Source organism: Pararhodonellum marinum, assembly GCF_015354735.1.
Classification (GTDB): Bacteria; Bacteroidota; Bacteroidia; order Cytophagales; family Cyclobacteriaceae; genus Pararhodonellum; species Pararhodonellum marinum.
Genome location: NZ_JACEFJ010000017.1, coordinates 1 through 102644 on the forward strand (window position 1 = coordinate 1; position 102644 = coordinate 102644).

79 protein-coding genes and 1 tRNA gene are annotated in these 102644 nt (G+C 40.5%); 26 read left to right on the forward strand and 54 right to left on the reverse strand.

Features of this window, described 5'->3' with window-relative positions:
* The 5 genes from H1A14_RS20800 to H1A14_RS20820 form a co-directional block, all read right to left on the reverse strand.
* On the reverse strand, positions 1–3658 hold a 3658-nt coding region (locus H1A14_RS20800; RefSeq protein ID WP_194778236.1), incomplete at its 3' end, for a DUF7507 domain-containing protein.
* Positions 3659–3951: 293 nt separating this feature from the next.
* On the reverse strand, positions 3952–5508 hold the full coding sequence (locus H1A14_RS20805; RefSeq protein WP_194778237.1) for an alpha-amylase family glycosyl hydrolase: 1557 nt from the start codon (positions 5506–5508) through the stop codon (positions 3952–3954).
* A gap of 69 nt (positions 5509–5577) precedes the next feature.
* Positions 5578–6639, reverse strand: coding sequence for a class II fructose-bisphosphate aldolase (gene fbaA, locus H1A14_RS20810; RefSeq protein ID WP_194778238.1), 1062 nt, complete (start codon positions 6637–6639; stop codon positions 5578–5580).
* A gap of 23 nt (positions 6640–6662) precedes the next feature.
* Positions 6663–9458: an alpha-amylase family glycosyl hydrolase gene (locus tag H1A14_RS20815; RefSeq protein ID WP_194778239.1), complete on the reverse strand. Its 2796-nt coding sequence runs from the start codon at positions 9456–9458 to the stop codon at positions 6663–6665.
* A 136-nt stretch (positions 9459–9594) separates the two neighbouring features.
* Entirely contained in the window at positions 9595–10650 is a 1056-nt protein-coding gene (locus tag H1A14_RS20820; protein WP_228527910.1) for a SusE domain-containing protein, read from the reverse strand.
* Between the two features lie 426 nt (positions 10651–11076).
* Here H1A14_RS20820 and H1A14_RS20825 point away from each other — a divergent pair, with 426 nt between their 5' ends.
* From H1A14_RS20825 to H1A14_RS20845, 5 genes are all read left to right on the forward strand, one after another.
* The gene (locus tag H1A14_RS20825) at positions 11077–12102 is read left to right on the forward strand and encodes a LacI family DNA-binding transcriptional regulator (RefSeq protein ID WP_194778240.1); all 1026 of its coding nucleotides are present in this window, start codon (positions 11077–11079) and stop codon (positions 12100–12102) included.
* Between the two features lie 234 nt (positions 12103–12336).
* Positions 12337–14763, forward strand: a complete 2427-nt coding sequence (locus H1A14_RS20830; RefSeq protein WP_194778241.1) for a glycoside hydrolase family 31 protein — start codon at positions 12337–12339, stop codon at positions 14761–14763.
* Positions 14764–14805: 42 nt separating this feature from the next.
* Positions 14806–16176 (forward strand): alpha-amylase family glycosyl hydrolase, encoded by a 1371-nt coding sequence (locus H1A14_RS20835; protein WP_194778242.1) that lies wholly within the window; start codon positions 14806–14808, stop codon positions 16174–16176.
* A 24-nt stretch (positions 16177–16200) separates the two neighbouring features.
* Positions 16201–17535, forward strand: a complete 1335-nt coding sequence (locus tag H1A14_RS20840) for an MFS transporter (RefSeq protein ID WP_194778243.1) — start codon at positions 16201–16203, stop codon at positions 17533–17535.
* A gap of 266 nt (positions 17536–17801) precedes the next feature.
* Positions 17802–18671, forward strand: coding sequence for a type 2 periplasmic-binding domain-containing protein (locus H1A14_RS20845; RefSeq protein ID WP_194778244.1), 870 nt, complete (start codon positions 17802–17804; stop codon positions 18669–18671).
* A gap of 15 nt (positions 18672–18686) precedes the next feature.
* Here the strand turns inward: H1A14_RS20845 and surE are convergent, their stop codons facing one another.
* The 4 genes from surE to dnaG form a co-directional block, all read right to left on the reverse strand.
* On the reverse strand, positions 18687–19475 hold the full coding sequence (gene surE / locus H1A14_RS20850) for a 5'/3'-nucleotidase SurE (protein WP_194778245.1): 789 nt from the start codon (positions 19473–19475) through the stop codon (positions 18687–18689).
* Positions 19476–19494: 19 nt separating this feature from the next.
* Positions 19495–20127, reverse strand: coding sequence for a hypothetical protein (locus tag H1A14_RS20855; RefSeq protein ID WP_194778246.1), 633 nt, complete (start codon positions 20125–20127; stop codon positions 19495–19497).
* A gap of 108 nt (positions 20128–20235) precedes the next feature.
* On the reverse strand, positions 20236–21471 hold the full coding sequence (locus H1A14_RS20860; protein ID WP_194778247.1) for a bifunctional 3,4-dihydroxy-2-butanone-4-phosphate synthase/GTP cyclohydrolase II: 1236 nt from the start codon (positions 21469–21471) through the stop codon (positions 20236–20238).
* An 80-nt stretch (positions 21472–21551) separates the two neighbouring features.
* Complete coding sequence (gene dnaG / locus H1A14_RS20865; protein WP_194778248.1) at positions 21552–23474, reverse strand: DNA primase; 1923 nt, start codon at positions 23472–23474, stop codon at positions 21552–21554.
* A 278-nt stretch (positions 23475–23752) separates the two neighbouring features.
* Between dnaG and H1A14_RS20870 the strand changes: the two genes are divergently transcribed.
* The 3 genes from H1A14_RS20870 (at position 23753) to H1A14_RS20880 (ending at position 28199) form a co-directional block, all read left to right on the forward strand.
* Complete coding sequence (locus H1A14_RS20870) at positions 23753–24847, forward strand: Mrp/NBP35 family ATP-binding protein (protein ID WP_194778249.1); 1095 nt, start codon at positions 23753–23755, stop codon at positions 24845–24847.
* A gap of 5 nt (positions 24848–24852) precedes the next feature.
* Complete coding sequence (locus H1A14_RS20875; RefSeq protein WP_194778250.1) at positions 24853–25101, forward strand: NifU family protein; 249 nt, start codon at positions 24853–24855, stop codon at positions 25099–25101.
* 161 nt (positions 25102–25262) lie between these two features.
* Complete coding sequence (locus H1A14_RS20880; RefSeq protein ID WP_228527911.1) at positions 25263–28199, forward strand: M43 family zinc metalloprotease; 2937 nt, start codon at positions 25263–25265, stop codon at positions 28197–28199.
* Positions 28200–28263: 64 nt separating this feature from the next.
* Here the strand turns inward: H1A14_RS20880 and H1A14_RS20885 are convergent, their stop codons facing one another.
* Complete coding sequence (locus tag H1A14_RS20885) at positions 28264–28536, reverse strand: DUF4242 domain-containing protein (RefSeq protein WP_194778252.1); 273 nt, start codon at positions 28534–28536, stop codon at positions 28264–28266.
* 320 nt (positions 28537–28856) lie between these two features.
* Here H1A14_RS20885 and H1A14_RS20890 point away from each other — a divergent pair, with 320 nt between their 5' ends.
* From H1A14_RS20890 to H1A14_RS20900, 3 genes are read left to right on the forward strand one after another with little or no spacing between them, the layout of a single operon-like run.
* The gene (locus H1A14_RS20890; protein ID WP_194778253.1) at positions 28857–29627 is read left to right on the forward strand and encodes a PASTA domain-containing protein; all 771 of its coding nucleotides are present in this window, start codon (positions 28857–28859) and stop codon (positions 29625–29627) included.
* Positions 29627–31483, forward strand: coding sequence for a T9SS type A sorting domain-containing protein (locus H1A14_RS20895; RefSeq protein WP_194778254.1), 1857 nt, complete (start codon positions 29627–29629; stop codon positions 31481–31483). The genes H1A14_RS20890 and H1A14_RS20895 overlap by 1 nt, the downstream gene beginning before the upstream one ends.
* Positions 31484–31485: 2 nt before the next feature.
* Positions 31486–31791, forward strand: coding sequence for a rhodanese-like domain-containing protein (locus H1A14_RS20900; RefSeq protein WP_194778255.1), 306 nt, complete (start codon positions 31486–31488; stop codon positions 31789–31791).
* Between the two features lie 122 nt (positions 31792–31913).
* Here H1A14_RS20900 and H1A14_RS20905 read toward each other — a convergent pair whose 3' ends face one another.
* Entirely contained in the window at positions 31914–33029 is a 1116-nt protein-coding gene (locus H1A14_RS20905) for a site-2 protease family protein (protein WP_194778256.1), read from the reverse strand.
* Positions 33019–33651, reverse strand: coding sequence for an HAD family hydrolase (locus H1A14_RS20910; protein ID WP_194778257.1), 633 nt, complete (start codon positions 33649–33651; stop codon positions 33019–33021). The genes H1A14_RS20905 and H1A14_RS20910 overlap by 11 nt, the downstream gene beginning before the upstream one ends.
* Before the next feature lie 140 nt (positions 33652–33791).
* Between H1A14_RS20910 and H1A14_RS20915 the strand changes: the two genes are divergently transcribed.
* Positions 33792–33865, forward strand: a tRNA-Ile gene (locus H1A14_RS20915).
* A 427-nt stretch (positions 33866–34292) separates the two neighbouring features.
* Here the strand turns inward: H1A14_RS20915 and H1A14_RS20920 are convergent.
* On the reverse strand, positions 34293–35249 hold the full coding sequence (locus H1A14_RS20920) for a sugar phosphate isomerase/epimerase family protein (protein ID WP_194778258.1): 957 nt from the start codon (positions 35247–35249) through the stop codon (positions 34293–34295).
* Positions 35250–35441: 192 nt separating this feature from the next.
* Between H1A14_RS20920 and H1A14_RS20925 the strand changes: the two genes are divergently transcribed.
* A complete protein-coding gene (locus H1A14_RS20925; protein ID WP_194778259.1) occupies positions 35442–36014 on the forward strand; it encodes a hypothetical protein in 573 nt (190 codons plus the stop codon).
* Between the two features lie 103 nt (positions 36015–36117).
* Positions 36118–36975, forward strand: a complete 858-nt coding sequence (locus tag H1A14_RS20930; protein WP_194778260.1) for an SDR family NAD(P)-dependent oxidoreductase — start codon at positions 36118–36120, stop codon at positions 36973–36975.
* 10 nt (positions 36976–36985) lie between these two features.
* Here H1A14_RS20930 and H1A14_RS20935 read toward each other — a convergent pair whose 3' ends face one another.
* Complete coding sequence (locus H1A14_RS20935) at positions 36986–37780, reverse strand: SDR family NAD(P)-dependent oxidoreductase (protein WP_194778261.1); 795 nt, start codon at positions 37778–37780, stop codon at positions 36986–36988.
* A gap of 167 nt (positions 37781–37947) precedes the next feature.
* Between H1A14_RS20935 and H1A14_RS20940 the strand changes: the two genes are divergently transcribed.
* On the forward strand, positions 37948–38592 hold the full coding sequence (locus H1A14_RS20940; protein ID WP_194778262.1) for an ROK family protein: 645 nt from the start codon (positions 37948–37950) through the stop codon (positions 38590–38592).
* A gap of 211 nt (positions 38593–38803) precedes the next feature.
* Here H1A14_RS20940 and H1A14_RS20945 read toward each other — a convergent pair whose 3' ends face one another.
* From H1A14_RS20945 to hemA, 3 genes are all read right to left on the reverse strand, one after another.
* A complete protein-coding gene (locus H1A14_RS20945) occupies positions 38804–39691 on the reverse strand; it encodes an alpha/beta fold hydrolase (protein ID WP_194778263.1) in 888 nt (295 codons plus the stop codon).
* Positions 39692–39740: 49 nt separating this feature from the next.
* On the reverse strand, positions 39741–40331 hold the full coding sequence (locus H1A14_RS20950; RefSeq protein ID WP_194778264.1) for a TetR/AcrR family transcriptional regulator: 591 nt from the start codon (positions 40329–40331) through the stop codon (positions 39741–39743).
* 251 nt (positions 40332–40582) lie between these two features.
* The gene (gene hemA / locus H1A14_RS20955; protein WP_194778265.1) at positions 40583–41827 is read right to left on the reverse strand and encodes a glutamyl-tRNA reductase; all 1245 of its coding nucleotides are present in this window, start codon (positions 41825–41827) and stop codon (positions 40583–40585) included.
* 368 nt (positions 41828–42195) lie between these two features.
* Between hemA and H1A14_RS20960 the strand changes: the two genes are divergently transcribed.
* Entirely contained in the window at positions 42196–43584 is a 1389-nt protein-coding gene (locus H1A14_RS20960) for a 3-keto-disaccharide hydrolase (RefSeq protein ID WP_194778266.1), read from the forward strand.
* Positions 43585–43628: 44 nt separating this feature from the next.
* On the forward strand, positions 43629–44981 hold the full coding sequence (locus H1A14_RS20965; protein WP_194778267.1) for a Gfo/Idh/MocA family protein: 1353 nt from the start codon (positions 43629–43631) through the stop codon (positions 44979–44981).
* Positions 44982–45041: 60 nt separating this feature from the next.
* Here the strand turns inward: H1A14_RS20965 and H1A14_RS20970 are convergent, their stop codons facing one another.
* Complete coding sequence (locus H1A14_RS20970) at positions 45042–46058, reverse strand: LacI family DNA-binding transcriptional regulator (protein WP_194778268.1); 1017 nt, start codon at positions 46056–46058, stop codon at positions 45042–45044.
* A 220-nt stretch (positions 46059–46278) separates the two neighbouring features.
* On the opposite strand from H1A14_RS20970, the gene uxaC reads away from it, so the two are divergent.
* Positions 46279–47679, forward strand: coding sequence for a glucuronate isomerase (gene uxaC / locus H1A14_RS20975; protein WP_194778269.1), 1401 nt, complete (start codon positions 46279–46281; stop codon positions 47677–47679).
* Positions 47680–47703: 24 nt separating this feature from the next.
* Here uxaC and fdhD read toward each other — a convergent pair whose 3' ends face one another.
* A complete protein-coding gene (fdhD, locus tag H1A14_RS20980) occupies positions 47704–48555 on the reverse strand; it encodes a formate dehydrogenase accessory sulfurtransferase FdhD (protein WP_194778270.1) in 852 nt (283 codons plus the stop codon).
* Positions 48552–50828: an FdhF/YdeP family oxidoreductase gene (locus tag H1A14_RS20985; RefSeq protein ID WP_194778271.1), complete on the reverse strand. Its 2277-nt coding sequence runs from the start codon at positions 50826–50828 to the stop codon at positions 48552–48554. Before H1A14_RS20985 ends, fdhD begins: the two co-directional genes overlap by 4 nt.
* Positions 50829–51169: 341 nt before the next feature.
* On the opposite strand from H1A14_RS20985, the gene H1A14_RS20990 reads away from it, so the two are divergent.
* Positions 51170–52615: a M48 family metalloprotease gene (locus H1A14_RS20990; protein WP_194778272.1), complete on the forward strand. Its 1446-nt coding sequence runs from the start codon at positions 51170–51172 to the stop codon at positions 52613–52615.
* A 176-nt stretch (positions 52616–52791) separates the two neighbouring features.
* Here H1A14_RS20990 and H1A14_RS20995 read toward each other — a convergent pair whose 3' ends face one another.
* The 8 genes from H1A14_RS20995 to H1A14_RS21030 all read right to left on the reverse strand — a co-directional run bounded on the left by H1A14_RS20995 (position 52792) and on the right by H1A14_RS21030 (position 63142).
* Positions 52792–54804 carry an alpha-amylase family glycosyl hydrolase gene (locus H1A14_RS20995; RefSeq protein WP_194778273.1) on the reverse strand — a complete coding sequence of 671 codons (2013 nt, stop codon included), beginning with the start codon at positions 54802–54804 and terminating at the stop codon, positions 52792–52794.
* A gap of 243 nt (positions 54805–55047) precedes the next feature.
* Entirely contained in the window at positions 55048–55971 is a 924-nt protein-coding gene (locus tag H1A14_RS21000; protein WP_194778274.1) for a DUF4249 domain-containing protein, read from the reverse strand.
* Between the two features lie 4 nt (positions 55972–55975).
* Positions 55976–58330 carry a TonB-dependent receptor gene (locus H1A14_RS21005; protein WP_194778275.1) on the reverse strand — a complete coding sequence of 785 codons (2355 nt, stop codon included), beginning with the start codon at positions 58328–58330 and terminating at the stop codon, positions 55976–55978.
* A gap of 171 nt (positions 58331–58501) precedes the next feature.
* Positions 58502–58822, reverse strand: coding sequence for a hypothetical protein (locus H1A14_RS21010; protein WP_194778276.1), 321 nt, complete (start codon positions 58820–58822; stop codon positions 58502–58504).
* A 347-nt stretch (positions 58823–59169) separates the two neighbouring features.
* Entirely contained in the window at positions 59170–59610 is a 441-nt protein-coding gene (locus H1A14_RS21015; RefSeq protein ID WP_194778277.1) for a DUF1801 domain-containing protein, read from the reverse strand.
* A 90-nt stretch (positions 59611–59700) separates the two neighbouring features.
* Complete coding sequence (locus H1A14_RS21020) at positions 59701–60591, reverse strand: alpha/beta fold hydrolase (protein ID WP_194778278.1); 891 nt, start codon at positions 60589–60591, stop codon at positions 59701–59703.
* Between the two features lie 688 nt (positions 60592–61279).
* Positions 61280–61846 carry a Crp/Fnr family transcriptional regulator gene (locus H1A14_RS21025; RefSeq protein ID WP_194778279.1) on the reverse strand — a complete coding sequence of 189 codons (567 nt, stop codon included), beginning with the start codon at positions 61844–61846 and terminating at the stop codon, positions 61280–61282.
* Positions 61847–62077: 231 nt separating this feature from the next.
* On the reverse strand, positions 62078–63142 hold the full coding sequence (locus tag H1A14_RS21030) for a CNNM domain-containing protein (protein ID WP_194778280.1): 1065 nt from the start codon (positions 63140–63142) through the stop codon (positions 62078–62080).
* 384 nt (positions 63143–63526) lie between these two features.
* On the opposite strand from H1A14_RS21030, the gene H1A14_RS21035 reads away from it, so the two are divergent.
* The 6 genes from H1A14_RS21035 to H1A14_RS21060 all read left to right on the forward strand — a co-directional run bounded on the left by H1A14_RS21035 (position 63527) and on the right by H1A14_RS21060 (position 75866).
* The gene (locus tag H1A14_RS21035; RefSeq protein ID WP_194778281.1) at positions 63527–65383 is read left to right on the forward strand and encodes a tetratricopeptide repeat protein; all 1857 of its coding nucleotides are present in this window, start codon (positions 63527–63529) and stop codon (positions 65381–65383) included.
* Positions 65384–65610: 227 nt separating this feature from the next.
* Positions 65611–67254, forward strand: coding sequence for a thiol-activated cytolysin family protein (locus H1A14_RS21040; protein ID WP_194778282.1), 1644 nt, complete (start codon positions 65611–65613; stop codon positions 67252–67254).
* Positions 67255–67714: 460 nt separating this feature from the next.
* Entirely contained in the window at positions 67715–68779 is a 1065-nt protein-coding gene (locus H1A14_RS21045; RefSeq protein WP_194778283.1) for a patatin-like phospholipase family protein, read from the forward strand.
* Between the two features lie 15 nt (positions 68780–68794).
* Positions 68795–71434: a caspase family protein gene (locus tag H1A14_RS21050; RefSeq protein WP_194778284.1), complete on the forward strand. Its 2640-nt coding sequence runs from the start codon at positions 68795–68797 to the stop codon at positions 71432–71434.
* Positions 71431–74259 carry a tetratricopeptide repeat protein gene (locus tag H1A14_RS21055; protein WP_194778285.1) on the forward strand — a complete coding sequence of 943 codons (2829 nt, stop codon included), beginning with the start codon at positions 71431–71433 and terminating at the stop codon, positions 74257–74259. Before H1A14_RS21050 ends, H1A14_RS21055 begins: the two co-directional genes overlap by 4 nt.
* Positions 74260–74267: 8 nt before the next feature.
* A complete protein-coding gene (locus tag H1A14_RS21060) occupies positions 74268–75866 on the forward strand; it encodes a hypothetical protein (protein ID WP_194778286.1) in 1599 nt (532 codons plus the stop codon).
* 52 nt (positions 75867–75918) lie between these two features.
* Here the strand turns inward: H1A14_RS21060 and H1A14_RS21065 are convergent, their stop codons facing one another.
* The 5 genes from H1A14_RS21065 to H1A14_RS21085 form a co-directional block, all read right to left on the reverse strand.
* On the reverse strand, positions 75919–76329 hold the full coding sequence (locus tag H1A14_RS21065; RefSeq protein ID WP_194778287.1) for a DUF6157 family protein: 411 nt from the start codon (positions 76327–76329) through the stop codon (positions 75919–75921).
* Positions 76330–76549: 220 nt separating this feature from the next.
* Positions 76550–77746, reverse strand: a complete 1197-nt coding sequence (locus tag H1A14_RS21070; RefSeq protein WP_194778288.1) for a PAS domain-containing sensor histidine kinase — start codon at positions 77744–77746, stop codon at positions 76550–76552.
* Positions 77747–77847: 101 nt separating this feature from the next.
* Entirely contained in the window at positions 77848–78900 is a 1053-nt protein-coding gene (locus H1A14_RS21075; protein ID WP_194778289.1) for a DUF748 domain-containing protein, read from the reverse strand.
* Positions 78901–79217: 317 nt separating this feature from the next.
* Positions 79218–79673, reverse strand: a complete 456-nt coding sequence (locus H1A14_RS21080) for an RDD family protein (protein ID WP_194778290.1) — start codon at positions 79671–79673, stop codon at positions 79218–79220.
* Between the two features lie 163 nt (positions 79674–79836).
* Positions 79837–80358 carry a DUF421 domain-containing protein gene (locus H1A14_RS21085; RefSeq protein ID WP_194778291.1) on the reverse strand — a complete coding sequence of 174 codons (522 nt, stop codon included), beginning with the start codon at positions 80356–80358 and terminating at the stop codon, positions 79837–79839.
* Between the two features lie 429 nt (positions 80359–80787).
* On the opposite strand from H1A14_RS21085, the gene H1A14_RS21090 reads away from it, so the two are divergent.
* Positions 80788–81900: an AI-2E family transporter gene (locus H1A14_RS21090; protein ID WP_194778292.1), complete on the forward strand. Its 1113-nt coding sequence runs from the start codon at positions 80788–80790 to the stop codon at positions 81898–81900.
* A 151-nt stretch (positions 81901–82051) separates the two neighbouring features.
* Here H1A14_RS21090 and H1A14_RS21095 read toward each other — a convergent pair whose 3' ends face one another.
* The 21 genes from H1A14_RS21095 to H1A14_RS21195 form a co-directional block, all read right to left on the reverse strand.
* A complete protein-coding gene (locus H1A14_RS21095) occupies positions 82052–82489 on the reverse strand; it encodes a nuclear transport factor 2 family protein (RefSeq protein WP_194778293.1) in 438 nt (145 codons plus the stop codon).
* A 185-nt stretch (positions 82490–82674) separates the two neighbouring features.
* Positions 82675–83949 (reverse strand): hypothetical protein, encoded by a 1275-nt coding sequence (locus H1A14_RS21100; RefSeq protein ID WP_194778294.1) that lies wholly within the window; start codon positions 83947–83949, stop codon positions 82675–82677.
* 148 nt (positions 83950–84097) lie between these two features.
* Positions 84098–85462, reverse strand: coding sequence for a sensor histidine kinase (locus tag H1A14_RS21105; RefSeq protein WP_194778295.1), 1365 nt, complete (start codon positions 85460–85462; stop codon positions 84098–84100).
* A gap of 82 nt (positions 85463–85544) precedes the next feature.
* On the reverse strand, positions 85545–86222 hold the full coding sequence (locus H1A14_RS21110) for a response regulator transcription factor (RefSeq protein WP_194778296.1): 678 nt from the start codon (positions 86220–86222) through the stop codon (positions 85545–85547).
* A 211-nt stretch (positions 86223–86433) separates the two neighbouring features.
* Complete coding sequence (locus tag H1A14_RS21115) at positions 86434–86763, reverse strand: hypothetical protein (RefSeq protein WP_194778297.1); 330 nt, start codon at positions 86761–86763, stop codon at positions 86434–86436.
* 667 nt (positions 86764–87430) lie between these two features.
* Complete coding sequence (locus H1A14_RS21120) at positions 87431–88309, reverse strand: hypothetical protein (RefSeq protein ID WP_194778298.1); 879 nt, start codon at positions 88307–88309, stop codon at positions 87431–87433.
* A 196-nt stretch (positions 88310–88505) separates the two neighbouring features.
* Complete coding sequence (map, locus tag H1A14_RS21125) at positions 88506–89270, reverse strand: type I methionyl aminopeptidase (RefSeq protein ID WP_194778299.1); 765 nt, start codon at positions 89268–89270, stop codon at positions 88506–88508.
* A gap of 107 nt (positions 89271–89377) precedes the next feature.
* The gene (locus H1A14_RS21130) at positions 89378–90286 is read right to left on the reverse strand and encodes a toxin-antitoxin system YwqK family antitoxin (RefSeq protein WP_194778300.1); all 909 of its coding nucleotides are present in this window, start codon (positions 90284–90286) and stop codon (positions 89378–89380) included.
* Positions 90287–90536: 250 nt separating this feature from the next.
* On the reverse strand, positions 90537–91331 hold the full coding sequence (locus tag H1A14_RS21135) for an SDR family oxidoreductase (RefSeq protein WP_194778301.1): 795 nt from the start codon (positions 91329–91331) through the stop codon (positions 90537–90539).
* A gap of 44 nt (positions 91332–91375) precedes the next feature.
* Positions 91376–92359: a TlpA family protein disulfide reductase gene (locus H1A14_RS21140; protein WP_194778302.1), complete on the reverse strand. Its 984-nt coding sequence runs from the start codon at positions 92357–92359 to the stop codon at positions 91376–91378.
* 404 nt (positions 92360–92763) lie between these two features.
* Positions 92764–93195 carry a hypothetical protein gene (locus H1A14_RS21145; RefSeq protein ID WP_194778303.1) on the reverse strand — a complete coding sequence of 144 codons (432 nt, stop codon included), beginning with the start codon at positions 93193–93195 and terminating at the stop codon, positions 92764–92766.
* 29 nt (positions 93196–93224) lie between these two features.
* Complete coding sequence (locus tag H1A14_RS21150) at positions 93225–93641, reverse strand: hypothetical protein (protein ID WP_194778304.1); 417 nt, start codon at positions 93639–93641, stop codon at positions 93225–93227.
* 150 nt (positions 93642–93791) lie between these two features.
* Positions 93792–94118: a hypothetical protein gene (locus tag H1A14_RS21155; protein WP_194778305.1), complete on the reverse strand. Its 327-nt coding sequence runs from the start codon at positions 94116–94118 to the stop codon at positions 93792–93794.
* Between the two features lie 135 nt (positions 94119–94253).
* On the reverse strand, positions 94254–95021 hold the full coding sequence (locus H1A14_RS21160) for an NADase-type glycan-binding domain-containing protein (RefSeq protein WP_194778306.1): 768 nt from the start codon (positions 95019–95021) through the stop codon (positions 94254–94256).
* A 217-nt stretch (positions 95022–95238) separates the two neighbouring features.
* Positions 95239–95739, reverse strand: coding sequence for a TPM domain-containing protein (locus tag H1A14_RS21165; RefSeq protein ID WP_194778307.1), 501 nt, complete (start codon positions 95737–95739; stop codon positions 95239–95241).
* Positions 95740–95874: 135 nt separating this feature from the next.
* Complete coding sequence (locus H1A14_RS21170) at positions 95875–98859, reverse strand: beta-L-arabinofuranosidase domain-containing protein (protein ID WP_194778308.1); 2985 nt, start codon at positions 98857–98859, stop codon at positions 95875–95877.
* Between the two features lie 138 nt (positions 98860–98997).
* Positions 98998–99534, reverse strand: coding sequence for a hypothetical protein (locus H1A14_RS21175; RefSeq protein ID WP_194778309.1), 537 nt, complete (start codon positions 99532–99534; stop codon positions 98998–99000).
* 537 nt (positions 99535–100071) lie between these two features.
* Positions 100072–100428, reverse strand: a complete 357-nt coding sequence (locus H1A14_RS21180; protein WP_194778310.1) for a TfoX/Sxy family protein — start codon at positions 100426–100428, stop codon at positions 100072–100074.
* A 9-nt stretch (positions 100429–100437) separates the two neighbouring features.
* Positions 100438–100812, reverse strand: coding sequence for a VOC family protein (locus tag H1A14_RS21185; protein ID WP_194778311.1), 375 nt, complete (start codon positions 100810–100812; stop codon positions 100438–100440).
* A gap of 86 nt (positions 100813–100898) precedes the next feature.
* On the reverse strand, positions 100899–101714 hold the full coding sequence (locus H1A14_RS21190) for a helix-turn-helix domain-containing protein (protein WP_194778312.1): 816 nt from the start codon (positions 101712–101714) through the stop codon (positions 100899–100901).
* Positions 101715–101834: 120 nt separating this feature from the next.
* Positions 101835–102566, reverse strand: coding sequence for a hypothetical protein (locus H1A14_RS21195; protein WP_194778313.1), 732 nt, complete (start codon positions 102564–102566; stop codon positions 101835–101837).
* Positions 102567–102644 lie beyond the last annotated feature (78 nt).

Here is a 102644-nt window from a genome sequence, read left to right on the forward strand (position 1 = left end):
CGGTGGTCAGTTCCCTGCTTCCTCCAACAGGAATATCAGCAAGCGAACCCGTCAGTGTGGCGGTGCTGCCGTCGGGTAAGATATCAGTCACCTGCAGTCCGGTCAGGGAGATATTTCCAGTATTTTCTACTGTAATGGTATAATTTAGATTGTTAGGTGCATCGATTTCGGTAAGATCTACCACTTTTGATACAGTCAATTCTCCTACTTGAGAAACTGAACTAATGGCAAAAGAAACCACTGGTTCTGGAATTTCATTGGTGCTTACCCTAACTTCGGTTTCCAAGGGAATTCCTAGATCTATGTCTTCTTGATTTACCTGATATTTTGTGGTGTAAACACGGTTTTGTTGAATGGGAATAGCACCAAAATTACCCTGAATATCTGCTGGTTCTCCATCAGGCAAAATCCCTGACACCTCGATCCCTGTCAATACCACATTTCCTGTATTATTTACAGTGATGGTATAATTCAATTCCACTGGTTCCAATACCGTCTGTTGGTCAACTACATTTGTAACTGATAAACCGGGCAAAACTGCTATAAGCGTCTCCGCTGAATCCGAAGTGGGTCCCGATACTTCATTGGTCGATACGTCAACTGAATTTATGAGAGTGTTTCCTAAACTAATATCCTCCTGCGTCGCCTGATAAATGGTGGTAAGTACCCTACTTTGTCCAACGGGGATATCTGCCAAAGAACCATTTAATACAGCCTCTTCCCCATTGGGTAAAATATCACTTACCTGAAGACCAGTTAACGCGACATTACCTGTATTTGTAATGGTTATGGTATAACTTAAGAGTGTGGGTTCATCAATACTTGTTTGGTTGACAGTTTTTGTTACATTAAGCCCAGGAGTTTGATTGATCGTAGTCTCGGCAATGTCAGATACTGAAATGGGAATTTCATTTGAACTTACATTCACGGTGTTTACCAATGTAATTCCGGCATCAACCTCTGCCTGAGTTGCCTGATAAGTAGTAGTGACTATCCGGCTTGCCCCCACGGGAATATCAGCTAAAGAACCGCTTAGCGTAAGCTCACTGCCATTGGGTAAAATATCAACAACCTGCAGTCCTGTCAAGGTTATATTTCCTGTATTGGTAATGGTGATCGTATAATTCAATAAGGTGGGTGCCGAAATATTGGTGGGATTGACGGTCTTGGTAACAGTCATACCCACATTTTGGCTGATAATTGTCTCAGCAGTGTCTTCAGTGGGTCCGGGAACTTCATTAGTGGTGACTGAAACACTGTTTATCAATGTGTTCCCCGTGTCAATATCGGCCTGGGTAGCCTGAAAACTGGTGGTCAGTTGACGACTGCCACCCACAGGAATATTGGCAAGTGATCCAGTAAGTGTCGCCGTATTGTCATCAGGCAAAATATCAGTCACCTGTAATCCAGTCAAAGTTACATTCCCAGTGTTCTCTATGGTAATCGTATATTGTAATAAAGTCGGTTCGGAGATGTTAGTCTGATTTACTGTTTTGCTAACCGTCAGACCCGCATTCTGGGTAATGGCGGTCTCCGCTGTATCTTCGGTTGGTCCAGGGACTTCTGCGGCAGTTACCGAAACACTACTGACCAAGGCATTGCCTGCATTGATATCCGCTTGGGTCGCCTGATAGGTGGTGGTAAGTTCACGGATTTCTCCGACCGGAATATCAGCAAGCGAACCCGTAAGTGTAGCCATGCTGCCATCAGGCAGGATATCTGTCACTTGTAGTCCAGTCAAAGTTACATTCCCAGTGTTCTCTATGGTAATCGTATATTGTAATAAAGTCGGTTCGGAGATGCTCGTAGGGTTCACAGTTTTGCTGACCGTCAATCCCGCATTCTGAGTAATGGCGGTCTCCGCAGTATCTTCCGTAGGTCCGGAGACTTCTGCGGTAGTTACCGAAACATTATTGACCAAGGCAATGCCAGCATCGATATCCGCCTGGGTGGACTGGTAGGTGGTGGTAAGTTCGCGGGTTTCTCCTACAGGAATATCAGCAAGCGAACCAGTAAGGATGGCAGTGATTCCATCAGGAAGAATGTCAATCACTTCCAATCCAGAAAGAGCTACATTTCCACTGTTTTCTATGGTAATCGTGTATGCTAAAAGTGTCGGTTCGGAGATGCTTGTCGGATTCACAGTTTTGCTGACAGTCAATCCCGCATTCTGTTCTATGGCTGTTTCTGCGGTGTCTTCCGTTGGTCCGGGAACTTCGGTAGTAGTCACAGAAACTGAGTTGACCAAAGTGGTTCCCAATTCGATATCGGCCTCTGTGACTTGATAAGTGGTGGTCAGTTCGCGGTTATCCCCTACCGGGATATCAGCCAAGGACCCAGTCAAGGTTGCCGTATTTCCATCAGGAAGGATATCTATCACCTGTAGTCCAGTCAAAGCTACATTTCCTGTATTCTCTATGGTGATCGTGTATTCTAAAAGCGTTGGTTCTGTTATGCTGGCTGTGTTTACCGTTTTGCTTACAGTCAGTCCCGCATTTTGTTCTATGGCAGTTTCTGCGGTGTCCTCCGTTGGTCCGGGAACTTCTATTGTGGTTACCGAAACGCTGTTGACCAATGTAGCTCCAGCGTCAATATCCGCCTGCGTGACTGGATAAGTTGTAGTCAGTTCACGGCTTTCACCCACCGGTATGTCCGCGAGAGAACCAGTAAGGGTGGCAGTGCTCCCATCAGGTAATACATCGGATACTTCAAGTCCCGTCAGTGCTACATTCCCTTCGTTTTGAATTGTAATGGTATACTGAAGTAGTCCCGGCGCATCTATTGACTCAGGATCAACGGATTTGACCACCGACAATTGAGGAATCTGAAGAATGGTGGTTTCTGCCGTTGCGGATGTGGGTTCTGGAATTTCATTGGTAACTACTTCCACCGTATTTACCAAGGGAACTCCAAGATTTATGTATTTCTGGCTGACCTGAAAAGAAGTGGTCAGTACCCTGGATTGACCTACAGGGATATCTTCTAAAGAGCCAGTCAATTCAGCCAGAGTACCATCAGGAAGGAGGTCTGTGACCGTTAAATCGGTCAGATCAACTGCACCTGTATTGGTAATCGTAATGGTATAGGCCAAAAGTTCGGGAGCAGCTATTTCATCTTGATCCACCTCCTTGACAACCGTCAATCCGGGATTAACAAGCACCAAGGTTTCCGCCACAGCGGTACTGGGTCCCGGCACTGGGTTAGTCACAATGGAAGCTGTACTAACTAAAATATTCCCATCAAAGATGTCCTCGGCTTTTACCTGATAGCTTGTAAGATAAGTTCTTGATGTGCCTACAGTTATGGCCCCTGTAGTTCCCGTAACCACCCCATTTGTTCCATCTGGAAGAATGCAGGTAACTTCCGGTTGAGTTAGCGGCCTGTCACCTGTATTGGTAACCAAGATCGTATAATTCAACAAAACCTGACCAGATATGACTGTTTGGTCCACTTCAAGAGAAATGGTAAGACTAGGATCAAAATCAGAAGGAAGAGGGAATAAATTTATGGAATGAACGGAAGAATTTTTTTCATCAAGAGGTGTCTCTAAAGAGGATAATTCTGATCCAAAAACAGGAAAAAATACCTGAAATGCCAAAATCAGAACAACCAAATGCTTAAAAATGCCATGGCTAGGCAAGAGGGAGAACAAATTCATATGTGCGTGTATAAAGCCGGTATTTTTAGGAAAATATTAACTAGTTAAAAATTCCAGCCATCTCAAATATAGGAATTGATCCAAAGCAAAAAAAGCAAAATGCATTTTATGCGATTTAAAATGAAAAAAAATAGCTTTAACTCACTCCATTTTAAAATAAAAGTTTGATTGCTAGTGGATTAACCAACATTCCTATTTGCCAAAAACAAATGAAAAAACAACGAACAAAAAAGGTTAAAGACTACCATTTAACATCAAAAAAGAAGCACATTGTTAACCTCTTTTGAAGCGCTTTATTCCAATATTGCTGATGCAAAACCAGGAAGGATTAACTCCCCTGCATTCATTTCAGGTGATTCCAATCTAAATATAAAATCCCGGTAATTTTCAGGAACCTGAACTGTGACTGGTTCTGCTCCCAAGTTATGAAAGACCATAAGCGATTGATTGTCGGTGCTTCTTTCATAAGCCATGATGGACTTCGGATAGCTATTCTCTGTCAGTTCTAATTTCCCAAGGGCAAGTGCCCGGTTTGAATTTCTCAATCGAATGATCTCTTTATAAAACCCAAAGAAACTGTTTCCGGTGGATTTTTGAACCGCCAATGGTTTGACGGTTTGATCCTTGCTGAATTTCGGTTCAATCCAAGTGGCTCTTCCCGAATCATTTTCCTTAAGATCCCAAAGAAAAGGTTCCCTGATATTGGGATCGGGTTTTTCCCCTAACATCCCTATCTCCTCTCCATAGTATAAATAGGGTGCGCCAGGCATGGTCATTAAGACGGCAATGGATTGCTTGAGTTTCTTGGGATCATTGCCATGTTTGGAAAGCAGTCTGGGTTGATCATGGTTGGAAGAAAAAGTGGCATCAATAAAATCATCGGTGATTCCATCATAAAAATCCAGTATATCTTTCTGCTTTTTAGCCAACAGCATGCCATCCCCTTTCTCATACGCCTCCAACAAGGTGTAGTGAAAATCAAAATTGAACAAAGCTGGAAGTCCGGGTAAATAAGGTGCTACTACCTCTTTCATGTCATAGACTTCTCCTACCAGATAAACATCCGGTTTTATTTTCTCCATTTCTGATCTGAATTCCTTCCAAAAGGCATGGTTATCTTCTGGTCTGTCATCAGGGAAAATGTGCTTAGCGGCATCCAAGCGAAATCCATCCACGCCAATTTCTTCCAACCAAAACCTTCCGATTTCATAGATCTCTTCCCTTACTTTTGGATTATCAAAATTGAGATCAGGCATGTCGCCAACAAAAAAACCATAGTAAAAATCCTCCCCATATCCAGGGTCATGCCATTGCCTGATATTATCACTATCAAGGGTGATGGTTTTTTTGTTGATAAAATCTGCAATGGTATCGGCTTTTGCCCACACATAGTAATCTCTGTAGGGATTGTCGCTTCCTTTTTTGGCTTCCAAAAACCAAGGATGCCTGTCACTGGTGTGGTTGATGATCAGGTCGATCACAATTTTTATGTCTCGTGCATGGGCTTCTTCCAGCAGTTTTTTGAAATCCTCTAAAGTCCCATAATCGGGATGGATGTTTTTGTAATCCGTGACATCATACTTGTGATAACTTGGGGATGGCATGATGGGCATAAACCAAATGGCATTGGCACCCAGATCTTTGACATGGTCCAGTTTTTTGATGACACCATTGATATCACCGATACCGTCTCCACTGGAGTCATAAAATGATTGGATAAAAATCTCATAAGTTATTCCTGCGTGGGGCCAGTGGTTTTCTACGGTTTTTTCTTTTTCTTTGGATTCTTGGCAGGAAATGAGCATCGTGGTTAGGAGGGTGATTAAACCAAAATAAACTAATTTTCTCATAAGGGTGGGTGATTTTAAAAAGAAAGAGTCACTTGACAGTGACTCTTTCAACTATGTAGCAATATATCATTAATTTCTGTCAATGGCATTTAACATATCAAAAGCCAGTTCAAGCCGTTTTACGAAATTCTCTTCACCTTTTCTCAACCAAACGCGAGGATCATAAAACTTTTTGTTAGGACTATCTGGTCCATCAGGACTGCCAAGCTGGGTCTGAAGGTATCCTTCTTTACTTTTATAGTAATGCAAAACGCCTTCCCAAAATGCCCATTGCATATCCGTATCAATATTCATTTTGATGGACCCATAGCTGTTGGCTTCTCTGATTTCCTCTACCGTAGAACCGGAGCCACCATGGAATACAAAACTCAAAGGCTTACCGGATAAACCGAACTTTTCATTGATATAATCCTGGGATTTTTTTAAAATGATGGGTTTTAGGCTTACATTTCCTGGCTTGTAAACCCCATGAACATTTCCAAAAGCTGCTGCCACTGTAAACAAATCACCAACTTCTTTCAGATTCTCATAAGCATAAGCGACTTCTTCCGGTTGGGTGTAAAGTTTCGAGCTGTCTATGTCTGTGTTGTCCACTCCATCCTCTTCTCCACCTGTGACACCCAATTCGATTTCAATGCCCATTTCCAGCGCATGAAGCTTATTAAAGTATTTCACAGAAGTCTCAATGTTTTCCTCCAAGGTTTCCTCAGAAAGATCCAACATATGTGAGCTGAACAACGGCTTTTTAAAGGCTTCATAGTAAGCTTTGCCTTCATCGAGCAATCCGTCAATCCAAGGCAAAAGTTTTTTTGCTGCATGATCGGTGTGCAACACTACAGGCACTCCGTAGGCTTCAGCCATTTTATGAACATGCATTGCCCCAGAAACACCGCCGGCAATACTTGCTTTTTGATTTTCATTACTTAGACCTTTTCCTGCAAAAAACTGGGCACCACCATTGGAAAACTGGACCATTACTGGTGAATTTACCTTTTTTGCTGTTTCCAAAACCGCATTGACGGTACTGGTATTGATCACATTGACAGCCGGCATGGCGAATTCACTTTCTTTGGCATAGTCCAATAGATCCTTGAGTTCTTGCCCGTATTTTACGCCTGGTTTAAATTTCATAATAGTAAAGTTTAATGGTTTGATTATTCTTTAACAAAGCGTCTTCTTATCAGTTGACGGTTGTCATTGAGTTCAAAGATATACATACCTGCCTTAAAATCCTTTAAATCCAAACTTAAAATATTCTCCTGTGAGCTATACTGTCCTTCGGACAATATCCTTCCTGTGATGTCTATTATCCGATACCGACCTTGATTCATGGAGCTTGGAAGCTCGATGGTCAGGTCTCCTTTAGTAGGAACAGGGTAAATTTTCAACTGCCTTTCTACTTTGGTCTCTTTATCAATTGAAGTGATGGGATCTACCATCACAATCACATCTTCAGGGGTTGGCAAGGGTTGATTGGTAAATAAAAAGAATTCATTGGGCCTTAGAGTAATTGGCAAAACCCCATTGCTGACAGTCACTTCCTCACCTGTGAAGTAATTGTACCAACTTCCACTGGAAGGGAAAGCCGCCTGCACATTATTGGCTGGGGTCAAGGCAAAGTTTCCATAGATCACCCATTCCAAATCACCGTCTTTCAAAGTAATGGATTTCACATTTCCTGTTAAACTTAGGTTGACAGATTCGGGGGTATTGAGGATGTTGTATTCGTTTTTAAGTTTGATCATTTCCTGATACAAACGGAACAAACGGAACCTATCCTCATCCTGCAGGTATTCCCAACGGGTGGGTTTGATGCCCAAACGGTCATTGTTAAGTTCCTCATCATAACCAAACTCCCCAAATTGCCAGAGCATTTTAGGACCAGGTATAGAAAAGAAAAAAGCGGTAGTCAATTGGTTTCTGTTTACTGCATTGGGAAGGTTTCTGATGTTTATTGGTGAAGTGGCCCCCCAATTGATGGACTCCCACATGACCCTTTCCTCATCATGGCTTTCCATGTAGGCGATCAGCCCGTTTTTTTCCCAATTCCTTCTGCCAAAATATCCCCAGTCAAAATTTCTTGATCCGCCTTTTGCCATTTCCCTGAAATCACCGTTGAGATTTCCCCAAAGCAACATGCCGTAATTGGCCAATTCCGTTTCCTCCGTGTTATCGGCAAAATGTTCCAAGATGACATAAGCATCCGGATGGTTGGCTTTGATATTGTCATAGATGTTTTTCCAGATTGTAATTCTGGATTCATCTCTTTGGCTCCAGAGACCTACATCATTGCCTGAATTGACTTGGGTAAAACCCTTACTAAGGTCAAAGCGGTAACCGTCAAATTTGTACTCTGTCAACCAATAGTTGTTGACTGAATCCACAAAAGCCTTGGTATATTCACTCTCATGATTAAAATCATAGCCGACATTAAAGGGATGCCTTGCCGTCCTGTTTAACCAAGGGTTATCATCTGTAGGTGCTCCGTAATCCCCGTCATTGTAAAGTCGAACAAAAGGATTCTGACCAAAGGCATGATTCAAAACCATGTCCAAAATGACTACCATATCTCTCTTGTGGGCCTCATCGATAAGTTCTTTGAGGTCATTTTTGGTACCATAGTATTTATCAGGGGCAAAGAAAAAGGAAGGATTGTATCCCCAGGAAAGGTTCCCCTCAAACTCTTTGATCGGCATTAGTTCCAAAGCATTTATCCCTAGTTCTTTCAAGTAATCGAGTCTTTCTGTTACGGCTTTATACGTTCTTCTGTCATCAAAATCTCTGACCAAAAGCTCATAGATGACCAGTTCCTCCACTTGCGGCTTTTCATAGTCCAGGTATTTCCATTCATATTCTTCCTGTTCCGTTTGCAGGAAGGTGGCCTGAAAATCTGTTTTGCCCTGTGGAAACGGCTTTAAGCCTGGATAACGGTTTTCCTGAATGATTTCACCATCATGAAATGGATCTGAAACCTTGTCTGCATAGGGGTCACCGATTCTGATCTGCCCATCTACCAAATATTGAAAGATATATTCTTCTCCCGGGGTCAAATCACCGATTCTTAGCCAAAACATCTCTCTATCTGGCGTGTGGTTCATTTGATAAGCCGCTGAAACCTGCCAGTCATTGAAATCCCCGATGATGAATGCATTCTTTTTATTGGGCGCCTCCAGAACCAAAACCACCTCAGTAGGAGAAGTGTAGTTGATGCCTTTTTTAACACCCGCAGGTAAGGGGACTTGGGGACTTGCTCCAACTACGGTGATGGATGTTTCAGACGTTACTGTCAAGTCATCCTGAACAGCCGAGGCCTCTACCGCAAAAGACCCTTCATTCTGCGCCAAGAAAGTATAATTCAACTCCTGTGCTGAAGAAACTTGTGCAACCGTATTCCCGTTGATTTTGATGGCCAAATCAGCTATTTCAGAGGCCACTATTTCTATGGCTTGTGTTTCACCCACCTCCAATAAAACAGTTGAAGCAGGTTCTAAAAACGTGACCTCAAATCCCTGGCTTAAGTTGACGAAAAAATCGCCGTTCGTATCGGTTTTTCCTTCTAAATTCCCCACAGCATTTCTGAAGACCATGCCAAGCCTATAAATGACTTGATCGCCGGAAATATCAAAAAAATCATTGGGTGTCAATTCAAATTCCCAAATATCGGCTTCTCCTTCTTTCCGGGTCATCCGTGCATCAGGGTCATCCGTTCCCCATTCAAAGGGCACGATAGCCCAAGTGTCAGAGCTAGGCCCTGCCACTACTGCCCCAATATGGATGTATACCTGATTGACGCCTACCAATCCTGTGGTACCTTGGCTGGCGTCATAGATAATCTTGATGTTTTGATCTGCTCTTGGAAAAGCAGGCTCCGTACTGACCTGGGCCTCAAGCTGACCGATCCCGAAAAACAGAAATGCCAAAAGTGCAATTTTGGTAAAGATATACTTCATGGTGTACTGATCATTAATAAGTATTGTGAATAGGCAAAATAAAATCAACAAGAGTTAAAGAAACTATCAGTTGGACTTTAAAAGTAAAAAGTACCGGCAATGCCGGTACTTTTCGTTAACGAAAATGATAAGAACATCAATTTAAAGTAATGGTATATAGCACCCTGTTTGGATCTTTCATGTCCAAAGTAATGGTGTAATTTCCATCTTCAGGTATCGGAATATTATCCGGCGAATTAAAACCAGCTACCCCATCAGCGGATCCTAAACCATAATTAAAATCCCAAGATTGGGTACGGAACTTGAATTCACCTTCAGTCAAGTCTGTGGTTATGGTCAGGATATTGTTGGCAGCATTGAATGACATGGGAGTCTCATTGTCCCAACCACCTGTTGTGGCATCTCCAATTATTCCCCAAATACCGATTCTTTCTATTTCATAAGTCAAATTTACAAGATCGGCTTTGACTCTATGGGTTCCAAATTGACCGGGGACTTTCAAATTGCCTGCTGTAGGATCATCAGACAGAGTTCCAGCCGAGGCTCCAGTTCCGTAAGCAGGTCCAGGATTCCAATCTGGAGTAGTTAAAAATTTAAATTCACCACTACCTGATAGTATATGAACAAATCCTTCGTACACATCATCTGAGTCCTCCGAATAAATAATTGTATTATTATTACCAGGAGTCCAGCCTTGATAATCTCCAGGGACCCTAATGAATGGCAGGTCTAATTCAATACTGTAAGGGGTAACCGTAAGTTCAATAGGACTTCCCACCAAATCAGAAAGTTCTCTTTCCGTGGTAGTTCTAACACGGAATTCTACGGAAGCAGGTTGGTCAGCTTCTAAGCCCAATTCAATCAATTTCACATTGAGGAGGGAGTCGAGGACGACAACCTGCAAATCCGAAGACTCTCCAACATTCTTCGCATCGGCGAAGTTGTTTCCGGGCAAATCCACTTCGATAATGTTTACCTGATCCACACCTACGCCGAAATCAGCTCGGGAAACTTCAAAAATGTTCTCATTACGAGGATTGTCGATATCCAAAACAATCGCGGAACCCTGAGTTGGGCTAACAATACTTGAAGGCGTTTGCTGAATTACCGGTGGCGTTTCAAACTGGCTACAGGCCCACATCAAGGGAAGCATCAAAAACCAAAGGTTTTTACGGGTAATATTCTTGATCATAATTTTAGGTTTTATTTGTTAATGTTACTTTTTTTTAAAATCTTGATATAATACAAATTTAACCAATTACTCATAGGGTGTCCAAAACCTTGAATCCTATTAATTTTTGGTTTCATACTAAATACAGTCAAATACTAACGAAACAATTACGTTTATGCAAGAAAATTTTACGTTAAATTGATGTTAAAACCTATGCAATCGTAACCGCAATCGTTTGCGACAATGTGTGATTTTTGACGAAAATAAATTTTATTCAGAAGTCTCAATCAGCAGTACAAGAATCTTTCTTGTAACTTGTAACTCTCTTTAACGTAATTTCTTTAATTAAGGCATCTTAGAAAAAGATAAATTTATAACGTGTCATTTTAACCACAAAGGACCCTTATATTTGATTTTTGTCTAAGGAGACAAAATTTAACACAAAGTATGAAAATAGGACAAGCAACCATCAAGGATATTGCGAAAGCTTTGAATGTATCTTCATCCACAGTTTCAAGGGCATTAAAGGATTATCCAGGCATCAGTGATGAAACAAAAAGGAAAGTCAAAGAATTGGCTGACAAATGGAATTACCGACCGAATGCGGTTGCTTTAAGCCTTAGGAAAAGCAAATCCTTCACCATAGGAGTAATCATTCCTGAAGTAGTTCATTTTTTTTTTAGTACAGTGATCTCTGGCATTGAAGAAGTCGCATTTATGCATGGTTACAATGTCATTCTCTGCCAAACCAATGAAAAGTTGAAAAGGGAAATATCCAGTGTCGAGACCATTATATCCAATCAAATAGATGGCTTACTGGTAAGTTTTTCTAAAGAGACAACCAATTTTGACCACTTTAAAAGGTTGATTGAACAACACTATCCAGTTGTATTTTTTGATCGCATCCCAAATCTGGAAAATTCAGTGAATATCACCGTCAATGATTACCAGGGTGCTTTTGATGCTACCAAACATCTGATTTCTCAGGGATACAAAGATATTCTGCACCTGGCAGGTCCCAGAAATTTAGACATCAGCAAAAATAGGATGAATGGCTATATGGATGCATTAAAAGAAGCAGAAATGCCTGTAAAACCCCATCGAATCATTGAATGTCCGGAAGGTGTTCAGGAAGAAAGCTTTAAAATATGTGCCAAGGTTTTTAAGGAGCAGGATAGGCCCGACGCGATCTTTGCTAATAACGACATGGCCGCTGCAGGGGCAATGAGAGGAGTCAAATCCCTAGGACTGAAAATTCCCGAAGATGTGGGAGTTGTGGGTTTCAGCAATTGGCAGTTTTCATCTATGGTAGACCCTCCCCTTTCTACAGTTTCCCAACCAGGTTTTAAAATTGGTGAAAGGGCAACCCAGCTGCTGATTGAGATGATTGAACAAAAAGGAGACGAACCTTTTACACCAAAACTAGAAATTCTGGAAACAGAATTGCTCATCAGGGGCTCCTCTGTGAGGTAAAAGTCCATTTTTGATTATTTTTTAAAAAAAATAATACAATTCTATGCAATCGATTGAATGAGTGATTCAATTGATTTTTTTGTCAAATGAGGCATACAAAGTGATTTATTTCGTGAAGAATGTGTCTTCCAAAAGTTTCAACATTGCATTTTACTTTGTTAAATTGTCCGCATTATCATGGGTTTTCACCCATGAGATGTCCTTTTAAACTGAAAATGACCTAAATATCTCTACATGACCTTTTCTACTTCCAACCAAAAGCAGCGTCAAAATCTTCAAGCTGGTGCAATTATTTCTTGGGAGAAACAGTCCAATGGCCTTTCAGGCAAAACAGAAGAAGCTTTTTTTGAGGTTATCGCATTTGCAGACAATACCATTAGAATTCATATACGAAATCAGCAAGCAGACAATGTCAACCGGTACAGTGTCATCAAAGAGGCCGATCAAGTGGATTTCTCAGTGACTGACAATGAGGAAAAAATTATCCTTGATACGCCAAAAATAAAAGTAATAGTGAACCGAAATCCTTTTTACATTCAGTTTTATGATCAAAAAGGAAATCTGCTCAATCAAGATGACCCAGCATTCAGTGTATCTTGGTTGGGTACAGAAGTGACCAATTACAAAAAGATTCAACCAAAAGAAAGGTTCATCGGTTTGGGGGAAAAAACAGGGGGATTAGACAGGGCCGGAAGAGCTTATACAAATTGGAACACCGATTATTTTGGGTACGGCATTTATGATGATCCCCTGTATATATCCATACCGTTTTACATGGGAATACATGAAAACGGCAATTATGGAATCTTTCTAGACAATACCCACAAAAGCTATTTCAATTTTGGGGCTTCCAACAACCGCTTCATGTATTTTGCCGCTGATGATGGAGACATGGATTATTATTTTATCCATGAAGAAAATTTGTCAGACATCCTTTCCGCTTACACCGGGCTAACCGGAAGGATGGCCATGCCGCCCAAATGGGCCTTGGGTTACCAGCAATGTAGGTATTCCTATTATCCGGAATCAGAGGTGATGACCCTAGCGGATACCTTTCGACACAAGGACATGCCTGCTGATGTGATTTACTTGGACATCCACCACATGGAACAATATAAGGTCTTTACTTTTGATGGTGAAAAATTCCCCAATCCCAAAAGCATGATTCAGAAACTCAAAGAGAAGGGATTTAAAGTGGTGGTCATCATGGACCCTGGAATAAAAACACAAAAAGGATATATTCCCTATGAAGAAGGACTCGAAAAAGATTTGTTAGTAAAGTATCCCGACGATGCCATATACGAAGGACAGGTTTGGCCAGGTTGGTGTGCATTTCCCGATTTTACTTTACCAGCCACACGCACATGGTGGGCAGAAAAGATGGCATTTTATTCAGAAGCAGGCGTAGATGGCTATTGGACAGACATGAATGAACCTGCATCCTGGGGTCAGTTTACTCCAAACCTGATCAATTTTGATTTCGACGGTGAACAGGTTAGTCATAGAAAAGCGAGGAATATCTATGGGATGCAAATGGCTAGAAGTGCGCAGGAAGGTTCATTGCTTCAAAATCCAAATCTAAGACCCTTTGTGTTGACCAGGGCGGGATTCGCTGGAATCCAACGATATGCCGCCGCCTGGACAGGTGACAATGTGGCTACTGAGGCCCATATGCTGGCCGGTGTAAGGCTAGTCAATAGTCTTGGATTAAGCGGTGTCTCTTTTTCCGGTTATGATGTAGGAGGGTTTGCGGGTGAAACCACCAAGTCCCTTTTTGCCCGATGGATGAGTTTGGCCGCTTTTTCTCCATTTTATAGAGCCCATACCATGATCAACAGCAACGATGCTGAGCCTTGGGCCTTTGGGGAAGAAGTGGAGGAGATCTCAAGGGGGTATATGAAACTCAGGTATTGCATGATACCGATGCTTTACAGTGGCTTTTTCCAATCCCAAGAGAAAGGCTTGCCTGTAGCCAAGAGCCTCTCCCTTGAACATCCTCTTGATCAAAAAATTTATGAGAGCAAATTTGAAAACCAATATTACTTCTGTGACAACTTAATGATTGCCCCGGTTGAGAGCACAAAAGAAATCACAAAGGTTTATTTGCCAAAAGGAAATTGGTATTATTGGTACAATGATCAGCCTTATAACGGCGAGCAAGAAATTTTCATTGATTCACCGCTTAATTATTTACCTGTTTTCGTCAAAGGTGGTGCTATCGTCACCCTCCAATCCCCTACTTCATACACAGAGGAAGAGCATGATGGTGTTTTGATGATTCATGTATATAAAGGATCTGGAAAATCCGAATGGGTCCATTACGAAGATGATGGCAAATCACTTGATTACCAAAGTGGCGCATTTTTAAGCCGGAAAATCATACTTGATAGTGATGAAGGAAAATTGACTTTTGAGGAAGCAGAGGGGAATTTCGATTCCACTTACCACAACTATAAGGTTTTTTTCCATGGATTTGAAATAAAAGAAATCTTCGGAAACGGTAAATCCTTGGGGATCACCAAAGCCCACGTTGCCTATTTGGATAGACTTACGCAATTTGACCCGCTTCCTGAATACGAACATTCTTACCTTACTACTCCTTTTGTACCCTGTATCAGGCTGAAAAATCAAAAGGAAAAACTTCTTATCGAATTTAAATAATCAAAGAATTTTAATCACCCATCACCTATATGCTTTCCACACATGAAAAAAAGATTGTGTTTTGTTATTTTAAGTACCATGCTACTGGCAGCTTGTCAATCAGGCGATCAACAAAAAGTAGCAGAATATCCAGAAAAAAAAACTGAGATGATTACTGTTCAGGACTGGACCAAAGATAAAAACCTCTATGAGGTAAATATCAGGCAATATACCAAAGAAGGTACATTTGCCGCTTTCGAAAAAGAAATCCCTCGTCTCAAAGAAATGGGGGTGGACATTTTGTGGTTGATGCCAATTCATGAAATCGGTGAAAAAAACCGCAAAGGGACTTTGGGCAGTTACTATGCCATCAAAGACTACAAAAGTATCAACAAGGAATTTGGTAATAAGGATGCTTTCAGAAGTTTGGTCAAAACCATCCATGAGAACGGTATGTATATTTTGATGGACTGGGTGGCAAACCACACAGGCTGGGACCACATTTGGACTGAAAGCAATCCCGAATATTTCAGTAAAAATGAAGCAGGCAACTTTATGCCTCCCAAGGGAACAGATTGGGACGATGTCATAGAACTTGATTACAGCAATCCCGATGTGCATGATGCGATGTCAGATGCCATGCAATACTGGGTCAGGGAATTTGATATCGACGGATATCGCTGTGATGTGGCAGATTTGGTCACCATGGATTTTTGGCAACGTGTTCGACCTGAATTGGATGCCATAAAGCCGGTGTTTATGTTGGCCGAGGCTGAAAATCCCAAAATGCATGACCATGCCTTCGACATGACCTATGCGACAGAACAGTTTCATACGCTGGTTCGTGTTGCCCAAGGGCTGGAGTCTCCGACGGCTTTGGACAGTTTGCTGGATGTAAGAAAAAAACAATTCCCGGAAAATGCCTATCGACTGAATTTCATTACGAATCATGATGAAAATACATGGAAAGGTACCATTGAAGAACTGATGGGGCCTGCACACAAAGCCATGGCTGTTTATACCTATACTTTACCAGGCATGCCGCTGATCTACTCAGGCCAAGAATCAAACGTGCAGCAAAGGATCGAATTTTTTGAAAAAGACCCCATCCAATGGGGCAATTACTCCATGCTGGAGTTTTACGCAAAACTCAACGCACTTAAACACAAAAACCAAGCCTTATGGAATGGTGAATTTGGAGGTGATTTCATTCGTTTAAACAGGCCTCAAGTGCCTGAGGTCATTGCTTTCACTAGGAACAAGGACAACAATACTGTGCTATCCATTTTCAATTTTTCAAAGCGCCAGATTACTTTTGAATTGAACAAAGACTTGGGTGATATGGCTGATTATTTCAACGGCGAGACCCTTGATTTAAAATCAGGTACTGTCTTCGAATTAGCACCTTGGGACTTTAAAGTGTATATCAAATAAATCCACCCAACCCGACCCAAAATAATGGCACAAACCGTCATCAAAAAGAGATTGAGCTTTTGGCAAATCTGGAACATGAGTTTCGGGTTTTTAGGTATACAGTTTGGATTTGCACTTCAGGGCGGTTTCATGTCCAGGATTTTTCAGACCCTGGGAGCAGAAAAAGATGCCATTCCCTTATTGTGGATCGCTGCACCACTTACCGGACTTTTGGTACAGCCCATCGTAGGCTATCTGAGTGATCGCACATGGCACCCTAAATTTGGTAGAAGACGCCCTTATTTTCTAATCGGAGCAGTCCTCAGCACCATTGCGCTTTTCTTTGCCCCCTACTCGAGCGCCTTGTGGATGGCAGCAGGTTCATTATGGGTTTTGGATGCTTCCCTCAACATCAGTATGGAGCCATTCAGGGCTTTGGTGGCAGACAAGTTACCTGACACACAGCGTTCCTATGGCTTTGTAGTTCAGACCTTGATTATTGGAATAGGAACATGGGTTGCCTCTAACCTCCCCTGGTTGATGACCCAGATAGGCATACCCAACACCGCCGCTCCGGGCGTAGTGCCTGATTCTGTCAAGTTTGCTTTCACTGTTGGTGCCATTATCTTGTTGGCTTCTATTCTTTATACCGTATTTACTACAGAGGAATATCCTCCTGAAGATCTGGACAAATTCAAAAAAGAGAAAGAAGCCAGCAAAGGATTTTTCAATGGAGTTCAGGAAATTTTCAGCAACATTGCCGGTATGCCTATGGTGATGAAAAAACTGGGTTTGGTCCAGTTTTTCTCTTGGTTTGCATTTTTTACCATGTGGAGTTTTGCAACACCTGCTATCACTGAACATGTGTTTAAAGCTACAGACACCGCCTCTTTGGCCTATAACGATGCCGCAGACAGTGTGGGCAATTATTTGGGGACCTATGGCTTGGTTTCTATGTTTTACGCATTGATTTTGGCTTTCATTACGAGTAAAATGAAAATCAATAGAAAATTGCTCCACATGTTTAGCCTGATCGCCGGTGGCGTCGGTTTCATATTGATTTATTATATCAATGAGCCTTGGATGTTACATATCTGCTTCAGTTTGGTTGGGCTTTCATGGGCCAGCATTCTTTCTATGCCCTATGCGATGCTATCCAGTTCAGTCAATCCCAAGCAAATGGGCGTCTACATGGGGATTTTCAACATGTTCATTGTCATTCCTCAAATCGTGGCTGCCATTGGCGGGATCAATTACATGTATAAGTTTTTGTTTGGAGAAGAAGTGATTTTCACCATGGTCTTGGCTGGTACTTCCCTGATCATCGCTGGACTCTGTAATCTCTGGATTACTGACCGCAATGCCACTCATGATGGGTGAGTTTGAGGTGATCTGTGTGAGTTGGGTTTTTATATTGAGGTAGATTTTTTTAATGTAGTCTGGTTTTCGAAATTTTCATGGTTGTCGATGTTGTCGGGTTGTCAGGGTTGTCCAATAGAATGAGTTGTCGGATAATCAAGCCTTCCGGCAAATAGGCCACTTTAAACTAAATGAAGCTTACTTTGGCTAGGAGAGCTTATGGATTATTGTTAATTTCAATCTATCCTCCAGAAAACATACCTTTTGTCCCATAACCTGCCTATATCATGGAAAAAATCAACATCATCGGAGTACCTGAACATTTCAATTTCCCATGGTTACAAGTGGTGGCTTCCCAGCCCTTTGCATCCTCCGAGATCATCTTGGAGTGGGAGGATGAGTCGAGGGGATCAGGAGCCATGATCAAGGCCTTACGGGATGGTTCAGCTGACATCGCTGTGGTGTTGACGGAGAGTTTTATCAAAGACCGCATCGAGGGCAATCCTTCTAAGATCATAGGATTTCATGTGCGTTCCCCCTTGTTATGGGGCATTCATGTGTCGTCAAAATCGAAAATAGATTCCGTATCCGATCTTAAAAATGTCCCCTTTCTGATCAGTAGACTGGGCTCTGGTTCCCATTTGATGGCTTATCTTTTAGCAAAACAGGAAGGTTGGCCATTAAAAGAACTTCAGTTTGAAATAGTTGGCAACATGGATGGAGCAAAAAAGGCATTTCGAAGTACGCTGCCAAAAGTTTTTTTATGGGAAAAATTCACTACCCAACCAATGGTAGATCAAGGGTTGTTTACAAGAGTGGGAGAAATTCCTACGCCTTGGCCTTGTTTTGTTATGGTCGCTTCAGAGGGTGCTATTCAGAAACATGGTAAAATTCTATTGGAAATAAGAAATCTGGTATACGAAGAATCAAGAATACTAAGTAATGATTTAAAATTAATACCAAGGCTTAGTCAGCAATATGGCATCTCCGAGGCAGATTTGGAGACATGGTGGGTGCAAACCGCTTGGGCCACCGACGGTACTGTATCCATTTCAGATTTAGAGATGACGATGAAAACACTGAAAGAGCTGGATCTGATCAAATCTATCGTTCCTGCACTGGATTTGGTGGATGAATCTTTTGTTTCACTAATCTAATGAAAATTGAGGGCTTCAAGAATTCATCTCATCCCAATTCCATTCTTCATTGATCTGGTTGATGGCATGATGGGCGGTTAGGTCATATTGACAAGGTACTATCGACACGTAATTATTGGCAATGGCCCACTCGTCATTGTCCTCCCCTTTGTCAAAATTCACAAAATTACCTGCCATCCAGAAATATTTTCTTCCATTTGGGTCAAATCTTTCCGCAAACTCCTCCTGCCACTTGGCGTGTGCTTGCCTACACAATTTGACGCCTTTCAGTTTTTCATTCCTTTTGGGAGGAAAATTCACATTTAACGCCACCCCCTTGGGCATGCCGTTTTCAAGTACCTGTTTGGCAATTTTATACACATATTCCTCTGTGTGGGAAAAATCCGCTTTGGAGGAGTAATCACATAAACTGAATCCGATAGAAGGATACCCTTCCATGGCCCCTTCTATGGCGGCGGACATGGTTCCAGAATAAAGAACAGAAATGGAGGTATTGCTACCATGATTGATCCCACTGACTACAAGGTCAGCCTTTCTGTCTTTAAGGACATAATGCTTGGCGAGCTTTACGCAATCTGCTGGGGTACCGCTGGATTTATAGGCAATGACTTCTTCAAAAACCTCTTCTTCGGTCAATCGGAGCGTTTCTCCGATGGTAATGGCGTGGCCCATTCCTGACTGGGGGCTGTCGGGTGCCACCACCACCACATCTCCCAATTCCTTCATGACATTGACTAACACTCGGATTCCCCGTGAAGTAATGCCATCATCATTACTCACTAGAATAAGGGGTTTTTTGGACATAAAAATCTGTGTTTTTTAATTATTTTATTTGATTGTAGTAGGCCGTGATTCTTAACAAATCACCTCTTTTGTCATGGGAAAGTCTATTTTTTCTCATAAACAAATTGACTTCGTCGGATTTGTCATCCATGAATTCAAAAAGCTCTTTCTTTTTCTGTCCATACCGCTGAATTCTTCCATCTTTAAAAAAATAATAATCAAAGGCCAACTTGTTGCCAGCCATCATAGGGGGCCCGAACATGGGATTCATGTACATGGGACCATACATGCCCATACCTCTTGTATCAGTGGTAATGTATTCCCTGCACAACAAGGCAATGTTGTCTCCCTCAGTTAGCAATTCAAAAAAGGTCGGTACTTCATAATCGGTACTTTGGGCATAGGGCAAACTATAGAACGTCCTAATGCCTCCATAATATTCGTCAAATATTTCAAAATAAGTGACTGTAGATGGACTAAAGGTAGTTATGGTCTGACCTTGAAGCTGTACCACGTTGTTGTCTAAATCATATTTTACCTTACCCCGATATACCTCACCGTCTGTTGTCGTAATCCTTCCATCATGCCAAATCTGAGAAGGAAATTGTTGTGCTGATACAAATCCTCCCAAACTCATCAAAAGAACCAAAATACATATCGTTAATTTATTCATATACGGTCATTTTTTCATCACATTAAAATAACGAAATCTGCCAAGGAATAGTTGGTTTTCACTAATTATTTGTATTTGGAAAATTAGATTTTGATGGCCAGTTTGGATTTATTTGACCTGATCGGGTCTAGAAACCAAAATTTGGTGTCCCATTTTATCTCTTTTGGTCGTAAGGTATTTTTCATTGTGGGGATTAGAAGAAATTTCCAAAGAAACGGTGTCTACAATTTCCAAACCATACCCCAATAAACCCGCTCTTTTCGTCGGATTATTGGTGATCAGCCTGATTTTAGAAATCCCTAAATCCCTTAAAATCTGAGCTCCTACTCCATAATCCCTTTTGTCCATAGGAAAACCCAAGGCCAGATTTGCCTGAACGGTATCCATTCCCTGCTCTTGTAACTTGTAGGCTTTCAATTTATTGATCAATCCTATGCCCCTACCCTCCTGGTTCATGTATAATATAACGCCTTGGCCTGCTTTTTCCACCAATTCCATAGCTCGATGCAACTGAGGGCCACAATCACACCTGCAGGAACCGAAAATATCACCAGTAAGACAGGATGAGTGAACCCGCACCAGCACAGGCTCTTCCGGTTTCCATTCTCCTTTGATCAAGGCCAAGTGTAATTCTTCTGTATTGGTTTGTCTAAATGCGATTAAGTCGAAGTTTCCCCAAGTGGTGGGCATTTCTACCCCTATTTCCCTTTTGATCAGGCTTTCATTCTTTAACCTGTAGGCGATGAGGTCCTTGATGGAAATCAGTTTTAGATCAAAACGCTTGGCCACTTCCACCAGATCAGGTAACCTTGCCATGGTGCCATCTTCGTTCATGATCTCTACCAACACGCCGGCAGGTTGAAAACCAGCCAATCTTGCCAAATCAATGGCTGCTTCGGTATGGCCAGTCCTTCTCAATACTCCTCCCCTTTTGGCTTTGAGTGGAAATATATGGCCTGGTTTGCCTAGTTCCTCTGGTTTCGTAGCGGGATCCACAAGGGCAAGAATGGTTTTGGCCCTATCGGCTGCTGATATCCCGGTAGTACAACCATGGCCTATCAAATCTATTGAGACTGTAAAGGGAGTTTCAAAGGTAGCTGTATTTCTACCCACCATTAATTCCAGACCCAATTCCTCACAACGGTCCTCTATCAAAGGGGCGCATATCAATCCCCTTCCATGGGTAGCCATGAAATTGATGATCTCGGGCGTCACTTTTTCGGCCGCACAAACGAAGTCACCTTCATTTTCCCTGTCTTCATCATCAACTACAATGATGATTTCTCCTCTTTTTATGGCCTCGATACCTGCTTCGATGGTATCCAGTTTAAATGTATCTGACATAATGTTGTTTGAATCAAATTGGGAGTGCAAAATTACATCCTTTACCGGATAAAACCCGTGAAACCCGAATTTAGTTTGGCTTATTGGCTGATCACTGTCCCTAGTTGTTTGTCAATGGCAATTTGAAAATTCTTCAATTCCAGATAAACTTGTTGGAGTTCAACCACATCTTTGTTTTCGGCAACTTTTAGTTTCTGAATTGTTTCATCCAGCATTTTTTTCAACACCCTCCTTTTTAACCGCAAAATACCGGCATAAAGGGTTTTTGATAGATCATCAGTTTCCCGATGGGTATAGATCTGAAATTTCTTTTCCCAATTGTCGGACATTTCGTGTTTGCTGGTAATCATGCTGATGACCTCTCGTTTGATTTCCTGGTCTTCCTGTTTTAAAAAATACTCCGGATCTGGCAGGACATCCTTGGCCAAAGCACCTTTGTACTGAACCAGTATCCTTTGATAAACCGGTGTTTCAAAATGAAGGTCTTCCATTTCCTGAAGCAGATAATCACAGACCCTTAATCCCTCCGAAACTTTCTCAAAACCGTAACTGACCAACAAACGTAGCATTTCTCTTTCATGGGCAATTTGGGTTTCCTTGAGGGATGCTTCTGTTTTTTTCTCAGGGAGAAAATCTTCAATTACCGTTTCCTTGTTTTGGAGATTGGCTTTAAACTGATGGTCTTTGGTGATTTTGAGCAGCATTTTATTGAGCTCTGCCTGGATGATTTCCTCCTCCATTTCCAAAAGCTTCGCTGATTCTTTCACATAGACACTGCGAATAATTGGGTCTGGGATTTTGGACATGCTTTGCACCACTTGTCTGATAACTTCAGCCCGCTTGATGGGGTCAAGTGCTACCTCATCTGCAAAAAGCCCGATTTTGAAAGCGATAAAATCCTTCGCCTGAACTTTCAAATATTCCTTAAATGCCACAGAACCAAGTTTCCTTGAAAAACTATCCGGATCCTCCCCTTGAGGAAAAACCACAGCCCTCACATTGAGTCCTCCTTCCAACAGCATATCTATGCCTCTAAGGGAGGCTTTGATCCCAGCCTCGTCTCCATCAAACAATACCGTAACGTGATCAGTAAACCTTTTGATGAGTTTGATCTGATTTTCGGTTAAGGAAGTGCCCGAAGAGGCAACCACATTTTCTATCCCGGACAAATGAAGTGAAATCACGTCGGTGTACCCTTCAACCAAAAAACAATTGTCCTCGTTTCTGATGGATTTCTTGGCTTGAAACATACCGTAGAGTACATCACTTTTGTGATAAACAGCTGTTTCAGGAGAATTGATGTATTTGGGAGAGTTTTTATCATTCCCCAGTTTTCTGGCACCAAAGGCAATTGGTTTGCCTCCCAGGTTATGGATTGTAAAGATTACCCTACCCCTAAACCGGTCATAAAAGCGGCTCTGATCGGATTCTTTCTGAAGGATCAGACCAGCTTTCAATAAGATATCATCCTCAAAGCCGGCAGTTTTGGCTTTCTGATGCAGGTGGTCCCAGCTGTCCATGGCATAGCCAAGATCAAACTTTTCTATGATGGCTTCATGAAAGCCCCTTTCCTTAAAATAGCTGAGTCCGATGGATTGGCCTTCATCCTCTCTGAGGTTTTGGACAAACAAATCCCGCGCAAATCCCAAGGCGATGTAGAGGCTTTCTTTCTCATTGTAAGCTTCCACATCCTCTGGCGTGGCATTGTGTTCTTCCTCTATTTCAATGCCATATTTCTTTGCCAATTGCTTGATGGCTTCATTGAAACCCACCCCTTCGATATCCATGACAAACTGTATGGAATCCCCTGCCTTGCCACATCCAAAACATTTATATATCTGCTTGGATGGAGAAACGGAGAATGATGGCGTCTTTTCATTGTGAAAAGGGCAACAGGCCATTAGATTCTGTCCTTTTTTCTTCAGCGGAACATAATCATTGACCACCTCCTCGATGTCTGCTCTCTCTCTTACTTTGTCAGTGGTGCTTCTGCTGATGGCCATTGGAAAATATCAATCTGTTTTCAAAGATATAAAGTATTGCTTCAATTTAGTATCAGAAGTGAAAATGACAAGAACTAATTTTCCTTCTTTAAGGTTAGCTATCAAACTGTGATTTTTGTAGGCGAATTCGAAGGTTATCTAAGAAAGGAAACCGTTATTTGACAATTAACCAATAGTTAGAAAACCTACTGTGCAACAAAATTACAAGTAAAAAACAAAAAGCTTTAAAAAAGCCTTAATTACCCATAAATTGCAGGAGCATTCTCCAAAAGAAAAGCATGAGCATACAAAAAGAACAAGTATTAAAAGCCCTTTCAACCGTAGAAGACCCTGATCTAAAAAAGGACCTTGTCACGTTGGGGATGATTCAGGGCATAGAGATATCTGGCAATAAGGTTCGTTTTAAAGTAGTATTGACCACTCCTGCTTGCCCACTGAAAGAGCTTATCAAAAACAACTGTATCGGTGCTTTAGAAGCAGAACTTGGTGAGGAGGTAGAGTTGGATATTGAGATGACTTCCAACGTCACTACCACAAGAAACAATACACCACTTTTGCCACAAGTAAAAAACATCATAGCGGTTGCCTCTGGTAAAGGGGGGGTCGGTAAATCCACCACCGCCACCAATCTAGCCGTCGCTTTGGCTAATTCAGGGGCCAAGGTGGGATTGATTGATGCTGATATTTCAGGACCGTCAATTCCTACCATGTTCAATGTGGAAAGTGAACAGCCATCAGTAAAACAGGAAGATGGGAAAAATATCATTGAACCCATATTGCAATATGGTGTAAAATTGATGTCCATCGGTTTTTTGACACCTGCTGACAGTGCAGTGATCTGGAGAGGACCAATGGCGAGTTCTGCTTTGAGGCAGTTTATCTCAGATGTAGATTGGGGTGAGCTGGATTACCTTCTGATCGATTTGCCTCCGGGCACATCTGACATCCATCTGACCATGGTGCAGACCATTCCGGTGACTGGGGCAATTATCGTTACCACTCCCCAGAAAGTGGCGCTTGCAGATGCCACGAAAGCTTTGACCATGTTCCTGCAGCCACAAATAAATGTGCCCATACTCGGGGTGGTGGAAAATATGGCCTATTTCACCCCAGAAGAATTGCCTGACAACAAATACTATATCTTTGGTCAATCGGGAGGCAAAAAACTTTCCGAAAAGTTTGACGTTTCTTTTTTAGGCGAAATACCAATTGTTCAAAGCATCAGAGAAAGTGGTGATTCCGGTTACCCTTCTGTGCTCAAAGAAGGAATTACCTCACAAGCTTATGGTGCGCTTGCAGAATCAGTTGCCAGACAAATCGCCATACGAAATGCGGAAAAAACAAAAACAGAAGTCGTACAGATAAAAATATAGAAAGCATGCATACGGAACTCATTCAAAAAGTAGAAACGGCGTTAGACAGCATCAGACCTTATTTAGAGGCTGATGGAGGGAATGTCAAAATTTTAGAAGTCACTGATGACATGGTACTTAAACTGGAAATGACCGGAACCTGTAGTTCCTGCCCCATGTCGACCATGACGTTAAAAGCAGGCGTTGAGGAAGCTGTGAAAAGGGCAGTTCCTGAAATAGTCAAGGTAGAAGCCGTCAACGTAGCGGTAGTTTAGGTCGGTTTTCATCGGTTTTAATGAAAAATCTCTCATTTTTTTTTCGGATAAGCTGGCTCTTATCCTTTTTCTTTGCTCACTCCATTCATTTTGTTGAGGCACAGAAATTTTTAGGAAATCAATTCCAGGAGACCCACGTGCATGATGAAAAATGTGGCGCTTTGATAATTGAACAAATGCAGGAAGAAAGGTTGGGACTTCCCGCATCAAAAGAGTACTTCGAAGCCTGGATGGAAAGCAGAAAGGAGGCAATGAGGCAACAGCCACTTTCGACCCAACGTACTCAGGAAACCATTAAGACCATTCCGGTAGTGGTACATGTCATCCACCGCGGAGAAGCCCTCGGCACTGGTACCAATATCCCATTTTCCCAAATCCAATCCCAAATTGAAATTTTAACCCAGGATTTTCGGCGAACGAATCCGGATGCCGAAAATACACCTGATGTTTTTCTGGATGTGGCAGCAGATTCTCAAATTGAATTTGTTCTCGCCAAACAGGATCCACTTGGTTTGCCTACAGACGGCATCAATAGAGTTTTTGGTCCTCAAAACACCTACTCCCCAAGCGAGGCAGAATTGGTCGGGGAATTGGCCCTTTGGCCACCAGAAGAATACCTGAATGTATGGGTGTTACCCATGGCCTCACCATTTATAGGTTATGCATCTTTTCCTATTTCGGACTTGCCTGGGCTAAATTTCGCACCAAGTACCAGACAGACTGATGGCGTTACTATTGATTACAGGTATTTTGGAACGGGAGGAAGTGCCATAGGATTTTCGCGAGGGCGTACTGCCACACATGAGATTGGTCACTTCCTTGGCTTGAGACATGTGTGGGGAGACGGAGGATGTTCGGTGGATGACTTTGTGGAAGACACACCATTACAAAGCTCCCCTACCAATGGCTGCCCCTCTAGTCCGAGGGTAACTTGTGAAAGTAGGGATATGAGTGAGAACTACATGGATTATACCGATGATGTCTGCATGAATATTTTTACCCAAGGCCAGGTAGAAAGGATGGATGTGATACTTGCCTCTAGTCCCAGAAGAGCTTCCTTGGTGAACAATAGGGCCACCGTTATTCCAGTTCTACCTGATTTAGATTTGGCTATCGCTTCCTTTCTTGAACCCGGAACCTTCAATTGTGAAGTTTCTTTTGCACCATCTGTAATTGTATATAATGCTGGAAATGAGGATATTATAAATGCTAGATTACAAATTAGATTAAACAGCCAAATCATTGAGACAAGAGATTTTGACCTAAGCATAAGTACCGCAGAAAGAGACACACTTTCGTTTAGTCAAATCAGCATAAATTCTGAAGAAAACAATTCCCTTGAAGTAGAAATTATTCTCGTAAATGGCAGATCTGATGACGAATCAATCAATAATCTCCTGTCCATCAATCCTGAATTCCAGACAGCCGTAGGTCTTCCGTATGCTTATGAGGAAGGGGATATCGACCAATTTTGGTCAGTTTTCAATCCCGATGATTTAATTACCTGGGAAGCCAGACCCCTTGATATTTCAGGCAATGTGCAAGAGGTATTTTGGATACAGCACTATGAATATGAACAAACCGGAGAATTAGATTACCTGATCTCTCCACAGTTTGACCTTTCGGAATTAATAAATCCTCAACTTACTTTTAACCTGGCACATGGCCCTTATGATGATCCCAGATTTTCGGATCAATTGATTATTGCGGTTTCCACCGATTGCGGAAATACTTTTGAATTGTTTGATACCAACTATGACAAAAACAGGGATTTTCTACAAACCTCCCCTCCTACTTTGGATGCTTTTGTGCCTAGCAATGAATCCCAATTCAGAAGAGAAATATTTAACCTCAGTGACTTTGCAGGCCTCAGCAATGTGAGAATAGCCTTTATCACACGTAACGGATTCGGCAACAATATTTTTATCAAAGACATTGAAATATTGGAAGAGGAAGTTTACCGCTACGATTTGGAAATCGAAAGATTGATCAGTCCACTGCCAATCTATCGAGAGATAAACAATGGTAGTCAAGAGGAATTTGAAATTACAAATACGGGCAATCTCCCTTTAACGGGTTTTGTATACCAGCGTAGCCGAAACTTCCAAAGACCCCAAGGCTCTAGTCTTATCCGAGTAGAAGCCATACCGCCGGGAGAAAGCCAAAAAGTGGATTTAACCATTACAGGTACCGGATACAGTGGGAACCTAACCAACATGACTTACATATTTACCAATCCAAGTTTTGACCAAAATCCTGGGAACGGTGACACTTTGAGCGTCTTCTTCGATAGAACAGAGGAAGAAATTGAGGCCATACCTTGGCGTCAGGATTTCAACAGACTTGTTACCCTGGTACCTTGGGTAAGCATTAATCCTGAAAATAACGATCCATCTTGGGAATTGGAAATATTGTCATCCGGGCAAGATGGTCAAAGGGCTGTCAAACTTGGGAACAGAAAGGCTGGGAATGCTTATTGGCTTGCATCCCCTACTTTTGACCTTTCCTCTACCACAAAAGCAAGTGTGTTTTTCAACTATGCTGCGGCTAATGTTTCTGAAAACACCTCTTTGAAAGTCATCGTAAGCGACGATGGAGGACAATCAGGTGAGGAGGTTTTTCAAATTTCCGGTGCTGAATTGAACACGGTTTCAGGATCGATTTTAGATCCTTTGGATCTTCAAAGTTTTGATAGGGCTTTTGTTGACTTGACTGAATTTGCAGGATCCGGAAAGGATAGAATTTACCTCAACTTTGTTGTGGAAGCCGGTGAAGACGAAAGTGACCCTATTTACATAGACAATGTAGAGCTATTCCTTTCTGCCAATCCTGAACCTGTGGACCCAGGTTTGGGCAACACCACAGTGTATCCGAATCCGGCAAGAGATTTCTTCAATATAGTCTTCAACTTCAGGACTTTTGAAACAGTGAACATTCAAATCATCAGTGCATCCGGGGCAATTGTTCATGACGTCAATTATCCACAAACTCTAAATCAGACCTATACTTTCAGTACGGCTTTGTTCAATAAAGGACTGTTTGTTATTAGAATTTCAAGCAACTCATTGGTAGAAACCAGGAAACTTATCATTCATTAAGCGGTATTTTTTTCTTCTGATTGAATTCCTTCAGGATCTGTTTTTCTTGGGAATTTCTGTTGGTTCAAACACTTGTAGTCGGATCTATCACGGACCTTACCTCCGAAATTTTATCAGCTGGAAAGCCTCCTTTTTGGGCATGTTCCAAAACAGTCTCTGCGTCCTCCGCCATATGAATGCAATAGATTTTATCATCTACCACGTAGGACTCTACCCAATGGTAAGGTTTTCCCAGACCATTCACAACTTCGCATGATTTCAATGCGATTCCCCTTAACTGTTCAGGCGAAAGATTTCCGGCTCCCGGTAAATTTCTTTCAATGATGAATTTTTTCATAGTGCATTTGGAGATTGATTTGCAGTCCAGTGAAAAAAAACTTTTTCAACTGCTGATTTTTTCTATGAATTTAACAAACAATTACCTCATTTTCTGGGATTTATGGGAAATATAATTCCAGTTAATTTCCTACAGGGTAAGCATGATTTTTCGGAATACTATTTGATCACGTAAAATTATCCAATGATCCAAATCTTTATTTTAACTGGCCTTTGACCATTTACCGCACAGCCATTATAATAATGAATGGTTTCAAGACGTAATAATTAAAATTTAAGCATAAATTTACCAGCTGATCCTTCATCATTAAATTATCTTTCATGAGTAGTTTTAAGGAAAAAATCAAAAGATTTCTTGTGCACATAAGCATCATGCTGGGCATACTTCTGGTTTTACTTTTTATATTTTTTCAGTTTTATTTGCCAAGTTACACCCACCACGGTGACACTGTGACTGTCCCGGATCTTGAAGGTTACCATTACAGTGAGCTGGAAAACTACCTTGGCACAAGAGATCTCAGGATGGAGGTCACCTTGGACAGCGGTTTTGTGCCTGAGGTAAAACCACTTACCGTATTGAAGCAGACGCCTCGACCGGGTAGCAAGGTAAAGCAAAACAGGAAAATTTATGTCACCCTCAATGCGCAGAATGCTCCTTTGATTAAGATGCCTAATTTGGTCAACACCCTTTTGAAAAATGCACAGGAAATCTTAGTCAATTCCGGATTGGCAAGAGGTGAAATCATTTACATCCCTGACATTGGAATGAATGTGGTTTTGGAGCAGAAGTTCAGAGGTAGAAACGTGGAAGAGGGATTTGAAATTCCCAAAGGCTCACAGATTGACCTTGTAGTAGGTGACGGTTTGGGCAATCAATCCCTGAATATTCCAAACGTAATTGGTATGGAAGAAGCAGAGGCTGAATTTTTGATTATCGGATCCGGATTGAGATTGGGAAGAACGAGTTATGTAAAAACAGACACTGTTCCAAAAGGCACCATCGTCAGACAGGTCCCCCCTCCTGGTGAAGAGGTCAAAACAGGTGTATTGATCGACCTTTGGATATCTGAATTGGAAGAAATAGGAATTTGATGTCAAAAGGGAGGAAGATACTTTCTGGCAGTTTGGTTTTTTGCCTGTTTACCTTAATGGGACAGACAAGTGTCTATGGACAATTGCAACTCTTGCCAGTCGACCATAGCAAGAAGGCCCAATATACCACCCTCCCAAAAGCCCGAACTACCGAGCAAACCCTTACTTTGCCTTTCTGGGATGACTTTTCCAGTGAGGGAATTGATACCTCCAAATGGGAAAACCAAGGAGTCCTCCACTCCTACACAGTGGCCATCGATCCACCGACTTATGGCGCAGCTTTATTTGATGGCATAGATTTACAGGGAAGACCTTATTCGGATGTAATCCGGGAACAAGGCCAAGGAGACCGATTGACCTCACTCCCCATAGATTTATCCAATCTTTCGGATGCCCAAAAAAACTCTCTCTACTTAAGCTTTTTCTGGCAGCCGGGTGGAAAGGCAGAATACCCGGATATCAATGACCGTCTGGAACTTTATTTTCTAAATACAAACAACAGCTGGGATAAAATCTGGGAAGTCAGAGGAGGTACCCCGATAGATCCCATTGAATTTTCTCAGGAAATCATGCCTGTCGACAACGAGGCCTATTTCCATGAGGGTTTTAGGTTTCGGTTTGTCAGTGTGGGCAGGATCTCAGGTCCATTTGACAGTTGGCTAATTGACTATGTGCTACTCAATTCTGGAAGGAATGACCAAAATCTATTCTATGAAGACAGGGCGCTGACTCAGGTCAATGGAGCACTTTTTGGTAAATATGCCTCCGTACCTTATTTTCTCCTGGAAAAAAAAGCAGCTTTGGCCAGTGGCTCACTGAGCAATCAGTTCAATAACCTGACCAATAGGTTTAGGGCCATGGAATACACCTTTCAGATCAAAGACAGGGAAACAGGAAGTATTGTAAAAACCCTCAACCAAAACACCCCATTTAGCCCAGTACCCTTGGCCTTGGAGCGCCGGAATTTTCAAAGTGAACCAATAGAGGACCTTCAACTCTCCGCAGAAGGTCCTTTGGATCTGGAGTTAATGGCATATCTTACCAGTGGAGATAATTTTCTGGTAGGCAGCATTTCCACGCCGGATACTGTATTTTTGGAAACGGTAGATTTCAGGGTCAATGACACTGTCCGCAATGTCATTCAAATCCGTGATTTTTTAGCCTATGACAATGGCTCCGTGGACTATGCAGCTGGCATCAACCAAAGGCAGGGCATCCTGGCTGTTCGATTTGCGCTGGATACGGTGGCATACCTCAATGGCATCAGCATCAACTTCACCAATCAGGCACAAAGAGGCCGATCTGTTGCTTTGGCCGTCTGGAATAATTTGGATTCGCCACCAATTTATGAAGAAGAGGTAGGCATTCCTGCCAAGGATGTCCTTGAAGATTTTGTCTTTTTCCCCCTGGATACTACCCTTAGGGTCAGCGGAGAGTTTTATGTGGGATTCACCCAATTTACCAATAATTTCATTTATGTGGGCCTGGATAAGACCAATGATACCGCGGAGGAGATATTTTACAACATCGTGGGGGTCTGGCAGCAGAATGAGGAAGTCAGAGGTTCCTTGATGATTAGATCGCACCTTACGAATACCCCACCTGAGGAACCTGATGAGGATGAAATAGAAAGAGATATCCGAATCTATCCCAACCCGGTCAGTGAACGGGTTTTGGTAGAAGGAACCTTTACAGATCTGGAAGTGTATGATGCTTACGGAAGGAAAATTATCATCCAACCTGAGGACCATGAATCTGGGAAAATCCTTAATTTTGTGGGCCAACAAAAAGGGGTTTATGTCATCAGACTCCTTCAGGATCAAAAACCTAAATCATTTAGAATTTTAGTAAGATAAACATGGAAGACATTACTGTAGAAGAACTGAAAAGCAGACTGGACCAAAAAGACCAGTTTATTTTTATAGATGTAAGGGAAGAATGGGAGTATGAGGAGGATAACCTTGGTGCAGACAACATACCCTTAAGTCACCTCCCCCATCAGTTAACCGACCTTGAAAACAAAAAGAACGAAGAAATCATTGTTCATTGCCGGTCTGGAGCCAGAAGTGGCAATGCCAAAAAGTTTCTTGAAAGCAAAGGCTTTTCGAAGGTGAGAAATGTGCTGGGAGGTATTTTGGCTTATCGTGAATTAGAGGATGAATAAATCTATTTGAACGCTTTTTTCAGGTCATTTGGGGAAAGTCGTTTGAAGTATGGCAATTGTCATTGATTGTTCCGGTACACTTGTTGAATCTTAATGAATTTGCCTTTTGCAAAAAAAGCCAATCAGTCAATGATAAAAGGCTGCGGGGTAAAGCAAAGGATAAAAATCAGGATGGCCAACCAGCCTAAAATCATTCTTTTAGGGCCGACTCTTTTGGTTCCATAAACCGACGGATGCTCCAATCCCAAGATCCGACCAATCAGAAAGGCGAATAACAGCCAGCCACTGTATCCCTGTATTTCAGGATAATAAAATTTGAGTAGGTATTGGATTGCACCGATCAGTAAAATGATCATCCATTTTGTTTGTGGGGGTATATCTGCTTTGCTAAAACATACATAGAGGAAAAACAAGTAAAGCGGGATAGCCCAAACCAAGTAATCTATCGATTCATAGGGATCTAAAATCCCCAATCCGGCATAAAAAATAAATGCGATGTAGGCCAAAATGGAAATGGTTTTGTGGTGGTTCGGAAATAGTCCAAAAATCACATGCCCCCCGTCCAACTGACCGATGGGAAGTAGGTTAAGGGCTGTAAAAAACAAAGCCAGATAACCTGCAAACAGAAAAGGATAGTGGATGATCTCTGACATGTTGGGCATTTTCTCCGGATCTGCAAGTGTTTTTTCCATAGCCAAAAACAGCAGGTTGTATCCCATTTTCAGGTCAACGTAGCCCGATTCTTCACCATTAATTTCAAAGTCAGGGTCAAGGTATTCAGGGTGGATCTGATAGATATAATCCGCATCCGGCAGATTGGTGAAACCATAAATCAGAATACCCAATGCCACCACGAATCCTGCCAAGGGACCCGCTACGCCGATGTCAAAATACTTCCTTCTGCTCCTGATGATCCCTTTGATTTGAATCACCGCCCCAAAGGTGCCTATGGAAGGCGCTCCTATAAAACCAAGCCAACCAGGAATGAAATAAGGCAGCGAGGCCTTTACCTTGTGGTAAATAGAGGTTAGCAGATGACCCAATTCATGAATGAGCAAGATCCCGATAAAAGGAATACTGAACTTGAGTGATTTGGCAAAATACTCCCAGTTGAGAAATCCCTCTTCGGTTCCCAATACGGATTTGCCATACAACCATTCTCCCCCTGCTAAGGTGGTGGCCAAAAGGGTCACTACAAATAAAAGGGAGTGCTTTAGGTATTCCTTTTTAGAGTACATCCTGGAAATAGTTTACCAAAGCTTTTGGATGTTGAACATGATGGGTTTGGATCCCTACTTTTTGAGCAGCCAGGATATTCGCTTCCAAATCATCAAAAAAAAGGCATTTCTCAGGTTTTGTATTTAATTGTTGGACCACGGTTTCGTAAATCTTCATGTCCGGTTTCTTAAGTCCCATTTTATGGCTCAAAAACAAACCGTCAAAAAAGCCATCAAAACCTGTGTCTCCCGAAGTATGCTGCAAGCGCTTTTCCACTTCACCAAAATGGATGGGATTGGTATTGCTGAGCATAAAGATGCCGTAATGTTGTTTCAATGCTTTTAGCAATTCGATTCTTTCCAAAGGAATATCCAGCAGCAATTCATTCCATATTTCGTCTATCAGCCCATCGGACCAATCTTCTTGGAAAATATCCCTTACTTTTTCCCGGAAAGCGCCTGCATCCAACTTTCCCGTCTCAAAGTCGGCATAGATCGGGTAAGAGTAAAAATCATCTCCGATTTTTCTTTTTGATTCAGGCAATTCTCGGATTAAGCGCCTGACAGTTAATTCCATATCGATATTGATGATGACATTTCCCAAATCAAAAATCAAAAAGTCTATTCCAGGAAGTTTTTTCATTTTCAAATCTGTTGTTAAATTAAAATCAAATATGTAACATTGCAGTCCCAAAAGCAAGGCAAGGGGCTTTATTGCCCACAAAATTTAATTTCGGGAATAGACCATAGTTTCTCTGAATGCGATGTGTCTTGATATTTTGCGGGCCTATAGCTCAGTTGGTTAGAGCACCTGACTCATAATCAGGTGGTCCCTGGTTCGAGCCCAGGTGGGCCCACGGAAGCCGTCCATTTCTGGGCGGCTTTTTTTATACTCCCTGGTCTAAGGATGCATGTGTTTACATTCTTCTTTCCAAAAAAAATAAACATTCCCATGACAGAAATTCAGGCTAATTTTTTATTACCATCATAAAAGATAAGATAAAAATCAGAAAAATTTAATAGCCTACTTTTTACAATTGGCCTACCTAGGTTTAGATTGAGTATTAATAAGCTCATAAAGAGCTTAGTGCTCCCTGTGGTAAAAAGTCAAATTTTAACCTCAAAGCAAGCCAAAAAATTATTGACTCCGAAATATGTTATAGTGCAATTGGGGTACCCATTCCTTGTCTAGAATAAAAGGCAATGATGTGGCAGATTTGCCGAAACTGGAAATGGATGGTGAATAATTTGGTTATCCATCAGATCTGACCATGGTCTTTAGACTCATCCCCCTACGGTTTCCAAAGCCTTCCGAATGGCCGCCATATTTACCTCCAAAGCCTCTTCATTATCCAGGTCATTGAGGGGCTGATTGAAGGGTTCTGTTCGGAGGGGCCCGTCATACCCGATATCCAATAATCCCTGAAGAAATTCCTTGATGTGGATCACCCCAGTAGCCATGGGCAGTTCACGCTTTCCGTCTACCTGTGTTTCTCTGGTAAATCCGGCACGGGCATCATTGATGTCGACGACAACAATGTCCTCAGGTTTTAAGGTATGGATATCAGCTATGGTTTCATCAGCACAATACCAATGGAAGCTGTCCAAGACAAACCCCACATTGCTTTGTCCAATTTCCCCAATCAACTCCTTGCCTTCTTTCATGCTACTGATAAAAGGATAGCGGGCGGCAACCAACATTGGCCTCGTTCCCAAATATTCGATACCCAGCTTGATGCCATGGTCATTCATGACTTTGGCACATTCTCCCAAGCGATGGGCATGCTGCTTCATATTTTCATTGTAGGTGAGCTCGGGATGGGAGGAAATGATCCAGGTGTTGATGCGGGTAGCGCCCTGTTTTTCCATGGTCTGACAGAATTTTCTCAGTTTTTTAAAGTCCTCATCAAATCTGGTCCTGTCTTGTCTATATTCCACAGGAATATTGTTGGAATCATACGTGATGTCATGGGATTTCATTTTACCCAAAATGGCATTCAATTGGCCGTCAGAATAGTTGTCCATCACTTCCTGCGTAAAAGGACTGATAGCCTCATAACCAAATTGTATGGCATAATCCAGGGTCTGGGCAAAGTTGGCTTTAACCCCGATAATTCCGGGATTGAGGGAGATTTTAAATTTTCTTTCCGCTTCGATTTTAGCCATGCTTTGCGAAAAAGACAGGGATGCCAACCCTAGGGACAAAAATGAGGCATTCCGGATAAATTTTCTCCTTTCCATAATTCCATGTTTGTTGAACCAATATATGCTTTTTGCATGAGTACCCAAAAACCTCACCGCTCCTTCCAAGCTTTTTACCCAAACACAGGACATAACTCTTTGACTTAATTAAAATTTGGAACAAGGAATAGAATCTTCTTCAAACCTAGGGTTCAATTTAGCCGTATTAATTTTAGTTTAAAATCCATCTATATGAGCAAATATTCTCCTGTTTTGATCTCCGTATTTTTGATTTTGTTATTGTTGTCCTGTACCATTTACACCCCTTCAGCATTCAACAAGAAAACCTTCAGTCCCTTCGAAAAACCAATTGACAATTTCCTATTGTTGTATGCAGAAATGCCGGAGGATTTGTATCAGTTGACGGAAGACAGCTATGATCAACTGTTAAGAGGTCGATTCAATGATTTTCCCAACCAAAATACCAGGCAAAAGTTGCATGAGGCAATTTCCAATGAATTGACCTCTGCACAGGTTTACCCATATGAACTGGTATTCCAAACCCATAAGGACTATACCTTTGAGGAATTCAAAAGCGGATTGGATACTGTAGAGACTCCGTATGTCTTATTGGTTACTTTTAAGAAAGAGGAGTTTGTTGGAGAAAATTTGTCCCGCTATTTCCAGATTTATCTTTTGGACAAACATACCGGTCAACCGCTATGGCTTTCCTATGGCTACAGGCTATCGAATTTCTTCTATATGCCTTCTTTGGCCAAGGGCATTGCCAATGAACTTAAAAATGAAACCATCGTAATGAATTGACCAAAACCAAAAAGTTGTATTGATCCCGAAATATGTTCCTGCCCCCCCCTTGTCACTGCTTGTCACTGCTTGACCAGAAGCTATTTATTTTTGAAATTGTGGTATGAAGGATAAGATCTGCTTGATTACAGGGGCCAATTCGGGGATTGGTTTTGAAACAGCCAAAAACCTTTGTGCTCAAGGAGCCAAGGTGCTTCTTTGGTGTAGAACGGAAGAAAAGGCAAGACAAGCTGAGGCCAGAATTAAAACTAGCCATCCTCAAGCCCGTACTGCACAGGTCATGGCAGATCTTTCTTCCCAGAAAGCAATCAAGGAAGCGGCTAAGAGGATTTTACATCAACATTCAAAGATCGATGTGCTGATCAACAATGCGGGGAGTTGGTTTTCAGATTTGGGACTTACAGAAGAGGGATTTGAAAGACAATGGGCAATCAACCACCTTGCCCCGTTTTTGTTGACCCATCTGCTCTTGCCTGCCTTGCGAAATGCGCCGGATGCCAGAGTAATCACGGTGAGTTCTGATGCTCATTTTCATGGGAAGATCCATTTTGAAGATCCCAATCTTTCCAAAAACTACCACGGACTACGGGCCTACGCTCAATCCAAGTTGGCCAATGTACTTTTTACACAAGAGTTTGATAGAAGAAAAAGAAACCTACCCATTTCTAGCTATGCAGTACAACCTGGTTTGGTCAAGACAGATATCGGTTTAAAGCATACCATTTCTTTTCATGGCCTGATGTGGAAACTTCGCAGGTTAGGGGGAATTTCTCCTGAAAAAGGAGCCGAAACATCCGTTTTTCTGGCCAGTTCGCTAAATGTACGGGGCATTAGCGGCAAGTACTGGGATAAATGTGCACCCAAAACTCCTTCCAAAAAAACAGAAAACCGGAAGGATGCTGCCAGGTTGTGGGAGCTAAGTATGGACATGTGTGGCATTACAAATTATTTTGAACCATAGTCAAAAATACCTAGTGGCTTTCATACACCCGGAAAATCCTTTCCAAAAGTTTCATTTTAACAGAAGTTGGAAAAAGCTTCATCAATTTGACGATGGTCCAGTTGATCTTTCCTGGGACGATGACCCCCTTCCCTTTCATCAGGTTATCGATGCCTATTTTGGCCACCTCTTCGGGCATCAGCATGACCCATTTGGCCCGTTTGCCATGGGCGCTCATCCGCTTGAGGCCCTCCTCATTGGTCAGGACAGGTCCTGGACAAAGCACCGCAACTTGAATTCCCATGGTAGCCAATTCTTCCCTTAAGGCAAGGGAAAAGGCATAAATGTAGTTTTTGGTGCCGGTATAAACGCTTTTGTACGGCAAAGGCAAAGTGGCTTCCATGCTGCTCATATTCAGGATATAAGCTTTAGGAGAAGTTTTTAACATGGGTAAAAAATAATAGGTCATCATGGTCATGACCTGGGTATTGAGGTTAAGCATCGTGCGGTAGATCTCAGGGGAAATGTTTTCAAACCTGCCACCCATCCCCATGCCTACGTTATTGATCAGGATGTGGATGTAGAAATTATTTTGGATGCAGTGTTGGTACAGGTCCTCGATGGCTGTGGGTTGGGTCAGGTCAGTACCATAAATATTGACTTCAACAGGATATCTTGCTTTGATCTGTTGTTGGGTGGTTTTCAAAAGAGCTTCAGGCAGGGCCACCAAAAGTATGTCCTGTCCCCTAGCGGCACATTCAAAGGCAAAAGCTTTGCCTATCCCCATACTGGCTCCTGTAATCAGGGTATATTGTTTGTTGGCCATGTTTTATAAAATTAACAATATGAGAGGAAAATCCATCAGCCAAAACGAACTGTAAGCAAAATTCAGGAAATAGGAGGTATTTCAGCATCAATTGTTTTTTGATTGGCCAAAACAGGTTTAATTTGTAGGCGCAAGGAAATTTTTAACACTACAAAATCAGGAAAACATTGAAAATACTCGTCATTGACATCGGAGGAACCAACGTAAAAGTCAAAACAAACAATGAGGAAGAGCGTAGGAAAATCCCATCCGGTGGTCTTTTGACGCCAGAACAAATGGTTGAGGAAGTTTTGGAAAACACCTGCGACTGGGAGTATGAGGTGATCTCCATCGGCTTTCCTGGCGTGATCAAGCAAGGAAAAATCATGACAGAACCCAAAAACCTGGGAGATGGCTGGCTTTCCTATGATTTTGAAGCAGCCTTCAAAAAACCAATCAAACTGATGAATGATGCATCCATGCAGGCCTTAGGATCTTATCGCGAAGGGGTGCTGCTGTTTTTGGGATTGGGCACTGGGTTGGGTTCCGCCATCGTGGCCCATGGGACAGTAGTGCCTATGGAATTGGCGCACCTTTCTTACAAGTTAGGCACTTTTGAGGATTACCTCGGCCTTAGGGGCTTGGAAAGAATGGGGCAGGAAGAATGGCAAAAGCATGTTTTTTCGGTTGTGGGTAGATTTTCCGCCGCATTTCTGCCAGACGACATTGTACTAGGTGGCGGTAAATCCAAATTACTTACAGAAATTCCCCATGGCTGTCGGCTAGGCACGAATAAGTTGGCCTATGAAGGCGGATTTAGGATGTGGGGGTAAAAACATTTGGGTTAGCTTTCAGAGGACACCTGTTTTCCTAAAGAAGGGAAGTACCGGGCTCTGAGAACGGGATGGTAAAATTTGTAAAAGTTAAAAGGTTGTAGGTTAATGGTTTTTAAAAAAACGGAGAATTGATAACTGATCTCTGTTGTTCTCTCTCTGTTCTCCAATTCCTGATCTTTAATCTCTGTTTTCTAATAACTTTTTTAGCCTACTGAAGCATCAATTCTTTTTTGGTCAAGTTGGGATATCTGGTTTCATCAAGTGGCTTTCCCAAAATAAAATCCTTGACCAAGTTGACTACAACAATTGACCGGAGATTATGGCCCAAGCCCTGGGTTTCAAAAAGGGTAGCATTTCCCCAGCTATCCAGCAGTTCCAACGCATTCTCAAATGGCGTCTCCGGATCTCTTTTGTCATGGATGATCAAACCTTCCACGTTTATTTTTCTTGCGTAGGTTGACAGGCTGATGTCTTCCAGTTCATGTCTTATCTGTCTCTGAAATTCATTTTTGATCTGCGCGACGGTAGGTTCTTTTAGTCTTAGGGCTTGAATGTAAAAGGCGAAAAATTCTTCCGCCCTGCTTGGAGAGGCCATGGAGATTACTTTTCCGATATTGGTGATGTTATAGTAGTTCAATGCATACAGGACCGAAATGCTACCTATTGAATGGGCCACCACGGTGTCAAATCCCCCATATTTTTTGGCTAGCTGTGAAATCAAAAAGGCATTCAATGGTACCGTAAATTGGTCTCCCCCACTTTTTCCATGACCTGGGGCATCAAAAGCGATCAAGGTAAAATCTGATTCTGACAGACTGTTAACATATTTTTTCCAGCGGTAGCTGTGACTTTGCCAGCCATGGACAAAAAGAACCTTTTTGGAACCCTTTCCCCATAAGTAGATTTTTATGGGTGTACCATTAAAATCCAAAACCTCTTGTCTTGCGGTTTTTAAAAAGGCTTTATGATGTGCCTTCATTTTGGTTTTTTGGGGTTTGCAAAATAACCTAAACCCCACCTCTCCCCCTTTTTTGGGAGCAATCCTCGTCAAGGTGTTCAGGTAAATCCCTAGGCTGCGATAGATTAGATTTTTCATGGTTTTTTTTATTTAAGATACCAATCGGTATCATATTGAATAAATTTTTTTAGGTTTGGATACTTTTAATCTGTTGTTTAAGGTGATCGGTGACCATTAGGATATCGGTATTGGTTTTTCTAATCTTACTCATCAGGATGGCACCTTCCATATTGGCCAAGAAAATGGTAGCGAAGCGCACCGGATCTGTATCTTCCTTGATCTGATTATACTTAATTCCTTTGAGGATGATGTTTTCAAGGGCTGCTTGCATCTGATTCAGCAATTGATTGACCCTCAAATTCATTTCAGGCATGGTATCATCGGCTTCTACCCCCGCGTTGAGGATAGGGCAACCCCCTTTGATCAAGGGATCATTGATGTAAGAGACGAAAAAATCACAAAGCACCTCCAATTTTTCAGGAGCGGTTTCCCTGCTTTTGACTACCCTTCCCAATTTTTCAAAGATCAAATGGGAAATAAATTCATAGGTACTGCTTTCCAATGCTTCTTTGTCCCGAAAGTGTCTGTAAATGGCTCCTTTGGTCAATCCGGTGGCCTCTGTTATGTCACTCAAAGAAGTGGCCTTGAATCCCTGCACATTAAAAAGGGATGCCGAGACGGTAAGTATTTTTTCTTTAGTGGCTTCAGAATTGCGCATGTGTAAAGATACCGATTGGTATCTTAATTTCCAAATGTTTTTAAGGTTGGCTCAAAGCTTGAAGGTGCAAGCCGAATGGTAGGGCAAACAGAAAAACAGTGAATAGAAAAACTGGGGATAAGCTCAAAGCTCCAAGTAGAGAAAACTGGTTATCCTATGGTAGTAAAAGGTTAGAGCGGTTGTAGAAAATGTAATTAGTAGAAATTTTAAGCATTGAACATTGTGAAAGAAAACAAGAAAAAACATTAAACTCAATTCAAAAACATCTCAGAAATCAAATTCACATAAACCATCCGTTCCTGCTCATTTCTAGCGGATTTAAGGGCCACCACTGATCTTTTGATCACTTTTTGGATCATGGCCTCCATGCTGGCTTCCTGGTGGAGCGCAGATTCGATGTCATTTTGCTTCTTTAATCTTGCTATTTCTTCGGATTTGGATTTGTGAAGGTATGACTTCAGCTCTTTGATGATGCCGAGCTTTTTGTATTGCACCATCCAGCTTTGGAAATCCGATAGATGTTCTTTTAGTATGATTTTAACGGCCTCTATACTGGCTTCCTTCTGGGCCATGGTGGTATCCGTAACCTGCCTGATATCATCGATATCAAGCCTGATGATTCCTTTGATCTGATCCACTTTTGGATCTATGGAACGAGGCAGCGAGATATCGATTAAAAGCTTGAAATTGGCTACAGGTTCAAGGAAGCAATCTGGTTTGATTAAATAGCCATCCACACTTGGAGCAGCAATGATGACATCAAAGTGTGACAAGTGATTTACCACTGATGAAACAGGTAAAAAAGTGATACCTTGTCCATGCTGTAAAGCAAACTGCTCCACTTTCTCTCTGGACCTGTTGAGGATGCAGATATTGCGATAACCTTTGGAAAGCAAATGCTTGCAGACATTCCTGCCCATTTCACCAAATCCTACCAGGCAGATTTTGGGGTCTTTAATCATTTCTAAATATTCGCTGGCCATGTCCACAGCGGCAAATGAAACTGAACTAATTCCGCTTTTGAAATTGGTCTGGTTGGCTATTTTTTTATTGGCAGCAAATAAGGAATGGATCAAACGATGAATGTAAGTACTGACCAGACCCTGTGCCGTGGCATGGTGGTAGGCTTGCTTCAATTGATTTAAAATCTGCGCATCTCCCAAGATCTGTGACTGTAAACCAGCTGAAACTTCCCCAAAGTATAGCATGGCCTTTTCTTCATCCAAGTAAACTTCAAACGCACTTTTAGTTTGGGACAGCGGCTGTTGTTTGAATTCAGCCAAAACTTTAAAAAACAATGCTACCTGAGTCTGTTCCATATGGGTCAAAATTTCTGTTCGGTTACAGGTGGATAAAATCAAACACTCCATCTCCCCCAACCTGCTTTTGATCAGCTTCGAAAAAATGGTGATTTCTTCCTTCGTAAATGAAAAAGATTCCCGTTTTTGGATTGATGCCCTTTGATGGGATAAGCTGAAAATGATAAACTGCGGCATGGTTTGGCGTTTTTCGTTTGTGTTTTGATTTACGCAGACCAATGTCCTGTTGGATTTAGGGAAACAAAGAAAAATGCTATTTAGAAAATGTCTAATTTGATTTTACCAAGCCTTGGTTTCCAATCCCAAATCAACTTGGAAGAAAAAATTGATAGCACTATAATTGAATTTTATCAAATTTTTTGCCTTAACCATTATCAAAAACTAGTGGTATTCAAATAAGATTGGAGAAAACCCTAGAGGTATCAAATACCCCACTTATGGCCATTAAATCGAAATCGTTTGCGTAAAATTCCGTTGGAATGCGTTGGAATGCGGGGCCAATTAGTGAAATTTAATGACTTAATCTCTAACGATAAACCTGAATTATGAATCTGAAACGAAACATCACCCTCCTCATTTCTTTGTTGGCTTTCACTTTTTTTGCCTGTAACCCCTCAGAAATCCAACAGGAGGATGGCTGGAGAAACCTTTTTGATGGAGAAAGCTTAAGCGGCTGGAAAGCAGTAGGTGGAGAAGCGCCGTTTGAAGTGGAAGATGGTGTCATCATCGGCTATGCCAAAGCAAATACACCCAATACTTTTTTGATCACCGAAGAGGAATTCGGAGATTTTATTTTGGAATTGGACCTAAAAATCGAAGACCTTTCAAGCAACTCCGGCGTGATGGCGCGTGGATTGTACGACCCCGAAGGCCGAAATGGTCAGGGGTTGGTATATGGCTATCAAATAGAGGCCGATCCTACCGATCGGGCATGGTCAGGTGGATTGTACGACGAGGCCAGGCGCGGTTGGCTTTATCCTCTGGAATTGAACCCTGACGCAAAGGATGCCTTCAAAATGGGAGAATGGAACCAATACCGCATTGAAGCCATAGGCAATGAAATCAAGTCTTGGATCAATGGAAAGGAAGTCGCTTATGTGGTGGACAACATGGATGCCCGTGGTTTCATCGGCCTTCAGGTCCACAGCATCAACAAACCTGAAGATGAAGGAAACAAAACCTATTTTAGGAATGTAAGGATCAAAACCGAAGATTTGGATCCCAAATCATTTGAAGGAGATGTGTTTGTGGTCAACACGGGTTTGAATACGCTGACGGAATACGAAAAGGAAAATGGTTGGAAGTTGTTATTTGACGGCCAAAGCTCCACAGGCTGGAAAGGGGCCTACAAAGAAAACTTCCCTGAGGAGGGTTGGCATGTCCGAGATGGCACCTTGATCATCGAGGGTGCTGACGGGGGCGAATCCACAAATTTTGGTGATATCGTCACCATTGAAAAGTTCAAGGCGTTTGACCTGGCCTTTGATTTCAAGATGACAGAAGGTGCCAATAGCGGGGTCAAATATTTTGTAACCCTCAGTGAAGGCAATACAGGGTCTGCGATTGGGCTTGAATACCAGATTTTGGATGATGAGAAACATCCCGATGCCAAAATGGGAAGGGATGGAAACAGGACTTTGGCTTCCCTTTATGATCTCATTAGGGCTGAAAAAGAAAGCCGTTTTCTCCGACCTATTGGGGAATGGAACAAAGGGCGAGTCCTTGTAACGCCGGATAATCAAGTCACACATTTTCTAAATGGAAAAAAAGTATTGAGCTATACCAGGGGATCGGAAGAATACAGAGCACTGGTAGCAAATAGCAAATACAACATTTGGGAGGATTTTGGTGAGGCAGAGGAAGGCCATATCCTGTTACAGGACCATGGAGATGAAGTGCATTTCAAAAACATCAAGATCAAACCCTTACCTTAATTCTGTAATTTTTGACTAACAACCTGAAACTTACATCAACGGATATGCAAAAACCCAATAATCCCAGAAGAAGCTTTATCAAAAAAACCGCCTTGGCCACCGCCAGCCTCTCCACCATGGGGGCCGTAGGTTTTTCGGCCAAAAGCTATGGCAACATATTGGGAGCCAATGATCGATTAAATGTGGCCATCCTCGGGCTTGGAAGAAGGTTGGGTGCATTTTACGAACCCATTGCCCTAAAAAGCAGCAATGTCAACTTGGTTTACCTCTGTGATCCCATGAAATCCCAAAGGGAAAAAGCAGCAGTAAATTTTTCCAAACACATCGATTATCAGCCCAAACTGGAAAACAACTGCTTAAAAGTATTTGAAGACAGGCAAGTGGATGCCATTATCAATGCCACTCCGGACCATTGGCATGCACCAGGCACTTGGCTGGCTTTAGAAAACGGCAAACATGTCTATGTAGAAAAGCCCTGCAGCCATAATCCAAAGGAAGGAGAGCTCTTGGTTGAATTTCAAAAAAAGTACGGCAAAGTCGTTCAGATGGGTAATCAGCAAAGGTCTTCTGACCATACGATAGACATCATCAAACAAATCCATGACGGAGTAATCGGCAATGCCTATTTGGCCACCGCATTTTATACCAATGCCCGGGGAGAAGTGCCTGTTGCCAAGGAAGCCTCAGCACCGGATGGCCTGGATTGGGAGCTTTTTCAAGGCCCTGCACCCCGTAAAAAATACATGCATGACACTTGGGATTACAACTGGCACTGGTACGGTTGGGATTATGGTACGGCGGAGACCGGTAACAATGCCACTCACGAACTGGATGTGGCTCGTTGGGCACTTCAAACAGATTTTCCAAATGAGGTCTTGGTAGATGCGGGAAAATATCACTACATCGAAGATGGTTGGACCATGTATGATACCATGCTGGCTACCTTCAAATTTGATGAAAACAAAACCATCCAATGGGATGGAAAAAGCAGAAACAATTATAAAACTTATGGCTCAGACCGTGGCACTTTGATCTTTGGTACAGAAGGAAGTGTGTATGTGGACCGGGGAAAATATGAATTGTTTGATAGAAACGGCGCAAAAATAAAAGAAGTAAAGTCTGGGAGCATCGAAGGCAGCACCAACCTGGGTGGTGGAGGGGATACCAGTACCGGACATGTCATTAATTTCTTTGAAGCGATCAGAGGCAAGGCCACTCAGAATTCACCGATTGATGAGGGGGCAAAAAGCACGCTATTGTGCCATTTGGCCAACATAGCCTACCGTGCAGAAGAAAACTTCAAATGTGATCCATCCAATGGCCATATTCTTAACAGTGCAAAAGCCAAATCCTTTTGGTCAAGGGAATATGAAAAAGGTTGGGAACCCAAAATTTAAAAATCCAACTCAATGCCCATACACACGAGTAAAACCCGGTCAAAAAATGGCTGGGTTTTTTTATTCTCCGGAAGATCTTCTGATGGTTATTTTTGAGGGTATCATGATGATCCGGTCTTCGAATTCGGGATGATCTTTTTTGGTCAGTTTTTTCATCAATAAATCCGCACAGGCTATCCCGATCTCCATGGCTGGCTGAGAGATGGTCGATAATGGTGGGTCAAGGATATCTGCTATTTTCATATTGGAAAAGCTGATCAACTTAAGATCTTGGGGGATCTTTAAGGAGGTATTTCTCACTGCCTTGTAGATAGCTACAGCCAGTTTTTCCACCGAAGCCAAGATGCCGTCAGGTCTGTCTTCAGACCCTAACAAGTCGCCAATCAGCTTGATATTTTCATCTTCCTCCTGCATGCAGACAATGACTTGGTTGGGTGAAAACTCCATTCCATAATCTTTCAAGGCCACTTTAAAGCCCCGGAGTCTTTCTTTACTGATGGAAAGGTCCTTTGAAAGGGTTAGGAAAACCAATCTTTGACAGCCTTTCTGAATCAGATGTTTGGTCCCATCATACCCGCTTTGATAATCATTGGTGATAAATTTGGTAGTAGGAAATTCATCGCAAATGCGGTCAAAGAAAATCACCGGCAACTTTTTCTGGTATAATTGAAGGAGGTGGTCGATTTTGCTGGTTTGGCTGGATACGGACATGACGATGGCATCTACCCTACCATTAAGCAAGAAAGAAAGGATTTTTCGTTCTATATCAAGCTCCTCATGGGTATTGTACACCAACAAATGATAGCCATGTTGTCTGGTGACTTTCTCTATGCCGTCGATCACCTGTGCAAAAAAATTGTTGATACGTTCGGGAATGATTACTGCAATTGTATAGCTCTTGTGGTCCCTCAAGCTCCTTGCATACGGATTCGGATGGTAATTCAATTCCTTGGCCAATGCCAATACCCTCACCTTGGTTTTTTCACTGATTTCGTATGAATCGTTCAAAGCCCGTGATACGGTGGATGGAGCTAAATTCAGTTGTTTAGCAAGATACTTTATATTGATTTCAGGCATGATGGGCAACTATATTTAAAGCCAAATATCAGGCTAATCCAGTTAAATATATCAAGTTCCTTTCTAAATATGGTTACAGAATTGAATAAAAGCGTGCGTTACCAAAACGAAATCGGAATCGATTGCATGATTAAATTTCCTTTTAGGATTAAAAAAACAGGGCTTTTTAAGTAGTTTAAAGTTTATTAGTCAAAGCGCATTTCAATTAGCACAGCCCAAGATGAAAAAATTTATGGACGAGGATTTTTTGTTGGAAAATGATTTTGCCAAAAAGCTCTATCATGACTATGCCAAGGATCAACCCATCATTGATTACCATTGCCATCTGTCTCCTCATGACATCCAAAAAGACCGAATCTTCAAGAATATCACAGAAATCTGGCTTCATGGTGACCATTACAAATGGAGAGCAATGCGGACCCTTGGCATTCAGGAGCAATTCATCACAGGCTCAGGCTCTGATTGGGAAAAATTCGAGGCCTGGGCAGAAACAGTCCCCTACACCATGAGGAACCCCCTCTTCCATTGGACTCACACGGAGTTAAAACGCTATTTTGGCATCGCCGATCTTTTGGCACCTCAAAATGCCAGAGCAATTTATGAGCAAACTTCAGAATTGACAAATAGCCAAGAGTTTAGCACCCGTCATCTTTTGGCCAAAATGAAGGTGGAAACCGTATGCACGACGGATGATCCCGTCGATGACCTTCAGTCCCATATTGAATTTAAAAAGGAAAATAATGCCATGGGGCTTTTTCCTGCATTCAGGCCGGATAAGGCCTATGCATTAGAAAACCCAAGCAGTTATCGAGAATATCTGAAAAAGCTTGGAGAAATGGCTTCTCTGGACATTACAAATTTTGACCAACTTGTAGAGGCTTTGAGCAAAAGGATTGACTATTTCCATTTTCATGGCTGCCGCATGTCAGACCATGGTTTGGAGCAATTGTATCACTTTAGCCAACATCCCAATTCACCAGATGCCATTCTAAAAGAGGTCTTGAAAGGAAATGCCCCGAACAAAGAGGACCTTCACTATTTCAAATACAGCTTACTTCTTGAACTGTGTAAATTGTATCATGCCAAAGGCTGGACACAGCAGTTTCATCTGGGAGCCCTGAGAAACAACAACAGCAGGATGTTAAAGGCTTTGGGCCCCGATACCGGTTTTGACTCCATTGGGGATTTCGGTCAGGCAGCGGCCTTGTCACGTTTTTTGGATGAACTGGACCGTGAGGATCAGTTGAGTCAAACCATCTTGTACAACATCAATCCAAGGGACAATGAAGTCATATCCACCATGGTTGGTAATTTCAATGATGGGTCTGTCAAGGGTAAAATTCAATTTGGATCGGGATGGTGGTTTTTGGATCAGAAAGACGGCATGGAAAAACAACTCAATGCTTTATCCAACATGGGCTTGGTCAGTTGTTTTGTAGGCATGCTGACTGATTCCAGATCTTTCCTCTCCTTTCCCAGACATGAGTATTTCCGCCGCATTCTTTGTAATCTCTTTGGAAAGGATGTGGCAAACGGAGAATTGCCGGCAGATGAGAAATGGATCGGTCAAATTATAGCGGATATCTCCTATCATAATGCCAAAAATTACTTTCTATTCTGATATACATAAATCTGTTTTTCAGTACTATATATTAAAATCAACTCGTTCAGGATAGCTGTAGACATTAAAGCTTTTGGATTTTAAAAAACCTATTGCTGTAATGCCCTTTTCCTCAGCCAAATCAATGGCCAAACTTGAGGGTGCCCCCACTGCCACAACAATGGGAATTTTGGCAACCGCTGCTTTTTGGATCAGTTCAAAACTTATCCTGCCACTGAGAAGCAAGATACTGTTATTCATTATAGAACTTTTCATTTGCAGTGCAGCACCAATCACCTTATCGAGGGCATTATGCCGGCCGATATCTTCCCTCAAAAACAACAACTTCCCATCTCTTCCAAACAATGCGGCTCCATGGATTCCGCCGGTATATTTAAAAATAGTTTGTTCCATAGCCATTTGATCTTGCATGTCAACAAGCATTTTTAAGCTAACCCTAGACCCATCTTCCTGAATGGGTATTTTGTCACAGGTTACCGACTGTATCGCTGCCTTGCCACAGATCCCGCAGCTGGAATTCATAAAAAAATTTCGCTTCAAACTGGAGAGGTCAAGGCTGACTAAAGGAGATAATTTCACGATTAAAACATTGCCTTCTTCCTCCGGTTTTACCCGCTTACAATACCGCATCAACAGGACATCTTCTTTTTGCTTTATGATGCCTTCCGAAAATAAAAAGCCATAAGCCCAATCCATATCATGGCCGGGGGTGCGCATCGTTGTCGCCAACTCCATTTCTTGCCAGTCTGCTCCCTCACCAAACTGAAGCCTTACCTGTAAGGGTGCCTCCAGAGCCAACAAATCTGAAACTTCCTGAGCATTCCCCTGCTGCCATCTGATGATCTTTGCTTTTGCTACAGGCGCAATAGTTTTCATGTTTTCTGTGCTTTTTGGATGGAAACCTCTACAAATTTGGAAGCAGGGCAATGGGATTCGGGGGACTTGTTGTCAATGGCGACCAACACATTCCCTTCAGGAAAATAAACCCCTACACAGCCCCTGGTGATCGGATAAGGCACCGCCTGTAAATGTTTCAACACCCGCTTTTCCTGATTGAAAATGCTGGTGAGGTCAACCCTTTCCTCAGGCTCAATTCCTAATTTCTTCATGTCCTCCTCGTGCATCAACACCACTTCTCTACTCTGATTGATCCCTCGGTAGCGGTCATTGAAACCATAAATGCTGGTATTGAACTGATCATGGCTCCGAATGGTCATCAGGATAAAATGGTCTTGGTGAATCGTGTTTTCCGGTAAAGGATTGGAAGTAAAATGGGCTTTTTTGTCCGAGGTGTCAAATTTTCCTTCCCTGTTGCAATTGGGCAGGTAAAATCCCCCAGCTTTCCTCACCCTTTGGTTGTAACTTTCAAACCCATCGATCACCTGTTCAATTTTGTCTCTGACCAGGTCATAATCCTGGGCAAATGCCTGCCAATCGGTGCTTGATCGGTGCTTTAATGTCGCTTTGGCGATACCACAAATAATCCCTACCTCACTTTTCAATGCCTCGGAAGCCGGAGGCAAATCCCCCATTGACATCCTCACTCTTCCAGCAGTGTCTTCCGTACTGACAAATTGCGGTCCCTTTGCCGTTAGATCCGATTCCGTCCTACCCAGACAGGGAAGAATCAAAGCAGTCTTACCATGTACAAGATGGCTGCGGTTCAATTTAGTGGAAATATGAACAGTCATATCGCAATTGCCAAGTCCTTTGAAAACCATATCCGTATCTGGAGCAGCCAAGGCAAAGTTCCCTCCAAGGCCCATGAAAAATTTAACTTTGTTTCCCGCCATGGCTTTGATGGCATCCACCGTTCCATAACCTTGGTTTCTAGGCGCTTGAAAATCAAATACACGCTCCATCCTGTCCAAGAAAGCATCTGGCATTTTTTCCCAAATACCCATGGTCCGGTCCCCTTGCACATTGCTATGGCCCCTTACAGGCAGCGTCCCTGCTCCCCTTTTTCCAATTGCTCCTTTCAGTAAAAGAAGGTTGACAATCTCCCTAATGGTGCTTTCTGCATTTCTATGTTGGGTGACCCCCATAGCCCAGGCTATGATGATTTTGGATTTACTCTTAATCATAGCCACGACCTGCTCTAATTGATCCAAAGAAATTCCGGAAGCCTGTACCAGTTCTTCGATCTTGTACTGCTTGAGGTTTTTTACAAAGTCCTCAAAACCAACCGTCTGACTTTCAATAAAGGAATGATCAAAGACTTGCCCACCACTTTGCTTGTCTTCCTTGATCAAAAGCCACATGATGGCCTTCAGCAAAGCAAGGTCACCATTGATCTTGACTGAAAGATAAAGATCCTGCAATTGGGTGGGTTGTCCGATCCATTCCCAGGGCTTTTGAGGATGGCGAAAGTGCATGAATCCCGCTTCCGGTAAGGGATTGACCGCAATGATCTTTCCGCCGTTCTTTTTCAGTTGTTGTAAAGCGGTTAACATTCTGGGAGAATTGGTTCCGGCATTTTGACCGATATTGATTAAAACATCGGCATCTGCGATATCATCTAAAGTCACAGAAGCCTTTCCTATTCCTAAGGTCTCCCTCAAGGCCTTTCCGCTGGCTTCATGACACATGTTGGAACAGTCCGGCAGGTTATTGGTACCGAATTGTCGCACAAAAGTTTGGTACAAAAAGGCTGCTTCATTGCTTGCTCTGCCTGAAGTGTAAAATACCGCATCATCCGGATGACTCAAACCATTCAATTGACTTGCGATGATAGCAAAAGCTTCCTTCCATTCTATGGTCTCATAGTGCGTGGATCCTTCTCTGAGGATCATGGGCTGAATCAATCTACCTTGTTTTTCCAACCAATGGTCAGATTGTTGAAGTAACTCGGCCAATGGGTATTTTTTGAAAAAATCCTCCCCAACTTTGTTTTTGGTCGCCTCCCAAGCCACAGATTTGGCGCCATTCTCACAATATTCGGCTATGCCACTGACCTTGTCTGCATCCGGATCCGGCCAGGCACAACTTGGACAGTCGAAACCGTCAGGCTGATTCAGTTTGAACAGTGTCTTTACTCCTCTCCCCACGTAAGTTTCCTCCCAAATGTAATATCCAACGGATCGAATGGCAGGAAAGCCAACCGATGAATCTTGGAGCTTACTCAATTTGACTTTTTTTTCCTCTTTCAAAACTTTGGCTTTATGCTGAAATTACCATGCAATTTGTTCTTTATCAATTCTAGGTCAAAAATTTCAATCTTTTGCTGTAGTTTGGTCCTTTTCTGAAGAAATCAGTGGATTTCCTGCCAACTAGAAATGCCTTTAATGGTTTCATTACATCATTTTCCTTAAAAGTTGTAAATTTTTCATGTATCCAAGATTTGGATACAAAATTGTGTCAGGAAAATATATACTCATTGAAGTTCTTCTAAGACTGGTTTAAAATCATTCAATTTAATGTATTTTTTAAATCAGTAAATACAAAGTACTGCCAATTAGCACATTAGCACTAACCATCAAGTCGATCTATTATGAAAACAACCCAATCCCTATTCGTATGGTTGACAGCCTTCTTTCTGTTGGGATTGATAGGCTGTGCCAGGAACCCTGTGACAGGAAAGCGGCAGCTTGTTTTGATGTCAGAAGCCCAAGAAATCAGTATGGGCAAACAGTCAGATCCAGAAATCGTCGCATTTTTTGGTTTGTATGAAGACCCTGAACTCCAGCAATTTATCACGGAAAAAGGGCTGGAAATGGCCGCCATTTCCCATAGACCCAACTTGGCCTATGAATTTAAAATCGTAGACTCACCTGTCATCAATGCCTTTGCCGTACCCGGAGGATTTGTGTATTTTACACGAGGTATCATGGCGCATTTCAACAATGAGGCAGAGTTTGCAGGGGTGTTGGGCCACGAGATCGGTCACATCACTGCACGACACTCTGTCATCCAACAAAGAAATGCCATGCTGAGTCAGTTAGGTGTCATCGCCGGAGTCATCCTGATCCCGGAACTTGGGGAATTTATAGAACCCCTATCGCAGGGTGTTCAGGTTGCCCTTTTGGGCTTTGGGCGGGATGCCGAAAGACAATCGGATAAATTAGGGGTAGAATACTCTTCCAAAGTTGGCTATGATGCCAAAGAAATGGCTGGCTTTTTCCAAACGCTGGAAAGACAGCAACAGGCAGCAGGTGGTGAGAGTATACCTGACTTTTTATCCACCCACCCCTCTCCGGAAGAAAGAAATGTTAAGGTGGCTGAGTTGGCCGAGGAGTGGAAACAGAAGCTTAACCTTTCCGATCCAGAAATCAATCGATCCAGTTACCTCCAATTGATTGACGGTTTGATTCTAGGGGAAGATCCGAAGCAGGGTTTTGTAGAGAATAATTTCTTTTACCATCCTGTTTTAAAATTCTTCTACCCAATCCCTCAGGATTGGAACGTCCAAAACAGCCCTCAACAAGTTCAGATGGCACCAAAATCAGGGGATGCGGCGATGATACTCAGTCTAGCCAATGGAGCATCACCGAAAGAGGCGGCCGAATCCCTCCTCACTCAATACAAATTAGAAGCCGTAGAATCTAAGGCAGAAACCATCAATGGACTTCCGGCACATTTGCTTGTGGCCGATCAGAAACAGGAAAACGGAACCATCCGCGTAGTAGCCGCACTCATCTCCTATGGAGGTAACATGTATAACCTGATGGGTATCTCGGAGCTTTCTAAGTTCGCGGTTCACCAAAACACTTTCATGACAACCATAAGAGCCTTCAAGGAATTAACGGAGGCTGAAAAACTCAACCGAAAACCCGATGTGGTCAGGATCAAAACCATTCCCAGAGCCATGAAACTTCAGGAAGCTCTAAAGCATTTCAATATGCCCGAGCAGCGGTTTGAAGAATTGGCTTTGTTAAACGGAATGTTGCTTGATGACCCACTCGAAAGCGGTACTTTGATCAAAGTAGTAGGTAAATAATAAAATGACTATCAGGTTGTTAAGTGCCTTCCGCACACCTAAATGAAATTAATTTCAGGATTTAGTATTAGCAATATCCCAATATCCACCTAATATCTATTATTATCACTTTAAAGCAGAATTAATCATATAAGGTGAGATTGTCATTTGAGCCAGATAAAAAATTAGCAATCAATTTATCCCTCCCAACGCATCACCAAAGCCGTTCTGTTGGGCAAATAGACTTTGATGTTTTGGTCTTCATCGGTTGGATACGTGATGCTGTCATCCACCCGGTCAAAACCGCCGAATTGTTTGCGTTCCGAATTTAGGATGATCCTGAATGACCCCGCTTTATGGGATTGAAATGTAAAACCGAATATTGAAGTAGCGATACTGAAGTTAAACAAAAATATAAGGCCTCCCCGGGTGAAAACGATCGTCTTGTTTTCAGGATCCAAATGGATCTGTTGGGTATTGGAATCCAGCATCACTTCATGTTCTTTGATCGTTTTGATCATCGCCTTGTCCCAGTTGTCCAGGTATTGATAGCGCAGTTTTTTATTATCTACCAGTGACCATTGCCTTCTGGCATACTGGTAACTCCAGTCATTTCCCTCCCGTGGAAAATCCACCCATTCCGGATGGCCAAATTCATTGCCAATAAAATTGAGATAGCCTTCCCCGCCCAGGCTGATCGTAAACAAGCGGATCATTTTATGCAGGGCTATCCCCCTGTCCACCACAAGGTTTTGGTCCTCCACCTGCATGTTGAAATACATCTCTTTGTCCATCAACCAAAAAGCGATCGACTTGTCTCCTACCAGTGCCTGATCATGGGATTCTGCATAAGCGATGGTCTTTTCCGTTTTAGGCCGGTTGGTCATTTCATGCCACATGTCAAAAAGATCCCAATGTTCATCCGGCTTGTGCTTCAGGGTTTTGATCCAAAAATCAGGTATACCCATGCCGAGACGGTAGTCAAATCCGATGCCTCCTTCTTCGGGCTTCCTGCAAAGCCCTGGCATGCCGCTGACTTCTTCCGCAATGGATACCGCTTTGGGCTTCATCTGATGGATCAAGGTATTGGCCAACTGTAAATAGGTGACCGCATCCCAGTCTACTCCTTCCAAAAAATATTTGTCCCCATGGTCAAAATCAGTCAGGCCATGGTGGAAATACAACATGGAAGTCACCCCATCAAACCGGTAGCCGTCAAAATGGAACTCTTCCAGCCAGTACCTTACATTGGAAAGCAGGAATTTCTTAACCTCCCATTTCCCATAATTAAATAGCTTGGAATCCCACAACTCATGGTATCCCCTACCGCCTGCATGGAAATACTGATCCTCGGACCCATCAAATTCATTCAAGCCTTCAAGCAGGTTCTTGACCGCATGGGAATGCACGATGTCCATGATGACCATGATGCCCATTTCATGGGCTTTGTTGACCAGGTATTTGAGATCCTCCGGAGTTCCGAACCTTGAAGAGGAACAGAAAAAATTCGATACATGGTATCCAAAAGACCCATAGTAGGGATGTTCCATGACCGCCATCAGCTGAATGGCGTTATAGCCCCCTCTATGGATTCTGGGTAGTACTTCTTCGGCAAATTCCAAATAAGTACCGACTCCTAATTTTTCCTGCGCCATTCCCACATGGCATTCATAGATAAAAAGCTGCTCATGGGATTTTCCAGGCTTGAATTTTTGATCTGTCCATTCAAAAGCCTTTTCCGGAAACCAGAGCTGACCGGCAAAATCATGGCTTTCGGGGTCTTGAATCACCCGGGTGATGTAGGCAGGAATGCGGTCTATGGCCCCGTTTTTGGCATGGATATGTACTTTGATTTTGCTGCCATGGACAAAGCTGGCCTTATAGTCTTCGTAAGGCAAAAAAATCTCCCAATCTCCTCTTTTGTCTTTCTTAAGTTTGTGACTGTCACGACTCCAACCATTGAAATCCCCGGTCAAAAACAACTGGTCCGCTTCAGGTGCCCACTCCCGGTACACCCATCCATTTCGAACAGGGTGGAAATTGACCCCATAATACAAATGACCTTCCGCGAAGTACTTCAAGCTCCCCTCTACTTCTTCTATTTCTGCCAAAGCAGCTTTAAAACGTTCATATCTGGCATGAATTTCCTCATTGTAAGGCTCCAACCAGGAATCTTCTTTGACGATGGCTAATTTTTTGACTGGCTTCACAAAAAATAAGGTTTATGTTCAGATACCAATTTAGCAAGAATTGGGAAAGGGACAATCTATTTTGACGGATAGCTTCTTAAAACATTTTGGAAATTAAGAAATAAGTATCAAAAAAATTGAGTGGGGACATCTTACTTAAAAGTCACAAAGTGAACCTTGGCCATTGATCCACTCGTTGACAGGCAAAAAGGAAAAACCAACCAAGTACTTATGTTGAATTAAGGTCAAATTGAAAACAGTTTCCTATTCTTTAATGAATACCTCCAAGGTAAAAACATCAGGGTTTTTGGCTTTGAATACCCCAAATCCATTGTTGATATTGTTATACACCTGAACCGGCTGGGCCAATGGATCTCCACCAGTTGAAAGCTGAAGATCTCCTGTCAAAAAATAATTGAAGTAAGACTCGGAAACATGGGCAAGTTCAATATCGATATTAAAATCTATGTTTTTGGGTAGATTTGCTTTAGCTACAATGGTTACTTGTCCGTCAGGCAACAAAGCATCATTGATAAACAACCCCGAGCGATACATGAATTCAGGCTTAAATGCAGAATTGATGGGATCTAGATAGAGTTCCATATTGTAAAAAGCTTGAGCGGAGTCTGTATCTGAGGTATAATACCAATATGTACCTGTTGCATATCCATTGATGACATAGTAATTGTTTCCGGGCAGGTCATCAAATTCAATTCTGAATTCTACCATTTCATTTTCTCCGAAATTTTGAACACTCCCCATCGGGATCGCCTCAACTTCAGTTATCATCACTTTTTCAGGTATGGTTACGAATGACTCCACCGAAGGATACAAGGGATGTTCAGCCGTCAGCTTGATTTCTTCATTTTCTTGGATATCAAAATCTGTCGTCCAATAATATCCATGTTCTTCCTGAAAGGGGTGGCTTCTTTCCATATACTCCAATGAGATGGTATGGCCACTTCTATCGGCCAGATAAACTGTTGCATTTTTTATTAAAGTCATTTCCCTCCTATCTGCCAAAATACTCTGGCTTTCTGAGAGATATACTTTTATGGTATCTCCTGGTGTAAGTGAGGAATACATGACCATTTTGATCTCTTGATCCCCTAATTCGATTTCCAAAAATTGCTCGCAGGAAAAAAACGTAAAGGCTGCAAACCATAAGAAATAAACAGTTCTTTTCATGTTTTTAAAATTTAAATCTATAAGATACAGAAGGGATTACCGGAAAAAGACTGTATTGTGCCAGCATGTTTCTTTGCTGGGCATAGTTGTAAGCAATATCCATATAGAAGGGATTTTGCCTGTTGTAAACATTGTAGACTGACACGTTCCAGGTGCGCTCTCCCCAACTTTTCTTTTTGTTGAAGTTGATCCCTACATCCAATCTATGGTAGCTTCTCATCTGAAAATTATTCCTCGATTCATAATGTTCCAGATACATATATCTTCGATAAAATTCATCACTAACCGCATCATAATGGTTGTAAGCCTGAGTGGGTACAGAGATAAAATTACCTGAACCAAACACCCACACTCCTGAAAGGTCTATTTTGTCCGAGATTTTATGGACTGCCGTGATGCTGACATCATGCCTTCGGTCATACCTGAAAGGAAACCATTCCCCAAAATTGACCTCATCAAATCTCCTTTCAGTCTTTGACCAGGTGTAACCTACCCATCCTGTCGTTTTCCCCAGTTTCTTTTGGAGCAGCAGTTCCACTCCATAACTTCGTCCTTCTCCCGAAACCACCTTATTCTGCCAGTTTTCTTCAATATTCAAATAAGACGCACCATCTTGGTACTCAATCAGCCCCTGCATTCCTTTGTAATACGCTTCTACACTGAATTCCAATCCCATTCCGATCCCCCTAAAATAGCCCATGCTTGCTTGCCAGGATTCCTGAGGTGCGATGGTTTCTGTGGAAGGAACCCACAAATCGGTGGGAAGTCCCAGACCAGCATTGGTGAGCAGGTGGATAAACTGAGCCATTTGAACGTAAGAAGCTTTGACCGAAGATTTTTCATCCAGTAAATATCTCGCAGAAATTCTTGGCTGTAGAGAGGTATAATGTTTACTTCCCGTCAAAAAACCTGAAAAATGAAGCCCTGCATTTACTTTGATTCGCTCTGTCACATTGACGTCATCCTCTACGTAAAATGCATATTCCTGGCTGTTTTCCGGATCCGTGCCAAGTTTGGTTTCCCCCAAGCCGGTTTCCCTTGAAACATATACTCCTGGAGTAAATCTATGGAAGATGTGCATGCCACCAAATCTGATATAATGGTCGGTATTAGGAATAAAGTCAAAATCCGCTTTGTAAGCATAATCTCTGATACCAGAGTCATATCTGCCTGTAAAAAATTCTTCTTTCGGAACCCCACTTTCGGCCCATGTATCCAAGAATTCGGCAAAAAGGTTAAAATTGTACCGGGTGTAGGTTCCTGTAAAATTGGCGAATAGCTTCTTATTGAACACATGGTTCCAGCGGATGGCTCCTATTTGATTGCCCCACCCCAATCCAGCCTTTTCATTGCTGTTGTAAGGTTCGCCGTTCCTGGTTCCTTGGTAAAGAAAACGGGAATATGCAATGTCATTTCCTCCATAGTAGCTCAAATATAGTCTGTTGTTTTTATCAAAGATATGGTTGACCTTGGCGTTTAAATCGTAAAAGAAATACCCCACATCATCATTACCGCCAGATTGATTTCGAATAATGGGCCGGGTAATAAGGTCCAGGTAGGTTCTCCTGCCTGAGACCAAAAATGAGGTCTTGTCCTTGACAATTGGACCTTCCAAAGTGAACTTCGAGGCGATCAATCCAACCGATCCCTCCCCTTCAAACTTCTTCATGTTGCCCTCCTTCATGTTGATGTCAATCACCGAGGAAAGCCTGCCTCCATATCTTGCAGGAAATCCTCCTTTGATCAGTTCCACGTTGTTGATGGCATCCGCATTGAAAACGGAAAAGAATCCGAACAAATGCGTGGCGTTGTACACCGGTACACCGTCCAGCAAAACCAGGTTCTGATCTGGCCCTCCACCCCGTACGTAAAGTCCACTTCCACCTTCCGAACCGGATTGTACCCCTGGCAACAGTTGAAGGATTTTGAAAACATCGACCTCCCCCAAAAGTGCCGGCAGGTCTTTGATTTGCCTTAAAGGAACATTGATGCTCCCCATTTGGGTGCTTTCCATTATGTTTTCACCCCTACTTTCCTCCAAGACGAATTCCTCCAACTGAAAATCTGAGGATAATTCTACCGTCAGAGTGGTGTCTTTTTCCAAGAAGGTTTTAAACACAAAAGATTGATAACCCACAAAGGAAAAAACCAGGTCAACCTCTCCACTTTGGGTGGTGTAGCTGAAAAAACCATAATTGTTTGTGACCGATCCTTTTTGGGAAACTTTGTCAAAGATGTTCACTCCTATCAGGGTTTCACCGTTTTCCCTATCCTTGACCGTACCATTGATGGTTACTCTCTGCGCAAAAGTGGCTTGAAAAAACAAAACCAACGAGAGCGAAAAAATGATTTTTTTCATTGGAAAAATACTGTTGTTTAGGACCGATTATGGAACGAAAGTAAATAATTATTTCTTTAAGATTTTAATTATTGAACTAAATAATTGTTAATTCTAAATAATAAAATACTTCCTACTATTTGCCTAGTGGTATATTCAGTAAGCACACTGATTGTTATAAAGAAATAGTTTTCATGTCATCCAGCGATCTAACCAAACTAAAAGTTCCCATCGATCCTCTTTTCTTATCAAAACTGCTCCGTTGCCTTCTCCATAAACATTTTCATTATAATCATACTGAACGTAGACGGCTGAACTATCTAAGTTGAATATTGGAACATAAAAGTTATACCAAACACTTATTTTATCCCCTTTATTGGTCAAGTCTGAATCATTGAGGTCAATGATTCTATTACGCTTTGCCACTTCTTCTGAAAGGATCAATTGTTCTCTGATGTGGTCTAAATCTTTGGAGGAGAAATATCTGGGTTGATTGATTTTAGTTACTAGCATATTTTCATTCATGTATTCCCCTACATAGGCATCTACTGGAGGAGGGATTTCCAGACCATCCTCAGTGAATTGAGTCTCATAATAAATGAAATGTAGTAATTTCGAAGAAATATTTTCAGTCCTGTAGAGGGAATCTTCTTCTATATAATTTTTTTAGAACCTCTAAAATAAGTTTTTCGTCAACCGTAGTATCTCTCTGTTCGCAGGAAAAAAAGCTGATGACAATTAATAAAACAACACATTTAAAAAGAATCAATATTTCATTCTTCATTTTGATCATAATTGGAACTGGATCCAAAATATAATAAAATACTTATAATTGACGTGATGGATGTTGGGTTGTGGTTTTATTTCTTCTTGATCTTGGATATGGTCTTGCCCATTGACTTGGTTGGCCCATCCATGTCGTTGACGGCAAAATCAACGGCGTGTTTTATCAAGGCTTCCACTTTGGGGTTTCGGTAATCTTTTGGGCTTTTTATAGCTATGTGCCTGATCAAATTGCCCGTTCCTATCAGCAAATGGTCTGGATCATGCAGCATGGTTCCTTTGTTGAAACCCAAGTTCAAATGATTGGTGTAAATCGGCAACATGCAAAAAGCATCTGACAATTTCTCTGTGATTGAAAAAACGGCAGTCAATGCATGGGTATGGTAAAGCAGTTCATTACATTCAGGATAGAGTTCGAGAATGAATTGGCGCATATCGCTAAACAAATCGATTACTTCTTGGTCTTTCAAATCCAGAAAAAACTGAAAGTCAGGGTGAATTTTTCTAATTGATCGCATGATTGTCCTGTTAAAGTATATCAAAGTAAATAAACATTCACCGCATATTCACCTTCGTAAGAAAGGTAAAACGCCTGTAAGTTTTTTTAGTCAATGCGCCACAGATTTTCCTTCCTTTTTAGTATCTGTCAGGAATTCAAGGATGGCTTTTGCAACCAACTCCGGTTGCTCCTCCTGCGGAAAATGACCTGCGGCAGCCAATTGAACGGTTTTGGAAAGTGGAAAACCGCTTTGAAACTTTTCCAGATTTTGGGTTTTGATTACTGGGTCTTTCATTCCCCAAATCAACAAGGTCCGCTTATTTGAAATAGCCTGCCTTTTGTTCCAAAGTCCTTCAAACCAGTCCTGATCGTTCAGCAGTGATCCTGCAAAGGCCAAAGCACCATTGCGCTGCGTTTTGTTGCCAAAAGGTCGGGTATATTGAGTCAAGGTCTTTTTCGGGATTTTTTTGTCTCCAAATGAATTGGGTAATATAAATTTAGGCGAAAAATTTAGGTATCGATACAAAAATGGCAAAAAAGGACTTTTCAATATTTTTCGCATTTTGATAAAATCAGGATCTTTTTCGCTGCTCCATAGCCAGGAATTTAGTATCACTATTTGCTTTATTCTTTCAGGATTTCGGATTGCAAAATCCAAGCCTATGGGACCTCCAAAGTCATGAACCACGAGTGTGATATCCTTCAATTGCTTTTGGAGCACAAAGGACTCAAGGGTTTTACTGTGGTTTTGTGTAGCATAATCGTAATGTTCAGGCTTGTCAGACAGCCCAAACCCCATATGGTCCACCGCAATGCACCTGTACTTGGATTTCAGGTTTTTGATGATGTTTCTGTATTCAAAACTCCATGAAGGGGTTCCGTGGACAAACAATATCGTTTCACCCTGCCCTTCGTCGATGAAATGGAGCTTTTGTCCCTTGATGTCAAAGTAATTTGAGGCAAAGGGATATTCAGTCGTGTCCAGCCAATGATTTTTCATAGAATGTTGTTCTTTATGATTCATTGGTAAATTTCACAAACTTGTCAATCAATAATCTTGGTCTAAACCAACCTTTTTGTCCCTTTTCAAACACCCTGCCTGTCAATATTCGGTTGGAAGCTTGCAGAATCTTGTCTATCCTTAGATAGATTGTCTTCGTTACTTCGGAGAGCTATTGCCATATTTGTCGTCACCCTGAGCTTGTCGAAGGGTCTTCGTAATTTCGGAGAGCTGTAGCCACTTTTGTCGTCACCCTGAGCTTGTCGAAGGGTCTTCATAATTTCGGAGAGCTATAGCCATATTTGTCGTCACACTGCCTGTCTGCCGTGAGGCAGAAGCTTGTCGAAGGGTCTTCGCAATTTCGGAAAGCTGTAGCCACTTTTGTCGTCACCCTGAGCTTGTCGGGTCTTCGTAATTTCGGAGAGCTGTAGCCACTTTTGTCGTCACCCTGAGCTTGTCGGGTCTTCGTAATTTCGGAGAGCTGTAGCCACTTTTGTCGTCACCCTGAGCTTGTCGAAGGGTCTTTGTAATTTCGGAGAGAACGATCTTCGTCTTTAAGTAGAGGTGCCTGCCCGACCTTCGGGTGGGCTACGGCAGGCTCAGCATAAGGCCAATGGAGCGTAGATCATTTGGATCAACCTGAAAAAAAAGCATTATGGTTTGTAATTTACCATCGTAACACCCAAATTCAAATCCTTACCGAATTAAAAAGCTTGCTGAAATTAGTCGGTTCAATGCCCAGATAAGAAGCAATGTACTTGTGGGGAACAACCTGAAGCAAATGCGGACTTCTTTGGCAAAAACTCAAATACCTTTCCTCTATTGTCAACGCATGCAATTCAATGTGTCGGTTGATCATCCCAGCCAAAACAAATTCAGTCATTTTTCTGAAAAGCCGTTCCAATGCCTGTGATTGGTCAAATAGCCCCTGAAGCGCCTCAAAAGAAACATATTCCATTTCACTGTTAGTCACGCAGGTCAGAAAATATTTGGAAGGGGTCTGAAAGGAAAAGGATTCAGGAATGGCGCAAAAGTTGGGAAAATAAGTAAATGCAATGACATGGGTTTTGTGTTGCGAATCAAAATAAGCCATCTGCACCCCGGATTTTACCAGATAAAGAGACCGCTGAACCTGTCCCGGAGCAATGATTACCTCTCCTTTCTTAAATTCCTTTGTTTTAAGTTGGTCAGTCAACAATTCATAGTCTGCCCTGCTGATGTCGTAAATAGATCTAAAGGATTCGTAGCGTTCCATAAAATTTCAAATAGAAAATTTTATTTAAAATCCTCGTACAATTTTCCGTATCGGATTTCATTGATAAATAAATTATAATTGACTTGGAGAGCTGAGTAAAAACTAAGGTAAAATCCAAAAATAAGCTTTATTTTATTTATGAAAAAATCATGTCTCAGGAGGTCCATTTTTTTAGATTAGTTCAAAAGGTTGTAAGTAAATACAAAATAAATATATGGGCTATTTGGATGGCTATCCCTTTCTTAATTCATCTCTTTTTAGCAAGTCATATTTCTTCTGTTTTTCTTTCCATCTCTCCAAAGCATATTGTTGCATATCATCAATCTTGTCTTTCTCATCTATGATTTCCAAACCAAGTAATGATTCTATAATGTCTTCTAAAGTAGTAATCCCATCCATACCGCCATATTCGTCAAGGACCAGAGAGATGTGTTCTCGTTTTGACAACATTTCTTCCCAAGCATTAAACAGTGTTGTGCTTTTACGGAAAGTTAAAATTTCTCTTTTTATATCTTTTAGTTTTAGGTCAAATTGATCTTCTGCCAGTTTTTCAAACACCATTGCCCTAAATACATATCCAGTTATGTTGTCTTTATTCATTTTATAAATGGGGATCCTTGAAAAATGCAAGAACTCCTTGTTCTCCAGGAATTTTTGAAATGTCATTTCCTCATCTGCTGTCACCACAACAACTCTTGGTGTCATGATCTCTGAAACCTTAATGTTTTTTAGCTTGATTAGGTTTTGTATTATTTTGTTTTCGTTTTTGTTAAAAATCCCTTCTTCAGTTCCTATTCTTGCCAGAGCGGAAACTTCTTCTCGACTGGTGGTTAGTTCTGATTCTTTCCTTGATAATAACTTAGTGAGAAAAGAAGAGCCAATAACAAGGGGGTAGGTAATGAAAATCATACCCGAGATAATTTTTGCACTTATTCCAACAAGTTCTTTACTAAAATTTGTGCCTAAGGTTTTGGGTATTATTTCTGTAAACACCAAAATCAAAATAGTGAGCACTGCAGAAACAATACCGAAATAGGCTTCTCCAAAAACAATAGTCGCTTGTGCTCCCACTCCCGCAGCACCTACGGTATGGGCTACAGTGTTCAACGAAAGAATTGCAGAAAGTGGTTTGTCGATATCTTCCTTATGTTTAAGCATTGTCTCTGCACTTACATCTCCATTTTCAAGTTTTGATTTTAAATAGGAAAGTGGTGTAGAAAGCAATACAGCCTCCATGATGGAACATAAAAATGAAGTAAACAATGCTATGAATAGATAAGTGAAAAGTAGTGCCATAGTTTATTGGTGCTTTAAGCTATTAGGGAGGGATTAATTCTTAGTATTAATCAATTGAGATATTAAGACTAATTTCAATAGGAAAACCATCTATAGTAGTCCAATAGATATGAATAAGGAAAAGGCTCTTTTTTACATAAATATAAGCCCATATTTTTGAATTTAGGAAAGAGAATAAAAAAATGAGATTCGGTTCTTTAGCTTTAATAACTCCAATCAATAGAATTTAACCATCTCTAGACCTTAGGCCAAGAAGTGTAGAAATGAGGCCAAAAATAGGTGAAGCTTTCAATTTTCTAATTTTCTATTTAAAAATTGAAATCTTAATCCAAGGAAATGGCCCAAAAAAAGATTATTTTAGAATCCTCATAAAATCAAGGTGTTATGAAATTTTTTGTTCTTGCAATGATGCTTCTTTTGGGATTTGTATGTGTGGGGCAAGACCATAGCACAGTGGATAGTCTAATGCAAGCTTATCAAACGCTACCTGATGACACCAATAAAGTCCATACCTTACACCGACTCCTCGATGGATACATGTACAATGATGTCGAAAAAGCAAAACGATTTGCCTTGGAAAGATTGGCTCTTGCCAAAAAATTAAACTTTGAGAGCGGCATAGCCAATAGCTATTTCACCTTGGGCAATTATTATTACAACATCAACCGGCTAGACTCTGCAAAAATTCTGTACCAAAACTCCCAAGCAACATATGTCAACTTGAACATGGATTGGGGAATTAGGATGGCCAACCAACAACTCGCTGCCGTGGAGTATGAACTTGGGAATTTTGACCGAGCCATTGAACTTTTGACCTTGAATATTGAGGAGTTTGGTGATATTGGTAAACCCAAAACCGTGGTGTTGGATTATCAGATACGGGGTATGGCAAACACGGGAAAAGGAAATTACAACCTTGCCTTAATGGATAATTTAATAGCCTTACGGTTACTTGAGGCCTTAAATGATTCCTTGAGAATGGCTGATGCCCTCAACAGCTTGGGAGGTATTGAGGGCTATCTTGAAAATTTTGAAAAAAGTTTGGAATATAATTTTCAGGCCCTTGAAATTTACACGAAAAAAAATGACAAATCTTTTGCAGCTCAGGCGCTGAATGATATCGGAAATACATTTTATTATCAAAAGGATTATGATAAGGCCATTGAGGTTTTAAAACAAAGTGTTTATCTGGCCAATGAAACCAAGAGTATCAATTTGGAATCAAGTGCCTTAACAAATTTAGGGAAATGCTTAGCCGCTATCGATCAATACGATGAGGCTTTGGAAGTACTGAGCCAAAGTTTGGTCTTGGCAAAAAAAGGGGGAAATAAAAAGAAGATTTCTGAATCTCTAAACCAAAAAGGCATCATTTTAAATCAGATCAACAGACCTCAAGAGGCCATCACCTGTTTTAAGGATGCGATGTCATTTGCTGATAGTACAGGTTCCATTGCTACTCTGAAGACTTCCTATCTCAATAGATCAAAATCATATGCCAGTATGGGTGATTTCTACAATGCTTATGAAGATCATCAAAAGTATGCGGCATTAAACGATTCTATTTTTAACAATACCAAATCCCAACAGATCGAAGAACTTAAGGTCATTTATGAAACCGAAAAAAGGGAGCAACAGATTGCCCAACAGCAAACTGAAATTGCGCTTTTTGAAGAAAGGGAAAAATTAAGCAACCTCCAAAAGTGGTTCTTGGGTGCTAGCCTGGGACTTTCTTTTTTAATTTTTGGACTTGGATATTATGGGGTCAGGCAAAAAATAAAACGTAATCGGTTAGAGAAAGAAAAAGTAGACGCAGAACTCGCCTTTAAAAAGAAAGAACTCACCACCCATGCCTTGCATCTGGCCAAAAAGAACGAAGTACTGGAACAAGTAAAAAGAAAAGCCAAAGAGTTAAAGACAGCTGAAAACGGGATGTTGGGCTACCAACAACTGATACAAACCATCAATTTTGACCAGCATGACGATAACAATTGGGAAAATTTCACCCAATATTTTGAGCAGGTGCATATGGATTTCAGTAAAAATGTCGCCTACAGGTATCCTGAAGTCACCAAAAATGAACTCCGGTTGATGGCCCTATTAAAAATGAATCTTTCCTCCAAAGAAATAGCCACAATCCTAAATGTTTCTGTTGACGGGATCAAAAAAGCACGACAAAGATTGCGTAAAAAGATGAAGCTCTCCCCTGAAGAATCTTTGGAATCCAGGGTACTTTCTCTATAATTCAAGCCCTTCTTATTTATAAATCCCCTCATTTGGTCGCATTTAAGGGGTGTACCCTTTTTGTACCCCCCGTATTTTTTCATTCAAAAAAATATCAGCATAGGTTTATGTTGTTGCCAGCGCAACAAATTTTTGTTTTGTGTTTTTGCCCAGGGGGTTGCTTTAGTACCATCCGGGTAGGTCCGACAAAACAGAAAGCATTGTTAGACCACTAAACAAAATTAAACATGAAATCAAAAAACAGACTTTTCGTGAGAGGGTTTTTATTGCTCCTCTTCAGCATGGTTTTTATCGCTTGTAGTGAAGAGGACCAAAATCCATTGACAGAGCCCTGCACAAGTGATTGTGATCAAATGGATGCCGATAAATCAGATGAAATCAACAGGATCATCTCGGCATTGGATTACAACGCCAATGAAATGCTAAATGTCCAAAACATCAGTGGCGGCTCTAGTTCACGTGAAATTCTTAACGACAATACAAGTACAAACGCTCCTGTCTTGGGCGTAGCATCTACCTGTAGGACAACCGACTACAGCCTTGCGGCCAATTTTGATGATGTGGCGATTCTCAGGCCAACAAACGGGATTGTTTATCCAGGCGCTTTGGTAATTGGCAATAGCAGCATGTTGGATGGGCTGCCGGATCCGCTAACTTTGAGGCGTGCACCGGTCACTTTGCGGGTGGATTTGCCCGGTATTGGAGAGAACGGTACCATAGTGGTGGACAACCCTACAAACTCGGATGTACAAACGGGCATTGACAAGGCACTGGAGCATTGGAATAACTCGGCTTATCAAGAAGGCTATGTCAATGCCGCAAATTCATCTTATCAGGCGACAACTTCCTACTCATCCAAGCAAATGAGCCTTGATGTAGGTCTGAATGTAGAGTGGGCCACCGGGGCTGTTGCCGCACAGTTTGATTATAGCAGCAGTTCAGAAAAAAGAGTGGCCATGATGGTATTTAAACAAGTGTTTTATACCATCACCATGGATACGCCTGAAAAGCCTTCCAGTGTATTTTCCAAAGACATATCCCTTACAGAAATTGCAAATAGGTTGACTTCCGAGACGCCCCCAGCCTATGTGCAATCAGTCTCTTATGGTCGCATCATCATGTTTCGCATGGAGACTACAGAAGAATCCACGGATGCTGAACTTGAAGCTGCTTTTAACTATGCTGGGGGTTTTGTAAGTGCATCCGGTCAATTGGAATCCAAGTATAAATCCATCCTTTCAAAATCAAGCATCACTACGGTAACCATCGGAGGTAATGCGGCAGTAGCCACCAATGCGGTAAATGCCCAAGGGTTTGGAGATTTGAAACCCATCATCACAGGAGAAAATGCGGTTTATAGCAAAAACAATCCCGGAGTGCCTATAGCCTATACCATTCGCTACCTGAAAGACAATACTTTTGCAAAAATGGGATACACCACCGAGTACACCGCCAAAAACTGCACTTCCAAGTTAATTGACAACAAGCGAATCCGATATAAAAATGATGCCCGAATCTGGAATGGTTCCACCAAAACCAGCAGCAGGTGGCCGGGATGGGCAAGGGTATTGTTGGTTTACAAGCGTGCCAATTCCAGCACGGATATCCCTGTTGACCTGTCCTATTATTCAAAGGATTGGAGTGAAGATGTAAACGTGAACCAAATCATCAACCTGCAGCCACCTGCCGGGGCACATGATATCCGTGTGGTTCAAGAGTATTATTTTAATTGCTTCGGTTGTTATCCAGGCTGGGTAGACAGGGAGGAGGTCACTTTGGGAACCACTCCGGTTGAAACCTTCGTGGAGTCCTGGTACGACAACAACAATGCTAAGATGAAAATATACAAAACCGACAGATTTCGAAATTGAGTTTCAGAAAATAGCTATCAACCAAATTTGGATTGAACTAATAAGCAGGCACTTCAGCCTGCTTATTTTTTAACTTCAAAAATTACTGAGATAGCTTTTGAATGTGGTTTTAATCCATTCAACTGATTTAATGCAGCTTTTCGTAAAATCAATAAGTGTAAGCCAAAGGAATTCAAACAATTATACCGGTATGCATTAAGTGGAGAAAAAGTAACTAATTCTAGGGATGGCGCGATTGGAAGTTGTATAAATGAATGAAAGAATTTATATTTAAATATCTAATTTTTACCCAAAGGATACCAGATAACCCTATGTCGCTTTTGGGAATCACTTTTTAAAGTAATAAAGATTTAAGTTAAGCATTTTGGAATTCCCATAAACGGGGGTATTGTCAGCGCGATGATCTTAAGCACCGAATGATTGGTGCTATTTGTCAATTTAAAAAAACTTAAGTGAGCCTATGAAGCATGCACTAAAAATCCTATCCATTGATGGGGGTGGCATTAAAGGCATATTACCGAGTGTGATTCTCACGGAGGTGGAAAGACGAACCGGTCAACCTATTCACAAACTTTTTGATGTGGTAGCGGGAACGAGTACAGGTGGTATCCTAGCCATGGGGCTTTGCAAGGCAGCACCTTTGTCGGCGAAAGAAATGCTTTCTTTGTACCAAAAAGAGGGTGAAAGCATTTTTACCAAAAGAAAAAAAAATTTCCTAAGCAGACTCGGAAGTCGTTTTGGTAGTGCGGGTGGGTCAGCCACCCAAATGGCGTACGATATAGCCGGTATCGAACAGGTGCTTGATCGATATTTTGGAAAAAGCCGCCTTAGTACAGCGCAAACGAATCTTCTTGTCACCAGTCATGATGTAGAAAAAGGCATGCCTTTTTATTTTTCCAGCCGGCTGGCCAAAATAAACCCCAAAGAGGAGGATTTTGAGATGAAGGAAGTGGCACGCTCCACTTCGGCTGCTCCCACTTATTTTGAACCCAATATATTAAGCGGACAGGGAGAATCAGACATGGTATTGGTAGATGGGGGTGTTTTTGCCAACAACCCTTCTACCCTTGCTTATGCTGAAGCCAAGGAAATATGGAAGCAAAGGCGGGAGATTATTTTACCATCAATGCCTACTGAAGATGCCAAAGGATATGTAGCAGTAGTCACCCCTGATGACCTTGACCTGCCGTTTTACATGCTTTCGCTTGGTTGTGGCTTTGCACCAACTACTGTAAGGGCAAAAGACTCTGCCAAATGGAATGCCTTTAAATGGTTTGAACCCTTGATGGCGGACATTTTTATGCGCAGTGTTTCCGAGAGTGTCCATTACTCGATGCAACATCTAATGCCTCCTTATACTGACCACTCCCCAAGGTATGAGCGATTGGACATGGAAATTCCTGAAAAATGCCGTGAAATGGACAATGCTTCTAAGGAAAATATCGAAGCCCTTGTCAAAACAGCCGAGTTGTATGTAAAAATGAAAAGTGCGGAAATAGATGGTATTTGTGAAATCATCGGTTAAAACTGATGTGAAACTATGGTAGAAAAAAGGTCATATGCTTTGTTGATTGGTGTTGGTAAAAGGCCTGAAGATGCTCCTGGGATGGCTGTTTCAGCTGATGATGCAAAAAATATCGCCCTTGCCATGACACAGTATTGCCGTATCCCTGATGATCAACTTACTACACTGACTAGTGAAAAGGCAACTCGCGAAAATATCTTTAGTGCTTTAGAAGATCTTGCTGAAAAAACAAGTTTAGAGGAAGCTGACACCGTGGTCATTTATTTTTCCGGCCACGGTTGCCGTGTCCAGAATGATTTATACTTAGTCTCGCATGACAGTCAGAATTCCGATATTCCAGGTACTGCCATCGCCGGTAACCAATGGATCAACTTACTCAAGAAATGTAAGGCAAGTAAAATGCTTGTCATACTCGATTGTTGCCATGCAGGCGCCTTCACCCAGGTTGATACCCACAAATGGCAGGCAGTTGGGCTTCCTTTTGATGCTGAAGCCTTCGTAGCCAACAAAAACAGGGTGGTACTGACAGCAAGTCACGCTGCACAGGTGTCTTACCTCAGCCGTCCGGTAAGTGTTTTTACCTACGCATTTATAGAAGCGCTCGGTGGCAAACATTTTTATTTGGGTGACAAGAATGTCACGCTTTTTGACCTTGCCCTTTATGTTAGGGAGCGGTCAGTTTACCTCAGTAAACAAATCAATAAAGAAAAACCCCAAAAGCCCGGTCTTTCCCTGCTTGAAAAAAGTGCAACTGAAAATTTTGTACTATCCCGACATCCTAAAGGAGTGTATGAGCCTTTTGCTTTTTCATACCCTTTTTCTACGCTAACCATGGAAGATGGTGCCAAGGCCTTATTGCAGGAGGGTATGGAAGAAGATAAGGATTACCGCCAATTATTGTCCCAGGTTTTTAACATCGATATTTCAGGGAATGACAACATGCTTGGAATGGCCACCGGTGCCGGTTCGGCGGTCAATCAGAATCGAAATGAGTTTAATCCTACATTCAGTCCTATAATAAATTTTCAAATACCTGATCATTCGAAAACCTCAAATCCTGAGATCGCAAACGAAAAAGCGGGAAGTATCCCTGAATCTTTATTTTCTGATACAGAAATTAAAGCGCTTTCTGCCTCATCAAAATCTCTTGACGAGGGCTTTATTCATATTAGGAATAACGATACGATTTATTTGCGTCTTCCCGGTCAATCTGAACATTTCACTTACAAATTGAAAAGTGAAAGATTTTCTTCCCAGATCATACCCTTACTGCAACGGATTTCTTATGAAGATATCCTGCGCGACCCTGAATTTGAGTTGTTGGGCATAAGTTTATTCAATCGCCTATTTCCAGGAGAAGACGTCAAAAGGGCCTTTCAGGATTTTTTTAATTGGATAATGAACATACCTATTGAAAAATTGCGGTTTGTTTTTCAGTTTGACAAGGATTCTCTGGAAACTGCCTTTATCCCTTGGGAATACCTTTATTTTCAGCCTTTTGAAGATCAACAGGGATTTTTCTTTGGAGAACGTTTTGCCATTACCCGGAGGCTGGAAAACAGGATGCAAGCAGCGGTAAAAGAAGGAATACTTTCTGAACTCAATATACTTTTTGCCCTATCACCCTACTTGCTCGATTCACCTTATGCACATAAAATCCCCCAACTCATCGAAAACATCAAAAGTGACATCAGAAATAAGGTGCAGATTAAAATTTTATTTCCCGAAAACATCGCGGCATTGGAAAAGGAGATCAAATCCCGCCAATACCATGTCGTTCATCTCGCAGGGGTTGCCAAAATGGAATCAGGAAAAGGTACGGAAACAGCTTTTCTGTTTGGTTTTTTGCAGAAAGAAAAAGAAGCTTTTTCCTGTTCTCAGTGGATAAAAAGCGATGATTTGCTTTCGTTGATGCGCGAATCCAAACCCTCTTTTGTTTTTTTTCACCCTTGCAAAGTCTTTCAGCCGGAATTGCTAGAAAACCGGAATGAGCAAAATTTCATAGCGATGACAGGGCTGGCGTTCCATATTGCCTCTCTGATACCCGGTGCACTCGCTTTACAAATCGGTTTTGAAACGGAGTATACCTTGTCGTTTCTTAAAAACTTTTATAGTGTCTCCACCAAAGGGGTGGAGCTTTACCGGGCGGTACATGAGTCTCTCAAAAACCTAACACAATCAGGTCTGGATGACGAATCCCTTCCTCGCAACAGGGTTCTAGGGATGAGCGCCTTATTTTCGGATTTATCAGGTAGGTTTGAACTCATCAATACTGCGTCCAACATAAACAGAAATCAAAACAATAAATGCCCTAATGTCAATGATTTTATCAGAGCAAAGTGTCCTGAGGAGTTTGTGTTGGATGACAATGGCCAACCTGCAGGCTATAGGTGTCCTTCTTGTAAAAAGCAAAGGATGTTTTGTAAAAACGAGGCATGCGGTAGATTGATTGATGAATTTGATATGACCGAAAAAGTATGTAGCCATTGCGGAAAGAATCCACATGAGAATGTGAAGGTGGCTAAAGACACCATGCAGATTCAAAATGAAGGAACTACTAAGGCAAATGCTCGACCAATCCTACCGGGTGGCATATTTCCTAAACCACAAACGGAAAGCAACTCGCCTTTAAACACCAAGTTACGCAGACCATGAATTTGGCGGAGAAAATATTTTTGGAATGGGTGAAGCCCGGTTTACCCGCTTTGGTAGCGAATGCTTATGCGGAGGCCTCAATAGCAGGGGAGCCGATGGTTCCATTTGCGAACTTCATGGAAAATTTCAAAACCAAACTTTCGGGAGTAGACAATCTCTCTGCTTGTTTGGAATTGCTTGATGATAGTATGGCGATTTCCTTTGGCAGTTCATGGCAAGCTGATACGCCACAAAAATTCAGGTCAACAGTCATCTCCCATATTCAGAACTCCTTCACGAAAGCCATAGAAAGACAGCAAACTGAGGAAGAAGAACATGCTCAGCGCTTGGTTATTGCTTTATTTCTGGAATGGGTTTTCACCTGGAGATTAGTATTGGCTAAAAATTTTGTAACAGAGCAAAAAGAGATACTTAAAAATAGACCGCCTCATGTGCCCGACCTTGTCCATTATGCTCAATTGATGGTGCGTAGGCGTTGGGTGGAAGTTATGCCCATGGCTGAATCTTTGATAGAAAGTGATTTGGTGGATATTTCCGACAAGGCCCGCCTACATGCCATGCTTGCTGATATACTATTGCATTGGATGGTAAACAAGACCAAAGCAAAGAAACACATCCACCTTGCAATGGAACTTTCTCCTGACATTGGATATCTCCATGATATCAATGCCCGCATTTCTATGGAGGAAGGGAATCATGAGGAAGCCTTGATGCAGTTCAATAGGTACAAAAGTGAATTTCCCAAGGATATCCAACCTGATCTGAGTCTTGGTCTTTATTATGAGAAAAATGAAAACTTTTCACTTGCCATCCAACAATATGAAGGTATCCTACTAAAGCATCCTGGCCATATAGCCACCCATCATCAAAAACTACAGCTCGCTTATAAAATTTTTGCCGATGTTGGGCCTAGGATACAATTTATTGATTCATCTACCTCCCTATTGCTTTATTTGGAACCGGAAGCGCAGTACGATATTTTGATTGCAACAGCCTCCGCATATGAAAAATTCAACGACCACACCACTGCAGAAAACTGGTTTCGCAAGGCCATTGAAACGGACACGGAACGACCAGAGGGATACAATCTGCTTGGTGCTATGAAGGCCAAGCAAATCCGGGAATCTGAAGAGGAATTGGAAAAAAAGGAATACCAAAAGGAAGCAGAAGCATTGCATGCAACATCCATTAAACTTGCCCCTGCGCATTTTGATGGTTACTGGAACCTTATTCTTTTGCTTCAACAAGTAGGAGATTATCCTCGGGCCATAGAAGTGCTTAAACAGGCCTTACCTCTTTGTCCTTCATTCCGCAGGTTGATTTATATGCAGCAGGTGTACCTCTTTCAAGACCTGAAAGCATGGGATGATGCCAATGAAGCCTTTTTGCATGCAGTAGGTGACAAGGATGAAAATGATCACATTGATAGGTTTATTGAAGATGCTGTTGGATTCTACAAAAACTACTTAAAGGAAAATGAAAATACTGATGGGTTTGATGCTTTATCGCAGTTGAATCAATTGATAGACCGTCTCGAACAAGCTGAGGGCACCCATGGAAAAGAAATTTGGTATAGGTTAAGGATTGAGGCCATGCTTTCCTTTGACAGGACATCTCCCGCTTTATTGGAATTACTGCGTGAGGCCACACTTCAATTTCCCAAAACGGAATATTTTCACCAGGAGTTTATTCAATTGTTGGCGGACAACCCTAGCTTTGAAAAGGAAAGAAAAGCCGTTCTTGAAAAAGCCTTTTTATTGTTCCCTGATGTTTCTTTCTTCAAAGATCAAATCCGTCAAATGGTATTTGGCTTAACCCATGAGTATCTTTCATCTCCCCGTCCTCTGTACATTGATTTTGATGCCGCTATCTCCGATCTCATTTTGAAACATGGTAGCAATGAATTTCTCCCCGAATTCATGGAGGAAATTGAAAATTTCAGAAGGAGAATGAAAGAAGTGTATGGGCTACAGATACCTGGATTACAATTCAGGGCCTATGAGACTACGAATGCATCTTACGATTACTATCTTAGCATTGATGAATTGATTGTGGTTGCAGGGAAAAAATTTCAGGATGATGCTTTGTTGGTACAAGGTGAGCCTGAGTGGTTTGAAGCCCTGGGTGTTAAAACCGAGCCTCTTTCCTCACATGGTCTGATGACCTTAATGCATTGGGTGTCTTATCGGGAAGCCGATAAACTGAGCGAGCAAGGCATAGAAATGTTTAAGCCTGAGCATTTGATATTTTTTCAACTTGAATTTTTCATATGGCAACATGCGGTAAGATTCATTAAAATAGAAGATGAAGATATCCGGCATGTATTGGAAAGGGAAGACCATGAGACAGCTGCAAAATTTTTGGAATTGTTACAAACCCTTGTGTCATGCAGGGTCCCCTTATTGAACAAAGAAGCTTTGCTACTCAGAATGAAGCTAGGCATGCAACGTGGCCTTTCTATCACGCAGATTGCTTCAGATATTTTAACGGACAGGAACTACCAACCGCTGCTCCCCTATTCTCCTAAAACCAATTCCGAATTCACCGTTTCTCCAAAGATCCAAAGTACTATTGCACGATCACTGGGTAAGCTTAAAGGAGGAGAGTGGTACCTCAAAATTACCGCAGAGGAATGTCAGCAAATATTGGCCGCTTTCAGAAATGCAAATCCTACGGGAAAAGAAAAGGTGTTGGTAGCTGAGGACAGCATAGCATGGGCTCTATCTGTTATGGTCAAATTGGAATTTCCTTTCCTGCAATTTGTAACCAATAAATATCCGGGTGTCCCAAATCCCGAAGAACTTATCGAAATTTCCACTGAGTAAATCATTTTATGCAAGCAGAAGGCCAAATATTTATTTCGATTTCATCTTCCCTTAAGGAAAAATTTGAGGGTTACGATGAGGTTGCAGGGCGACAGGGGGTTGCGAATTATGCCTTGCTTCTGTTTAAGGCTATTTGCGGTAAGGACGATGTTTTTTTGAGGTTTGATTGGGGTGAGTCGAAAACATCAACGCTTGTTACAATTAATGAAAGGAAAGCACTAGTCCCCGATGTATTATCGAGACGCCTGCCTTTTATGGATACCACTGAATGCTTTATCCAATACATCAGTCGCGCATTGCTTATCAACCGAGCACTTTTTCTAAGCGATGCTTTACTCGACACCTATCTAGGTGACTTCTTTGATTTTTCCTCAGATGTCCAAAGGAAATGGAGGCAGCTTGGTCAGCTTTTTATTGCCTTTGGACATAACCTATCTTTATTGTCAGACCTCGTCGATAAAGACATTCAGGCACTCCCCTTGCACAAAATGTTTGAAGAGGCAGTGCAGGGCCATATGTCAGTTGGCATCAGCTTTACCGTAAATCCTGAAATGATTTCTTGGTATCATGAAGCAGATGGTAGCCGTGCAGAAGAAATTTTGCAATTGATGTGTCAGGGGATCTATTTTCAATATGGAATCGTATTACCTGCCGTATCCCTTCGGGTTTCGAACGAATTGCCATTGTATCAAGGCTTGCTTTATTTGAATGATTTGCCTTTACCGGCATTGAAAACCATTGATGGCGGATATTTTGTTTGTAATCAGCCTGAAACAAACCCTTCAATGAATTTTGACCACCTAGTGACCCCTGGTCATCCCAATACATCAGGATCGTTTAGTATTCGACCAATGAAAACTTTTGAACAGGGCCTTTATTCGTCCTGGGGTACTTGGGGAGTATGGGTATTGCAACTTTCTGGTTACGTTAGACAATATGCGGGTTGGTTCAGCAATGGTTTTGCTTTCGACACCATTTGGGATGCCAAGATTCAAAATCAACTCATGGGGCAAAGGTTGTCGGAAAAATATGACAAAGCTTTTCTGACCCATGTTTGGCGCAGATTGCATCAGCAAGGGATGTTTACACGTAGCTTTTACAGGGTATTGGAAGGATTGCTGCTTGCCCGTCAATCCGTTTTGTCTGACAACAATACCATCGAATTTTTCCACCATCCGATGGTGCTATCGGTGGATATTCATCCCGCTGAATCTGCTTTGCAAGATCCTGTACAATTGGCTGAAGGCGTCAGGAATTATCTCAAGCATGAATTGGTGGCCAATTTCTCCTTTCCTGCTACTTTCTGGGTGTTATTGCTTGATCCTTCATTTGAAGATGCCTTATTTGGAAATGAGGACTTTATGGGCTTAGCCCCTGCCCTACTTGATAAACTGGAATTTGAAATTCGCAATTTCCCAGCCCATCAGGTTTTACATGGCATATTGACAGTAGATGCAATCCGACATAAGGTAGAGGCTTTGTTGGGCGAAACCTATCCTTTCTTAAAGGTAATTGCTTACAATGAATTACCTGCAGATGCCAATATTCAAACCATCAGCAGGTTGACGCCGGTTCTGTCTCATAGCGAAGAAGATCAAAAAATTTAACACTGTGGGAAATTGGGGTTTTTTTTTTCTAATTTCGGAAGTCTGTCAATTGTTACCTGTTTGATTTCATGGCTTTCAGTTTTTTGACTTTTGGGTCGGCCATAAACCTGTGATAAGTCTCTGTCTCTATGCCAAAAAGTGCCACTTTACCTTCACTGTTGCTGTGCACCCCAAAGCCGTAGGTTTTTGTCAATGGGGAGGCACGGAAGCATGGTTGCCCTTTGGAAAAGAATTTTTCTCTTGCCTGTTGGTACTCTGCTTTTGTCAAATCATTGCGTTCTGCAAATACCTGAAAAAAAATATCATCTGAGGTGTACTTATAGGGGTTGTTGGCCATCATTTCGTACTGCATTTCTGCCACTGTTTTTTTTCCTTTGGAAGGTGGTCTTACTCCAAATGCTGCTTTCGTGTCTTCCGCTACTGCTATAAAAGTGTCAAAATAATTGGTTGAATGTACTTTCATGGTGCCGTTACTTACTCACGCTTAGTTATGACGATTGCTGATTGATCGCGATCTTTTGTTTAAACAAAATAGTGAAAAAATTCGGTAAATAGACCTAATTCCTCCGTTAAAAAATGACACCAACCCAAAATACACAACGATCATTTTGACTTTTTTCCTGGATAATTCCGGTAAAATGTGTAGCTATTTCCCTCCTTGATTTACTGATCAAAAAATGCCCTTAGGCAGACTGCTTTTTCACCAAAATTTCGTCCTCACTCCCCATTTTGTTAAAATTCTCAGTGGGTAAAGTAAAATAAAAGGAAGAACCTTCTCCTTTGATACTTTCTACCCATATTTCACCTCCGTTTTTTTCTAAAAAGCCTTTGACCAAAAGCAAACCGATACCTGCCCCCTTATTCTTTTTTCTTGCTTCTGAAAGGGTTTTCATTTTTGGGGTAAATAGATTTTTCAAGATTTCTTTGGTCATACCAGCTCCGGTATCTTTCACTTCCACAACAATTTTATCGTCTTTCCTTTTTGCCGAAACCGTTATTGTACCTCCCTTTTTTGAATGTTTGATGGCATTCGAAACGATGTTTTGAAAAATGGAAATTAACATTTTATCATCGGCAAATACGGTGGTTTCCTCTTCGACTTCCTGATGAAAATTTATCGTGTTTTTTGAAGCGGTTCCTTTAAAGGATTCAATGACTTTGGTGATGTATGGGGTAAGTTTCAGTTTTGTGGGAGAGAATACACCCGAGGCATATTTTATTCTTGCCCATTCCAGCAGATAATCCAACATATTCAACTCATCCTTCGAGGCATTGTGTATGATATCAAGCATTTCCTGAATCTCATCATGCGCCATGCTGCGATGATACTCTTTCAAATAGTCTGTCGTTCCCAATATGGTAGACAGAGGGCTCCTCAAATCATGTGAGAGTATGGCCAGAACACTATCTTTATGGGTATTGAGCTCTTCCAACTCCTTGATGTATTTTTTAATGGTTTCCTCCGATTTTTTTCTTTCAGTCAGGTCTCTCAATATTTTAACAAAACCCAACATTTCTCCTTCGGCCCCTATAAGTGGAAATACCACCCCATAAGCAAAAAACAGGCTTTTATCTTTGCCAATATGCCATCTATTATCCGTGGCCCTGCCCTCTTTTAAGGCTGTCTCAATCTCCTTTTTGTGAATACCGATATTTAAGTCTTCTTCAGTAAATATGATATCGAAAGGTTGACCGATAACTTCGTCAGTTTCGTATCCAAAAATCTTGGTCGAGCCAGAACTCCAACTGTTTATGTTGAATGCTGTATCCAATGTAAAAATGGAATAATCCTGCAAACTGTCAATTATTTGGCTGTAAAACTCAGCCGTTGGGGTATATTTATACTTAAGCATGGTAGGATTATCTGATTTGTTTTCCATTATTCTGTTATCGGTAGTGAAAAATGCAATCAACTGGAACAGTCAGCAGCAATTTTTTTGGTAGATGTTTTTAATTTTTACTTGAGGCCGGTATTCTTATTTTAACTATCTGAAGAACCAAAATTGATTGAATTCTCGATTTCTTTGGTATAGGCTTCGATAAATGCATTTCTCAGTAGGCCAAATACGGCCTGCCATGGATTGTTTTCAATATTCTCTACATGTCCTGAAAGCTCAACCCTTGAGGCAATTTGTTCTTCTTTTGGATTCTCTAAAACTTTTCCAAAAAAATCAACCACAGCTCCATACACCCTCTCGGGCAGGTTTTTATCCTCTGCTTCCTGGTTTACATCAAAATCCTCGATTACGGGTTTAACATAACCTGTGATTTCTCCATTTTCCACCAAAGCCTCACTGAATACACTTAAGGTGCCACTTTTCAGTTCCAAGTTTGCATAGGCTTCCATAAAGTTGTTGAACTTGACTAAATCTATGTCCTCAAAGGCTAAATTGAGATCAAATTCCGGTATTTCTTTCAAAATATTCACATGCATTTCCATGTCCATCTTACCCTCACCCATAGCATTGGAATTGATCTGAACGTAACCTGGAAGTGCTTTTTCTTCATCCTCCACATTACTTAGGTTCTCAGCATTTAAGTTGAAATTATCAAAATACACATCCACTTGAGGGTCTGCTGTTGGATCCAAATAGGCTATTTTGGCATTTGCGATGCTTAATTTGTTGATCTGAATGGGATTAAGTTCCTGAAGTTGTTCTGCAAAATGGAGCCTGGGTTCTTTCTCTTTTTCTTCCTCTTTTAACACCGTCAGGTTTACTTCCATCGAATCCATATGAATTTCTGAGACAAGCTTACCTTTCATAAGGGCTCTCCAATCCAAACTGAAGTCCAGAATAGGCAGTCGGATAATTGGTGTTTCAGGATCCTCTGAAGCTTCCTCATAGATTACGAGTTCGCCGATATTAAATGCTCCTTTATAAAGACTCATGGACAGGTCATTGATCGATCCATGGTAGCCCTCAATGTTTGCCAGTTGTTTATTGATTTGATGCTTGGCTATAGCAGGTAAAATCAGACGAATGACGACCAATACGACCAAGATCGAAATCAAAATGATGTATCTTTTTTTCATTTTAAATTTGTTTATCAATAATCAATGAGGGATTGACATCCTCCATTGGTGATACATTGTTAGCGATTAGTGTTTGGGGAATACCTGATTAGCATAAAGCAAGTCACATCTTCTAATCAAAGGCCTATTTTTAGCAAAGTAAATTCAACAATCATGCCGTAAAAATTACATAAATCCTATTTTTGATTAATTTTATACAAAAAAAATACAATTGCTTTTAATACATGTAATCCTTGGTCAATTGTAGAAAATCTCAGAGGAGACCATTCTTTTGAAGGTCTTCTTGCTGAGGCAGCGATGAACTTAAAAAGCAAGCTTTACTTTCTACGCACTATCGTCCCACAAAGTAAATCATGAAGCCCTTGCTTTTCTTTGTTGACGTCAATCATTAAGATTCCCAATAGGGTTGCCAAAGAAAGAACCTTCAAAGGAAATCGCACTATTGACTTTGTCACATTCAATTTGGATCCATTGGTATTGTATATTCTAAGTCTAACAAAAAGTTTTCCTAAAGTAGCTCCCATAGTCCCTTCCAAAATGGCAAAACATAGCCAAAAAGTAAAAACAGTAGAGAACCTAACTTCCGTAACATATAATTCTGACCCTGTCTGCCAATAGTATGGCCCGCCACTTACGGTTAAAACAATCGGGTATATTAGTAATTTGATCAGCATTAAATCAATAATGGCTGCAAACAACCTTAGACCTAATTGAAGTTCCAAAGATTCGGTTTGTCGTGCTTTTCTAAAAGTTATTTTTTTATTGTTGGGCATTTGACTTTAGGCATCTGGCTCGTTGAGAAAAAGTGACGAATGAAATCTACTCAAAAATTAATTAAAATATATTTATCATTTTAAAAATGATTTGGAAACTCAGGGAAAAATAGCCGACCTCTCTACTCAATGTGCTAGAAGTAGTTGCGGTTTTATTCAGTTTTTATGGCTTTATCTTTACATCCTTATAGGTAGTTTCCTTGTGGTGAGTAATCCTTTCTATGATTGCTATGTCACCTGTAGATTCTAAAATGATCATATCGATTTCTTCCAATGACGCAAAGCCTTTTTGTCGTGCAGCACTATAAATTTCTTCCACTGTCAATCTTTCCTTTTTCATGGATTGGTCTAAAAAATTTCCTTTATAGAAAATTAATGATGGCCTGCTGGTGATTAAGGTTTTAAACATTTTAACCCTGGCGGACAACCAAGTAAAAAGGAACTGAAATCCAATAAACAACAGAAAAGCAACTACCCCATTGGCAAGGGGTATGTTTTCGTTGAGCGAGACACTTGCAAGAATTGACCCTAATACGATCGTCACGACAAAATCAAAGGCATTCATTTTGGACAAAGTCCTCTTACCGGAAATCCGTAGCAAAAACACCATCGAAAGATAGGCCAATGAGGTCACACAGGCCACCCTGAACAGACTCTCCCAACTGTCAAACCAGATATTTTCCATAATATTTTTAATTAAAAGGTATGTAGCGTTAATAACCGAAACGAACCTTGTAAGCTACATATATATTCCTTTTTCTGGAAATAAACATGTGACAGCAATGGAATTACAGAAAGCTTATTTTTAGCAAAAAAAAGAACCCCTTATTCAACAATCAAATTTTCATGCTAATTCCATAACATAGATTTGTTATCATGTAACAATTTGTGTCAATTAATGATCACTTTTGTTGCAAAAATCAAACTAAGTGGAAATCCATCATCCTACTGGAATAATGCTTTTGATCATACATTTCGAATCAATTTTCTTAAACTCCTTACCAAGGCGTTAAAAGGTTTTGTTTTATCCATTTGAAATGTTGATGATGAAATGCTACACCAATGATATACAAGCTGTATATTTAGTAATAAAAGACCATTTTATGACAAGAATATGAAACTGTCCTTCCAAAAATTATTCTTTGTCCTGGCCTTTATCTTCGGTCTATTTGCCGTGATGGTACTGGCCAAACCTGTGCTGATTCCCCTAAGTATGGCTTTATTGCTATCATTTATCTTGTTTCCTGTAGTAAAAAAAATGGAAGGATGGGGCTTGAATAAATTGCTTTCTGCTTTTCTTTCCATATTGATGATATTTGTAATTGTAGGTTTGGGAATCACCCTCTTCTCTACCCAAATCATGGGGCTTTCAGATCAATTGAATGATTTTTCGGGAAAAATTATGAGTACATTATCAGAAGCTGTGTTCTTTGTCAACGATAACGTGAATTTTATCGGTGATTTAGAAAGGGAGGATCTGGTACAAAACGGAAAAGAATGGCTCAAAAATTCCTCCGGATCATTACTTCAAAACACCTTTAGTGGGACCACAGCATTTCTTGCGGGATTATTTACCACAGTCATATTTACTTTCTTAATCTTGATATATCGAGAAGGTTTAACCAGGGCATTTGTGGCTTTTGGGGATGAAGAAAATAAGGGTCGAATCTTCGACATGCTCAAAAAAATACAGCAAGTGGGCAAACAATACCTTTCGGGCATGTTCTTGTTGATTATCATCCTGGGTTTTGCCAACAGTTTGGGTTTGTTGATTATTGGCATTGATAGCCCTTTTCTCTTTGGATTTCTAGCCGCTCTTCTTTCCATAGTACCATTTGTAGGTACTACCATAGGGGCAACTATTCCTGTACTTTATGCTTTCATGTCGTCAGATTCTTTGTGGGTTCCCATTGCTGTTATCATTTTGTTCTGGGTGATACAAATCGTTGAAAGCAACTTCCTGAATCCGAAAATAGTAGGCAGTAGCCTCAATGTCAATGCCCTGGTGGCAATCTTAAGTTTATTGATCGGTTCGGCCGTGTGGGGAATTGCAGGCATGGTACTGTTTCTTCCTTTTGCTGCAATCCTTAAAGTAATCTGCGAAGAGTTTGATCAATTGAAGCCCATTGCCATGTTGATCAGTGACGACATTTCAGGGGAACAAAAAAAGGAACAAAAAAACACCATATGGTTTGAGAAAATAAAAGGATGGTTTAATAAAAGGTAAAATCCTATTCAGGATTATTCAACTTCTAATGCCTATTTTTAATTCATCCGATTCACTGACACATTTGATTTCAGACTTCTTCTATCCTCTTTTAAGAATAGGTGATGGTCGTATTTTCCATCTAGGGTCGCATAAGATTTATCAGTTAAAATTAATCAGTGCAGGTTTCCGAAGACTGCCTTGCTGCCAACTGCCATCCGTTTTCAGCCTTGATCCAAACGTTGGTAAATCTCCTAGGGATCCATGTTGCCTGATCCACAGAACCGTTGGCTGGCTGTTGAAGTTCTTTACCCATGACAATGGCCATGTCCTGATTAAAAGTAATCTCTTCAATGATTCTTTCCACTTTGGGAAAAACATGACCGCCTTTCATCAGTCCAATGATTTCTTTGGGCGTCACAATTCTTCCATTCGGGTTATTGACCACATACTTTTTAGACCAAATCTCCAATAAGGTGGTGGTGTCCCCTTGGTCAAGCAACTCAGTCCAACGTTTTTCCAATCGCCTGATTTCCTGCTCAGCTTGGGATTGTCCAAAAGAAACCGAAATGACAAAAAGAAATCCGATCAACAAGATAGTTGCTTTCATGGTCCAGGTTCTTATGTTTTGGGTTAATTTACAGGGATTACTATAATGAAGTCAAATCCAATTTACTTAAAAATCACTAAAAGGAGTTGATGGTGCTGAGTAAAAAATCTGTTGTCCCTCATTGATTCACCAAGCAACAGACATCAAAGAACCGAATTTTGCTCGAAAAATGAAGTAGCCTAAATTTAGAAAATGAAACCAAGGCCAAACTCAAATCTATCCCCTTCGAAAGTGCCGTCTGCTAAAGGAGATTTATTGTTTCTTATTTGATAGTTGCTTTTTACTACTATATTTCTTCTCGGGTTGAAGTTAGCTCCAATGGTTACTGCGGTTAAGTTACTTTGGAAAATGGGTTCTCCCACTAAACCTGGATCAATCTTACTGTGTGTGTTCAATCTTTCATAACGGATGAAAATAGGGAGCTTTATTTCATCGCTTTTTACTAAAAAGTTGTTCTTACTTTTAGCTGATTTATTATCAGCTTTAAAGATTGGCCAAATATCATACCCAATCTCAGTATAATAACCATAAACTTCGCTGCCTAATACCTGACCTGTATCATCCAGCGATGCCTGACGCGTGATCTCATAAAGTCCTTGGGCGTTGTCTGTTCCGCCTAGGGTACAGAGGGCCATAAAAGACCAGTTTCTATATTCCTTACGCACATAAGAACTTAACAAATACGTGTTGGAGCTTATATTATCCTTACTGATTTTGGAATATAGCCCATTCAAAGCCAATTCAGTGTTTTGGATTCCCGTGTATTTCAAGCTAGAGTTTGCAGTATAACCTTCAAAATTAAACCTGAGTGCATCCGCTCTTCCCCTCCTGATCCAGGTAGCACCTCTCAAATCTGTTGGATCCAAACCTTGATAAAGAGAAGCTGACCATTTGAGGTTTTTATTGAATTTACCATAAGTCATTATCCCCAAATCAATCCAAGTAGATGGGATGATTATTCGTTCAACTTCAGGGCGGTTGACGGTATAAAACATCACAGGCTCATCACTATTATTGATGTAACCGATCTGTGTCTGATGTGTACCTAAACGTAGATTGAATTTTTCACTGAACAAAAAATCTGCAAATACCTCAGGCTGAAACTCAAAATGACGTTCATTAGTCCCGTCATTCATATATTCAGCAAAAATTTCGGCGTATAGAACCAACCATTTTTTTGGCTTGTATGCAGCATATGCAACGAAGCGCTGCATATTGGTCATGTACAATTCAAGGTCTTCGCTCTGCGTATTTTTTTCACCAATGTAATTGATGAAATTAGATTCTCCGTAACCTGAAATTGTAAACTTAGAATCTGTAAAATAAATCTTCGAAGCAGCTATAGGTAAGCCTGATTGAGTTTCATAGGTGAGCGTATCAATTATTCTTTTTTTTTCTTGCGAATATCCCTCCCAATAGATAAATACCAACAATAACATTGATATGGTAAATTGCTTCATTTTAAGATTTAATTAACCTGAATTGCAAAGCACCTCAAATCAATCTTAAAAAGACCTTAAAATGGATAAAGATTAGCTTAATAGGTATTCGTTTTGGGGTTTGATTCAGGGACTACTGGCTAGAAACTTTGGAATTTATTTCCACTCTCTATTCAAACCGCACCTCAAATACATTCATGTTGTCGGAAGGGTTTGAGTAAGTGATTGTCCCTGAATTAAGTTCCAGAATCTTTTTGGTTAAAACCAAGCCAAGACCAAAACCGATTTGTCCTTGACTGTTTTTCCCCCTGAAAAAGTGATCGAAAAGGAAATTTTCCTCCTCTGAAGTAATGGGGGTACCAGAATTGATGATTTGGATTTTCAAAGCCTTGCTTTCAGAGCAATCGATTTTTATCTCGGCTTTGGGCTTGTTGCTGTAGGAAACACAGTTGGCTAATACATTCTGAATGGCTTGTTTGATTAGGACCGGATTGAGGTTGATGATGAGCTTATTTTCATTTAATTCATCAGGTAGGTAATTTACCTCAAAATGAAAATGAGGATAAATTGCATTAAGCTCTTCGATCACATCAAAAAACAGTTCATCAATTCTAAGTGGTTGTTTTTGGGTCTGCTGTCCCGACTCAATTTTGGAGATTTCAAGCAACACATTGATGATTCCTCCCAGAGATTTTGCTTTGATTATCTGGTTTTCTATTTCAGGCCTAACCGCTTCAATACTAGAAAAATCCTTGATCCTTTCAAGCTCAGATACCAATACCGATATAGGAGTTTTTAACTGGTGAGAAACATGGTGAATGGTGTGTTTTTGAAATACAAATGCTTCATTTGTCCTTCTCAGTAATTCGTTGAATCTTTGAGTCAATTGATTCAATTCAGATGTTGACGTTTCAATTGTCAATTCATCCACACTTTCTTTGCTGAGATCGTAATTGTTCAGTGTCTCCGCAAGTGCTGTTATGGGTTTTGAAATCTTGTTGGACAAATACCGGGAAACGAAAATGACCACTATACTAATGAACAGAAATATTCCTATGAGAACATTTCTTAAAAAAAACATTTTAGCATAGCCAAAGGCATCATAGGCCTTGCTAACGGCATAGTATTCTTGATTATCGGTTTCTGTATAAATACCTATAAGGTCATAATTTTCTTCTTTCGTTTCTATCCACCTTTGTGTGGGTGAAAGTTTGCTAAGCATGCTTCCCGCTTTCTCAATATCCAGGCTATCCAAACTTGCGAAAATCAGATTTTTGTTTGAATCATAGACAAGCAGTTTTTCATCGTAGAAATCATTGATATCCTGTTGGTCCAACAGGTAAGAAATCGTTGCACTTTCCTGTTGGAATTGTTCAATGAGTTTGATGGTGGTATGGATTTTTTCGTTTTGATGCTGTTGAAACTCCTCCTCTCTATATTCCGAAAATAGAATGTAAATGATGATTAAAGAAATTGCCGTAAGCGAAATCACTGTGGATGAAAAATAAATCAGTATTTTGTTTCTTATTCGCATTTGGTGATTTTTTTGCACTATTGGGTCTTTGGTCAATGGCTAATTAAATTCTTATCCATTTGTGTATCAAAAATTCGCACAACTAGCAATCCAAGTAATATCCGAAACCGACCTTGGTTTTTATCGTGTTTTTTTCAAATGGTTTGTCCAACTTGTTTCTTAAAAAATTCACATACACTTCTATGGTATTGGTATTGGCACCAAACGAGCTTCCCCAGATTTCTTTAATCAAATCTGCCTTGGAAACGATTTCCCCGTTTCTTTCCATTAGTCTGTGCAGAATCTGGTATTCCCTAGGTGTCAAACTGATTTCCTTACCCTTTCTGAAAACTTTTTTTTGATTATCATTCAGTATAATATCGTCTGCTACCCACATCTCCTTGTTTGGTGGATTGTTTTGTTTATTTCGTTTGAGAAGTGAATTAATCCTCAAAATAAGTTCTCGCATATAAAACGGCTTTGTGAGATAATCGTCTGCTCCACAATCAAAGCCCTGAACCTTATCTTCTAATTCACCAAATGCGGTCAATATAATAACCGGAGTAGTCGCATTATATCTTCTGAATTCCTTACACAAGTCAAATCCATTTTTTCCAGGAAGGTTGATGTCCATGACTATGCAGTCGAAATTATTTTTTTTCATCATCCTCTCCGCCAGTAATCCCTCATAAACACATTCGGTAATATGGTTTTCTGCCATCAGGGCTTCGCTTATATTTTTATTTAAAGTCGGATCATCTTCTATTATTAAAACCTTCATATTAGTTTATTAATTATTGGGCTCATGGGTTATTGGTTCATCTATCAAAATCCGAAGCTCATTACGTGATGTTGCTTTCGTGTGGAAATAAGTATGATTAAGCTTGGATCAAGCAATTCTTCTTCATAGAAATACATCACTCCCGGCCATAGCAGGGAAACCCATACTTATGTAGGGGCTGTTAGGGGTTCATGTTACATCAATTGTCTCTTCATTTAGAAAATATGTCTTTGTCCCATTTGCGAAAATCATAATATTTGCTTTTGGGTTCACCCGTCCAACCATTTATACCTTTTTTCTTTGGCAAGTAATACCCGTGGATGTATAACAAAGGGAAAATGAAAAGTGCTAAAAAGCCCATTGACACTCCTCTGCCAAAATAAATCGATACTACACAAATTACTATAAGAGTCAAAATATACTTGACCACTCTTCGGATTTTCGGTGTTCTTTCTTCAAAATGACCCATTAATATATTGCCTAAGGCATAGATTATACTCACTATTGCTATTTCAAACCAAAGAGAATCTGTTTCCCACATGCTATCCTTTTTTGTTTTTTAGGTTTTATTGTAGCTCGAATACTTTGTTACTTTAGTTGCATAAGCTAAACATGCTAAAATATCTTTTTCCTCTAGATTAGAGTAACCTTCCACTCACTATAGGTTGATCCGGCGGTCTGAATTTAGCCATAAAGCAAGGATTTCGATTGACTTAAAATTTGTGCTTTACCGTCTTCGGTAAACCCACTTTTTTCAGCCTTTTCTTATTTCGCCTTGACCCAGTCAATCTGAACTTGTTGTTTTCTGGTTTGCCTGACCAATCTCATTTAGCCCCGATTTCATTTTAAATTGCACATTTTCGTCTTGTTTTCAGGTTGTCGGGTGTCCTGTCCTCCATTCCTTTCCGCTTTCACCTTCAAGTTTAGAGCTTTTCCTGTGTTTTCGAGTTTTTCTGTTCTTTTGTTTTCTGTTTTCAGGTTATCCAATTGACCTGTTACCCTTTCCTTTCAGCTTTCACCTTCGAACTTCGAGCTCTTCCTATGTTTCTCAGTTATTCTGTTCTCCCGACTTTCAGCTTTCACCTTTGAGCTTCGAGCTTTCCTTTTTTATCCAGCATACCCTACAATTCAAAACCTCTTGCTTTTTATCTCATATCTAATTCACCCTACTTCGAGTTTTGAGGTTTTCTCTGTTTTCTGATATCCAGTTATTCTGCTAGCAATCCCAAAGTCCATTGAATGAATTCAACTTCATCCACGATTGACCAGGAATGGGGATGTCTTAGTCCGCTGCTTCTGTAACCGGGGGATCTGGCGGTCATGAATTCTGCTTTGTCATTACCGTTTAACAACAGCCGATTGATTAATTCAGAGGCTGTCAGTTGGTTGGTATCGTAGAGGCTTCTCCTCCTTTCTTTCAGCTGCCATTCCACATCCAAGTCATGGTAAACTCTTACTGCCACTTCTTTCAGGAATTGCGCATTTCCCAGTTCTTTTTGTTTTGACCTGAACGGGGTAAGTTCGTTGTACCTCGCTTCGTTGGTCTCGGGCGTTCCGATTTCATTTGTCATGATTTCAGTGACGAATTCTGCTTCGAAGACCCCTGCCTGAGAAAAGTTCTTTTCCATCTCTCTCTGAAAATAGTCCCAGATATCAAACAAATCAATGGGAGAATCCACGCTAAACACACCCTGTGGTATAATGGGATACGCTGAAGGATTTGCCATACAGTGTTCCACAAATCTCAAGGAAATGGTACCGCCAGCAGAAAATCCACCCATAACAAACTTTGTCTTGTCCAAGGTTGGGTTTTTACTTAAAAGGTCACTCAATCCACGGTTCAGTTTGTCCACCACCTCCTCGTCGGCATACAATTTTTGCCCTCCTGCAATGGCCATGGTCACAATCCCGTTGGCATAGGCAACATTAAACAGCTTTGATTCGGGGAAAATACTTTCGGGATCCTGACCGTAGCCCGGCATCAGAACCAATACCCCGTTGATGTCCTCGGAAAGCGGTCTTAGGAGCAAATAATAATCCTTTTCGTCATGCTCGTTAAAAGAGACTTTTTCGAAGGTTTGTCCCATGGTTATGGAACAAATTGAAAGTAGGAAAATTGTTAGCCATTTGGTTTTCATATGTAAAATTAATTAGGGCAAGTGGGGATTTTACATAGGCCAGTGATCATTGTCAGCTTCATGTAATTTTGAAACAACCAACCTTAGTAAATATCCAGCCTGACACTTTTGGATTGGTCCAGTTACAGTACGAATTTGTTTTTTGTCAATTCCATAATTCATTTTTTTCGGTCAAAACAATTGGCTTGTTTTCAGTGATCACTATGGTATGTTCATGCTGAGCCATATGGCCCCCTTTGTTTCCTATTAAAGTCCAACGATCATGGTGCTCGATGGCATATGATGAGGTTGTAGAAATAAAGGTCTCAATGGCCACTACAGAATTTTTCTTAAAACGCCTCTGGTCAAATGGATTTTTACAATTCAGCAATTCATCTGGCTGCTCATGTAAGCTTCTACCGACTCCATGTCCACCTAGATTTCTTATGACTTTAAATCCCCTTTTTTTGGATTCTGTTTCCATAAGGTGGCCGATATCTGAAATCTTTACACCTCCTTTTATCTGGCTTATCGCAAGCTTCAAAATTTCTCTGGATGCGTCAACAAGTTTTTGATGACCGTTCAGATCTTCGCCAAGGACAAAGGAAGCACCATTGTCAGACCAAAACCCGTTCAATTCAGCTGACACGTCTATATTGATCAAGTCTCCTTCTTTCAAAACTCGATTTGAGGAGGGCACGCCGTGGCAAAATTCGTTGTCAACACTGATACAGGTCCATCCTGGAAACTTATAGGTCATCAACGGTGCTGACCGTGCTCCAAAATCTTTTAAAATACCTGCCCCAAAATCGTCAAGTTCCTTGGTTGTCATACCGGGTTGGGCATAGTTTCTCATGGCCTTCAAGGTAGAAGCCACCACATCGCTGACCTCTTTAATTCCGATCATTTCTGACTCTTTTGTTATGGACATATTTTTAATATTTGTGGCTGCCGGTTTTTAGCTTTCTGACTCTCGAATGGTGGACAGGGAAAGAATGCAATTTGACTGAATTAAGATAGGAAACTCCGCTTCCGAATTCATGGTTTTTTTCTACTATTTTTCTTCATTTTTTTACAATATAAATAGATCATATCAGTTGTGTAAATGCCCTTATCACCCAATTCTATCGCTTTAAAGAAATCCTCGCATGCACTGGCGGTTTGTTCAGGAGTTGGCTCTAAATTTCCGGTACTGGTGTAGGCATTGATCTTTGCATTCCCTCTATTCGTATAGGCTTCCATGTAATTCGGATTTAAGACTATTGCTTTGTCAAAATCCATGATCGCTTTTTCAAATTCAAATCCATTGCTGTATGCTGTACCTCTATTTAAGTATACCTGCGCAACGGTTGGGTTTAGTTCAATGGCTTTATCATACAGTGGAATTGTTTCTGATGGAGCTAGTATTCCTGTCATTTCTGAGGCTTTATTCATTAATTCCATAAACTCCGGTGCATATCCTGCCTTGCCATCATTAAAAAAAAACTGCCTAAGTAATCCTCCATTTTTATCAAATTCAAAATATTCACCTTGTTGAATTCCATTTTCAAAATTAAGAACAACATACTTTTCACCCGTCTCATGATATATAGTCCATAATCCAATTTCTTTGTTGTCTTCAAATTCACCCTCTTGTTTTAAATTGCCGTTCTCAAAATACTCTTTTGAAAATCCATGAGGGTAAGCATTCTTGTAGTATTTTTCAGTCCTTTTATTTCCATTGGGATAATATTGGACCCTTAAGCCATCAAGTTCTCCACTCACAAAATTACCTGTACCTTTAAGTACTCCATTTTCATATCTTTCTTCAAATTCGCCGGAGTAAGAAAGGCTATCCCCCTTCTTACACCATAATCCATTTACTCTTTCCAAATCATCGATATTGACTTGTCCAAATATTGAATTGCTGTAAATCAATAAGATTCCGAGAAAAATCATTGTCCTCATACAGTTTGTATTTAGGGTTTGGCAACTTGTAAATTGCAATTAAAATACTAAGCAAGTTTTCTTATTTCGGCAGCATAGGTACGTCAAAAGCATTCTTAAATTAAAACTAAAATTGTTTAGATAAAGTCATACTAAAAATATCATTCTGATTTTAAAGATGCAAAACAGAAAATAATGATTCAATTAATTACTTTAGTTTTTTGTTTTTCTGTTTTCAGATTTCCATTTCCTTCGAGCTTTGAGCCTATCCCTATTTCCTTGGCTTTGCCTCGCTACCTGCCAGGATACCTCCATCAATGGTCAGCTCTATTCCTGTCACATATTTGCTCTCCTCACTTGCCAGGTATAAAATGCCAAAAGCCACATCAAGGGGTTCACCGAAGTGTCCCATCGGAATGCCGAACTCGACTTCTTCAATCATACTTTGTCTCTCCTCTCCTTCTCCAAGCATGGCCTCCCACATGGGTGTCATGATCGCTGCGGGATGCACGCTGTTGCACCTGATTTTAAATCCGTTTTCGGCACAGTAAAGGGCCACGCTTTTGGTATGGTTTCTCACCGCAGCTTTGCTTGAAGCATAGGCTACGGCACCCGGGATGCCCACCACCCCACTTCTTGAAGAGACATTGACAATGCTACCGCCCATTTCTTTCATCAGCCGAATGGCATATTTGCAGCCCAGCATGACACCTGTAGCATTCACCCGATGAACCTCTTCCCAGGACTTTAAATCGACATTTTCAGCATCCCATGGTCCGGAAGATTCCAGAAATCCCGTGATTCCTGCATTATTGACCAATACATCAAGTCGCCCGTATCTCTTTGCGATATGTTCTGTCGCTGAAATCCAATGGTCCTCATTCCCTACATCCAAATGTAGGTATTCGGCCTTCTCTCCCAATTGTTCTGCAACTTTCCTCCCCTCATTGTCAAGAATGTCGGATATCAGGACAGTCGCACCTTCTTTGTGAAACAATTCTGCGGTTGCCTGTCCGATTCCCCGGGCGGAACCTGTTACCAATGCGATTTTATTGGTTAGTCTCATTGTCAATGGTTTTGGTTTGGTCATTCAAATTTCCGAATGTTACCTTATCCAGCCAATTTTTTCAACCGTTTGGCGGTTTTTTTATTATAGCTCTTAAATTTATCCACAAGCACCCCTTCCTCATTAAAAAAATAAAATGTTGGCCAGCTTTTTCTGCTTAAATAGGTGGAGGCAAAGCCAAATTCGTCCCAAAGATTAGTCCAAGTGATTTTATCTTTCCTATCCTGGTACGAGTTGAGCCAAATTTCTTTGGTTGGATCTTCCCAAATGGTCACCAGTTGCACAGAATTATTGTCCAATTCCGAAAACTGTTTGAGCAGTCCTATACTCGCAAGAGAAAATGAACAGCCAGTTGAGAACAAGGCAATCAATGTGGGTTTATCATTCCTGCTAATGACTGGTATTTGATCCCCGCTTTTATCAGGTAAAGAGAAGTCTTTCAGTTGATCCCCTTTTTTAATTGGTTTTCTCCTTTTGGCTTCAAGGTAATTATCTATTCTTTTTACGTAGATAGATTTCTTGTATTCTTCTGGGACATTCTGAGTAAACTTGTCTAAATCATCAATGGCAATCTTTTCCTTTTCTCTTTCAGTGAAATACAAGCTCGGAATCTGATTAGGATTGCGAAGTATAAATGCAATTTGTTCTTTTCCTCTTAAAGCTTCTATCTCATCCGAAATGGATTGGTAAGGCATTATACCCTCCATTTGGAATGTGCGATCTTTCCAATCTATGTTGACTTTTACACTGTCACTTTCAAACCAAATTCGAGGCAACTGATGCTCAATTTTTCCTCGCTTTGAAACTTTATCTAACGTAAAATAGGAAGGGAATTGTGTTATGCTGGCATCTACTGAAAAACTTCCACTACTTGATAAGTTCAATGGCATCAATTCACCTCCGACAGCCAAAAAAACAAATTCTTCTGAATTGAAATTGTCAATCTGCCCATAGATATTAACGGTATACTGAGCTATGACTTGAAAAGTTGCTATAAAAAAGAGCAGGGTCAAAATTGGTTTTTTCATTTCATCGGTTTTAAAATGCTAGCCAAATAAAATATTAAGTTGGCAATCCTAAACAAGATGCTAAACACCAAATGATCAACAAATTACCATGGTACATCAACTGATTTTAAAACTACATTTTTATTTCACATCATCAAATGAAGATCTGAATTTTTGAAAAGATTTTCTATGCAGGTAGAGAAGAAATCTGATTTATCCAGTAAAATCCTAGATTCTAGTCACAAATCTCGAATTTAGCCATTCTCGCATCACAAATTATTTACATCTAAAGGAAATCTTTTAATGAGGATTGCAAATGTATTTAAGCCGAAAATTACTTGAGTCAATCTTAACAGTTGGTCAAATGTAAGTCGGTTAAATTTTTTCTTTTTTTAACCAGCATTTACTGCTATTATTTTAATATATCAGTGATTTTTTACTATTAACTTATTTAGTTCTGCAGCATTTAGTTTTTTCAAAGATTCTGATAAGATTACTCCATGGGCACCTATTCGCGTACCAAAATCATTGTACAATAATTTTTCAACCTGACAAATTTCATCAAACCCAGTTTCTAAAGGATGAAGGATTACAAATACATGCCTGAATTTTAAATCTCCCCCACATACCATATTCATCATTTCTCTTCCTAGTTTTTCCGCAACTAAGTTGTTTGCTATCAATAGCCTGTTTGATGAAAAAGGGAATGTTGATTTTTGAGTGATCATCTTTCCTGTTTCTAAGTTCTTTATTTCCAATTGATTTCGGGAAATTATTAAATAAATGAAAAGTTTTGATCTAAAAAACCTTACCCAGAAACAAAAAAAATTCATTGCATCATTTAAAATTGGATTCATTATAACGGAATATTTAAGCCATTTTTCTTTTAAGATTCATTTATTTCAGCTTGTAATTTTTTTAGTTCTTTAGCTTTTTGAAAAGCAATTTCTAAGCCCCTATCTATAATTTTCTTTGCATTCTCTTTATTGTCCATTACAGTCCATTCAAATTGTCCTGATTCTAAATACACGTCAAGATTATTTTCCTGAAAATTGATCAAACTTTTGAATAAAAGTCTGATGTCCTCGAGTTCGTATTGATCAGTTATTTCTTTATCATTGGTCAATTGAAGCAACGAAGAATATTTTAAACCCATTGCCAAATTAAATTTAAACTTAAACATCCCATCGTGGTATTTTAAAAATTCATTCACCATAAGATTTTCAAATTCCACTTCGGAAATAAAATTTAGGACCTCTTGATTTTGTTGAATAAAAGATTGAATTACTTCTTTGATTTTCATTTTTATTGCTGTTTAAAATGCGCTAATCGATAATAGATTTCGGGTGAGACTATAGCACAAAACCTTCTTTACTATTTGAAAAAATAAAACCAGGTCTTTGATAAATTAAAATCCGTCATTTACTCAATTGATTATCTATCCCTGTAAAAATCATTTTCTAGCTTGACTTTTATATTTTTTAACAAATTCTTCTGCATCTCTAATATTTTCAGGATATGCAACATAGTAATGGTCAGCGCTCAATTTATTTTTCGTTTCCAGTTCTTTAAAAACGTGTTGGTAATGAAAACCATTTTCTATCAGATATTTAACCGTTTCCCACTTTTTGTCATCCGCTTTTTTGGGAGGTCTGAATCGGTGTGGCAAAAGTATCATTGGCTTACCACATTCAGGACAAAGGTATTGAAGTTCAGAGCCACTATCGAATGGCCGGCTAAATGCCATCTTACATTCTATACAAACTTTTTTATGTCCCATTTCTTCATTTTAGCTGCTAAGAAAACTAAACAATACAATAAAATTAGGTACTCTTATTATATCTTTATTCAGGATGCTACATAATTCTCAACTATCAAAGATAACTCAGTTTTTTAAGTCTATCTTCTTTCTCAATCAGTGCACATCAATACCATCAAAATAAATTTCTGTTATTGCCGTGTGGTCATACAATTCGCCTTCGTAAACATCCATAATTTCAAATTTGATTGTCCACCAGGGTTTCGTTCGCAATTGCTCCCAATTATCTTTATCATGATAGCCTAAGGGTTCAAATTTAAAGTGCTGTTCTTGTCTGCTGTCTTTAAGGTTGAGGATTGCAAGGAGCTTGTCGTCCACAAACATTTTGAGTTTTTTGACCCTTGAATTTTCATTCCAAGCTGCTTTGGATTTTACATATCCATTTACGATAATGATTTCAGTAATGCGAGGGTTATTTGGCGGAAAATGGTAAATCACATACTCGCCAATTCCGTATCCTGGGACACCTTCAATCCAAGCAGTCTGATAGTCAAGATCGTGAATGTTTTCTGCTGAATAACTTATATCCTTTTCAGTTTTCAATGATGACGAAGCCGAAGTAGTATCAATTCCGCCTCCGCAATACCAGCTACACCCTATCCCTAAAATGTCCCAATAGCTTTCGTAGCTCTCATCACAATTGTGATATATTTCCCTGTCCGTCGGGCTAAGCATTTCATATTCTGTTTGATTACTTACTTTTTTCCATACTTTCTCGCACAACTCCCGTTGTCGTATAAATTCAATTTCGCCTTCTACACTTTTGTCAACAAGAACACCCAGAGTAGGATGCATTTCCTTAACAGCCTGAGCATAAGTTGTCATGCTGATCAACGTAAAAACATATGTAAGTATAATCCGCATTTTCTGCTGTTTTAATGAAGACCTAACGTTTGGTGAAATAGGGAATTTCGGAGAACCAAACGGTAGCCTGCAAAAATGCCAAATAGAAGAACAAATGTTCCGAAAACCTCTATCTGCCCCATGTTTTCTTAACTGCTATTGTTGTGGGCCGTTCGCGTAAGCCAGTATTCCTTGTCGACCGAGTCGTCTCTATTTCTTTTGTCGCAAATTCTCTCAGCTATAAATGTTGCCCAACCAGTTCTTTGTTTTCTTTGATTAGTTTTTTTATTTTTTCAACAGTTATAAAGAGTCCCTCATAGTATTCTCCGGTCTGAAATTTTGGTGCCATATCTTCTATGATTATCCGATAAGCTATCTCATCTTTTATGATTTTCCCAAGTCCATCACTGACTTCAATTCTCATTTGCCTGTCTTGAAGCGCTACTGTGATAAGTATTCCATCATCGTAATCTTTTCTACCAATTCCCCAATTACTAGCTTTTCTAAGCGAATAATCTTCAATTGATTCACCATCCAATGACTCTATTGTCAGGATTACGATTTGAGAGCCAATGCTTTGTTCTAATTCTCTGATTTGGTCTGTTAAGCTAGATATTTCCTCATCTGTCAAAATATGAGCCCAGTCATTTACAAAGTAAATGCTTTGCCCCTTCTTCTGTCCACAAGAAAAAGTAAACAATGCAACAAAGAGGAATAGGTATAATATTTTTTTTTTCATTTCTTGTCAGCAAAGGGCCCACAATGTTAAGCAAAGGTAATTGTTTCCAGGAGCACTGAGACCCATTCAACATTAGCAAATGATGTGGGAAGTTGTTCCTGACATTCCATAATCTTAGTTCGTACCGTTTTAACATTATCTATGATTAATCAAGTACAGGAACACTTCAGCTGCATGCCAGGTATGTGGTGCAGATATTTTTTCCGTAACATAGACATCATCAATTAGCTTTAGGTTTTCATATTTTGCCTGACTGGCCTCTTGTTCCCAGGTTAAAGGGTAAAGCCTGTTGCTTATCGGATTTCTTTTCTTACCATGAAAATTGTCTGCAGCCCATCCAATGTAAGGGTATTTATCATTTTTCCATTCATCATAGGCATCGGTTGTGCCCTCAAGGTAGTCCTCTTTATAATCCCACCAGAAAAGTGAAGAATAATCATCTTGGATCTTTGGAATAGCATAAGGATCATTGATACCAAGGCTCTGTAAACCATATTTCATCCATTTGGTTTGATAGACGGGTGTTTCATGAAAATCTGATAATCCTTTGATATACAATCCGTTTTCGTCTTCTACCTCAAATTCCTTCACTTCTTCCAGGATCTTTTGAACGAGTGGGTGGTCCTTATCTGAAAACAGAGATAAGAGGTACAAGGTCTGTCCAAGATTATCGGGCTCAGTAATTCCGGCATTGTTGCGGTCATAAACCTCGTTGAGGTTCAGCACCCAGTCTTTGATCAAATCTAAATTGCCTGTTTCTTTCAGGCACATGGCCATCATGGCAGCATCACGCCTCCAAGGTTTGTCATATACAATGAAGTTGGGAACCGGCTTGCTATCCACAATATTGACAAGAATCTCATGGTTCAGAACCTTCAGTATTTCACTGTATTTATGTCCTGTGAAGGTTGGCAGTTTTATGGATGAGTTTGTTCCGTCAACCCGCTTATTTTTGTTGCCTTCTTTGATAAAAACACCATTTTCATCTTCATAAATCGTGACAAATACATCTGTAAGGGTTTCAATTTCAACTCGGTATTCATTGGGGATTATTAGGACTTGCTTAACAGGCCATTGCCTGATTATTTCCCCTGATAGGGCATTTTTTAAAACTCCATCCTTGTACAAGAGTTTTGTCCTGTTTCCCATGCCAAACAAGAAAAATTCAATGTCTGGCATTTCCATAAATCTGAACTCTTCTTCAAATTCTGACAATTGATGGATATACTTTTTTAAGGATGTTGATTCTTTTGTATGGAGTAACTTGAAATCAGGAAACAATACATCGTAATCTGCCATAGATTGGCCGGCTTCTGCAAATGGCACGAGTAGCATTTCTGAAACAACATTGTCTCGTAGAACTGAAACAGCATACAACTGGTCTCCATTCCACCCCCATTTTGGCAATCCATTTGCGTCAGATACATTTTTATCGGCTGCCAATAATTGTGGACCACGTTTGAGGGCAACCTCCTTTGATCCTTTATTGTTGTCGTTCATTTTTACAACTGGCATTTCCGTTACAATTTCCATTATGTCCTCATTTTTCCAGTCTCTTTTGATATCCAATATTGAACCTGGTTCTCCTTCAAAAATTTCATCATCGATTTTTACTGTAAAGTCATTTGCCCAATCCGGTACATTAAATAGGATAGAGGCATTTTTGATCGATTCTGAAGTAGATTTAATGGTAACCTTAGCGTTTCCATTTTTAGGGAAATCGGTTTCAATCATTAATGTAACAGGAATTTGTTCACCCTTTTGAGTAAAATATGTCTCAGTTTCTGAAGCAGTCAGCAACGTAATGATAGGGGCATCATTAAGGCGCCCAACTATCAAGTTTGAAATAAGGGACACACCTCTCGGTATACTTGAGGAGCAGCAGCTTATATCAGGCAATATTCCATGTGTGACTTCACCAAAACGCTTGCGGCCCGTTAAAGGCAAAAAATAGCATACTTCTCCATTTTGTGGATTCTGGGATGGCAAAATGGCATTATAAACAGTGTTTTCTATTTGCTGCATGTACTTTTGTTCTCCTGTAATTTCCAACAACCGCATGTTCATCTGAAGCCAGGTAACAGAAACACACCCTTCCCCCGGGCCACAGAATTTTGTACCATAGGCATAGTTTCCTGTTGGATTCAATACAAGATCATCCTGAAAATGTTCGGTATGGCTTGTGGTACCATTGATGTATAAACGGTGGGTAACTATATCGTTCCATGCATTTTGAACTGCCTTCAGGTAATCGCTTGTTCCTGTTACTTTGTATAAGTCAAGTAGTCCAACAAGGCATGACATCATCTCATAAGCCTTGTTATTTGCGGTCTTATACACATTGCCGTGTTCCAGTAAACTTGATAGTATTTTCGGGCCATTATCCTGCTCCCAAGACTTTACCAGGTACTCACAAAAGTCCAAATTTTCTTTTTTCCCGGTAATTGTATAAAGTTTTACCATTGGCTCCAGGACACTCGTTGGGGCCATTCCCTCATGAGTTCCGGAAATTATAATATCCTTTTTACCTTCACCAAAGGTTGATCTCAGAAGGGTTGCCATTCTTACACAAGCTGACAATGCATGAGGGTCTTTGGTTAAGTCGTAGTAGGCAAGAAGGCCAATCATATTGTATTTGTGGCTCCACACATCCCATGAAGTCCACCTGTCCTTTTCTTCATATGTACCTAAATAACCATCGGTCAATTGGGTTTTTATCAACTCTTTTGCCGCATAATCAATCCTATCTTTGAGCGCTTGATTGCCGGAATGCTGATATTCCAACACTGCTGCATGGAGAAACTTTCCCACATGCTCACCAATCCATTGTTGGGCGCCTGGCCTGTTTCTGTATGGCTCCAATATGCTTTCCAAATCTATTGTTAGCAGCCTTTTTTCAAGATTTATGCTTGTTTTTTCTTCCAAATACCCCCCTGCTGCAAGGAAAGTGTTCTCGCTCAGTTCAAATTTATCATTGAAGGAAGTTGCGGTTTGAGCCCGACCTATTGATTGCATCGAAACAGCAAAAATAATCAACACCAATACATACAAGGGGTTTGTATTTGTTTGTTCGGATCTCAAAAATTCTGATTCTGTGAAAAATAAACTTATCCTTCTCATAATAATTGTTTAGGCAGGTTACTTTCAATTAGCTTCAACATTCCCTGTGGTAACCGTGTCAGATTTTCATATACTTTACTACAGTATTAAAGATAATTAAAACTAGAATACTTTCTGTCACCACTTCAGTCAGCATAGTTACAACACAGTCTTGGCAGTTCGGCTTTCTTTATTCGCTAATTGACCAGATTTTATGACTCTATTTATTCTTGGTTGCAAAAACCATATACCGATTGGTAGAAAAAAGATTAGAAAAAAGTCAGCAAAATATTCAGCAAACGAGGCTTTTTTACCCAATTCGATTGATTTCAAAGTTTTAGCAGGAAAGGCAATAGAATAAAGGAAAGCATAAAACACATAAAAGAATGGTATGGCTAACAAACCATTGAATGTCATTCCTTCTCCATCCGATAAAATCATTATTGCTGAAGATACCGTAATCCAAATGAAAAAATTGATTAAGAAAAAATTGTAATTTAGTTCTATTTTTTTAGGTAAATAATCTTGTAAAAAGTGTCCGATTGCCAAAGGGTAAATTCCATATATCAAATTTCCTGCTGTTGTCAATATTGCGTTTATTGTTGGTTCATTTTCTACACGGGAACCCCCAACAAAGAGCCCAAATATTAACAGAATAAAAATTTGCCAATGTTTCGCTGTTAAGAGTTTTTCCATTTTGAGCGTTCTTTTTATGAAAAGTGTTAAATAGCTGACCGTAAACTTTTCTGGTTTAGACGGCTACTGAAGCAGAATTCTTTCCTTCAATGACAATCTCCATCAGAGGTCAAAGCTCGAATTTAAGATGATTCCACCATAAGCAAAATGCTTTACCACAGCTTTTTTTATTTTTCTGATAATTCGTTCAATCTGTCATCAGTCTCGTCAATTTCCATTGCTTCATTTAAATATTTTCGAATAGCATTTTTTATTGATTCCGTGTCGCCATTTTGAAGTAAAGTTAAATATGCCGCAAAGTTTATGGAATCATATTCATCATCAATGCTGTCCCCTACTCCAAAAGGGCTCCATCCATTGAGTATTTGTCTTATCCTATTAAAGTATTGCCTTGCGGATGTCAGTCAACAGCCACTAGACAAATGCAAATTATTCGTGGATTCCTTGAAAAACAAACGCTGTATCCAAAAAAGCCCTGAAAGATGAATGCATCAATCAGGGCTTTATTTCAAGGGTTCATCTCTAGTCGGTTTAATATTATCGGGTCGTGGTTCTTTTCTTTGACTTTTTTGAAACTATATTATAGTCAATGCAAATTTTTAATAAGTAATCAAAATCATTTTTGTTCCTAAAACCTGCCGGATTTATGTAACAATATCCTTTGTACTCTTTACCTTTCATTAACATTGTTTCATATCCACTCCATTCGTAAAGTTCTTCTTGACGATTGGGGTCAAACCGTAACATCAATTTTTCTCCACTAACGCATACGCAGGTTTTTCCATTAACCATAAAGTTGAGAACAGAGAACATTCCTTTTTCTTCAACAGCTAAGTTTGGAATTTCTGAAAGATACTCACGGACTCTGTCAGCAAGCCCTATATCATACGGCATAGCCCATCATTATTTTCGTGAGTGCAGTCCAAGGGTGTTGCCTTCTGTGTCAATGAAAATCGAAACATGGCCAAAATCGCCTATATGCAATTTAGGCTGCACCACTTTTCCCCCTGCTTTCTCAATTCTCTGTTCTTCTGCAACGCAGTCTTCGGTTTCAAAATAAATAAGCGTATTGTTGCTGCTTGGTGAATAATCTGCTTTTTCCACCAATGCACCCGAAATATTTGGACTTTCAGGGCTAAATGGAAATACCGCTTGTTTACCCCATTCAATGGGAAGGTCAGTTAGTTTTACATTGAAAACTTCTTGATAAAAGTTCTTTGCTCTTTCAAAATTGGCCACGTGAATATCGAACCAACCTACAGGATTTGAATTGTTCATTACTTTAAAATTTAAAGGGTTTTTGCATTATTGCAGTGCAAACTTACCTTATGTCGAAAAATCAAAATTGTAAAAATGGGACAAGCCTAATTCTCCCGATCAAATATTAAAGACATTTTAAGGTCTTCACCATAAAATTCTTTGGGTGTTAGCCCGGTAAACTCTTTAAACTCTTTTATAAAATGTGCTTGGTCAAAATATTCATTTTCATAAGCCAAATCCGTTAATTTATCGACATCTTTTGTCAATAACGACTTTAATGCAGCTTGTATTCGTATTGTTTTTGAGAGTTGCTTTGGGCTTAAACCGATTGTTGACGAAAATTTTCTAGCTAATTGTCTCCGATTAATTTTAATTTTTGCAGCATGTTCATTTACAGAAAATTGTCCCTTAGCGTTTAAAATAGTTTCAATGGTTGATTTTGCAATCTTGTCAATGGTTTGTTTATCAGTCAAACGTTTTAATAAAAAGGCTTCGATCAGGTTTATTCTCTCTGAAGTTGAATTTGCGTTTAAAATTTTTTCTCCAATTTCTTCCCCTTCTTTCCCAAATAGCTTATTTAATGGAATAGCCGTGTTTTCCATTTCCTTTATCGGAATGGTCGAGAAGGGTACAAAACCGTTCGGGTGAAATCGAACAACAAATGAGCCCGTTATCCCAATTGGTTCTACTACATAAGGTTTGGTCAATTGTCCAATTAAGAAACATTTTGGCAAAATTATACTTTCTCCGTTACCAGGGTGGTGTTTGTATGTTTCTCCGTAATGAAAAATTAATTTCATAGTTCCATCAGGAACAATGGTATTTTTAACAGGTGTATCTTCTTTGGCACCTTCCAATGTCCAATAGCACCTGACGAAGTCGCTCAATTCGCTGTTTGGTTCAAATATTTTGGCTTCCATGCACTTGATGTGCGGCTTTTTTTAATAAATTTCCCTATGTTTTTCTACAATATTTAATCTTGACAATAAAACTACCTTCTTGGACATTGAGACGTCTTCTGCTCAATGCTAGTTATGGTTTTAAAATGATTCTTCAGAAATTTGCTTAAGGTAATCTTTCATGTATTCTAGATATTCATTTTCAATAGATATAGTTTGTGTCAAACCTGCTATCATCTTATCTCTATATTCAATATAAATAGCATTTCTTTCATTTAATAATTCTCTATGTCTTGACCCTCTTTTTCGAATTTTTTCTGGACTGTCAATAGGAGTATTATTATTCAGCTCTATTTGTGTATTATTATATTTTAAATCAATTAAGAATTTGGTTGGATGCCCTGCTAGATTTTCAAGGGTACTCGTCTTTAGTTTAAATATCAGATTAATTAAAATATCATCTTCTACATATAATTGTAAAAGAGCCTCACTTGATAAAACTTCTTGGTAAACTTGATCATAAAAGTACATCTTAGAGTTTATTTCATTATTGTCATATTCATCAATTAATGTTGGACTAGATTCTGTTAAAAGTCCTATCCACTTTTTAAAATTCTTGTGGAAATCAATTAACGTAAGTCTTTCATCATTTTTATGACTAATCTGTAAATTAGTTAACATATCAAGCTTAGCTTTTAAATTCGCGTTCTTCTCAATAAACTGCTGTTTGATTGATTCTACTTTAAATGTTAATTTTTCAATATCTTCATTAGTAGCAATGTTTTTACCCTTCTCTAAGAAGTAGGACTTAAAAAATGCCAGATAAAGACCTATGAAAATTATAACAACTTGTAATAAAATTTGAATCTCCATTTTCTATCTTTTAAAGATTAAATCTTTTCTAAAATTCCCATATACTCTTTGATAAATTTCTTTCCTATTAAGATATAG

Bases quoted from the DNA above. Each gene is read 5' to 3' on its own strand.
- H1A14_RS21070 (WP_194778288.1), bottom strand. From the start codon at position 77,746: ATGGAAAACAAATCAGATAATCCTACCATGCTTAAGTATAAATATACC.
- H1A14_RS20885 (WP_194778252.1), bottom strand. From the start codon at position 28,536: ATGAAAAAATTCATCATTGAAAGAAATTTACCGGGAGCCGGAAATCTT.
- H1A14_RS20905 (WP_194778256.1), bottom strand. From the start codon at position 33,029: ATGTACTCTAAAAAGGAATACCTAAAGCACTCCCTTTTATTTGTAGTG.
- H1A14_RS21020 (WP_194778278.1), bottom strand. From the start codon at position 60,591: ATGAAAAATCATTGGCTGGACACGACTGAATATCCCTTTGCCTCAAAT.
- dnaG (WP_194778248.1), bottom strand. From the start codon at position 23,474: ATGGCCATCAGCAGAAGCACCACTGACAAAGTAAGAGAGAGAGCAGAC.
- H1A14_RS21055 (WP_194778285.1), top strand. From the start codon at position 71,431: ATGAATTTGGCGGAGAAAATATTTTTGGAATGGGTGAAGCCCGGTTTA.
- H1A14_RS20895 (WP_194778254.1), top strand. From the start codon at position 29,627: ATGTCAAAAGGGAGGAAGATACTTTCTGGCAGTTTGGTTTTTTGCCTG.
- H1A14_RS20950 (WP_194778264.1), bottom strand. From the start codon at position 40,331: ATGCGCAATTCTGAAGCCACTAAAGAAAAAATACTTACCGTCTCGGCA.
- H1A14_RS21130 (WP_194778300.1), bottom strand. From the start codon at position 90,286: ATGAGGACAATGATTTTTCTCGGAATCTTATTGATTTACAGCAATTCA.
- H1A14_RS20875 (WP_194778250.1), top strand. From the start codon at position 24,853: ATGCATACGGAACTCATTCAAAAAGTAGAAACGGCGTTAGACAGCATC.
- H1A14_RS21150 (WP_194778304.1), bottom strand. From the start codon at position 93,641: ATGAAAATCAAAGAAGTAATTCAATCTTTTATTCAACAAAATCAAGAG.
- H1A14_RS20990 (WP_194778272.1), top strand. From the start codon at position 51,170: ATGAAAACAACCCAATCCCTATTCGTATGGTTGACAGCCTTCTTTCTG.
- fdhD (WP_194778270.1), bottom strand. From the start codon at position 48,555: ATGAAAACTATTGCGCCTGTAGCAAAAGCAAAGATCATCAGATGGCAG.
- map (WP_194778299.1), bottom strand. From the start codon at position 89,270: ATGTCCATAACAAAAGAGTCAGAAATGATCGGAATTAAAGAGGTCAGC.
- H1A14_RS20965 (WP_194778267.1), top strand. From the start codon at position 43,629: ATGCAAAAACCCAATAATCCCAGAAGAAGCTTTATCAAAAAAACCGCC.
- H1A14_RS21015 (WP_194778277.1), bottom strand. From the start codon at position 59,610: ATGCGATCAATTAGAAAAATTCACCCTGACTTTCAGTTTTTTCTGGAT.
- H1A14_RS21105 (WP_194778295.1), bottom strand. From the start codon at position 85,462: ATGCGAATAAGAAACAAAATACTGATTTATTTTTCATCCACAGTGATT.
- hemA (WP_194778265.1), bottom strand. From the start codon at position 41,827: ATGCCGCAGTTTATCATTTTCAGCTTATCCCATCAAAGGGCATCAATC.
- H1A14_RS21035 (WP_194778281.1), top strand. From the start codon at position 63,527: ATGAAATTTTTTGTTCTTGCAATGATGCTTCTTTTGGGATTTGTATGT.
- H1A14_RS20840 (WP_194778243.1), top strand. From the start codon at position 16,201: ATGGCACAAACCGTCATCAAAAAGAGATTGAGCTTTTGGCAAATCTGG.
- H1A14_RS21195 (WP_194778313.1), bottom strand. From the start codon at position 102,566: ATGGAGATTCAAATTTTATTACAAGTTGTTATAATTTTCATAGGTCTT.
- H1A14_RS21190 (WP_194778312.1), bottom strand. From the start codon at position 101,714: ATGGAAGCCAAAATATTTGAACCAAACAGCGAATTGAGCGACTTCGTC.
- H1A14_RS21050 (WP_194778284.1), top strand. From the start codon at position 68,795: ATGGTAGAAAAAAGGTCATATGCTTTGTTGATTGGTGTTGGTAAAAGG.
- H1A14_RS20910 (WP_194778257.1), bottom strand. From the start codon at position 33,651: ATGAAAAAACTTCCTGGAATAGACTTTTTGATTTTTGATTTGGGAAAT.
- H1A14_RS21060 (WP_194778286.1), top strand. From the start codon at position 74,268: ATGCAAGCAGAAGGCCAAATATTTATTTCGATTTCATCTTCCCTTAAG.
- H1A14_RS21000 (WP_194778274.1), bottom strand. From the start codon at position 55,971: ATGAAAAGAACTGTTTATTTCTTATGGTTTGCAGCCTTTACGTTTTTT.
- H1A14_RS20870 (WP_194778249.1), top strand. From the start codon at position 23,753: ATGAGCATACAAAAAGAACAAGTATTAAAAGCCCTTTCAACCGTAGAA.
- H1A14_RS21090 (WP_194778292.1), top strand. From the start codon at position 80,788: ATGAAACTGTCCTTCCAAAAATTATTCTTTGTCCTGGCCTTTATCTTC.
- uxaC (WP_194778269.1), top strand. From the start codon at position 46,279: ATGAAAAAATTTATGGACGAGGATTTTTTGTTGGAAAATGATTTTGCC.
- H1A14_RS21165 (WP_194778307.1), bottom strand. From the start codon at position 95,739: ATGAAAAAAAAAATATTATACCTATTCCTCTTTGTTGCATTGTTTACT.
- H1A14_RS21135 (WP_194778301.1), bottom strand. From the start codon at position 91,331: ATGAGACTAACCAATAAAATCGCATTGGTAACAGGTTCCGCCCGGGGA.
- fbaA (WP_194778238.1), bottom strand. From the start codon at position 6,639: ATGAAATTTAAACCAGGCGTAAAATACGGGCAAGAACTCAAGGATCTA.
- H1A14_RS20820 (WP_228527910.1), bottom strand. From the start codon at position 10,650: ATGATCAAGAATATTACCCGTAAAAACCTTTGGTTTTTGATGCTTCCC.
- H1A14_RS20805 (WP_194778237.1), bottom strand. From the start codon at position 5,508: ATGAGAAAATTAGTTTATTTTGGTTTAATCACCCTCCTAACCACGATG.
- H1A14_RS20890 (WP_194778253.1), top strand. From the start codon at position 28,857: ATGAGTAGTTTTAAGGAAAAAATCAAAAGATTTCTTGTGCACATAAGC.
- H1A14_RS21110 (WP_194778296.1), bottom strand. From the start codon at position 86,222: ATGAAGGTTTTAATAATAGAAGATGATCCGACTTTAAATAAAAATATA.
- H1A14_RS21185 (WP_194778311.1), bottom strand. From the start codon at position 100,812: ATGAACAATTCAAATCCTGTAGGTTGGTTCGATATTCACGTGGCCAAT.
- H1A14_RS20815 (WP_194778239.1), bottom strand. From the start codon at position 9,458: ATGAAGTATATCTTTACCAAAATTGCACTTTTGGCATTTCTGTTTTTC.
- H1A14_RS20930 (WP_194778260.1), top strand. From the start codon at position 36,118: ATGAAGGATAAGATCTGCTTGATTACAGGGGCCAATTCGGGGATTGGT.
- H1A14_RS21080 (WP_194778290.1), bottom strand. From the start codon at position 79,673: ATGCCCAACAATAAAAAAATAACTTTTAGAAAAGCACGACAAACCGAA.
- surE (WP_194778245.1), bottom strand. From the start codon at position 19,475: ATGTCCAAAAAACCCCTTATTCTAGTGAGTAATGATGATGGCATTACT.
- H1A14_RS21155 (WP_194778305.1), bottom strand. From the start codon at position 94,118: ATGGGACATAAAAAAGTTTGTATAGAATGTAAGATGGCATTTAGCCGG.
- H1A14_RS21010 (WP_194778276.1), bottom strand. From the start codon at position 58,822: ATGCTAGTAACTAAAATCAATCAACCCAGATATTTCTCCTCCAAAGAT.
- H1A14_RS20925 (WP_194778259.1), top strand. From the start codon at position 35,442: ATGAGCAAATATTCTCCTGTTTTGATCTCCGTATTTTTGATTTTGTTA.
- H1A14_RS20860 (WP_194778247.1), bottom strand. From the start codon at position 21,471: ATGTCAGATACATTTAAACTGGATACCATCGAAGCAGGTATCGAGGCC.
- H1A14_RS20945 (WP_194778263.1), bottom strand. From the start codon at position 39,691: ATGAAAAATCTAATCTATCGCAGCCTAGGGATTTACCTGAACACCTTG.
- H1A14_RS20855 (WP_194778246.1), bottom strand. From the start codon at position 20,127: ATGAATAAATTAACGATATGTATTTTGGTTCTTTTGATGAGTTTGGGA.
- H1A14_RS21160 (WP_194778306.1), bottom strand. From the start codon at position 95,021: ATGCGGATTATACTTACATATGTTTTTACGTTGATCAGCATGACAACT.
- H1A14_RS21120 (WP_194778298.1), bottom strand. From the start codon at position 88,309: ATGGGACAAACCTTCGAAAAAGTCTCTTTTAACGAGCATGACGAAAAG.
- H1A14_RS20970 (WP_194778268.1), bottom strand. From the start codon at position 46,058: ATGCCTGAAATCAATATAAAGTATCTTGCTAAACAACTGAATTTAGCT.
- H1A14_RS20935 (WP_194778261.1), bottom strand. From the start codon at position 37,780: ATGGCCAACAAACAATATACCCTGATTACAGGAGCCAGTATGGGGATA.
- H1A14_RS21025 (WP_194778279.1), bottom strand. From the start codon at position 61,846: ATGGAACGCTACGAATCCTTTAGATCTATTTACGACATCAGCAGGGCA.
- H1A14_RS21115 (WP_194778297.1), bottom strand. From the start codon at position 86,763: ATGTGGGAAACAGATTCTCTTTGGTTTGAAATAGCAATAGTGAGTATA.
- H1A14_RS20845 (WP_194778244.1), top strand. From the start codon at position 17,802: ATGGAAAAAATCAACATCATCGGAGTACCTGAACATTTCAATTTCCCA.
- H1A14_RS21170 (WP_194778308.1), bottom strand. From the start codon at position 98,859: ATGAGAAGGATAAGTTTATTTTTCACAGAATCAGAATTTTTGAGATCC.
- H1A14_RS20900 (WP_194778255.1), top strand. From the start codon at position 31,486: ATGGAAGACATTACTGTAGAAGAACTGAAAAGCAGACTGGACCAAAAA.
- H1A14_RS21100 (WP_194778294.1), bottom strand. From the start codon at position 83,949: ATGAAGCAATTTACCATATCAATGTTATTGTTGGTATTTATCTATTGG.
- H1A14_RS20830 (WP_194778241.1), top strand. From the start codon at position 12,337: ATGACCTTTTCTACTTCCAACCAAAAGCAGCGTCAAAATCTTCAAGCT.
- H1A14_RS20825 (WP_194778240.1), top strand. From the start codon at position 11,077: ATGAAAATAGGACAAGCAACCATCAAGGATATTGCGAAAGCTTTGAAT.
- H1A14_RS21180 (WP_194778310.1), bottom strand. From the start codon at position 100,428: ATGCCGTATGATATAGGGCTTGCTGACAGAGTCCGTGAGTATCTTTCA.
- H1A14_RS21030 (WP_194778280.1), bottom strand. From the start codon at position 63,142: ATGGCACTACTTTTCACTTATCTATTCATAGCATTGTTTACTTCATTT.
- H1A14_RS20835 (WP_194778242.1), top strand. From the start codon at position 14,806: ATGAAAAAAAGATTGTGTTTTGTTATTTTAAGTACCATGCTACTGGCA.
- H1A14_RS21095 (WP_194778293.1), bottom strand. From the start codon at position 82,489: ATGAAAGCAACTATCTTGTTGATCGGATTTCTTTTTGTCATTTCGGTT.
- H1A14_RS21175 (WP_194778309.1), bottom strand. From the start codon at position 99,534: ATGGAAAAACTCTTAACAGCGAAACATTGGCAAATTTTTATTCTGTTA.
- H1A14_RS21140 (WP_194778302.1), bottom strand. From the start codon at position 92,359: ATGAAAAAACCAATTTTGACCCTGCTCTTTTTTATAGCAACTTTTCAA.
- H1A14_RS20920 (WP_194778258.1), bottom strand. From the start codon at position 35,249: ATGGAAAGGAGAAAATTTATCCGGAATGCCTCATTTTTGTCCCTAGGG.
- H1A14_RS21040 (WP_194778282.1), top strand. From the start codon at position 65,611: ATGAAATCAAAAAACAGACTTTTCGTGAGAGGGTTTTTATTGCTCCTC.
- H1A14_RS20960 (WP_194778266.1), top strand. From the start codon at position 42,196: ATGAATCTGAAACGAAACATCACCCTCCTCATTTCTTTGTTGGCTTTC.
- H1A14_RS21045 (WP_194778283.1), top strand. From the start codon at position 67,715: ATGAAGCATGCACTAAAAATCCTATCCATTGATGGGGGTGGCATTAAA.
- H1A14_RS21065 (WP_194778287.1), bottom strand. From the start codon at position 76,329: ATGAAAGTACATTCAACCAATTATTTTGACACTTTTATAGCAGTAGCG.
- H1A14_RS21085 (WP_194778291.1), bottom strand. From the start codon at position 80,358: ATGGAAAATATCTGGTTTGACAGTTGGGAGAGTCTGTTCAGGGTGGCC.
- H1A14_RS21005 (WP_194778275.1), bottom strand. From the start codon at position 58,330: ATGAAAAAAATCATTTTTTCGCTCTCGTTGGTTTTGTTTTTTCAAGCC.
- H1A14_RS21145 (WP_194778303.1), bottom strand. From the start codon at position 93,195: ATGAATCCAATTTTAAATGATGCAATGAATTTTTTTTGTTTCTGGGTA.
- H1A14_RS21075 (WP_194778289.1), bottom strand. From the start codon at position 78,900: ATGAAAAAAAGATACATCATTTTGATTTCGATCTTGGTCGTATTGGTC.